This is a genomic window from Streptomyces sp. NPDC101225, from assembly GCF_044767585.1.
GTDB lineage: Bacteria > Actinomycetota > Actinomycetes > Streptomycetales > Streptomycetaceae > Streptomyces.
The window spans coordinates 1-110441 of record NZ_JBIWOE010000014.1; the positions used below are offsets into that span (position 1 = coordinate 1).

114 protein-coding genes and 1 pseudogene (1 of these 115 running past the window's edge) are annotated in these 110441 nt (G+C 72.3%); 60 read left to right on the forward strand and 55 right to left on the reverse strand.

Annotation, left to right across the window (positions count from 1 at the left end; translation table 11 throughout):
• Positions 1-210, reverse strand: a pseudogene (locus ACIRPX_RS20705) (1,3-beta-glucanase); the annotation flags it as partial.
• Positions 211-403: 193 nt separating this feature from the next.
• Entirely contained in the window at positions 404-1237 is an 834-nt protein-coding gene (locus tag ACIRPX_RS20710; RefSeq protein ID WP_404196410.1) for a hypothetical protein, read from the reverse strand.
• A gap of 945 nt (positions 1238-2182) precedes the next feature.
• Between ACIRPX_RS20710 and ACIRPX_RS20715 the strand changes: the two genes are divergently transcribed.
• Positions 2183-2914 carry a ferritin-like domain-containing protein gene (locus ACIRPX_RS20715; protein ID WP_404196413.1) on the forward strand — a complete coding sequence of 244 codons (732 nt, stop codon included), beginning with the start codon at positions 2183-2185 and terminating at the stop codon, positions 2912-2914.
• Positions 2915-3015: 101 nt separating this feature from the next.
• On the opposite strand, the gene ACIRPX_RS20720 is transcribed toward ACIRPX_RS20715, so the two are convergent.
• Complete coding sequence (locus tag ACIRPX_RS20720; protein WP_404196415.1) at positions 3016-3600, reverse strand: TetR/AcrR family transcriptional regulator; 585 nt, start codon at positions 3598-3600, stop codon at positions 3016-3018.
• A gap of 141 nt (positions 3601-3741) precedes the next feature.
• Between ACIRPX_RS20720 and ACIRPX_RS20725 the strand changes: the two genes are divergently transcribed.
• From ACIRPX_RS20725 to ACIRPX_RS20735, 3 genes are all read left to right on the forward strand, one after another.
• Complete coding sequence (locus ACIRPX_RS20725; RefSeq protein WP_404196857.1) at positions 3742-4305, forward strand: hypothetical protein; 564 nt, start codon at positions 3742-3744, stop codon at positions 4303-4305.
• Positions 4306-4428: 123 nt separating this feature from the next.
• On the forward strand, positions 4429-4566 hold the full coding sequence (locus tag ACIRPX_RS20730) for a hypothetical protein (RefSeq protein WP_404196877.1): 138 nt from the start codon (positions 4429-4431) through the stop codon (positions 4564-4566).
• Positions 4567-4671: 105 nt separating this feature from the next.
• Positions 4672-5088 carry an ATP-binding protein gene (locus ACIRPX_RS20735; RefSeq protein WP_404196417.1) on the forward strand — a complete coding sequence of 139 codons (417 nt, stop codon included), beginning with the start codon at positions 4672-4674 and terminating at the stop codon, positions 5086-5088.
• A 141-nt stretch (positions 5089-5229) separates the two neighbouring features.
• Here ACIRPX_RS20735 and ACIRPX_RS20740 read toward each other — a convergent pair whose 3' ends face one another.
• The 5 genes from ACIRPX_RS20740 to ACIRPX_RS20760 form a co-directional block, all read right to left on the reverse strand.
• Positions 5230-6747 (reverse strand): catalase, encoded by a 1518-nt coding sequence (locus ACIRPX_RS20740; RefSeq protein ID WP_404196419.1) that lies wholly within the window; start codon positions 6745-6747, stop codon positions 5230-5232.
• Between the two features lie 434 nt (positions 6748-7181).
• Positions 7182-8825, reverse strand: a complete 1644-nt coding sequence (locus tag ACIRPX_RS20745; RefSeq protein ID WP_404196421.1) for an FAD-dependent oxidoreductase — start codon at positions 8823-8825, stop codon at positions 7182-7184.
• Positions 8826-8861: 36 nt separating this feature from the next.
• On the reverse strand, positions 8862-9776 hold the full coding sequence (locus ACIRPX_RS20750; RefSeq protein ID WP_404196423.1) for a diiron oxygenase: 915 nt from the start codon (positions 9774-9776) through the stop codon (positions 8862-8864).
• Between the two features lie 345 nt (positions 9777-10121).
• On the reverse strand, positions 10122-11030 hold the full coding sequence (locus ACIRPX_RS20755) for a glycoside hydrolase family 16 protein (RefSeq protein WP_404196425.1): 909 nt from the start codon (positions 11028-11030) through the stop codon (positions 10122-10124).
• A gap of 230 nt (positions 11031-11260) precedes the next feature.
• Complete coding sequence (locus tag ACIRPX_RS20760; protein ID WP_404196427.1) at positions 11261-12526, reverse strand: glycoside hydrolase family 3 N-terminal domain-containing protein; 1266 nt, start codon at positions 12524-12526, stop codon at positions 11261-11263.
• A 622-nt stretch (positions 12527-13148) separates the two neighbouring features.
• On the opposite strand from ACIRPX_RS20760, the gene ACIRPX_RS20765 reads away from it, so the two are divergent.
• The 4 genes from ACIRPX_RS20765 (at position 13149) to ACIRPX_RS20780 (ending at position 17408) form a co-directional block, all read left to right on the forward strand.
• Positions 13149-14510: a phosphatase PAP2 family protein gene (locus ACIRPX_RS20765; RefSeq protein ID WP_404196429.1), complete on the forward strand. Its 1362-nt coding sequence runs from the start codon at positions 13149-13151 to the stop codon at positions 14508-14510.
• A 139-nt stretch (positions 14511-14649) separates the two neighbouring features.
• The gene (locus tag ACIRPX_RS20770; protein WP_404196432.1) at positions 14650-16305 is read left to right on the forward strand and encodes a beta-1,3-glucanase family protein; all 1656 of its coding nucleotides are present in this window, start codon (positions 14650-14652) and stop codon (positions 16303-16305) included.
• A 191-nt stretch (positions 16306-16496) separates the two neighbouring features.
• Positions 16497-17102, forward strand: a complete 606-nt coding sequence (locus tag ACIRPX_RS20775; RefSeq protein ID WP_404196434.1) for a hypothetical protein — start codon at positions 16497-16499, stop codon at positions 17100-17102.
• A 150-nt stretch (positions 17103-17252) separates the two neighbouring features.
• On the forward strand, positions 17253-17408 hold the full coding sequence (locus tag ACIRPX_RS20780; protein ID WP_404196437.1) for a DUF6131 family protein: 156 nt from the start codon (positions 17253-17255) through the stop codon (positions 17406-17408).
• Positions 17409-17473: 65 nt separating this feature from the next.
• Here the strand turns inward: ACIRPX_RS20780 and ACIRPX_RS20785 are convergent, their stop codons facing one another.
• The 9 genes from ACIRPX_RS20785 to ACIRPX_RS20825 form a co-directional block, all read right to left on the reverse strand.
• The gene (locus ACIRPX_RS20785) at positions 17474-18814 is read right to left on the reverse strand and encodes a GNAT family N-acetyltransferase (RefSeq protein WP_404196439.1); all 1341 of its coding nucleotides are present in this window, start codon (positions 18812-18814) and stop codon (positions 17474-17476) included.
• Entirely contained in the window at positions 18811-19563 is a 753-nt protein-coding gene (locus tag ACIRPX_RS20790; RefSeq protein ID WP_404196442.1) for an SDR family NAD(P)-dependent oxidoreductase, read from the reverse strand. The genes ACIRPX_RS20785 and ACIRPX_RS20790 overlap by 4 nt, the downstream gene beginning before the upstream one ends.
• Positions 19564-19837: 274 nt before the next feature.
• Positions 19838-20662 (reverse strand): ATP-binding protein, encoded by an 825-nt coding sequence (locus tag ACIRPX_RS20795; RefSeq protein WP_404196445.1) that lies wholly within the window; start codon positions 20660-20662, stop codon positions 19838-19840.
• A gap of 68 nt (positions 20663-20730) precedes the next feature.
• Positions 20731-21435, reverse strand: coding sequence for a 3-oxoacyl-ACP reductase FabG (gene fabG, locus ACIRPX_RS20800; RefSeq protein ID WP_404196448.1), 705 nt, complete (start codon positions 21433-21435; stop codon positions 20731-20733).
• Complete coding sequence (locus ACIRPX_RS20805; RefSeq protein WP_404196451.1) at positions 21435-21662, reverse strand: hypothetical protein; 228 nt, start codon at positions 21660-21662, stop codon at positions 21435-21437. The genes fabG and ACIRPX_RS20805 overlap by 1 nt, the downstream gene beginning before the upstream one ends.
• Complete coding sequence (locus ACIRPX_RS20810) at positions 21659-22111, reverse strand: hypothetical protein (RefSeq protein WP_404196454.1); 453 nt, start codon at positions 22109-22111, stop codon at positions 21659-21661. Before ACIRPX_RS20810 ends, ACIRPX_RS20805 begins: the two co-directional genes overlap by 4 nt.
• Positions 22112-22442: 331 nt before the next feature.
• Positions 22443-23450: an AvrD family protein gene (locus ACIRPX_RS20815; protein ID WP_404196457.1), complete on the reverse strand. Its 1008-nt coding sequence runs from the start codon at positions 23448-23450 to the stop codon at positions 22443-22445.
• 305 nt (positions 23451-23755) lie between these two features.
• Entirely contained in the window at positions 23756-24241 is a 486-nt protein-coding gene (locus ACIRPX_RS20820; RefSeq protein ID WP_404196459.1) for a MarR family winged helix-turn-helix transcriptional regulator, read from the reverse strand.
• Between the two features lie 178 nt (positions 24242-24419).
• Positions 24420-26156 carry an MFS transporter gene (locus ACIRPX_RS20825; RefSeq protein ID WP_404196462.1) on the reverse strand — a complete coding sequence of 579 codons (1737 nt, stop codon included), beginning with the start codon at positions 26154-26156 and terminating at the stop codon, positions 24420-24422.
• 202 nt (positions 26157-26358) lie between these two features.
• Here ACIRPX_RS20825 and ACIRPX_RS20830 point away from each other — a divergent pair, with 202 nt between their 5' ends.
• Both ACIRPX_RS20830 and ACIRPX_RS20835 read left to right on the forward strand, forming a co-directional pair.
• Positions 26359-27387, forward strand: coding sequence for an SDR family oxidoreductase (locus ACIRPX_RS20830; protein WP_404196464.1), 1029 nt, complete (start codon positions 26359-26361; stop codon positions 27385-27387).
• Positions 27388-27460: 73 nt separating this feature from the next.
• Positions 27461-28276 (forward strand): helix-turn-helix domain-containing protein, encoded by an 816-nt coding sequence (locus ACIRPX_RS20835; protein WP_404196466.1) that lies wholly within the window; start codon positions 27461-27463, stop codon positions 28274-28276.
• 350 nt (positions 28277-28626) lie between these two features.
• Here ACIRPX_RS20835 and ACIRPX_RS20840 read toward each other — a convergent pair whose 3' ends face one another.
• Positions 28627-29703: an Lrp/AsnC family transcriptional regulator gene (locus ACIRPX_RS20840; RefSeq protein ID WP_404196468.1), complete on the reverse strand. Its 1077-nt coding sequence runs from the start codon at positions 29701-29703 to the stop codon at positions 28627-28629.
• A gap of 151 nt (positions 29704-29854) precedes the next feature.
• Here ACIRPX_RS20840 and ACIRPX_RS20845 point away from each other — a divergent pair, with 151 nt between their 5' ends.
• The gene (locus ACIRPX_RS20845) at positions 29855-30796 is read left to right on the forward strand and encodes an alpha/beta hydrolase (protein WP_404196471.1); all 942 of its coding nucleotides are present in this window, start codon (positions 29855-29857) and stop codon (positions 30794-30796) included.
• 11 nt (positions 30797-30807) lie between these two features.
• Here ACIRPX_RS20845 and ACIRPX_RS20850 read toward each other — a convergent pair whose 3' ends face one another.
• A complete protein-coding gene (locus ACIRPX_RS20850; protein ID WP_404196474.1) occupies positions 30808-31650 on the reverse strand; it encodes a hypothetical protein in 843 nt (280 codons plus the stop codon).
• A 490-nt stretch (positions 31651-32140) separates the two neighbouring features.
• Here ACIRPX_RS20850 and ACIRPX_RS20855 point away from each other — a divergent pair, with 490 nt between their 5' ends.
• Positions 32141-32566, forward strand: a complete 426-nt coding sequence (locus ACIRPX_RS20855) for a copper-binding protein (protein ID WP_404196477.1) — start codon at positions 32141-32143, stop codon at positions 32564-32566.
• 153 nt (positions 32567-32719) lie between these two features.
• Here ACIRPX_RS20855 and ACIRPX_RS20860 read toward each other — a convergent pair whose 3' ends face one another.
• The 3 genes from ACIRPX_RS20860 to ACIRPX_RS20870 all read right to left on the reverse strand — a co-directional run bounded on the left by ACIRPX_RS20860 (position 32720) and on the right by ACIRPX_RS20870 (position 33865).
• Entirely contained in the window at positions 32720-33037 is a 318-nt protein-coding gene (locus tag ACIRPX_RS20860) for a UBP-type zinc finger domain-containing protein (RefSeq protein ID WP_404196480.1), read from the reverse strand.
• Between the two features lie 61 nt (positions 33038-33098).
• Positions 33099-33512 (reverse strand): VOC family protein, encoded by a 414-nt coding sequence (locus ACIRPX_RS20865; RefSeq protein ID WP_404196482.1) that lies wholly within the window; start codon positions 33510-33512, stop codon positions 33099-33101.
• Positions 33513-33595: 83 nt separating this feature from the next.
• Positions 33596-33865 (reverse strand): hypothetical protein, encoded by a 270-nt coding sequence (locus ACIRPX_RS20870; protein WP_404196485.1) that lies wholly within the window; start codon positions 33863-33865, stop codon positions 33596-33598.
• 224 nt (positions 33866-34089) lie between these two features.
• Here ACIRPX_RS20870 and ACIRPX_RS20875 point away from each other — a divergent pair, with 224 nt between their 5' ends.
• The 11 genes from ACIRPX_RS20875 (at position 34090) to ACIRPX_RS20925 (ending at position 43831) form a co-directional block, all read left to right on the forward strand.
• On the forward strand, positions 34090-34794 hold the full coding sequence (locus ACIRPX_RS20875; protein WP_404196488.1) for a response regulator transcription factor: 705 nt from the start codon (positions 34090-34092) through the stop codon (positions 34792-34794).
• Positions 34791-36191, forward strand: coding sequence for a sensor histidine kinase (locus ACIRPX_RS20880; protein WP_404196490.1), 1401 nt, complete (start codon positions 34791-34793; stop codon positions 36189-36191). Before ACIRPX_RS20875 ends, ACIRPX_RS20880 begins: the two co-directional genes overlap by 4 nt.
• Positions 36192-36364: 173 nt before the next feature.
• Positions 36365-36802 (forward strand): hypothetical protein, encoded by a 438-nt coding sequence (locus ACIRPX_RS20885; RefSeq protein ID WP_404196493.1) that lies wholly within the window; start codon positions 36365-36367, stop codon positions 36800-36802.
• Positions 36799-37743 carry an FAD:protein FMN transferase gene (locus ACIRPX_RS20890; RefSeq protein WP_404196496.1) on the forward strand — a complete coding sequence of 315 codons (945 nt, stop codon included), beginning with the start codon at positions 36799-36801 and terminating at the stop codon, positions 37741-37743. Before ACIRPX_RS20885 ends, ACIRPX_RS20890 begins: the two co-directional genes overlap by 4 nt.
• A complete protein-coding gene (locus ACIRPX_RS20895) occupies positions 37740-38480 on the forward strand; it encodes a ferric reductase-like transmembrane domain-containing protein (protein WP_404196498.1) in 741 nt (246 codons plus the stop codon). Before ACIRPX_RS20890 ends, ACIRPX_RS20895 begins: the two co-directional genes overlap by 4 nt.
• On the forward strand, positions 38477-39832 hold the full coding sequence (locus ACIRPX_RS20900; RefSeq protein ID WP_404196500.1) for an NADH-ubiquinone oxidoreductase-F iron-sulfur binding region domain-containing protein: 1356 nt from the start codon (positions 38477-38479) through the stop codon (positions 39830-39832). The genes ACIRPX_RS20895 and ACIRPX_RS20900 overlap by 4 nt, the downstream gene beginning before the upstream one ends.
• A 5-nt stretch (positions 39833-39837) precedes the next feature.
• Positions 39838-40068 carry a ferredoxin gene (locus ACIRPX_RS20905; RefSeq protein ID WP_404196503.1) on the forward strand — a complete coding sequence of 77 codons (231 nt, stop codon included), beginning with the start codon at positions 39838-39840 and terminating at the stop codon, positions 40066-40068.
• A gap of 344 nt (positions 40069-40412) precedes the next feature.
• A complete protein-coding gene (locus ACIRPX_RS20910; RefSeq protein WP_404196505.1) occupies positions 40413-41156 on the forward strand; it encodes a ferric reductase-like transmembrane domain-containing protein in 744 nt (247 codons plus the stop codon).
• On the forward strand, positions 41153-42883 hold the full coding sequence (locus ACIRPX_RS20915) for an FAD-dependent oxidoreductase (protein WP_404196508.1): 1731 nt from the start codon (positions 41153-41155) through the stop codon (positions 42881-42883). Before ACIRPX_RS20910 ends, ACIRPX_RS20915 begins: the two co-directional genes overlap by 4 nt.
• Entirely contained in the window at positions 42880-43161 is a 282-nt protein-coding gene (locus tag ACIRPX_RS20920) for a hypothetical protein (RefSeq protein WP_404196511.1), read from the forward strand. The genes ACIRPX_RS20915 and ACIRPX_RS20920 overlap by 4 nt, the downstream gene beginning before the upstream one ends.
• Positions 43162-43489: 328 nt before the next feature.
• Positions 43490-43831: a WhiB family transcriptional regulator gene (locus tag ACIRPX_RS20925; protein WP_404196514.1), complete on the forward strand. Its 342-nt coding sequence runs from the start codon at positions 43490-43492 to the stop codon at positions 43829-43831.
• A gap of 26 nt (positions 43832-43857) precedes the next feature.
• Here the strand turns inward: ACIRPX_RS20925 and ACIRPX_RS20930 are convergent, their stop codons facing one another.
• The 3 genes from ACIRPX_RS20930 to ACIRPX_RS20940 are packed head-to-tail and all read right to left on the reverse strand — an operon-like array spanning position 43858 to position 46963.
• Entirely contained in the window at positions 43858-44220 is a 363-nt protein-coding gene (locus ACIRPX_RS20930) for an STAS domain-containing protein (protein ID WP_404196517.1), read from the reverse strand.
• On the reverse strand, positions 44217-45311 hold the full coding sequence (locus tag ACIRPX_RS20935; protein WP_404196520.1) for a B12-binding domain-containing protein: 1095 nt from the start codon (positions 45309-45311) through the stop codon (positions 44217-44219). Before ACIRPX_RS20935 ends, ACIRPX_RS20930 begins: the two co-directional genes overlap by 4 nt.
• Positions 45308-46963 carry a PP2C family protein-serine/threonine phosphatase gene (locus ACIRPX_RS20940; protein WP_404196523.1) on the reverse strand — a complete coding sequence of 552 codons (1656 nt, stop codon included), beginning with the start codon at positions 46961-46963 and terminating at the stop codon, positions 45308-45310. Before ACIRPX_RS20940 ends, ACIRPX_RS20935 begins: the two co-directional genes overlap by 4 nt.
• Positions 46964-47200: 237 nt before the next feature.
• On the opposite strand from ACIRPX_RS20940, the gene ACIRPX_RS20945 reads away from it, so the two are divergent.
• The 4 genes from ACIRPX_RS20945 to ACIRPX_RS20960 are packed head-to-tail and all read left to right on the forward strand — an operon-like array spanning position 47201 to position 50187.
• Complete coding sequence (locus tag ACIRPX_RS20945; protein ID WP_404196526.1) at positions 47201-48265, forward strand: substrate-binding domain-containing protein; 1065 nt, start codon at positions 47201-47203, stop codon at positions 48263-48265.
• Positions 48266-48278: 13 nt separating this feature from the next.
• On the forward strand, positions 48279-49499 hold the full coding sequence (locus tag ACIRPX_RS20950) for a toxic anion resistance protein (RefSeq protein ID WP_404196529.1): 1221 nt from the start codon (positions 48279-48281) through the stop codon (positions 49497-49499).
• Positions 49496-49732 (forward strand): hypothetical protein, encoded by a 237-nt coding sequence (locus tag ACIRPX_RS20955; protein WP_404196532.1) that lies wholly within the window; start codon positions 49496-49498, stop codon positions 49730-49732. The genes ACIRPX_RS20950 and ACIRPX_RS20955 overlap by 4 nt, the downstream gene beginning before the upstream one ends.
• The gene (locus ACIRPX_RS20960; protein ID WP_404196535.1) at positions 49675-50187 is read left to right on the forward strand and encodes a hypothetical protein; all 513 of its coding nucleotides are present in this window, start codon (positions 49675-49677) and stop codon (positions 50185-50187) included. Before ACIRPX_RS20955 ends, ACIRPX_RS20960 begins: the two co-directional genes overlap by 58 nt.
• Positions 50188-50189: 2 nt before the next feature.
• Here the strand turns inward: ACIRPX_RS20960 and ACIRPX_RS20965 are convergent, their stop codons facing one another.
• The 3 genes from ACIRPX_RS20965 to ACIRPX_RS20975 all read right to left on the reverse strand — a co-directional run bounded on the left by ACIRPX_RS20965 (position 50190) and on the right by ACIRPX_RS20975 (position 52795).
• Positions 50190-50429, reverse strand: coding sequence for a hypothetical protein (locus ACIRPX_RS20965; RefSeq protein ID WP_404196537.1), 240 nt, complete (start codon positions 50427-50429; stop codon positions 50190-50192).
• Positions 50430-50640: 211 nt separating this feature from the next.
• The gene (locus ACIRPX_RS20970; protein WP_404196540.1) at positions 50641-52110 is read right to left on the reverse strand and encodes an ATP-binding protein; all 1470 of its coding nucleotides are present in this window, start codon (positions 52108-52110) and stop codon (positions 50641-50643) included.
• Positions 52100-52795: a response regulator transcription factor gene (locus tag ACIRPX_RS20975; protein ID WP_404196543.1), complete on the reverse strand. Its 696-nt coding sequence runs from the start codon at positions 52793-52795 to the stop codon at positions 52100-52102. The genes ACIRPX_RS20970 and ACIRPX_RS20975 overlap by 11 nt, the downstream gene beginning before the upstream one ends.
• A gap of 173 nt (positions 52796-52968) precedes the next feature.
• Here ACIRPX_RS20975 and ACIRPX_RS20980 point away from each other — a divergent pair, with 173 nt between their 5' ends.
• The 3 genes from ACIRPX_RS20980 (at position 52969) to ACIRPX_RS20990 (ending at position 55492) form a co-directional block, all read left to right on the forward strand.
• Positions 52969-53658, forward strand: a complete 690-nt coding sequence (locus ACIRPX_RS20980) for a DUF2202 domain-containing protein (protein ID WP_404196546.1) — start codon at positions 52969-52971, stop codon at positions 53656-53658.
• A gap of 401 nt (positions 53659-54059) precedes the next feature.
• On the forward strand, positions 54060-54752 hold the full coding sequence (locus ACIRPX_RS20985; protein ID WP_404196549.1) for a hypothetical protein: 693 nt from the start codon (positions 54060-54062) through the stop codon (positions 54750-54752).
• Positions 54753-54988: 236 nt separating this feature from the next.
• Positions 54989-55492, forward strand: a complete 504-nt coding sequence (locus tag ACIRPX_RS20990; RefSeq protein WP_404196552.1) for a hypothetical protein — start codon at positions 54989-54991, stop codon at positions 55490-55492.
• 100 nt (positions 55493-55592) lie between these two features.
• On the opposite strand, the gene ACIRPX_RS20995 is transcribed toward ACIRPX_RS20990, so the two are convergent.
• Positions 55593-57221 (reverse strand): MFS transporter, encoded by a 1629-nt coding sequence (locus ACIRPX_RS20995; protein ID WP_404196554.1) that lies wholly within the window; start codon positions 57219-57221, stop codon positions 55593-55595.
• Between the two features lie 345 nt (positions 57222-57566).
• On the opposite strand from ACIRPX_RS20995, the gene ACIRPX_RS21000 reads away from it, so the two are divergent.
• Together ACIRPX_RS21000 and ACIRPX_RS21005 are read left to right on the forward strand one after the other, a co-directional pair.
• On the forward strand, positions 57567-59192 hold the full coding sequence (locus tag ACIRPX_RS21000; RefSeq protein WP_404196557.1) for a serine/threonine-protein kinase: 1626 nt from the start codon (positions 57567-57569) through the stop codon (positions 59190-59192).
• Positions 59189-59941: a hypothetical protein gene (locus ACIRPX_RS21005; RefSeq protein ID WP_404196560.1), complete on the forward strand. Its 753-nt coding sequence runs from the start codon at positions 59189-59191 to the stop codon at positions 59939-59941. The genes ACIRPX_RS21000 and ACIRPX_RS21005 overlap by 4 nt, the downstream gene beginning before the upstream one ends.
• A gap of 79 nt (positions 59942-60020) precedes the next feature.
• Here the strand turns inward: ACIRPX_RS21005 and ACIRPX_RS21010 are convergent, their stop codons facing one another.
• Both ACIRPX_RS21010 and ACIRPX_RS21015 read right to left on the reverse strand, forming a co-directional pair.
• Complete coding sequence (locus tag ACIRPX_RS21010) at positions 60021-60452, reverse strand: universal stress protein (protein WP_404196562.1); 432 nt, start codon at positions 60450-60452, stop codon at positions 60021-60023.
• Positions 60453-60599: 147 nt separating this feature from the next.
• Complete coding sequence (locus tag ACIRPX_RS21015; RefSeq protein ID WP_404196565.1) at positions 60600-61844, reverse strand: phosphatidylserine/phosphatidylglycerophosphate/cardiolipin synthase family protein; 1245 nt, start codon at positions 61842-61844, stop codon at positions 60600-60602.
• Between the two features lie 358 nt (positions 61845-62202).
• Between ACIRPX_RS21015 and ACIRPX_RS21020 the strand changes: the two genes are divergently transcribed.
• Positions 62203-62970, forward strand: coding sequence for a class I SAM-dependent methyltransferase (locus ACIRPX_RS21020; RefSeq protein WP_404196860.1), 768 nt, complete (start codon positions 62203-62205; stop codon positions 62968-62970).
• Between the two features lie 111 nt (positions 62971-63081).
• On the forward strand, positions 63082-63843 hold the full coding sequence (locus tag ACIRPX_RS21025) for a PIG-L deacetylase family protein (RefSeq protein WP_404196567.1): 762 nt from the start codon (positions 63082-63084) through the stop codon (positions 63841-63843).
• 207 nt (positions 63844-64050) lie between these two features.
• On the opposite strand, the gene ACIRPX_RS21030 is transcribed toward ACIRPX_RS21025, so the two are convergent.
• From ACIRPX_RS21030 to ACIRPX_RS21055, 6 genes are all read right to left on the reverse strand, one after another.
• The gene (locus ACIRPX_RS21030; protein WP_404196569.1) at positions 64051-64455 is read right to left on the reverse strand and encodes a DUF302 domain-containing protein; all 405 of its coding nucleotides are present in this window, start codon (positions 64453-64455) and stop codon (positions 64051-64053) included.
• 246 nt (positions 64456-64701) lie between these two features.
• Positions 64702-64989: a metal-sensitive transcriptional regulator gene (locus tag ACIRPX_RS21035; protein ID WP_404196571.1), complete on the reverse strand. Its 288-nt coding sequence runs from the start codon at positions 64987-64989 to the stop codon at positions 64702-64704.
• A 115-nt stretch (positions 64990-65104) separates the two neighbouring features.
• Entirely contained in the window at positions 65105-65476 is a 372-nt protein-coding gene (gene trxA, locus ACIRPX_RS21040) for a thioredoxin (RefSeq protein WP_404196574.1), read from the reverse strand.
• A 50-nt stretch (positions 65477-65526) separates the two neighbouring features.
• Entirely contained in the window at positions 65527-67221 is a 1695-nt protein-coding gene (locus ACIRPX_RS21045; protein WP_404196577.1) for an aminotransferase class V-fold PLP-dependent enzyme, read from the reverse strand.
• Complete coding sequence (locus tag ACIRPX_RS21050) at positions 67218-67586, reverse strand: OsmC family peroxiredoxin (RefSeq protein WP_404196579.1); 369 nt, start codon at positions 67584-67586, stop codon at positions 67218-67220. The genes ACIRPX_RS21045 and ACIRPX_RS21050 overlap by 4 nt, the downstream gene beginning before the upstream one ends.
• Positions 67587-67801: 215 nt before the next feature.
• Positions 67802-68698, reverse strand: a complete 897-nt coding sequence (locus tag ACIRPX_RS21055; protein WP_404196582.1) for a LysR family transcriptional regulator — start codon at positions 68696-68698, stop codon at positions 67802-67804.
• Positions 68699-68835: 137 nt separating this feature from the next.
• Here ACIRPX_RS21055 and ACIRPX_RS21060 point away from each other — a divergent pair, with 137 nt between their 5' ends.
• From ACIRPX_RS21060 to ACIRPX_RS21085, 6 genes are all read left to right on the forward strand, one after another.
• Complete coding sequence (locus ACIRPX_RS21060) at positions 68836-69654, forward strand: 3'(2'),5'-bisphosphate nucleotidase CysQ (protein ID WP_404196584.1); 819 nt, start codon at positions 68836-68838, stop codon at positions 69652-69654.
• Positions 69655-69696: 42 nt separating this feature from the next.
• The gene (locus ACIRPX_RS21065; RefSeq protein WP_404196587.1) at positions 69697-70293 is read left to right on the forward strand and encodes an NADPH-dependent F420 reductase; all 597 of its coding nucleotides are present in this window, start codon (positions 69697-69699) and stop codon (positions 70291-70293) included.
• A 164-nt stretch (positions 70294-70457) separates the two neighbouring features.
• Entirely contained in the window at positions 70458-71699 is a 1242-nt protein-coding gene (locus ACIRPX_RS21070) for an NAD(P)/FAD-dependent oxidoreductase (RefSeq protein WP_404196590.1), read from the forward strand.
• A 44-nt stretch (positions 71700-71743) separates the two neighbouring features.
• Positions 71744-72067: a TusE/DsrC/DsvC family sulfur relay protein gene (locus tag ACIRPX_RS21075; RefSeq protein ID WP_404196593.1), complete on the forward strand. Its 324-nt coding sequence runs from the start codon at positions 71744-71746 to the stop codon at positions 72065-72067.
• 15 nt (positions 72068-72082) lie between these two features.
• Positions 72083-72556 (forward strand): DsrE/DsrF/DrsH-like family protein, encoded by a 474-nt coding sequence (locus ACIRPX_RS21080; protein ID WP_404196595.1) that lies wholly within the window; start codon positions 72083-72085, stop codon positions 72554-72556.
• Position 72557: 1 nt separating this feature from the next.
• Positions 72558-73229, forward strand: coding sequence for a PIG-L deacetylase family protein (locus ACIRPX_RS21085; protein WP_404196597.1), 672 nt, complete (start codon positions 72558-72560; stop codon positions 73227-73229).
• Positions 73230-73278: 49 nt separating this feature from the next.
• Here ACIRPX_RS21085 and ACIRPX_RS21090 read toward each other — a convergent pair whose 3' ends face one another.
• On the reverse strand, positions 73279-73884 hold the full coding sequence (locus ACIRPX_RS21090) for a class I SAM-dependent methyltransferase (protein WP_404196600.1): 606 nt from the start codon (positions 73882-73884) through the stop codon (positions 73279-73281).
• A gap of 648 nt (positions 73885-74532) precedes the next feature.
• Positions 74533-75363, reverse strand: coding sequence for a hypothetical protein (locus ACIRPX_RS21095; RefSeq protein WP_404196603.1), 831 nt, complete (start codon positions 75361-75363; stop codon positions 74533-74535).
• A 471-nt stretch (positions 75364-75834) separates the two neighbouring features.
• On the opposite strand from ACIRPX_RS21095, the gene ACIRPX_RS21100 reads away from it, so the two are divergent.
• Positions 75835-76752: an SCO1860 family LAETG-anchored protein gene (locus ACIRPX_RS21100; protein ID WP_404196605.1), complete on the forward strand. Its 918-nt coding sequence runs from the start codon at positions 75835-75837 to the stop codon at positions 76750-76752.
• A gap of 236 nt (positions 76753-76988) precedes the next feature.
• Here the strand turns inward: ACIRPX_RS21100 and ACIRPX_RS21105 are convergent, their stop codons facing one another.
• The 3 genes from ACIRPX_RS21105 to ACIRPX_RS21115 all read right to left on the reverse strand — a co-directional run bounded on the left by ACIRPX_RS21105 (position 76989) and on the right by ACIRPX_RS21115 (position 79688).
• A complete protein-coding gene (locus ACIRPX_RS21105; protein WP_404196608.1) occupies positions 76989-77453 on the reverse strand; it encodes a peptidoglycan-binding protein in 465 nt (154 codons plus the stop codon).
• Positions 77454-77778: 325 nt separating this feature from the next.
• Complete coding sequence (locus ACIRPX_RS21110; protein ID WP_404196611.1) at positions 77779-79191, reverse strand: Cys-Gln thioester bond-forming surface protein; 1413 nt, start codon at positions 79189-79191, stop codon at positions 77779-77781.
• A 230-nt stretch (positions 79192-79421) separates the two neighbouring features.
• On the reverse strand, positions 79422-79688 hold the full coding sequence (locus tag ACIRPX_RS21115) for a hypothetical protein (RefSeq protein ID WP_404196613.1): 267 nt from the start codon (positions 79686-79688) through the stop codon (positions 79422-79424).
• A gap of 405 nt (positions 79689-80093) precedes the next feature.
• Here ACIRPX_RS21115 and ACIRPX_RS21120 point away from each other — a divergent pair, with 405 nt between their 5' ends.
• Entirely contained in the window at positions 80094-80621 is a 528-nt protein-coding gene (locus ACIRPX_RS21120; protein ID WP_404196616.1) for a hypothetical protein, read from the forward strand.
• Positions 80622-81050: 429 nt separating this feature from the next.
• Here ACIRPX_RS21120 and ACIRPX_RS21125 read toward each other — a convergent pair whose 3' ends face one another.
• On the reverse strand, positions 81051-82451 hold the full coding sequence (locus ACIRPX_RS21125) for an ATP-binding protein (protein ID WP_404196619.1): 1401 nt from the start codon (positions 82449-82451) through the stop codon (positions 81051-81053).
• Positions 82448-83134 carry a response regulator transcription factor gene (locus ACIRPX_RS21130; RefSeq protein ID WP_404196621.1) on the reverse strand — a complete coding sequence of 229 codons (687 nt, stop codon included), beginning with the start codon at positions 83132-83134 and terminating at the stop codon, positions 82448-82450. The genes ACIRPX_RS21125 and ACIRPX_RS21130 overlap by 4 nt, the downstream gene beginning before the upstream one ends.
• A 156-nt stretch (positions 83135-83290) precedes the next feature.
• On the opposite strand from ACIRPX_RS21130, the gene ACIRPX_RS21135 reads away from it, so the two are divergent.
• From ACIRPX_RS21135 to ACIRPX_RS21150, 4 genes are all read left to right on the forward strand, one after another.
• A complete protein-coding gene (locus ACIRPX_RS21135; RefSeq protein WP_404196624.1) occupies positions 83291-83860 on the forward strand; it encodes a hypothetical protein in 570 nt (189 codons plus the stop codon).
• Positions 83861-83993: 133 nt separating this feature from the next.
• A complete protein-coding gene (locus ACIRPX_RS21140) occupies positions 83994-86282 on the forward strand; it encodes an MMPL family transporter (RefSeq protein WP_404196627.1) in 2289 nt (762 codons plus the stop codon).
• The gene (locus ACIRPX_RS21145) at positions 86279-86992 is read left to right on the forward strand and encodes a hypothetical protein (RefSeq protein WP_404196630.1); all 714 of its coding nucleotides are present in this window, start codon (positions 86279-86281) and stop codon (positions 86990-86992) included. Before ACIRPX_RS21140 ends, ACIRPX_RS21145 begins: the two co-directional genes overlap by 4 nt.
• Positions 86993-87166: 174 nt before the next feature.
• Positions 87167-88255, forward strand: a complete 1089-nt coding sequence (locus ACIRPX_RS21150) for a helix-turn-helix domain-containing protein (protein ID WP_404196632.1) — start codon at positions 87167-87169, stop codon at positions 88253-88255.
• Between the two features lie 62 nt (positions 88256-88317).
• Here ACIRPX_RS21150 and ACIRPX_RS21155 read toward each other — a convergent pair whose 3' ends face one another.
• The 6 genes from ACIRPX_RS21155 to ACIRPX_RS21180 all read right to left on the reverse strand — a co-directional run bounded on the left by ACIRPX_RS21155 (position 88318) and on the right by ACIRPX_RS21180 (position 92905).
• The gene (locus tag ACIRPX_RS21155) at positions 88318-89067 is read right to left on the reverse strand and encodes a D-Ala-D-Ala carboxypeptidase family metallohydrolase (protein WP_404196634.1); all 750 of its coding nucleotides are present in this window, start codon (positions 89065-89067) and stop codon (positions 88318-88320) included.
• Between the two features lie 34 nt (positions 89068-89101).
• Complete coding sequence (locus ACIRPX_RS21160; RefSeq protein ID WP_404196637.1) at positions 89102-89518, reverse strand: hypothetical protein; 417 nt, start codon at positions 89516-89518, stop codon at positions 89102-89104.
• A gap of 45 nt (positions 89519-89563) precedes the next feature.
• Positions 89564-89959, reverse strand: coding sequence for a hypothetical protein (locus tag ACIRPX_RS21165; protein WP_404196640.1), 396 nt, complete (start codon positions 89957-89959; stop codon positions 89564-89566).
• Positions 89960-89984: 25 nt separating this feature from the next.
• A complete protein-coding gene (locus ACIRPX_RS21170) occupies positions 89985-91331 on the reverse strand; it encodes a GH25 family lysozyme (RefSeq protein ID WP_404196642.1) in 1347 nt (448 codons plus the stop codon).
• A gap of 277 nt (positions 91332-91608) precedes the next feature.
• Entirely contained in the window at positions 91609-92292 is a 684-nt protein-coding gene (locus tag ACIRPX_RS21175; RefSeq protein ID WP_404196645.1) for a hypothetical protein, read from the reverse strand.
• Positions 92285-92905 (reverse strand): SigE family RNA polymerase sigma factor, encoded by a 621-nt coding sequence (locus tag ACIRPX_RS21180; RefSeq protein ID WP_404196648.1) that lies wholly within the window; start codon positions 92903-92905, stop codon positions 92285-92287. Before ACIRPX_RS21180 ends, ACIRPX_RS21175 begins: the two co-directional genes overlap by 8 nt.
• Positions 92906-93314: 409 nt before the next feature.
• On the opposite strand from ACIRPX_RS21180, the gene ACIRPX_RS21185 reads away from it, so the two are divergent.
• A complete protein-coding gene (locus ACIRPX_RS21185; RefSeq protein WP_404196651.1) occupies positions 93315-93998 on the forward strand; it encodes a sigma-70 family RNA polymerase sigma factor in 684 nt (227 codons plus the stop codon).
• 224 nt (positions 93999-94222) lie between these two features.
• Here ACIRPX_RS21185 and ACIRPX_RS21190 read toward each other — a convergent pair whose 3' ends face one another.
• Both ACIRPX_RS21190 and ACIRPX_RS21195 read right to left on the reverse strand, forming a co-directional pair.
• Complete coding sequence (locus ACIRPX_RS21190) at positions 94223-96142, reverse strand: Na+/H+ antiporter NhaA (RefSeq protein WP_404196654.1); 1920 nt, start codon at positions 96140-96142, stop codon at positions 94223-94225.
• Positions 96143-96266: 124 nt separating this feature from the next.
• Complete coding sequence (locus ACIRPX_RS21195; RefSeq protein WP_404196657.1) at positions 96267-96947, reverse strand: DNA-3-methyladenine glycosylase family protein; 681 nt, start codon at positions 96945-96947, stop codon at positions 96267-96269.
• A gap of 258 nt (positions 96948-97205) precedes the next feature.
• Between ACIRPX_RS21195 and ACIRPX_RS21200 the strand changes: the two genes are divergently transcribed.
• From ACIRPX_RS21200 to ACIRPX_RS21240, 9 genes are all read left to right on the forward strand, one after another.
• The gene (locus ACIRPX_RS21200; RefSeq protein WP_404196659.1) at positions 97206-97874 is read left to right on the forward strand and encodes a TetR/AcrR family transcriptional regulator; all 669 of its coding nucleotides are present in this window, start codon (positions 97206-97208) and stop codon (positions 97872-97874) included.
• 364 nt (positions 97875-98238) lie between these two features.
• Positions 98239-99936 (forward strand): cytochrome c oxidase subunit I, encoded by a 1698-nt coding sequence (ctaD, locus tag ACIRPX_RS21205; protein ID WP_404196662.1) that lies wholly within the window; start codon positions 98239-98241, stop codon positions 99934-99936.
• 186 nt (positions 99937-100122) lie between these two features.
• Positions 100123-100896, forward strand: a complete 774-nt coding sequence (locus ACIRPX_RS21210) for an SDR family NAD(P)-dependent oxidoreductase (protein WP_404196665.1) — start codon at positions 100123-100125, stop codon at positions 100894-100896.
• 252 nt (positions 100897-101148) lie between these two features.
• A complete protein-coding gene (trxA, locus tag ACIRPX_RS21215) occupies positions 101149-101478 on the forward strand; it encodes a thioredoxin (RefSeq protein WP_404196668.1) in 330 nt (109 codons plus the stop codon).
• Between the two features lie 335 nt (positions 101479-101813).
• Complete coding sequence (locus ACIRPX_RS21220; protein ID WP_404196671.1) at positions 101814-102266, forward strand: DUF5709 domain-containing protein; 453 nt, start codon at positions 101814-101816, stop codon at positions 102264-102266.
• A gap of 464 nt (positions 102267-102730) precedes the next feature.
• Positions 102731-103330 carry a sulfite oxidase-like oxidoreductase gene (locus tag ACIRPX_RS21225; RefSeq protein ID WP_404196674.1) on the forward strand — a complete coding sequence of 200 codons (600 nt, stop codon included), beginning with the start codon at positions 102731-102733 and terminating at the stop codon, positions 103328-103330.
• The gene (locus ACIRPX_RS21230; RefSeq protein WP_404196677.1) at positions 103300-104046 is read left to right on the forward strand and encodes a ferredoxin reductase; all 747 of its coding nucleotides are present in this window, start codon (positions 103300-103302) and stop codon (positions 104044-104046) included. The genes ACIRPX_RS21225 and ACIRPX_RS21230 overlap by 31 nt, the downstream gene beginning before the upstream one ends.
• Positions 104047-104056: 10 nt before the next feature.
• Positions 104057-104353: a DUF6510 family protein gene (locus tag ACIRPX_RS21235; protein ID WP_404196679.1), complete on the forward strand. Its 297-nt coding sequence runs from the start codon at positions 104057-104059 to the stop codon at positions 104351-104353.
• 162 nt (positions 104354-104515) lie between these two features.
• Positions 104516-105097 carry a molybdenum cofactor biosysynthesis protein gene (locus ACIRPX_RS21240; protein WP_404196682.1) on the forward strand — a complete coding sequence of 194 codons (582 nt, stop codon included), beginning with the start codon at positions 104516-104518 and terminating at the stop codon, positions 105095-105097.
• A gap of 124 nt (positions 105098-105221) precedes the next feature.
• Here ACIRPX_RS21240 and ACIRPX_RS21245 read toward each other — a convergent pair whose 3' ends face one another.
• Entirely contained in the window at positions 105222-105707 is a 486-nt protein-coding gene (locus ACIRPX_RS21245) for an SRPBCC family protein (RefSeq protein WP_404196685.1), read from the reverse strand.
• A 491-nt stretch (positions 105708-106198) separates the two neighbouring features.
• Between ACIRPX_RS21245 and ACIRPX_RS21250 the strand changes: the two genes are divergently transcribed.
• The 3 genes from ACIRPX_RS21250 (at position 106199) to ACIRPX_RS21260 (ending at position 107641) form a co-directional block, all read left to right on the forward strand.
• Positions 106199-106534: a YdhR family protein gene (locus tag ACIRPX_RS21250; protein WP_404196688.1), complete on the forward strand. Its 336-nt coding sequence runs from the start codon at positions 106199-106201 to the stop codon at positions 106532-106534.
• 202 nt (positions 106535-106736) lie between these two features.
• Positions 106737-107114, forward strand: a complete 378-nt coding sequence (locus ACIRPX_RS21255; protein WP_404196690.1) for a hypothetical protein — start codon at positions 106737-106739, stop codon at positions 107112-107114.
• Between the two features lie 224 nt (positions 107115-107338).
• Positions 107339-107641 (forward strand): hypothetical protein, encoded by a 303-nt coding sequence (locus ACIRPX_RS21260; RefSeq protein WP_404196693.1) that lies wholly within the window; start codon positions 107339-107341, stop codon positions 107639-107641.
• 236 nt (positions 107642-107877) lie between these two features.
• On the opposite strand, the gene ACIRPX_RS21265 is transcribed toward ACIRPX_RS21260, so the two are convergent.
• A complete protein-coding gene (locus ACIRPX_RS21265; protein WP_404196695.1) occupies positions 107878-108261 on the reverse strand; it encodes a DUF1330 domain-containing protein in 384 nt (127 codons plus the stop codon).
• A 303-nt stretch (positions 108262-108564) separates the two neighbouring features.
• On the opposite strand from ACIRPX_RS21265, the gene ACIRPX_RS21270 reads away from it, so the two are divergent.
• Entirely contained in the window at positions 108565-109398 is an 834-nt protein-coding gene (locus tag ACIRPX_RS21270; RefSeq protein WP_404196697.1) for a PIG-L family deacetylase, read from the forward strand.
• A 116-nt stretch (positions 109399-109514) separates the two neighbouring features.
• Here ACIRPX_RS21270 and ACIRPX_RS21275 read toward each other — a convergent pair whose 3' ends face one another.
• On the reverse strand, positions 109515-110441 hold the 3' portion of the coding sequence (locus ACIRPX_RS21275) for an alcohol dehydrogenase catalytic domain-containing protein (RefSeq protein ID WP_404196699.1). 159 nt of this gene lie beyond the right edge of the window; the window shows 927 of its 1086 coding nt (coding positions 160-1086); its start codon lies beyond the right edge, outside the window — the gene reads right to left on this strand; it ends in the stop codon at positions 109515-109517.

A 110441-nucleotide genomic window follows, 5' to 3' on the forward strand; every position in this document is an offset into this window, starting at 1 on the left:
GTCGCCGGTCTCGGTCTGCCATTTCGATGCGTCGACGGCGGCGCCGGCGGGTCCGTCGAAGGTGTCGGAGAACGCGACAGCGGCGGCGGACGCGGCGGCGGGGGAGGCGTTCGGTGGATCCGCGTGCGCCGCGCCGGTGGCGGCGGACGCGGCCAGCACGACCGACAGGGCGGCGAACAGACATCTTCGGAGCAGGCGTGGAGAGGCCACGGCTCTTCCTTCCGTGCAGCGGCCGGGTTCATGGATGAGATGAGCCGGCCGAGGTGGGGGATGAAGGCATCGCCTCTTGATTTAAGGAATGAAGTAAGGGGGAGTCAATACCTTGGTACGGACCACTGGTCGGGTGGGGGTGCGCGGCGAGCACACCGCCGCACCGCTCGGCCGCGGGTGAACCGAAGAACCGTCAGCCGTCGTCGGGTTCGGGGTGCGCGGAGGTGTCTGTCGAGGCGTCAGGTGCGTCGCCCAGGTCGAACACGCTCTCGCGCAGGGCGCGGATCGCTTCGTCCAGTTCGGCCACACCGTGCATCAGCCGGCCGCGCGCGGGCCCCTCGCCGATCAGCGAGGCCGCACCGTGCAGATCCAGCCCGGCGTTGAAGATCTTCCGCACCACGCTCTCGCGGAGATCGGCGGCGATACGGTCCCTCTCCCGGGTCAACGACACCTCCGCCTGCAGCGCCGCGTTGGCCGTCAGCGAACTCCGGATCCGGTCCCGCAGACCATGAGCGGCCACCGCGATCAGCACGCCGAGGGCACTCCACAGCACCACGCGCCTGACGATCACCGCATCGGGTGTCTCCTGGATGATCGACGACAGCGTCTGGACGGCGACCACCGCCACCACCACGCACGCCGACTCCCATCGGCGATGGAAGAGCACCGACCAGATCAGCGGGACCAGCAGGACAAGGCCCACGCCGGAGACCACGCCCGAGGCCAGGATCAGTTCCAGGACGGAAAGGGTGTAGAGCAGGGGTACCAGGACCGGGGTCCACGCCGGCAGCCGCTGCCACGGCAGCAGGAAGGCTCCGGCGCAGGCGAGCAGGAGCGCCACGCTCAGGGCGTACTCCGGCCATGACTGCACATGACCCAAGGGCACCAGCACACTGACCGTGGCGACCAGGGCGACCAGCGCGAACGGCAGGGCCCTCGCCGTCAGGCCGGGCCGGCGGAACTGCCAGCCGACGTGGTCGCCGTCGGTGTCGGCGAGTGCCGGCCAGGGATCGGTCGGAGCTTCCACGGCAATACCCCCCACGAGACCCAAAATGCGCAAAAGCCTCATTGAAAGACAGATACGACGGTGCGCATCGTATCCATACACACCGCGTGCGGCCCACCGCCCGGGTCCGCACGCGTCAGGCGCACGTTCCGCCGGTGGGGGACCGGGGCACCCGGGCGTCGGAGCCGCCGGCGCCTGCTCGACGGAGCGACAGGCGCACGCTCACCGTGCGGGTGTCGCAGCGGTGGGGTGTGCTCCATATTCCGGACGCCGGTGGCCGCCGGATGCAGCTCCGCTCGCCCGCGGCCGCACCCCGGATCGTCCCGGCCGGGGGCCCGGCCACGCCCGCACCGATGCCGCGGAATGCCCGGTCGCGGCTTCCCGCCCGTCACGCTGTCCGTCAGCCGCCACGCGAGGCCGACGCGGGCCTGCCAGGGGGCGTCATGCGTGTGGGACCCGCCGGTGCCGCCGGCGGTCTCGTGTGCCGTGTCCATCGAGGTCACCCGTACCGCTCGCCGCGCGAACCCGATGCCGAGCGGCAGGCCGGTTGCCGGGCTGAGGGCCGGCACCTCCGCCGGGCGGCCCCGACTGCACCGGGCCGCCTCCGGCGCCGGGGCGAGGACGGTGCCGCCGTCCATGAGCGCGCCCACGGCGTCGTAGAGCGTGGTGCGGGACAGGCCGCACAAGGTGCCCGGCTCCGATCGCATCGGGGGACCGTGCTCCCGCAACAGATGGACGAACAGGGCCGCATGGTCCTGGCGCGACGTGGACAGGAAGCCGCGCTGTGGCGGCAGGCCGGTCGGGGTGTCCGCCGCCGGCGCGAGCAGCCAGGGGACGTCCTGGTGGGCATGCTGTGGGATTCCGATGTGACGGTACGTCGGGCGGCCGGCAGTGGAACGTTTCGGCGTCCGGCTGCGTCGTCCCTCTCCAGGGCACGGTTGTCGTGTCCTGGAAAGGGGAGAGCGAGTGCGGACGAGCGGCTTCGCCAAGTGGACCAGACGTTTCGAGGACGAGCGCGAGCGCAGGCGTGCCGACGGCGATCCGGACTGGGGGCGGGGTGCGACGCTGCATCCGGCGGTATGGGCCAGTATCCAGCGCTTCCAGGTGGGCGAGGACGGTGACGGAGCCAACCTCGTCGGCAAGGCGGACCAGGCCGGCGACCCCGACTACGGGCAGGCGGTCCGCCTCTTCATCGCCGAGGAGCAGAATCACGCCCGCCTCCTCGCCCGGCTGCTGGCCGCGGGCGGCATGCCGACGTTGAGCGGCCACTGGAGCGACACGGTCTTCGTGCGGCTGCGGCGCCTGATGGGCCTGCGCATGGAACTGCTGGTGCTGATGATCGCGGAGGTCGTGGCGCTGCGCTACTACCGGGCGCTGCGCGACGGCACCGGCGACCCGCTCACCACGGACGTGGCCGGCCGGATCCTCGCCGACGAGCAGCGTCATGTGCCCTTCCACTGCGAGCGACTGCACGCCTCCCTGGCGGAGCTGCCCCGTGCCGTGCGCCGCCCGGTGATGACCCTGTGGCGCCTCCTGCTGCTCGCGGTCTCGCTCGTCGTCGCCGCCGACCACGGTGCGGCGCTGTGCCGGCTCGGCATGGGACGCCTGCGTTTCGTGCGCGACGTCATGGCCTCCTCCCGCGCGGTGGTCTCCGCGGTGCTGGTGCACCGGCCGGACGCATGGACGAGCGCGGGCTGACGGAGACGGCCGAGCGGGGGCCGCTCCTGGTCTCGGCGGCCCGGTGTGCGCATCGGATCATCGCCACGGCGCGGCCGGGCGGCCACGCGGCCAGGGCGTCGTCAGGCGGTACGGGTCTGCAGAATGCCGTCGACGGCCCGTAGGAACGTTTCGGAGATCAGTGCGGGGTCGAAGAGGCAGCCGGCCGCCATGGCGCCGTCCCGCAGCATGACGAGGTGCCGGGCGGCCGGCTCCGCGGGCGCGTCGCCGATCTGTGCCAGCAGCCGGGTGATGGTGTCCAGGAACCATTGCCGGTGGGCCAGGACGGCTTGGTGCACCGGGTGGGTGGGGTCGGGGTACTCGGCCACCGCGTTGAGGAAGGCGCAGCCGCGGAAGCCGGGGGACCGGATGCCCTCGGTGATGGACGCGGCGACGGCTCTGACCTTGTCGACCGGTGAACGGCCGCTCTTCCGGGCGGCGGCGACCTGTGCCCGGATGCCCTGGTCGGCCTGGCCGAGGTACGCGAGGACGAGTTCCTCCTTGCCGGTGAAGTGCCGGTACAGGGTCGCCCGGGTCACCTTGGCCTCCGCGGTGATCCGGTCGATGCCGACGGAATGGATTCCCTCGGCGTAGAAGATCCTCGTCGCTGTGCCGAGCAGCCGGGTGCGTGCTTCCGACGTGCTGCGGCCTTCCGGGCTCCGGTTCATGGCGACCAGGATACCCAGTCGGCGAGGGAGAACGTTCGGTCTTGACAGCGGCATCGCGGTCACGCTTGGATCCGAAGTAGACAGAACGTTCTCCCTCTCGCTGGGCGATGACTCCGCCCTCCACCGTCGAAAGGCATGGCCATGGACACCCTCGTCGCCACCACCACCGCCGGCGTCCCGACGACCCTGCGGAAGCTGTACTTCCTGCGCTTCGCGTTCGCCGCCGTATGGGCTCTCCTGCTCTTCACGGCCGCCGGCACCCTGGGCCCGCTGAGTGTGTCGCTCCTGCTGGTGTATCCCCTGTTCGACGTCGCGGCCGCGGTCGTCGACGCCCGGGCCGCCACGGCGAACGGCGCCACCGCCACGCCCCTGTTCGCGAACATCGTCATCAGTTCGCTGGCCGTCATCGGCCTGGCCGTGGCCGCCGCATCCGGTGTCCCGGCCGTCCTGCGGGTGTGGGGGACCTGGGCCGTCGCCGCGGGGCTGGTACAGCTGATCGCGGCCGTCGCCCGCCGGACACTGGGCGGTCAGTGGGCGATGATCACCAGCGGTGCCCTCTCCACGGTCGCCGGCCTCTCGTTCGTCGTCCAGGCGGGCGGCGAGGCCCCCTCGCTCAAGAACGTCGCCGGATACGCCCTTCTCGGCGGCGTCTTCTTCCTCGTGTCGGCGGTGCGCCTGAACTCCGCCGCCCGCCACCAGGCATGACCCCTTCTCCTCCTCGGCCGACCGGTGCCGGACGACAGGGCTGAGCCGCCGTGTCGGGGGTAACCGAAGCAGCAACGGGCACCGGGCCTCGGGTGCTTCGAGGAAAGGAGCGTCATGCCGGGCATGATGGAGCGCATCAAGCAGTTCGCCAGAAGTCCGCAGGGACGGCGCGCGGCCGACCAGGCGCGCCGAGCCGCCGCCGACCCGCGTCGCCGGGCCCAGGCGCAGCGCCTGCTGGGAAAGCTCCGTGGCCAACGCTGAGTTCGCGGGGGTGCCGGCAAGGGGGCGGAGTCGCCTCCCTCCGCCACCGCGGGCCGAATCCATGTGGGCGTGAGTCGACCGGCACACTCTCTCGAACTGAACGGAATGATCGTCGTGGAAGGTTCGTCCCTTCGGGCAGTGGGCTGGGCCCGTACGCTGCCGTTGGACTGCGCGGTGAAGACGGCCCGGGACTGGGCGCGTGGGCATCTGGAGACGCTGGGTTGGACCACCACCGCTCCGGAGACGGTGGACGCCGTACTGCTCACCGTCTCCGAGCTGGTGACCAACGCGCACCGGCACGCCCACAGCAGCGCCCAGCTCGTGATGGCCTGTGACGACAGCTGCCTGCACGTCTCCGTGCACGACAACTCCAGCGATCTGCCGACTCCCCGCGCGGCCAGCACGGAGCGGCTCGGCGGGCGGGGCATGTTCCTCGTGGAGGCCGTGGCCGACACATGGGAGTCGCACCCCTGCCCGCACGGAAAGTCGGTCAGCGCGTGCTTCCGCGCGCCGGACACGTGAGCGCCCGACGCGTGAACGGCGGCCGGGGGAGCCGTTCCGTCAGCCGCTGAGCTCTCGGCGACGCCGGTCGGCCGTGTGCGGGTCGGTGGGCTTGCGCGCCGGCCGGACAGCGGTGCGCAAGCCCACCGTGGGCCAGGGGTGTCAGGCCTTGTCCTGCATGTCGCGCCGTGCGGGATTCCCCTGTCGGGCGGCCTTGGGGTCCTTCTCGCCGGCCTTGGCGCGCACGCCCTGGGCGATGCGGTCGCCGATGGTCTTGTCGATGTTCGACCAGTACTCGAGGGCCCGCTCGAGGACGGGTTCCGAGACGCCGTTGAGGAGATGGCCCACGACGTTGTCGACCAGGCGGTCGCGCGCGGCGTCGTCCAGGACCTCGCGTACCAGCGTGCCGGGCTGTCCCCAGTCGTCGTCCTCGGAATGACTGACGTAGGCCGCGCGTGTGAGGGCGCCGTCGGCCTCCCAGCTGGGCGGGGAGTGGCGCGCGGTGTCGGCCGCGGGACCGCCCTTGGAGTTGGGGGCGTACACCGGGTCGGCGGTCCTCCGGTAGGCCATCGCCCCGTCCTTGGAGTACGTGTGGACGTCGACGACGGGTGCGTTCACCGGGAGTTGCTGGTAGTTGCCGCCGATCCGGTGGCGGTGTGCGTCCGCGTAGGAGAACAGCCGCGCCAGCAGCATGCGGTCGGGGCTGGGGCCGATGCCGGGAACGAGGTTGTTCGGCTGGAAGGCCGCCTGCTCGATCTCGGCGTGGTTGTCGGTCGGGTTGCGGTCCAGCGTCATCCTGCCGACCGGGATGAGCGGGTAGTCGCCGTGCGGCCACACCTTGGTGAGGTCGAAGGGGTTGAACCGGTAGTGCGCGGCGTCCTCGTACGGCATGACCTGTACGTGCAGCGTCCAGCTGGGGTGGTCGCCGTCGCGGATGTGCTCGAACAGATCACGTGTGTGGTAGTCCGTGTCGGCGGCCGCCATCTGGTCGGCCTCGTGCTGGGTGAAGCACTCGATGCCCTGGTCGGTCTTGAAGTGGTACTTCACCCAGAACCGCTCCCCGGCGGCGTTGATCCACATGTAGGTGTGGGACGTGTAGCCGTTCATGTGGCGCCAGGTCCGCGGGATGCCGCGGTCGCCCATCAGCCAGGTGACCTGGTGGGCGGACTCGGGGGAGAGGGTCCAGAAGTCCCACTGCATGTCGTGGTCGCGCAGGTTGTTGTCGGCGCGGCGCTTCTGGGAGCGGATGAAGTGCTGGAACTTCATCGGGTCCTTGACGAAGAACACCGGCGTGTTGTTGCCGACCATGTCGTAGTTGCCTTCGCTGGTGTAGAACTTCACCGCGAAGCCGCGCGGGTCGCGCCAGGTGTCCGGGCTGCCGCGCTCACCCGCGACGGTCGAGAAGCGGGTGACGAGGTCGGTGCGCGTTCCCGGCTGGAAGACGGCCGCCTTGGTGTAGGCGCTGACGTCGTGGGTGACCTCGAAGTGGCCGAACGCGCCGCTGCCCTTGGCGTGCGGCTGGCGCTCGGGGATCCGCTCCCGGTTGAACTGGGCCATCTGCTCGATCAGATAGGCGTCCTGCAGGAGGATCGGACCGGCGGGTCCCACGGTGAGCGAATGCTCGTCGCTCTCGACCGGGGCGCCGGAATCGGTCGTCGTGACAGGTGGGGTCTCCGTCATCAATCTGCCTTTCGTCGTACGGAGCGGCGGCGTTCCGGGCACCTCGCTCCCGCCCGGAGCCGCTCGGTCCCGACTGACCAGGTGACCTTGACGGGCCGCGGCAAACATCCCCTTCGGGACGGATGTGCCGGCGGCCCGCGCATCACGTACGCGGCCGGGCCGGCCGCCCGGCGCGAGGAGGTGCGCGTGCTCACCGGCACGTCCGGCGTGCCCGCGCACCCTGGCAGGATGTGCCGGTTCGGCCGAGGCCGCCACCGGGAGCGCCGGAGGGCCGGGAGGGCCGAGTCCCGGATGCAGGGAAGCCCGATGATGCCGGGCCAGGCAGGCCCGGGCACCCGTGAGGCAGCGGAGGCCGGAAGGCCCCGGGCTCCCGAAAGGCAGCGGAGGGCGGTGGCCCCGGTGCTGGGTCCCGGAGCCACCGTCCTCCAGGGCGGTCATCCGCGCCGGGCCGCCTTCACGAGTTCCGGGAGCGTGGCCAGCTTGCTGCGGGGCCTGCCCAGGCGTCGTCCCCGGGACAGTTCCGCCTGTTCGATGGAGGCCATGCCGCGCGCGTCCACCACATGCCGGCCGCGACGGCGCGCCAGGCGCGCGAAGGCCTTCGACGAGAGGGTGGGCCGGGGCAGGTCGCCCGCGACGGCGTCGGAGAGCAGCGTGCCGACGGTTTCCGCGGCGCATGCCCGGTTGGCGCCGATCCCGCCCCGGGAGCCGCGCTTGATCCACCCGACCACGTACGCCCCCGGCAGCCCGGTCACCCGCCCGTTCTCGTGCGGGACGGTGCCGGAGGACTCGTCGAAGGGGAGTCCCGCGACCGGTGTGCCCCGGTAGCCGATCGCCCGCAGGACCATCCCGGCCGGAATCTCGGTCTGCCCCGCCGCACCGGTGACGCGGACGGAACGGATCGCCGCGGTGCCGTCGTCACCGGCCAGTTCCCCGGGCGCCGAGTGGAAGCGCAGCACGATGCGCCGGCCCGGTCCCGCCGGGCGCGACCAGTCCACCGCCGTACGGGGCACGTCGCGCAGCACGGCGGCGATGCCGTCCGGGCCCGCCGCGTCGATGGCGGCGGCGGTGCGCGGGTCGTGGTCGTCGACGACCAGGTCCACGCCGGCCAACCGGGTCAGCGCGAGCAGTTCGGGCCGGGTGCAGGCGGCGTCCTCGGGTCCACGGCGGCCGAGGAGGACGACCTCGCGCACGGAGCTGCCGCGCAGCGCCCGCAGAGCGTGGTCGGCGATGTCGGTGGCGGCCAGGGTATCGGGGTCGGCGACGAGGATGCGGGCGACGTCGAGGGCGACGTTGCCGTTGCCGACCACCACGACGCGCTCGGCGGAGAGGTCGACGGCGTCGGGGGCGACGTCGGGGTGGGCGTTGTACCAGGCGACGAACGTGGTCGCCGAGAGGCTGCCGGTGCGGTCCTCGCCGGGGATGCCGAGCCGCCGGTCGCCCGAGGCGCCCACGGCGTACACGACGGCGTCGTGGTGGGCGGCGAGCTCCTCGACGGTCACGTCCTCTCCGGCCCGGACCCCCAGCAGCATGCGCACCCGCGGATGGGCGTGGAAGCGTGCGAAGGTCTCGCCGACCTTCTTGGTGGTGGGGTGGTCGGGGGCCACGCCGTAGCGCACCAGGCCGCCCGCGACCGGGAGCCGGTCGATCAGGGTGACCTCGGCGCTGGTGTGCAGGAGCAGGTCCTGGGCGGTGTACATGCCGGCCGGCCCGGTGCCGACCACCGCGATGCGCAGCGCGGGGAAGTCGGCCGGCAGGGTGCGCCCGAACGCGGGCTCGTCCCAGGCGTGGAAGTTCGGGCTGCCGGCGGCCGGTTCAGGCGTCGGACGGCCGGCGTAGTAGGCGGCGTTGATCTCGACGAACACGTGCTGCGCGTCGGTGAGTTCGTCCGCCGGGTGGATCGCGTCCACGGGACAGGCGTCGGCGCACGCCCCGCAGTCGATGCAGGCCGCGGGGTCGACGTGGAGCATCTCGGTGCTGCCGAACGCCCGTTCCTGCGGCGTCGGATGGATGCAGTTGACCGGGCACACGGCGACACAGGTGGCGTCGCTGCAGCAGGTCTGCGTGATGACGTAGGGCATGGTGTCCGCTCTGATCGGCTGTGCCGGCCTGGTCGGTCAGATGAGGTGGGCGCGCTTGTAGAAGGCCAGGGCCGGCCTGGTGAGCAGCCGGGCCGAGGCCAGGAAGTCCATCAGCCCGGAGCAGCTGGAGCGCATCATCGCCTTGTGGTGCTCGTTGGACCGTGCCGCCGCCAGGGCTCGTTTGGGGTCCAGTCCGGCGTGGGCGTACACGCCCTTGTTCACCATGCTGGTGACGATGACGTAGGCGGCCACCGCGATCACGAAGGCGTGGATGTGCCGGCGTATCGGTCCCGCCTTGGCGAGGTTCCTGCGCGTCTCGTCGCGGGCGAACTTCATGTGGCGGGATTCCTCGACCACATGGATGTTGTTGATGGTCCGTACGAACGGCACGACCCGTTCGTCGCGCATCCAGTCGCGCTGCATGACGTCCAGGACCTCCTCGGCGACGAGGATCGCCGCGTAGGCGGCCTCGCCGAACGCGAGGGTCTTGAACGCCCGGCCGAGTTCGACGGCCACGCGGTGCGGCCGGTAGGCCGGTGCCCGCAGCTTCCTCGCCCCGCGGGCGAACATGATCGAGTGCCGGCACTCGTCGGCGATCTCGGTGAGCGCCCACTGGACCGTGTCGTCCCCGGGATCCTTGGCGTAGATGTCGCGCAGGATCAGCTGCTGGAGGATCATCTCGAACCAGATGCCGGTGCTGGCCACGGAGGCGGCCTCCTGCCGGGTCAGCTCCTTGCGCTGCGCCTCGCTGAGTTCGTCCCAGTACGGCGTTCCGTACAGCGTGCTCCACTCCGGGCTGGCGCCGTGGAAGTCCTCGTCGAGCGGCGTCTCCCAGTCCACCTCCGTCAGCGGGTCGTAGGAGAGCTTCGCGGACGAGTCGAGCAGCCGGCCCGCGACACCGGCGCTCGGCGCGGGGGTCTCGACGTCCGGACGGGTCGTGCTGGTTGCCATGCTCCAACTCCTCAGCTCGGATGACGGACCCACGTCCGTTCTCTGCGTGGTGCGGGTGACCGCGTGCTGCGTGCCGCATGTGGTCGCGGGCGAAGCCGATCGAGCCGCCCGGGACGGCCGAGTCCGCGCCGGGACAGCCGCATCCGTGCCGCGGACGGCCGAGTCCGCGCCTGTCCGGCGGACGTCCCGGGCCCCGCCGGCGCTCGTGGGGTGAGCTGGTTCGACGGCGGCGAAGACGGCGGGCGCTGGTGGCGCCGCAGCCCTTGTTAGACGCAATGTATAACAAGGGTCCGCGGTGTGCCTACCCATGAGTAAGGAGGTTCTGCGCGGGAAGCCTTGCGGCGGTCAGCCCCAGCCGTACGCGTAGGCCGCGACCCAGGTGATGTCGAGCTGTGCGCTGCTTCCGGGCGCCGCCCCCGGCCCCTCCAGGGCGCTCTCGTTCTGCAACACCCACGGCAACGGGCTGTCCGGCACGCCCCGGGTGTCGCTGCCGGTCAACCGCCCGTCGACGAAGAACCGCACCGTGCCCGGCGTCCACTCCGTGGAGACGGTGTGCCACCGCGTCCAGTCGTCACTGCCCGGGAAGGAGCCCTGTTCGCCGCCGCCGCAGGGATGGTGGAAGGCGGTGAGCGAGCCCGTCCACTCGCCCTCGGGATGGTCCATCTCGCAGCCGCCGCCGTAGTGCAGCCAGGCCGACTTGTAGCCCGGGGACAGTTTCGTCACCTTGATGCGCGCGCTGTACTTGCCGTAGGTCATCTGCATCACCGCACGCGGTACGACGGCGGCGGCGTGCACCGGGCCTCCGTCGGAGGGCCGCCACATCCGGATGAACATCCTCCCGTCGCCGTCCGCCGCCGGACCGACGCTCACCGTGTCCTCCGGGTGGTACACGCCCACCACGTCACGGCCCCGGCTGTTGGCCGTGTCACGCCAACCGGTCGGGTACGCCCACCAGTTGTCGCGGTACTTTCCCGTCAGGCCGTCGCAGTGGGCGCCCGAGGTGTCGGCGTCGTGATCACAGTCGCCGAAGGCGCCGAGCGGCACCCGGTCCCCGTTGAAGTCCTCCGCGAGGACCTGCCAGAACGGCCCGCAGTCGCCCCGGGGCAGACGCACACTCGTGGTGCGGCAGGCGTCGGCGGACGCGGGCGCGGCATCGGCCCCCGGGAGCCACAGCAGTCCGGCGGCGACGAGCAGAAGGGCGGCGGACAGGAGGAGGCCTCGCCTCCTGTGGTGCGGCGCCGCGTGCGAACCCATCCCAGGCTCCTCGATGCTCAGCTGCCGGCCGTGACCGTCCTCCCGCCGGGCGGCGCGCGGGAGGCCGCGTCCCCGGGAACAACCCGGAGGAGGCGGGGCGTCGCGAAGGGACATCGTCGCGCGCGAGACCGGGCAAGGCCATCCCCGGGGAGGGCAGCGAAGCGGACGCGGATGCTCCGACCGCCGTGTCCGCGGGCCGTGTCGACCTCGTCGGCGGCCGTGGGACGGGCTCACCCGCAGGACAGCAGGCCCTCCTGCTGCTTCGCCGCCAGGACGCGGTGGACGCTCTGGTTCACCTGGGTGCGGAAGGCCGGGTTCTCCGTCATCCGCAGCTGCACCGCCTTGGCCATGGTGGGGATCAGGTTCGGCTCGACGGTCAGCACCAGATCCCCGCCCGCCGACAGGAAGTTGACGGCCCGGTCGGCCGGGGGCACGGCCTTGACGGCGACCGCCTGGCCGATGTCGTCGGAGACGACCACGCCCTTGAAGCCGAGGTTCGTGCGGAGCAGTCCCTGGATCACTTTGGCGGAGAACACGGCCTGATGCCTCGGGTCGATCCTGCTGTACGTGGCCGAGGAGACCATGACGAAGGGCGCACCGGCCCTGATCCCCGAGCGGAAGGGACCGAGGCCGGCACTCGTGCTCGTGGTCACCGAGTCGACGACGTTCGCCGTGGTGTCGGTGTTGCCGCGGACGTTGCCGAGCCCCGGGAAGTGCTTCAGCGTGGCCAGCACCTTCGACCGGGCCATGCCGGCGGCGAACGCGTTGCTGTGGGGGGTCACCGTCGCGGCCGTATGACCGAACTCGCGGTCGTAGGCGCCGATCGGGGCGTTGCTCCTGCCGAGTGAAGCCGGGACCACGTCGGCCACGGGCGCGAGGTTCAGATTCACTCCGGCTGCCCTGAGCTGCCCGGCCCACATGGTGGCCTGGCTGCGCAGGTACGACGCCGACCAGCCTCCCTGCACCAGCGCGCTCGGCATGGTCGAGAACCCCAGGCCGGACAGCACCTGCACACGGCCGCCCTCCTGGTCGGTGGAGACCAGCAGGGGGACACGGTGTCCGCCCACCGTGTCGGCCTTCGCCTGGAGGCCGTCGACGAGGGCCTTGGTGGCCTTCGTGCCGGCGCTGCTGCGTCCGGCCAGGAACACCGACCCCACGTGGTACCGGCGCATCAGCCGGATCTTCTGCTCGTCGGGGCCGGACGGGGTGACGGCGCCCATGAAGAGCTGACCGACGCGCTGCGCGCTCGTCATCGCGCCGAAGGTCCGGTCGACGCAGGCCGCGGCGGCGCTGGCGGCCTTGTCCGTGGCCGCGGCGGCCCGCGGGGCCGATTCGGCGGCGGCGTGCGACGTGCAGGCGCCCGCCAGGCTCGCGGCCGCGAGCGAGAGCGTCAGCAGGGGAACGGGCCGGAGTGCCCCCGTCCTCGTCGAGTGCCCGACCCGCTTCGAGCGCCGGATCCGCTTCGAGCGCCGGCTGGGCACCTGCTGAGCTTTCATGAAATCCCTCGCGGCACGCCCTGTGCGGACCGGGTACCCCTGGGGCGGCCGCCGACGACGGTCACTCGACCCGTCCGGAAAACGTACATCCATCCACCGGTGGGCGCCTGCGCGGGCGAGAGCCGGTGCCCTGCTTCCGGGACGGTCGAAGGCCGCGCGCCCAACGTGCCCGAGAGCGCTCTCCGGTATGCCCGGCGACGCTGGGTGATCGCTGGGTGATCGCTGAGGGTTTGCTGAGTGATCGCTGTCGCATAGCTATTGACCTGCACAGATTGACTGTGTTTCGCTCAGTCGATCTAGGGGGCGAAGTGAGTCAGGGTATGGGGAGATTCATCCCGATCGCAGGCGCGGTTGCCGGGGTAGACCGGCACGCGCCTCCTCTTGCTGGCCCGTAGCGGCCTCCCTGCACCGAGCTCGTTCAGCACATCGCGTACGCCCGACAGGCCCGGCTCGTCCCCTGTGCCTGCCCTCACCGCATTCGCCTGGTGAACGGGGCGAGAACGAGGTCGGAACCGCTCCACAACCCCGTCCTACGTGAGTCCGTCCTGCTCGGACGGGCGGGCGGGAAGGGGCGGCCGGGACGGGTGACATGGCCGGCATCTAGTGAAGCGGTTCGGAATTGATGGACACACGGAGTCAACCCGGGGCAAGACTCTGGGCCGCGGTGGCGGTGGCGGTTCTCGGATTCCTCATAGCGCTGGAATGCGCCGTACGCCACTACGGCCTGCCAGGGCCGATCACCACCCAGGCCCGCGAGGTGATATGTCCGCCGAAGTCGGGTGGGCTGCTCTACGCCGGCATGGCGTTGATGATGGTGGTGCTCACCTGGCGGCAGCGGTTCCTCGCCCTGGGCGCGGCGGTCGGTGTCGACATCGTTTTCTGGTGGGTCCGCCGGCTGGCCGACGTCAGAGTGACCGACGGCCACCACTCCTTCGGCAACGGCGCCTTGTGGGTGATCCTCGGCTGCGCGGTCCTCGCCGTCACCCGCCGCACCGGCCGGGAGCGCGTCCTGCTGCTGAAGGGGGTCGGACTGGCCCTGCTGCTCGTGGCGGGCCGCAAGACCGGCGACGCCTGGCTGTTCATCACCTCCAGAACCCGTCCCGTGGTGCTCGACCAGTACGTGGCGACCGCCGACCACGCCCTGGGCAATCCGTCCTGGCTGCTGGGGAGGATCGTCACCGCCGGCGGCCCCGTCGGCTTCAACTTCCTCGACTTCGTCTACGGCCAGCTCCCGGTCGCCGCGGTCGCCGTCGCGCTCTACCAGCTGCGCCATGTGGCCACCGAACGCCGCTTCCCGCGCCACCACCTGGTGCGTACGTTCCTGGTGATCGGTCTCGTCGGCCCGGTCTTCTACATGATCTTCCCGGTGGTCGGCCCGGTCTTCGCCTACGGCACCGGCACCGAGCACTGGGCCGCGGTCAGCCTGTGGGCACCGCACATACCCTCCAGCGCGTCCTGGGCCGTGGGCGATCTGTGGCCGAGGACGCCGTCGGCGATCGCTGCTCCGCACGCGATGCCCTTCGACCACATCACCCCACGGAACTGCATGCCCAGCCTGCACACCGCATGGGCCACCGCGATCTTCATCCACTCCCGCAAGGGCCCGCGCGCACTGCGCTACGCCGGCACGTTCTGGCTGATCGCCACCCTCGCCGCGACGCTCGGCTTCGGTTACCACTACGGCGCCGACCTCATCGCCGGCGTGGTGTTCACCCTCACCGTCGAGGCGGCGCTGCGCGCCTTCGACCACGGCTGGGACCGGTCGGCCGTCCGGCTGGTCGGCCACGGAGCGGCCGTCTTCACCGCGCTGCTGGTGTCCTACCGCTATCTGCCGCTGACGATGGCGGTACACCCGTGGCTGGCCGGCCCCCTGCTCCTCCTCGCCATGGGCTCGGTGATCCACGGCTACGTCCGGACCACCACGTCCTGGGAACCGGCCGCCCTGCGTGCCCCGCGACCGGCTCCGCAACCCGAGCCGATCTGACGGTGCGTCGAAGGAGGGGTGGCGGAGTCTTGACTGTATTGGTCCAGTCCAATAGCTTCACTCGCACAGAACCGCACAAGGCACAACACCCCCCATCCGTCACCTGGCTGACGGACCACCCCCACCCGGGAGGGCCCCTGTGGTTTCGCGACGTTCCTTCCTGGCCGCGGCCGGTTCCGTCACCGCCGCGACCGCGCTCAGTCCGTTCTCACCCTCGGCCTCCACCGCTGCCGCGGCGGGCGCCTCGCTCCCCGTGAAGCTGGCGAACAACTCCGGCCACGACACCGTCTACACCTACATCTCAGGCTCCGACAGCAGCGGCTGGCCGGTCTTCGTCTCGGCGAACGGCGCCCTGAACCGGCTGCCCGATCCGTCCTCCCCGGTGACCCCCATCGCCGACTACTCCATCGCGCTGGGCGCGTCCGGTTCGGCCGGCACCACCGTCAACCTGGCCGACTACGTCATCGGCGGCCGCGTCTGGTTCTCGGTCGGGAAGAAGCTCCAGTTCTTCGTCAACCCGGGCAGCCCGCCCGGAGTCGTGCAGCCCGCCCTGGTCAGCTCCGACCCCAACTGGTCCACCAACTGGACGTTCTGCGAGTTCACCTTCAACAGCGCCAACCTCTACGCGAACATCTCCTACGTCGACATGGTCGCGCTGCCGATCTCGATGGCCAGCACCGGCAGCGGAGGCAACCAGTCGGTCAGTCCGCTGCCCGCGGGCGCACTCGGCTCCATCGCCTCCGGCCTGCAGACACAGCACGCCTCCGACGGCGCCCCCTGGGACAGACTGGTGGTCACCGACTCCTCCGGCGGGGTGCTGCGCGTCATGGCTCCCGCGCACTCACCGGTGGACTTCGGCGGCTACTGGGACGACTACCTCAACCGGGTCTGGAGCCACTACGCCTCCACCCCGCTGACCATCAACGGCCAGGGCAGCATCGGGTCGTACACCGGCACCGTCTCCGGCAACGCCATCGTCTTCTCCGGTCTCAACACGAACGGCGTGCCGTTCACCAAGCCCAGCGCCGTCGACATCTTCGGCTGCGCGTCCGGTCCCCTCTACAACTCCGGGGCGGACGCCCGCGGGGCGATAGCCGCGCGGCTCGCCGCCGCGATCAACCGCAGCACGCTCCTGGTCCCCGGCGGCAACAACAACCCCGACGGCGTGACACCCTCGCAGTACTACCAGGACCCGATCACCAACCACTACGCGCGGCTCGTCCACAGGTACGCGAGCATCGGCTACGCCTTCCCCTACGACGACGTCGGCCCCACCGGCTCGGCCCCCGTCGACGGGCACATCCAGGACGGGGCGCCCACCTCGTGGAGCATCACCCTGGGCGCCGGTGCCTCCGGCGGAGGATCGGGCGGCGGCTCGGGATCCGTCAGCGCCTACAGCACCATCCAGGCGGAGTCGTACGCGGCGCAGAGCGGGACCACCACCGAGAGCTGCTCCGACACCGGTGGCGGCAGCGACGTGGGCTACCTATCGAACGGCGACTGGCTGAAGTTCTCCTCCGTCGACTTCGGTTCGGCCTCCCCGAACCAGTTCCAGGCCCGCCTGGCGTCGGGGGCCGCCGCCGGCGTGAGCGGCGCCGTCCAGGTGCGGCTCGACAGCACCGGCGGCACGAAGATCGCCGAGATCGACTTCGCCAACAACGGCGGCTGGCAGAACTGGCAGACCGTTCCCGCCAACATCGTCGCCTCCGCCACCGGCGTCCACGACGTCTATCTCGTCTTCTCGGGCAGCACCTCGGACTTCACCAACGTCAACTGGTTCACCTTCACCCGCTGAACGGACGACCGCTCGGCCGTCGACCTTCCCGGCGTGCGGGCGCTCGTGGGCGAGAGGGGCCTCGTCCAGTGATCGCCCGGGCCGGGGCGGGCGCGCGCAGCAGCCGCACGGCGGGATGGCCTGTCGCCTCCGTCGCCGGTACCTTCGCGGCTGTTCCCCGGTTCCCTCCAGCAGACGGGTCGATGCGGTTCATGATGAGTGAGGCCGACGGCGCCGTGGCCGGCGCGGCGCTGGTGAGGATCGTTCCCGCCGAAATCGGTGAGGGCGTGGCAGGGGTTCTGGCGGGGGCGGTGGCCGACGTGCTGGTCTGGTCGACCGTGGACGATCTGCGGCTCTCCGGCACCGCCGGACGCGTTCAGGTCATCGGCTTCGTCGCCCTGACGCTGCTCTGGGCGATCAACCTCCTGGTGTACCGGCCGCGCCAGTTGCGTGCCTTCGGCTCCGCCGTGGCGGTGGAGGAACCGCTCTTGCCGGAGCGGAGGCAGGAGCAGATCCGCCATCTCAGGCGCGGTCGCGTCCGCGTGGCCGCGTTCGTTCTGTCGGCGACGCTGGGAAGCGCGTACCTGATCCGCATGCCGCTTGTCGGCGTGGCCTTCCAGCTGGTCCTGGTCCTCGGTCTCCTGCACACCTGGCGGACGGCGGTCTGGTGGGAGCGTCGACACGGCCTCCGCCTCTGGAAGCCGGCGCTGTCCGCCGTGGGGCGTGAGGCATACCGTCGCGCGCCGTACTACGTGACGCCCGCCGAGGGCGGCCCGGCCGTGAGTGAAGGCGGTTCCTCCGGGCCGGAGGGCCGCTGATCCCCGGACCGTTCGGCACGGCCGACCGGGGCCCCGCCCGGCCTCGCCCCAATACCGCGTCGGCTCCTGCTTCTTGCCGTAAGGAGGTGGGGGTGATGTTGCCGCTTGCGGGCACCCGGGAGGAAACACGGTCACCCCAGGAGGTACTCCATGATCGCCCTCGGCATCATCCTGCTCGTCCTCGGTTTCCTGACGGGCATATCGATCTTGTGGACACTCGGCATCATCCTGGCCGTGGTCGGCGCCGTCTTCTGGGTCATGGGATCCACGGGCCACGCGGTCGCCGGCCGACGCCACTATTGGTGACGGCGACGGTCTCCGACCGGCATCCGACGCACGGCCCGGTGCTCCCGAGTACCGGGCCGCCGGCGTCAACCGGCGCGGATCCGGTGGTCGAGACGGACCCGGTCGCGCAGTTCCACGCCGTCGACGACGGTGCCGGGCGCGTAGCCGGTGCGAGGGGTGAAGGCATCTCGTTCGACCGACTCCATCCGGAATCCCATGCGCTGGTAGAAGCGGAGGTTGCCGATGTCGGCCGCGGCGGTGGCGACCAGCAGCCGCCGCCCCGACTCCCGTGCGACCAGGTCGACGGCCCGGTGCACGAGACGTGCGCCCACCCCCGTGCGCTGCACGTCGTCCCGTACCGCCATGTTCTTGATTTCGAGGGTGCCGGCCTCGTCGGTCTCCGTCAGCTGCAGATGACCGACCACCTCCGTTCCCCGCAGCGCGACGAGCACCCGCCCGTCCTCGATGTAGGAGGCGAGTTGCGTCGGTGAGTCCTCGGCGAGTTCGAACAGCGGCCTGAGCCTCTCCCGTGGACCGTCGTACCACTCCACCGTCACCTCGTCCTGGCCCGGGGCGCATGACCCCGGCGGAACCCGCCGTACCAGAACGGCACGGGTGTAGAGCAGGTCGAATCCCCGGCGCTGCACGTTCTGCTGGGACCTGGACCCCGGCTGGGTGGTCACGACGGCGATGTCGCAGGCGGCGGCGGCATCGGCGAGCCGGGCCGAGAGCAGCGCCGTCTGGACGCCGCGGCGGCGGTGCGCGGGGGCGGTCGCCGCCCCCGTGAGCTGGGCCACGCCGTCCGCCATGCGCAGGCTGCCGCCTCCGGCCACGGCGCCGTCGCGCAGAGCGATGTAGTGCACGACGTCGGCGGCGGCGAAGTCCCGTTCCGCGTTGGCCAGCACCTCACGCGGGAAGTCCTCGTGCGAGGGAACGCCTTGCCCGTCGGGATGGGCGAAGCCGTCGGCGACCACGTCGAGCCACGCGTCGAACTCGCCGTCGCGGCACACCCGGACCTCGATGCCCGGGGGAGTGACGCGCTCGCAGGTGCCGTCCAGGGCGAGCCCGAGCACGTTCTCGGACGAGGTGAGCCGGTAGCCGCGGTCCGTGAGCAGCGCGCCGATCGTGGGGTCGGCCAGCTCCGAGACCTCCGCCTGTACGGGAGCGCCACGGAGGGAGAAGGCCCGTTCCACCTCGTCGAGCAGGGCCGCGTCGGGAACGCCGGCGAATCCGAGTCCGGCGATCTTGTTGAAGGGGGACCCGTCCTCGGCGAACGTGGCGACTCCGCCCGCCACCCGCGTCACGAAACCGCCGTCGTCTCCCCGGCCAAGGCGTGCGGCCGCCGTCGCCGCGGCCATCAGCTGAGCCTCGGCGCCCTCGATGCGCCGCGCCAGGGCGACGTCACAGAAGAGCGGTGATCGGTTCATGTCTCGTTGCATCCTGTCCGCCTGCATCCCGTCCGCGTACTCAGTTCCGAGGCTAGGGCGGTCCTGGCCGCGGTGTGCTCCGCCCGAGCGGTCGAAATCCTTACGGTTCCGGAAGCGCGGCGGTGGGCGGGCGAGGGCTGTGCGGCGGTACGGCCGGCGTCGCCGGCGATGGTGGCGCCGGTGAGGCAGGCGGACCGGTCCGTGGCCAGGAGGAGGATCACCTCCGCGGTCTCGCGCGGTGTGGCGAGCCGGCCGAGGATCGTGGTCCCGGCGAAGTGCTCCGCGCCCTCCTCGCCCACCGTGCCGAGCACCATGTCGGTGCGGGTGGGACCCGGGGCGACGGCGTTCACGCGGACTCCGGACGGGCTGAACTCGGTCGCCCGGGTACGGGTCAGCGACTCCACGGCCGCCTTGGTCGCGCCGTACACGGACAGCCCGGGCACGCCGATCCGGGCGGCCATGGTGCTGACGTTGACGATGCTGCCGGCGCCCTTGGCCACCCTGGCGGGAGCCAGCGCCGCGGTGAGGAAGTACGGCGCGCGGATGTTGGCCGCGACGGCGGTGTCGAACGTGTCGACGTCCTGGTCCACGGTCGGTGCCCCGGGGAAGACCGCCGCGTCGTTGACCAGGACGTCGACGTCGCCCGCCGTCTCGGCGAGACGGCGCAGCGACGCGAGGTCCGTGCGGTCGGCGGCGATGAAGCGGGCCCGGCCCCCGGCGTCCGTGATCGAGTCCGGCCTGCAGGCCATGCACGATCGCGGCGACCTGGACGGAGACCCGGAGGAGCTCGTGCTCGCGACCGTCGCCGCGCTCCAGGGCGGCCTCCTTCTCACCAACTGCAGCGCCAGGTGCGGCCGTTGGAGGTGGCCCTGGACGCGACGCTCGCCCACCTCGCATCGCACACCCCACGCACCTGACGCGCGGTGACGCGGCTGCCCGCGACACCGCCGGCGACCGCGACTCAACGACCCTCGCATGGGGGTGAGGTGGCCGACGCCGGCGGGGGAGGGGTGCCGCGGCGGGTCAGAAGCGCATCGCGTAACCGATGCGCCGGCGCAGGGACTTGGTGCGCTGCGCTTCATGGAACCGGTCGTCCTCCTCCAGGACCTCGATGGCTTTGCGGACCCGGACACCGGCCTGGTCGATGGCCTCGTCGAGCGGCATCACCAGGGGCAGGTCGAAGATGTCGACGATCTTCGCCACGCGTTCACGGACACTGCCGCCCACCACGTGGTACGGGATCTGCAGCTCCTCGAGCGTCTCGATCAGAAGGTCGTCGGACAGCTTCCGGAACGTCTCGGACACCGGCCGGTGCCCGTCGGCCTTCATGGCGAACTCGACGGGCAGATGGACGTAGGCGTCGTAGATCCGCTTGGCCCGGGCCTTGGTGACGGCTCCGTAGGCGTCCATGTACTGGCGGTAGAACCGCTTCACGGGCAGCCCGGCGATGTTCTTCACCGCCTTGGTGAGCAGGCCGGCGCCGGGGTTGATGCCGACCCGCATCCGGGCCTCGCCGTAGATCCACTCGTGGATCACGGAGCCGTCGGAGATGAACGGCCCGTCCCCCGCCTCGTGGTGGATGCGTTCCTCCAGCCGCCGCAGCCCCAGCATCGTCAGTTCCGAGGCGCTCAGCTCCTGGACCTGCTTGCCCGGGACGAGGTCCATCAGGATCTCGCGGGAGGTCATGGCGTGGGTGCGCGGAATGCCGGTGGCGATCGACAGGGCCTCGGTCGTGGTGCTCTTGCCGCTGGAGTACGTGCCCGAGATGGCCAGGTGAAGGCCGCGCTCCGGGATCGGGGTCGCGGCTGCGGGGGCCGTCCGGCCTGCGGGTGTGCGTGTGTCACTCATGGGGTGTTCTTCTCTCGTCGTGAGGGTCGGTGGTTGCGGTGGGAGCGGCGATGCCGGGCGGTGCTGTGTCATCCGCCCAGGCCCAGACCGCCGCTGACGGGCAGGACGGCTCCGGTGACGTAGCGGCCCGATTCACCCGTCAGGTACCGGACCGCGGCGGCGATGTCCTCCACCTGGCCGGAGTGGCCCAACGGCGTGATGGACAGCAGGTGTTCGCGCCGGCGGTCGGTGATCTCGCGGCTCATGTCCGTGTCGATGAGGCCCGGCGCGACGACGTTCACCGTGATGTTCCGGGGACCCAGCTCCCAGGTGAGGGAGCGGGCCATGCCGAGCATCCCCGCCTTGGCCGCACCGTAGTTGACCTGTCCCGGCGCGCCGTACGCGTACGTCATCGACGACATCAGGACGATCCGGCCCCATCGGGCCCGCACCATGCCGCGCACGGCGCGCCGCACGGTGCGGAAGGCGCCGTGGAGGTTCACGTCGACGACGTCGGTGAAGTCCTGTTCGGCCATGCGCAGGAACAGGGTGTCGCGGGTGATGCCCGCGTTGACGACCAGCACCTCGACCGGCCCCTGCTCGGCCTCCACCTTCTCGAAGGCGGTGTCGATGCTCTTCGCGTCCGTCATTTCGGCGCGGACACCGAACAGCCCGGCGGGCGGTTCGGCGGCGCGGTGCGTGATGGCGACGCGGTCGCCGTCGTCGGCGAGGGCGCGGGCGACCGCGAGTCCGATGCCGCGGTTGCCTCCGGTGACCAGGACTGAGCGTCCCATCAGTGACTCCTCCGCTCGGTGGTGCCGTCCCCGTGACGCGTGAGGGCGTGGCGGACGCCCGGCCGACGGGCGAGCGCGAGATTCACGGCCGCCGTCACGGCGATCAAGGCCCCGATCTCCCCCTGACTGGGCACCTGGCAGAAGGCGCCCACGAGGCCGGGGCCGGGGTACGGGGCGCCGTCGCCCGCGTTCAGGTCCCGGTGGAGCTCGTTCTCGGCGTCCCTCATCGGCCCGCCCCGCTCTCGCACCCCGCGGCCGCGCACGGCCGCGGACCGGCGACGAAGAGGTGCTCCACCGCCGCGGCGAGCCGCCCCGCGGTCAGCGCGTTCGGCAGCAGGCGCCGGGCGAAACGGGGACTGGGCGGCAGTCCCTCGTACGTCTCCTCCGTCATGAGGGGAGGCAGGAGGGCCACCGGTGTACGGGACAGGGCCGCGTCGCTGTCCTCGAGGAAGCGGGCCGCCCGGCTGCGGTGGGCGTCGGGCAGCCAGTCCAGGAAGGGCAGTTGCACCTCGACGACCTCGTCGTCCGCCGGTTCGCCGGTGCCGGCGGCCGCGAGGGAGTCGAGCATGTCGCAGGGCGCGGCCCGCAGTTCCTGCCGCAGCATCGGTACACGGCTGTGCGCCTCGTCGAGCAGGACGAGCAGCGGCCTTTCCCTTTCGATGTGCTCACGCACCATCGCCAGTTGATTTTCGTCCGGCCAGATTCCGGTGGGTGTCCAGTGCCTCGTACCGGGTTGTGGAGCCGGCTCCTGCCAGAGCACCCGGGCCGGTCCTTCGAGTACGACGAGCACGTCCCCGAAACGTAATGTCGGTGAAAAACGCATGCTTGATTTCATCCCCCGTGATTGCTGCAATTTCTGTGATGCCGAGCGGCCGAAGACCGTCCGGCCGCGCCGTGTTTCGCCCCCGGGCATTCCCCGAATGCCGTGTTCATGGCGAAGCGGCGATCGAATGTCGCGGCCGGCCGCGGTGCCGGAAAGGGCTGCCCGGCGGGCGCGGTGCCCGCGGTCAGGCGGCGGTGGGCAATCGGTGTGCGAGTGAACAGCGGCCGCTGATGCCCGAGAAGTCGTCGACGGCGAGGTCGGCGGTGCGCCAGGTCTGCCCGCCCATGGTCAGAAGCCGGCTTCCGGCGGTGCGGACGGTGGTGGCGAAGTCACGGCCCAGGGGCCGTACCGGTGTCCGTGTCTCCAGGGCGAAACGGCGCATCCAGAGCGTGTCGGTGCTGCCCCTGGCCAGTCCGTCCTGCGCGTAGAGCAGGGTCTGGGCCAGCTGGGCCACGCCCACCAGCGCGTCGACGGGCGAGACGGAGGGCCCGTAGGCCGCCTCCGCCCCGTGCGCCTCGGCGTCCGGCCGTACGGTGACGATGCGCTGACGGCCGTGGATGCGTTGCCGTTCGAGGTCGACGTGGACGTGCTCCGCGTACTGGTCCCGGTTCTTGTAGCCCTCGCCGTAGTGCCGGGCGCCGGCCGGCCCCAGTGCGTTCGCGACATCGGCGAACGTCGCGGGGCCCTCGACGCGGCCGCCGCGTTCGTGCACCAGCGAGCAGCGCACCCGCAGTCCGCCGACTCGGCAGCCGAACGTCGTGGTGGTGGCCGTGTCGGCGGACGCCGCACCGCCGGACTCCGGTCCGTCGACGGCCAGGATCCGGCCGTCCACCGGGAAGTCCGCGAGGTCCTCGTGCGGAGAGCTGCCCGCGCGCACGTCGGCCTGTCGCAGCCAGGTGCGGCGCTGCTGTGCGGCGGTCAGCGCGAAGGCCCGGCCGAGGTGTATCTCGGCCAGCGTCACCGCCATGACCAGTGCGTCGATACTGCTGAGATGAGGCCGCAGTTCGCGCGCCCCGGACTTGCGGGACCAGTCGCGCGGATACGTCAGGGTGCCTCGTGCGGTGACGAGCGCACCCGGTCGGTCCGCGCCGTCGGTGGTGATGTCCGTGAGGTCCTGGACGACTCGCTTGTAGCCGCTTCCGAAGAAGCGCGTGGCGCCTGGACCGAGGCAGCTGTCAAAAGATCCGTACACTAAATCCGTGCTGCTCATTCCCCCGTGTACCTTTCCCCGTGTTGCGGGCGTGACGCCCGGGTACCGGAGCCGTCCTTGAGCGGTCGGCTCCGGACAGGAAAGACACTAACACGGTCGAGTTGGGGCAAAGTAAGGACTTGAGGGCGCTTGTGATGCTCTCCACAATTCCCCGAAAAGGTGTATCAGGGAGCGGATCGATTAATTCCGCAAAAATTTCCCCGCGGGCGGATTTCTAAATTCCAGTAAAGTGGGAGGTCGAAATCCGCCACACGGGGAAGCGGGAGAGTGGATCATGTGCGGGTGGATCACTCGCAGGCGATCACACGCGGCCAGCGATCGGCGAGCAGGTCGCCGAGCACGGCCCGCAGCCGGTCGCGGTCGGCCTCGGGCACGGCGGACAGGAAGTCCCGCTCCACCCGGTCGACGGCGTGCCCGGCGCGCTCGAGTGCTTCGCGACCGCCGTCGGTAAGGCTCAGGATGTACCGCCTGCGGTCGGAGGGGTTGCGGCGGCGCTCGACGTGGTCGGCGCCCTCCATCTCGTCGACCAGCGCCACCATCGTCGTCGGGTCCAGGTTGAGCAGTCGGCTCAAGTCCTGCTGGGACAGGCTGAGTCCGCTCTCCAGGGCGGCGAGGACGTAGAAGTAGCGCAGGCGCATGCCCTGTGCGGCGAGGGCCCGCTCCGCGTCCTCCATCAGCAGTACGCCGGCCTTGTGCAGCAGGTATCCGGTCCTGCGCACGAGGGGCAGATCGAGTCCGGCGGGTTCTGCCGGGCTGGGCGTCGCCTGTGTCATTCGGGCCGCTCCCCTTGTCGCTGAGGTGACCGTGCGCGGCAGGCGGGCGACCGTTGGCCGTGCTGAGCGTCTCCGGTGCCGATCGTCGGTTCTTCGAAGGGTACTGGCCGAGTCCGCCGGCCTCCAAGACCGGGCAGCCGCGCCCCCCGACGCGGCTGACCGGTGGCCGCGACCCGTGTCAGTACGTCTCGGCGGCCGGTTCCTGGCCTCCGAGGCCCGTGGCGGGTGCGGTGGAGGCGGCGGGTGCGGTGGATGTGGGGCGGCCGGCGCTCACCGGCGCTGCCCACTGCCCACCGTCACCCTTTTCCATGGGCCCCATCGGTTGCGCCGTCTCCATGCGCGCGCTCTCGTGAAGGTCCCTGGTGCGGACGAAGGCGAATCCGATGAACGCGCCCACGGCCGCGACGGCGGCGCAGACCAGCATGACGTCGGTCAGACCGTTCACGAAGGCGGTGCGTGCCGCCTGGTCGAGGGCGGGGACCAGCTGCCGGGGCGCGCGGCTGAGCGCCTCGCTGCCGCCGCCCGCCGCGACCGCCTCTCCGAACCCGTGGGCGGCCGGGCCCAGTTGACGCCCCGCGTCGGACCCGACGAAGAGGTCCGTGACGCGGCTGTGGAACACGGCGCCGAAACCGGCGATGCCGATGGCGACGCCCACCTGCTGGAAGGTCTCGCTGATGCCCGAGGCCATGCCCGCCTTGGACGGCTCCACGACGGCGATGGACAGCGAGGCGCGTGAGGGGTTGAACAGGCCCATGCCCACACCGATCCCGAACATGCTCGGCAGCAGCGCGGTCCAGGGGGTGTCGGGGCCGGTCAGCGCGACGAGGGCCAGTCCGGCCGCGATGAGCGCGAGCGAGACCCCCATGAGCAGCCGCTGCGGCACCCGGGTCGTCAGCGAGCCGGCGGCAGCGGCGGCCACGAACAGGGTCAGCGTCAGCGGAAGGAAGCGCAGACCCGTCTCCCAGGGAGAGAACGCCAGCACGTTCTGCACGTACGAGACGAGGAGGAAGATCGCGGACATGGTGGCGGCGGCGCACAGCAGTGTGACGGCCGAGACGCCGTTGAAGGTGACGTTCCTGAACAACGACAGCTGCAGCATGGCCCGTTCACCCCGCTGCCGCTCGACCACGGTGAACACCACGAGCAGGACGCCCGCGCCGGCGAACATGGCGATGATCGGCGCGCTGCCCCACCCCTCGGTCTCGCCGCGCAGGAGCCCCAGTACGAGCAGGCCGAGCGCGCCGGAGAAGAGGACGAGCCCCCACCAGTCGAGAGCGGCCGCCGGCTCCTGCCGCCGTTCGCGCATCCGCAGCAGGCTGATGACCAGGGCCACCAGGCCGACCGGGACGTTGACCAGGAAGATCCAGCGCCAGCCGAGCCCGTCGGTGAGCGCACCGCCGATCAGTGGTCCGAAGGCGATGGACAGGCCGACGACACCCCCGAAGACGCCGAACGCCTTGCCGCGGTCCCGGCCCTGGTACTCCTGGCCGATCAGCGCCGGGCCGACGGCGAACAGGACGGCGCCGCCCAGCCCTTGGATGCCGCGGGAGACGGAGAGGGTCAGCGCGTCGCCGGCGAGACCGCAGGCGAGCGAGGCCAGCAGGAAGACGACGAAGCCGACGTTGAACACACGCTTGCGGCCCAGCCGGTCGGCCAGCGACCCGGCCGTCAGGAGCACCGCGGCGAGCCCCAGCGCGTAGGCGTCCAGCACCCATTGCAGCGAGGTGAAGCTCGCGTCGAAGGCCTGCCGGATGTCCGGGAGCGCGACGTTCACCACGGTGAGGTCGAGCAGCAGCATGAACGTGGCCACGCAGACGACGGCCAGCGTCCATCCCCGTCCGCCGTCTGCCTCCGCGGTGGTGCCCGCCCCGGCGTCAGGAGCCTGCCGCGGCACCTGGGTCGTTCGTTCCTTCATCTTTCCCCCGAGCTTCGATGATCAAGTTTCTCAATCATCGGAATCACCGATGATTTGAAAAGCTATGAATCCGTCGGGTGGCCTGTCAACGCCTTCACCGCCTTTTGGCCGGTACCCGACGGCGTCGCTCCGAGCCTGTCCCTGGGAGTACTGGTACAGGCGGGATCTGGAACGCGCCGGCCCGGCTGCCGACCATGAGGGCATGGCACACGTACTCGTCACGGGCGGAACCGGGTTTCTCGGTTCCCACACCATCGCCCAGCTCCTGACCGCCGGACACACCGTCACCACCACCGTGCGCTCCCTCGCGCGGCGCCCCGACGTCGAGCGGATGCTCACCGTGGCCGGAGCCCCGCACACGGACGGTGTCTCCTACCTGGAGGCGGACCTGACCTCCGACCGCGGCTGGGACCGAGCCATGGCGGAAGCCGACTACGTCCTGCACATGGCCTCACCGTTCCCGGGCACACGGCCGGCACACGAGGACGAGGTGATCGTCCCCGCTCGTGAGGGCACCTTGCGAGTCCTGCGCGCGGCCCGGGACGCGGGCGTGAAGCGCACCGTGCTGACCTCCTCCTTCGCGGCGGTGGGGTACGGACACGAGCGGACCGGGCGGACGTTCGACGAGAGTGACTGGACGAGGACGGACGGGCCGGGCGTGTCCGCGTACATCAAGTCCAAGGCCGTGGCCGAGCGGGCCGCGTGGGACTTCGTCGCGAACGAGCGCGACGGGCTGGAGCTGACGGTCGTCAACCCCGTGGGAATCTTCGGCCCGGTCCTCGGGCCGGACTACTCCGCGTCCATCCGGATCATCCACGCGATGATGACCGGCGGCATGCGGGCCGCGCCACCCATCTGGACCAACACGGTCGACGTCCGCGACGCCGCGGACCTGCATCTGCGCGCCATGACGGCGCCCCAGGCGGCCGGCCAGCGGTACCTGGCGCTCGCGGGCGAGCCGATCTCCTTCCACCAGATCGCCACGGCCGTGCGCGCACGGGTGGGCGAGGCCGCCGCCAAGGCCCCCACCGGCTCGGCCCCGGCCTGGCTGCTGCGCCTGCTCGCCACGGTCAGCCCGGCGCTGCGCGAGACGGTCCCGCAGCTGGGCGTGGTGCGCCGCGCCTCCAACGCGAAGGCCCGCAAGGAACTGGACTGGTCCCCGCGCTCCAACGAGGACGCAGTCGTGGCGACCGCGGAGAGCCTGGTCCGCCTCGGGCTCCTCAATGGGTAGGGCCATGGCCGGAAGGTCTGCCGGGCGTCGCCCGCCGGTGAGCCTTTCCGGCCGGGGCGCTAGCGTCGCACCCATGGCGTACGAGAGTGCCGACACCCTGGGCGCGTTCCTGCGGACCCGGCGCGGGCAGATCAGTCCGCAGCAGGCCGGGCTGCCTCCCGGCGAGCGGCGCCGGGTCCCCGGACTGCGGCGCGAGGAGGTCGCCCAGCTGGCGGGCATCAGCCCCGAGTACTACCTGCGGCTGGAACAGGGCCGCAACCTCAACCCCTCCGACCAGATCCTGACCGCCCTGGCGGGCGCGCTCCAGCTCGACGAGGACGCCATCGCCTACCTGCACCGTCTCGCCCACCCCGCGCCGCCCGCCCGCAGGCCACGCGGCCGCGCCCGTACGAACCAGGGCGATCTCCAGCCACTCCTGGACAGCTGGCCGCACACCCCCGCCTACGCCCAGGTGCCCAGCGGACGCGTCGTCGCCGCGAACCGGTCGGCCGTGCTCCTGTGCCCCTTCTTCGCCGTGGGCCACAACCCGCTCAGGGCCGCCTTCCTCGAACCCGAGATGCGCGGCCTCTACCCGGAGTGGGACGACATGACCGCCAAGACCGTCTCCGGCCTGCGTGCCATGATCGACATCGACGACGCCGACCCGGAGTTGCTGGAGACCATCGGCGAACTCACCGTCGCCAGCGAGCGCTTCAGCACCCTGTGGACCCGCCGTGAGGTCCGCCGCCGCGACACCGGCCGGACCCGGCTCAACCATCCGCTCGTCGGCGAACTCGACCTGCACTACGAGAAATTGGTGCGCCCGCAGGCCCGCCAGCTGATCGTCGTCTACTACGCCGAGCAGGACTCCACCAGCGCGGAGCGCCTCGCCCTGCTCAGCAGCCTCTGACACCGTGCGGGGACGGCCACGGCTCGTCTACGCCGGTGCGGTGCGGGCCGGTGGCGCGGCGCCGGTGCATCGGAACGCGACCGGTGCACGGGCCCCCGCCCTCGTCACCGTACGTGCGCGCCACGTTGGTCAGGCGGACCTTGTTGCACTGCACCCGTTCCGCCGGGGTGCACGCGACGCGGTGCAGTTCGGCGGTGAGCTCCTCCTCGTACGCCAGGGGATACGGCGAGACGAAGTCGAGGATGTACCCGGGCTCGCCCAGGTACAGCGAGGCCGGCGGCGGCAGATCGCCGTCCCGCAGCGCGTCCCGGCAGTTGGGCTCTCGATCGGTGACGCCCGGGCGGTCGGCGTCAGGGTCGGCGACTTCGCCGGTCTGCTCCTGACGTGCCGCGCGCCGGGCGCGGCGGCCTCCTCGCGCGGTTCGCCTCCATCACCGGTGGGGGAGTGCGTTTGACGGCGCGGCTGACGACGGCCGTCTCGACGTGGGTGATGCCCAGGCCGGCCAGATCGCGGGAGAGGAAGTCGTACAGGGCCGAGAGATGGGGGAAGTACGCGGCGGCATGCAGGTTGGAGGGTCCGGATGTCGCGAACGCGCCGTGCACCGCGGGGTGCTGGGCCAGAGCCCGGCCGGCGGCGGCCAGATGGTCGGGGGGCACGTGCAGCAGCAGCTTGGCCTCGATGGACAGCCCCAGACGGCGTGGATCCACCAGGACCTGGGTGATCAGGCGGCCCTGGGAGGTCAGGCGGGCGAGGCGGCGGCGCACCGTGCTCTCCGGGTGCCCGGTGCGGGCGGCCAGGTCCGCCGCGGTCAGGCGCGCGTCGGGGGTGAGGGCGTCGATGAGCGACTGCTCCAGGGCGTCGGTGTCGACGCCGTACAGGCCCGCGGAGCCGGAAGCCGTCGCCGCGGCGACCGGTTCGGCAGGGCCCAGCGCCGTGCGTTCGGCCGCGGTCAGCACCTGGTGACGCCACTCGGAGGTGAGCCGGAAGACGTGCAGGATGGTGGCGCTCTCCAGGGACGTCACCGCCTGGGTGGAGGGCAGTTGGCGGAAGACCAGGGGGTCGCGCGAGCCCGGCTCGGTGCGTGCCACCGCGAAGATCTCGTCGCCCGAGGTGGTGACGTCGATGAACGGGATGTCCTCGCGCGCCGCGAGCGCGGCCACGATCGTGTCGAGCTTTCCCCGCAGGACCCGGATGCGCAGGAACAGGGCCCCGGCCGAACCCCCGCCGCGCGGGCGCGCCACCGGTGAGATCACCACGCGCACGGTGCCGTCGGCGCCGAGCGCGTGCAGGCGACGGCGCACCGTGGCGGGGTTGAGCCCCAGCACGTGGGCCGCCCGCTCCGCGGTGAGGCGGCCGTCGCACTGCAGCGCGGCCACCAGCCGCTGATCCAGGAGGCTCAGTACGGAATCCGCCGATGTGTGCGCCATGAAGGCGAGTTTCGCTCATTCGGCGCCGCTCGGCGCCCATCTCGGGGACCGCGCGCCAAGCATGGACGGCATCCGCTGCGGCCCGTCCCCGACGGAGTGCCGGAATCGGTGGACCGAGCCGCGCCCACGACCGTTCATCATGGAGGTCCCTGTGCCGACGTTCACGCAACGGGAGAAAGTCCGTTTCACCAGCGGTGACACCACATGTGCCGCATGGCACTACCCGGGGGTCAACGGCGGCTGCGTGATCATGGCCGGCGGCACCTCGGTGACCAAGGAGCCGGCCTCGGACCAGTTCGCCGCGCGATTCAACGACGCCGGCTTCACGGTCCTGGCCTTCGACCACCGACGGTTCGGGGAGAGCGGAGGCGTGCCGCGCCAGATCGTCCGCTTCGACGAGCAGATCGCCGACTGGCACGCCGCGATCGGTCACGCGGCCGGCCTGCCGGACGTCGACCCGGAAAGGATCTCGATCTGGGGCTTCTCGCTGGCGGGCGGCCACGTCTTCCGTGTCGCGGCCGACCATCCGCACCTGGCCTGCGCGATCGCGCAGACCCCACTGGTCGACGGCCGCGCCGTCGCACCCCACGCGCTGCGCTCCATGACACCCCTCGCCGTGCTGCGCCTGTTCGGCCGCGGCATCGCGGACGCACTCGGGGGCCTCGCCGGGCGGCAGCCGCTGCTGGTCCCGACCGCCGGGCCGCGCGGTGCCGTCGCCTCGCTCACCACGCCCGACGCCATGGACGGCGACCGGGCCCTGGACCCCGACCGCCGCCACACCAACTGGGAGCAGACCGTCGCCGCACGGCTCGTGCTGAAACTCGGCGGATACCGGCCCGGCCGCCACGCCTCCCGGATCCGGTGCCCCCTGCTGGTCGTCGTCTGCGACCAGGACCAGAGCGTGCTCCCCGCTCCTGCCGTGCGGGCCGCCCGGACCGCACCTCGATCCGAAGTGGTCCACCTGTCGGGCCGCCACTACGCCCCGTTCCTCGAGTCGCACGAACAGGCCGTCGCGGCGCAGATCGCCTTCCTGGAGAAGCATCTGAGCACCGCGATCACGGGTGAGGCCGGATCGTCCGCGCGGTCGACCTGACCGCAGGGGGTTCAGGGGCGTTCGTAGAACTGCAGGAAGCCGCCGACGCAGAAGCAGAGTGCGCCGGTGAGGGTGCCCCAGTTGGCGATGTGGGTGTTGACGAGGCTGCCGGTGGAGTGGCGGGTGTAGGCGGCGAGTGCCGAGACCATGAAGAGGACGGAACCGAGTTGGTTCACGGCGACGATCCACCAGCCGAGGCTGCGCCGGTGGACGCAGGGCCGGCCGTGGCAGACCTCGGCGAGCGCGAGGTGGCCGGAGACCAGGAAGAGGACGCAGCCCACGACGTCCGGAGTCCAGATCAGCCGGTTGACCTGCCGGACGCTCAGCCCCTGGAGGAAGGAGTCGAGCAGGTTGATGCCGAAGACGAGGGTGCCGGTGAACAGGACGAACGTGCTGAGCCAGTCGAGTCGCGTCGGTTCGTAGCTCCACCAGCGCCAGCCGCGGGTGACCAGTCGGGCTTCGCCGCCGGGGACGTGGCGGGGTGCGTTGATCACCTGGAGCAGTGAGGCGTAGCCGCCGGTGGTGAAGAAGATCCCGCCCGCGAAGTAGACCGAGGCACAGGTGACGGCGTCGCCGGAGCCGAACTCGGCGATGGCGGCTCCGGCCATGAAGAGGGCGCCGCCGATGACGAAGGCGGTGGAGGCGATGGAGTTGAGCCTGCGCAGTCGGGCCGTGCCGAGGTCGTCGGCGCTGGTGTGCCGGCTCTCGGTGGTTCCCGGTGGGTGGACGAGGAGCACACCAAGCCGTCGGGCCGGGCGGGACTCCCAGACGGCGCTGCCACCGTCGGGAAGGTGCCAGGCCAGCCGGGTGGTGAACGGTCCGGCGCCCTCGGCGCGCTGCTCGGGCTGCGTCACAGACCGAGGGTAGAGCCATGCCGGGGCCCGCGCAGAGTGCGACGCCGGCCGGGCGTGGGCCGTGCCGCGCACGGTGCCGGAGCCATGACGGGGCTGCCTCTCGTCGCCCTCACGCACGCCCCCGCACGTATCGGGTCGGGGCGCTCGCCGGGGCGAAGCGCACCGGCGGCGACCGCGACCCGCGCGTGAGCGCCCAGTGTTCCACCCGGGCGAAGCCGTCGGCGAGCCGCAGGCCGGGCACGGTGTCGAGCGGTGGGCCATGCCCGGGCGGCCCGGAACGCCGAGGCCGTGCTGAGGCCGTCATGGAGGACGGCGCACCGGTCGGCGGGTCCTCCCGGTCGATCGCCCCCTGCTGGGGCGATCTCCGGGGACGACGTCCCAGTATCACTGAACAGCTGGGCAAGGCCGCTCGTATCTCCCATTGAGGGCTCTCCCGGCAGACGCGGACAAGCCCGACGTCTCGTGGCGGGCCCCGAAGGGGATGAGCCGCATGGCAATCTCGGCACACACGAGCCGTACCGCACTTCGTACGACCGGGGTGGCCTTCTGCGCCGCACTCGTCCTGGCCGCCTGCTCCGGCGGGGGCGGTGGTCAGGCGAAGGGGCCGGCGAGTTCCGGCGCGGGCACGGCCGGCTCGGGAACCCGGGTGACGGTCACCGAGACCGAGTACGCGCTGAAGCTGTCCCAGTCGTCCTTCACGCCCGGCACGTACACCTTCGTCACCGACAACGCCGGCAAGATCACGCATGCGCTGTCGATCGTGGGCCCCGGTGTGCAGGACGCCAGGACCAAGAACATCCAGGGCGGCCGGCAGGCGACGCTGACGGTCACCCTGAAGAAGGGCGCGTACGACCTGTACTGCCCGATCCCCGGTCACAAGCAGCTCGGGATGGACCAGCCCATCCAGGTCCGCTGAGCGCGTGGCGGGAGGCCTTCCGGCGGCAGGTGGAACCGCTCGCGCACGTCCTTCTCACGGCGCCCACTTCGGAGCGGTCATCGACGAGTGGCCGTGGGCGGACGGACACCGGACGCGGCAGCCACGTCCCCGGCCTTCCGTGCGCGGCGATCCTCAGGCGGGGTCCGGCCTGTGCAGGAACACCTCGTCGACGTAGCACCAGGCCCAGTTCTCTCCCGGTTCCGCCGAACCCGCGAGGGGGTGCCCGCTGGCCTCGAAGTGAGCGGTCGCATGGGCGAGCGGCGCGCTGTCACTGCATCCGGCGTGCCCGCAGGTCAGACAGATCCGCAGACGCCTTTCCCGGTGTCCTCGGGCGGCGCACTGCGGGCACACGTCGCTCCGGGGCGCCGGCGTGGGACCCGCGTCTTCGAGGTGGACGCAGGTGCGGCCCTCCGGGCGGCCGCCGTCGGGCCGCAGCACCCACTCGGTCACGATGCCACCTCCGGCTGCCGCTGACGGGTGCCGCCGCGACGGCCCCCCTGCCGCGCTCGTCCTACCACGCCTGACCGGGCCGGTAGGTGCCGGCGCTCCATTCGTGGCCCTCCGGGTCCAGGACGCGGGCGCGGCGGCTGCCCCATGGCGTGTCCTCGGGCGGGATGACCTCACGCCCACCGGCGTCGACAGCGCGGCGATACCAGTCGTCGACGTCGGCCGCTCCGGCGAGCCAGAGATACAGCCCGCTGCCGCTGCTGACGCCGCGGAGGGGTGCGACGGTGTACTCGTTGTCGGCGCTGGCGAGCATCAGCGCGATCTCTCCCATGCGCACTTCCGCGTGCGCGACACGGCCGTCGGGGCCCTCCTGGCGTACGAGGACATCGAATCCGACGGCTTTCAGCCACTCCAGGGCCGACGGGGCGGAGGCGTAGCTGAGGTAGGCGTGAAGTCGGGCGGGCACGGCGTCGGACATGGTCTCTCCCGGTGGGTCGGCTCCTTCGGTTGATTCGCCTCGTGCCCGCTCGGAGGATGCGTCTCTCCCGGAGAATCCGGGAGTCAGGACGCTCCGCTCGTCGTCTGCGGCTGCTGCGTGGTGGAGCCCGGCGCGTTGGCCGGGGCCTGGGACCGCTGGTGGTCGCCGGACGAGTGCTCGACGGCGTCCGACGCCAGCGAGGAGACGCTGGGCAGGACGTGGGCGTAGCCGGCGCCGAGCAGCAGGGCCGCGGCTGTCGCGGCGCTGGCGGTCCTGCGGGTCGTGCTGCCCACCCGCAGGAGCCCGCGGTCGCGTCGCCGTACCGGGTCGGGCTCGTGCGTGGGTTCGTACATGGGCCGGGGCCTCCTTCAGATGAAGCCGGTGCCGCGAGGCGGACGCCCGGGCTCGCGGACGCCCTGTCCCCAGCTTGCGCCCGGCCGCGTCGGAAGGACGTCGGGGAAACGTTCAGAAGTGGCAAAGCCGGGCGACCGCGGCGCTGTCGCGGCAGCGTCCCCCGCATGCGTCCGGTTCTCGGGCCGATCCGGGGAGTCGCCCGCGTCGTCCTACGCTTGGTGCCGTGGAACAGGAAAGCGGCCCTCGGGCCGACCCCGACGGGTACTCCGTGCTCGTCGTCGAGGACGACCCCGGTCTCGCGGGGTCGCTGCTGCGCGGTCTGGTCCGGGCGGGGTACCGGGCGAGCAGTGCCGACACCGCACGGGGTGCGCTCACCCACGTACCGTCGCCCGACGTGGTCCTGCTCGACCTCGGGCTGCCGGACATGGACGGCATCGAGCTCTGCCGGCTGCTGCGGCGGCGGTCGGACGCGGCGATCATCGTGGTGACCGCGCGCGGCGAGGAGGGCGACCGGGTCGCGGCCCTCGACGAAGGCGCTGACGACTACCTCGTCAAGCCCTTCGGGCTGGCGGAGCTGCTGGCCCGGATCAGGGCCGTGCTGCGGCGCACCCGCCCGTCCGCGCCGGAACTGCTGACTCACGGCCCGCTCGTGGTCGACCCGCGCACCCGCAAGGTGACGGTCGGCGGGGTGGACGTCGCGCTGACGCCCAAGGAGTTCGACATCCTCCACTGCCTCGCCGCCGATCCCGGACGGGTCGTGACACGCCAGGAGATCCTGGAGCGTGCCTGGGACGCGCACTGGTACGGGCCCACCAAGGTGCTGGACGTCCACATGGCCGCGTTGCGCCGCAAGCTGGGCGTGCCCGGCCTGCTGGAGACGGTCTACGGTCGGGGCTTCCGTCTCGGCGAGGTGGGACCGGTGCGGTGACCCGCCGTATCGCACTCAGCGTTCTCGCCCTCATCACCGCGATTCTGGTGCTCGCGGTGGTGCCGCTCGGGCTGCTCATGACGGAGCGCGAGCAGACCTCGTTCCGGGACGAGGCGGCCGCGAGGGCGCGGGCGGTCGCCGCCGCCGCCGAGGAGCACCTGTCGGACCGGAAGTCCGACGCGTCGGCGCGGGCCCTCGTCGAGGAGGCCCACGAGAGGGGCGACTGCGCGACCGTCTACGACAGCGCCGGCCACGAGCTGCTGTCGACATCGTGCTCCGACGTGGCCGACGACGATTCCGCGGGGCTCGTCTCCTCGGTGCTCGCCCGTCCCGGCACCCGGGTGCTCCAGGACGACCAGTGGCTGACGACCGCCGTGCCGATCGGGGACGCCTCGGATCCCGTCGGGGTCGCCGTCCTGAGCCGGGCCGCCGATCCGCTGCACGACCGGATCCTGGCGATGTGGGGCTGGCTCACGTTGATCGCCGTCGGCGCGCTCGGCGCGGCCGTACTGATGTCCGTGCTGCTGGCCCGCTGGGTCGGCCGGCCGCTGCGGGTGCTGGACGACTCGGCGCAGCAGCTGGGGGAGGGGGCGCTGGACGTGCGGGCACCGGACGAGGAGGGACCTCAGGAGGTGCGCCGCCTCGCCGCGACGTTCAACACGATGGCCGCGCGCACCGAGGCCCTGGTGCACGGTCACCGTGCGGTGGTCGCCGACGTCTCGCACCAGCTGCGGACGCCGCTCGCGGCGCTCCGGCTGCGGCTCGACCTGCTCGCCGCCGACGCGGAGGGGGACACGGCCACGGAACTGGCCGACGCGCAGGGGGAGATCGCCCGGCTGTCCCGGCTGGTGGACGGCATGCTGGCGGTGGCGCGCGCCGAGCACGCGGTGCCCCGGCCGGTGCCGGTCCGGGTGGATCGGCTGGTGACCGAGAGGGTCGCCGCCTGGGAACCCGTCGCCGACGCGGGCCGGGTCCGGCTCGCTGCCGAGTGCCGGCCCGGACTCCTGGCGTTCCTCGGAGAGGGCGATCTGGAGCAGGTGCTGGACAACCTGGTCGCCAACGCCCTCGACGCGGTTCCGGAGGGCGGCCAGGTGCTGATCACCGGCAGACGGCAGGGCGGGGCGGTTCAGCTGCGGGTCGTCGACAACGGTCCCGGGATGACCCGCGCCGCGCGGGACAGCGCGTTCCGCAGATTCGGCAACCACGAGGCGACCGGTACCGGGCTGGGCCTGGCCATCGTCCACCGGCTGGTCACGGCCAACGGCGGCACCGCCGAACTGCTGGACACGCCCGGTGGCGGGCTGACCGTGGCCCTGTCCCTGCCCGAGCCCCGGCGCGGGCGTGAGCGCGGTGGCGGCCGGTCCCAGCGCGGCGGTCCGGCGGCGAACGGCACCTGACTCGTGCCCGTGGGCATGCCCTGACCTGCGTGTATGCGCATCTTTGCGGGTTCTGAAGGATTCCTGAACCGGTTCCCGACGTCCGACTGCGCAGGCTGGAGGACGGATACCCACAGGTGCCCCGCCGGGAGCGGAACGCTCGCCGACGGCGCACCGACGGCCGAGGAGGAACCATGCCCCACCCCGACCACCCCACGCCGTCCGGTGCCGTGCGGCGCCGGGAGCGCGGTCTGAGCCGGGTCGGAAGCACCACCCGCTGGGTGGCCGTCGCGGCAGCGGCCGGCTCCGTGGCGCTCGCCACCGGGTACGCCCAGGCACTGCCCGGACAGTCCTCGCCGCCGTCCGGGAACGCCTCCGGGACCGGGGCGCCCGCGCCCGCCTCCACCACACCCGGCCCCGCCTCCGGCGCGTCCGCCGCGTCGCGGCCCCCGGCGCACACCCCGGCCCCGTCCGGGACCCCCCGGCCCACCCTCACGACGCCGCACGCGACCGTGCCGCAGCGGACGACCCCCGTCGCCCCGCCGACGACGCGTTCGGCGGCGCCCGCACCCGCCACCAAGAGCCCCACACCGACCCCCCAGCCCTCCCACACCACGTCGGGTTCGTCATGACCGCCGCCACACAACCGGCGTCGGTCTCCTTCCGGGCGCTCGGCACCACCGCCTCGCTGCTGGTCACCGACCCGGGCGCGCTGGAGGCGGCACGGCACGTCCTCGACGCGGAACTGGCCGCCATCGACGTGGCGTGCAGTCGTTTCCGCCCCGACTCGGAGCTGTCGCGCGCCAACGCCGCGCCGGGCGCCGTCCACGAGGTCGGCGCGCTGTTTGCCGAGGCACTGGACGTCGCCCTGCGGGCGGCCGAGACGACCGAGGGCGTCGTGGACCCCACCGTCGGCAGCGCCGTACGGGCGCTGGGTTACGACGTCACGTTCGCCGCGCTGCGGCCGCAGGACGCGACCCCCGTCCGCGTGGCCGGACCGGCCGCGGGCTGGCGGGCGGTCGAATGGGACCGCGCCGCCCGGCGGCTGCGGCTGCCCCCGGGCATCGCGCTCGACCTCGGGGCGACCGCCAAGGCCCTCGCCGCGGACCGGGCTTCTCGCCGCGCGGCCGAGGCGACCGGCTGCGGTGTCCTGGTCAACCTGGGCGGAGACCTCTCCGTAGCGGGCGAGGCGCCGCCGGGCGGATGGCGGATCGCCCTCGCCGACGACCACGCGGCCCCCGACACCGAGGGACGGCCCACGGTGAGCGTCACCGGAGGCGGACTCGCCACCTCCGGCACCGCCGTGCGCACCTGGCGCCGCGGCGGACGGCGACTGCACCACATCGTCGACCCGTTCACCGGCGACATCCCCGCCCCGGTCTGGCGTACGGTCAGCGTCGCCGCCGCCGACTGCGTGGCGGCCAACACCGCCAGCACCGAGGCCGTGGTCCTCGGCGAACGGGCCCCGGCCCGTCTGCGCGCGGCGGGACTGCCCGCGCGTCTGGTCCGCGTGGACGGACGCGTCGAGCGGGTGTGCGGCTGGCCCGAGGACACCGCGGGAGGCACCCGGTGACCGCCCTCGTGACGCTGGCCGCCGCCGGCCCCAGCCCGCTGTGGTACGCGACCCGGGCGGGCGGCACCGTCGCCCTGGTCCTGCTCACCGCGACCGTCGCGCTCGGCATCGCCGTGGGCGGCCGGTACGAGCCGCAGCGGATCGCCCGCTTCGAGGTGAGCGCCCTGCATCGCAATCTGTCGGTGCTGACCCTGGTCTTCCTGGCCCTGCACATCGTCACCGCCCTTCTCGACACCTTCGTCCACCTGGGCTGGCTCGCGACGGTCGTGCCGTTCGTCTCCTCGTACCGGCCGCTGTGGCTGGGGCTCGGCACGGTCGCGTTCGACCTGCTGCTCGCGGTCGCGCTCACCAGCGCGGTACGGCTGCGCCTGGGGCAGCGGCGGTGGAAGGCCGTGCACTGGCTGGCCTACGCCGCCTGGCCGGTGGCGCTCTTCCACGCCGCCGGAACCGGCACCGACACCCGGCTCCCGCAGCAGCTCGCCCTGTACTTCGCCTGTCTCGCCGTCGTCGTGGGCGCCGTCTGGTGGCGCCTGTACCGGGCGGGTCCGGGCCGGGTCGCGGCACGGCTGTGGGCCGGTGTCACGGCGGCGGCCGTGCCCGTGGTGCTGGTCGCGTTCATGAACTCCGGTCCGTTGCAGCCCGGTTGGGCACACCGCGCGGGAGGAACCGCGCCGGTGGCGACGGTCGCCGGACAGCCGGCGCCCGTGCCGGCCGAGGATGGGGGAGGCTCCGAATGACCGACGCGATGACCGACGGACGTACCGCCCCGCGGGTCGGCGACGGCAGTGAGGGCATGCAGGGCCCGTACGGCTCCAGGCTGCTGCACGGCTGGTACGCCACCGGCGGCGCGGCCGATGTCGAGGAGCACCTGGGACGCTACGGTCCGCCGCCCTTTCCGCGTACCGCCGGCGCGGCCGACCGGCTGGTGCGCGCGGTGGAGGACGCCGGGCTGACCGGAAGGGGCGGCGCCGCCTTCCCCACCGGCCGCAAGATGCGGACCGTCGCCGCCGGCAAGGGCACCGCCGTACTCGTCGCCAACGGCATGGAGAGCGAGCCCGCCAGCAGCAAGGACGAGACCCTGCTGGACCTCGCCCCCCACCTGGTGCTGGACGGCATCGCCCTGGCCGCCGCCGGGGTGGGTGCGGACGAGGCGCACCTGGTCCTGCCGCGCACGCGGCAGGACCAGGCCCGCGCGCTGCGCGAAGCGGTCGAGGAGCGCCGGCGGCTGGGCCTCGACTGGGTGCCGGTCCTGGTGCACGAACTGCCCCACCACTACGTCTCCAGCGAGGAGACGTCCCTGGTGCGCTGGCTCAACGGCGGCGACGCCCGCCCGCTGGCCACTCCGCCGCGCCCCTTCGAGAAGGGAGTCGCCCGCCGCCCCACCCTGATCGACAACGTGGAGACCCTTGCCCACCTCGCCCTGATCGCCCGCTACGGCCCCGGCTGGTTCCGTGGTGCCGGACGCCCCGACGCCCCGGGCACCACCCTCGTCACGCTCTCCGGCGCGTTGCACACCCCGGGCGTCTACGAGGTGCCGATGGGCCTGCCGCTCGGCGAGATGCTGGACATCGCCGGCGGGGCCTCGCAACCGCTCGGGTCCGTACTGCTGGGCGGCTTCTTCGGCAGCTGGCTGCCGGCCGGGCAGGCGCTGCGCGTGCCCTTCACCAAGTCGGACCTGGCGGCGCTCGGCGCGGGACCCGGTGCCGGGGTGGTCGTGGCGCTGCCCGCCCACGTGTGCGGACTCGCCGAGGCGGCCCGGGTGCTCGGGCATCTCGCGGCGCAGAGCGCACGGCAGTGCGGGCCGTGCCGGCTCGGACTGCCGGCCGTCGCGACGGACTTCGCCGAACTCGCGCACGGCCGGTGCGGACCGGGCCAGTTGCAGCGGCTGGAGGGCCGGGTGGGACTGCTCGCCGGGCGGGGCGCCTGCCGGCACCCCGACGGCGCCTCACGCTTCGCCGCGACGGCCTTGCGGGTCTTCGCCGACGACGTGCACCACCACCTGAGGTACGGGCCCTGCGCGGCGGCCGGACACGAACCCGTCCTGCCGCTTCCGCACACACCCGCGCCCGGCGACCGGGACTGGAGGTGACCGCCATGACCGCCACGCCCTCTCCCGGATCGCACACCGTCGGGATCGACCGCATCGCCTGCGACGGCTACGGCCTGTGCTCCGAGCTCCTCCCGGAGCTGATCGAGTTGGACGAGTGGGGCTATCCGATCGTGGGATCGGCCCCGCTGACGGGCGAAGCCCTGGCGCACGCGCGGCGCGCGGTGGCCGCCTGCCCGGCACTGGCCCTGCGCCTGGACCGGGCGCCGAGGGGCTGATCGCGTCCCGCCGTGCCGCTGTCGGGCACGTCGTCGCCGGAACCTTCGCGCAAAGCCCCCACCCCGGCACGGGATTCAGAGGACATTCAGAGGTTGTCCACGGAACCGGCTCAAACCATACGCCAAAACGGACAACTCCATTCATTTTCAAGGGATTTGCCTTCCGGAAGGCCCCGATCCGCTGTCTGGATTCGTGTAGCGTCTGCGGCCGGCGGCGCGCCGCCTGTGCGGGAAACGGGGGCATTGGTGTCACCCCCGCGCGAATGCACTCCACGTGCGGCGGCTCCGACCGGCCGGCCCGCACCCTGCGTTCCGCGGGCACGTCGATGCGAGGAGCTCACAACATGCCGAGGGACAGGGTGCCCACCGGTTGCCGTCCTGCCGTCGTCCGAAGAGCCAGGTGGCTGGTCGTGGCCGTGACGGTGCTCGGCCTCAGTGCCTTCCTGGCGCCCGAGGCCGTCGCCGCGCCGCCGATACCGGGGTCACCGCTGGACGCGTATCGCGCACACGTTCCCTACGACGTGGGTGCGCACAAGATCGCCCGGCTGGCCGCGCTCATCGCCTACGTCCTGATGGTCTCGACCGTCGTCCTCGGTGTGATGCTCCGGCTTCGGTTCATGCAGCGCGCCGTCAACAGGGCCACGTTCTACGGGGCCCACATGACGCTGGCCCTCTCGGCGATGATCTTCGGTGGAATCCACGGTCTGACCTTCCTCTACCAGCCGATATGGCGGATCGGCTGGACACAGCTGGCCCTTCCCTTCTCGGGCGGCCTCCAGCGGATACCGGTGGGCCTGGGCATTCTCGGGACGGAACTGGCGATCGCCGTGGCCTGTTCGGTGTGGCTGCAGAACCGCCTGGGCTACCACCGTTGGCTGCGGGTGCACCAGTTCGCCTACGTCTCCTTCGCCATGATCTGGCTGCACGTCTTCCTGGTCCACCCCGAACCGCGGCATCTGAACCTGGTCGCGGTCAGCGTGGCGACCGGTGCCGGCACGGTCCTCGTGGCCTTCCTCATCCGTGTCTTTCCCTCGCGCTCCAGACTTCGCCGCCGGGCCTTCCCGACCGAGGCCGGAGCCGCCAGGTGACCCCTTCGCACGCCGGGCAGCCGCCGGAGCACCTCCCGCCCACGGCCCAGGAACACGGTCATGGGGTCGTACCCTTCATCCCCCAGCAGAGCCAGCAGGGGCTCGTGCGCCCCGCCGCGGTGCCGGGCCCACGGCAGGCCCCGGCCGAGGTCGCGGCCGTACCCGCGATCCCGGCCGAGTCGTTCGACCTGCCCCGGCCCGTACTGGTCCCGGAGGACGAGCCCGTCCGGATCAGCGTGGACAACAACCGCTGCCACATCTACGGGATCTGCCAGCAGGAGGCGCCCGAGGTCTTCCGGATCTCCGAAGGCGGCTCCCTGCACTACACCCGCGCCGTGCCGGCGCAGTTCGCGGCCAAGACGCGCCAGGCCGCGCGGTGCTGCCCCATGCAGGCGGTCAAGATCGAGGGAGGGCGCACCCGCACCTCCCGCAGCCCCGGCGAGCGGCCTCCCGGAAATCCGCTGCGCAGCGGGTCGTCGGCACGGGCGAGCCGCCGGCGCATCGTCGTCGCGGGCGCGGGGCTGGCCGGCCTCAGCGCCGCGAGCCGCCTCAGGGAACGGGGCTTCGACGGGGAGATCGTCATGGTGGGCGAGGAGTCGCACCGCCCCTACAGCCGCCCGCCCCTGTCCAAGCAGTTCCTTGCCGGGGAACTGGCGGCGGAGCAACTGGCGTTCAGGGCGGAGGAGGAGCTGGACGCCCACTGGCTGCTGGACACCGGCCTGGTCGGCCTGGACCTGTACGGATCGGCCGTGCATCTCCGGGGCGGCGAGCGGATTCCCTTCGAAGGGCTGGTGCTGGCCACCGGGGTGGACGCCAAGCGCCTTCCCGAGGCGCCGCTGTTCAGCGACCGTATCCGCACGATCCGCAGTCTGGGGGACGCGGTCGCCGTCCGGCGGGCGATGGAGGCCCAGCAGGCCCGCCACGTGGTGATCCTGGGTGGCGGATTCGTCGGCTGCGAACTGGCCTGCACGCTCCGCGACCACGGTCTGGAGGTCACCCTCGTCGTGCACAGCGCGCCGCTCCTGCGCAGGGTCCTCGGCGAGCGGGTCGGTGCCGTGGTCGCCGACATCCAGGGCCGGGCGGGCGTCGACGTACGGCTGGGCACCACGATCACCGACTGGCAGGACCACGGCGACGTCCTCAGGCTGCGCCTGGACGACGGCGAGCTGATCGACGCGGACTTCGTCGTCCTCGGTCTGGGCAGCGAACCGCGCACGGAATGGCTGCGCGACAGCGGACTGGACGTCTCCGACGGCGTGCTGTGCGCTGCCACCTGCCATGCGGTCGACCACTGGGGCCGGCCGACTCCGCACGTGGTCGCGGCGGGCGACGTGGCCCGCTGGCCCAACCTGCGCTTCGACGCCGAGCCGCGCCGTACCGAACATCTCATCCACGCCGTGGAGATGGGACAGCACGCCGCGGACGCGCTGCTGCGCGGTCCGGAGCGTGCCGCCCGCTTCGCACCGGTCCCGCGCTTCTGGTCCGAGCAGCACGGCACCCGCATCCAGGCCGTGGGCAACCCGTCCCTCGGAACGGATGTGGAGATCACCGAGGGATCGCTGCGTGCCGAGCGCTTCGTGGCCCGCTACACCCGCGAGACGCCGCACGGCCCGCAGATCGTGGCGGCCGTCGCCTTCGACATGCCCTTGGAACTGCTCGAATACCGCGATCAGATCGGCCGTTCCCGTCGGCGTTCGCGGGCCCTGAACAGAAGGAGCCGACGATGAGCCGAGCCGGACGTTCTCGTGGCCGCCGCGCGGGCAGCCCCCCATCCGGTGGCCCGCTGCGCTGGGTCCTGAGCCTGCCCGCCCGTCTGCACCTGCGCTGGCTGGTGATCCTCGTGGTGACCGCGGCGGTCATGGGCGCGTACGCCAGAGTCCTGGTCACCGCCGCGCCGATGCCGCCGAGCAAGCCGCCGGCCCCGCCCGCGTCCGGCGGCGAACACTCCGGCGCGGACGCCGCTGCGGACGCGACGGGGACGGGGCACGACCGCACGAGGCGCTGAGCCCGCTGCCCGGCCGTACGAAGCCGGCGGCCGGGCTTCCCCGGCCAAGCGGATCACTGCGCAGAAGTGCCCAGGCCGGGCCCGTCGGACTCCGCCGGCGGGCCCGGATGCCGCCCGCGCGGGCGTGTCCGTCACCGTGGTCCACGCGAGCCGGGCCGCGGGCCGGAGTTCGGCGAGGCCCAGGCGGTCGCGGAGAGCACCCTCTGGCTCTGGCATAAATCGGGCATCCTCCCTTACCGTGAGACGAGCCTCTGCCGGGCGTGCGGTACGGCCGCGTGCCGCAGCCATCGCCCGCACTGCATGCAGTCGGGCCGACCAGAGGTGCACCATGACCGGCTCGTTTCACGCATCCCCGGACCACCGCGACTGGCGTGACCGGGCAGCTTGCGTCGGGGAGGACCCGGAGGTCTTCTTCCCGCTCTCCGACTCCACCGTCTCCGAGGCCGACGCCCGCTATGCCCGGGCGGTGTGCCGGCGGTGCCCCGTGCTCGTCTCCTGCCGCACCTGGGCGATCGACCACGGCGAGGACGACGGCATCTGGGGGGCGACGACAGCCGGCCAGCGGCGCGCCATCCGAAGGGCCGTGACCGAGCCGGTCCGCGCCGTCCACGGATCAGCGGGGGAGGGCCGCTACGACGGCCCGGACAACGCCCCGGACCTCGAAGAATGACCGGTCCGGCCCGTTGCCGCCGCCCCTCAGGTCTCCGGAGCCTTCGGGGCGCCGGGGGCGCTCCCCGTGAGGTAGGCGAAGGTGCCGGTGATCTCCAGGAGACGGTCCAGGTGCGCGGGGCGGTCCTCGAGATGGAGCCGGACGTCCGCGGCCATGGTGCGGCGGCGGATCATCAGCAGGATGGACAGGCCCATGGAGTCGGTCACGCCGAGCCCGGCGCAGCGCAGGTGCAGGTGGCCGAGGTCCGGCCGTGCGGCGAGGTGCGCGGTGACCGTGTCCAGGAGCCGGTCGGCGGTGTCGTAGTCGAGGTCGCCGTCGATCTCGATCCGGAGCCTGTCTCCGGTGCCGGCCAGGGTCAGCTGCAGGTGAGTGGGCGGCAGCGTCGTCATGCCGGGCTTCCCGTCGCGCCGTGTGACGTGGCGAGGACCCGGGTGCCGTGTTCGAGGATGCGGCAGGCCCGCGGGAAGTCCTTGAGCTCCGTGGCCAGGAGACGCAGCGCCGGCGGCAGACTGTGCGCGGGCACGCCCCGCGCCACCAGCACGTCGGCGGTCCAGGCCAGGAAGTGGGCGAAGAGCTCCTGGTCGTCGAGGTAGAGGGCGACGGCGAGGAACTCCACGATGTGCGCGAGGTCCTCCGCCGTGCGCTCACGCTGCATTTCGCTGTAGGCGCGCATGGCGGGGACGGCATCTTCCAGGCCGGTGAAGACACTTCGCACCAGGGACGTGCTGTTGCGGGCGACCAGGGTGTACTCCTGATCGGCCAGATGCGGCAGATCGTCGACCTCCTGGTGGCCCGTGCGCGGGCGGGGCAGCGGTCCGCGGGCGAGGACGTCGGCGGCGGCACGGGCGTCGGGGGCCCATGCCTGCGCGCCGAGCCGTGCCGCGTGCCGGCCGTCGGACCCGAAGGCGGCGCCGCCGACCAGCACGGGTACGCCGACGGCCTGGCAGGCGGTGATCGTGGCGTGCGCGGTGGGCAGCCTGCTGGCGATCGAACCGGAGAGCGCGACCGCGTCCGCGCCGGTGTGGTGCAGATGGGAGATGAGGTGCGGGGCCGGTACCTGGGCGCCGAGGTAGTCGACCCGCCAGCCGCGCAGCTTCAGCACCTCGGCCAGCAGGCGGGCGGGCAGCGCGTGCCACTCACCGTCCACGCAGGCCACGGTGATCCGCCCCCGGGCGGGGGCGGTGCGCGCGGAGGGATGCAGGGCGAGGGCGGCCACGACCCGTTCGCTGATGGCGGTCGCGGCGTGTTCCCGGGCGACGCTGATGCGGTTGGCGGCCCACTCCTCGCCGATCCTGCCCTGCACGGCCGCGATCACGTCCAGCAGCATGCTCTCCGCGTCCAGCCCCTCGTCCAGGGCGCGCAGCACCAGTTGCGTCGCCGCGTACTCGTCGCCGGCCAGAACCGTTCTCCACAGGTGGCCGGTCAGTTCCTCGAGGGTGGTGCCGTCGGCGGGGCAGGGTGGTGAGGTGCTGGTGCTCATGTGGTGCGCCTGCCCCGGATACGGCCGTTCACCGTGCTGAGGTGGCCGGTGCGGGGTGCGGAGATGACGACGACGGCCATGTCGTCGTGGCGCCGGTCGCCGAGCCACTGCGCGGCGAGCATCTGGACGTGTGCCACGATTCCCTCCGCCGGCATGCCCGCGCACCCGGCGAGCGCGCGCCGCAGACGCTCCTCGCCGAACAGGGCGTCGCCCATCGGCCCGCCCCTGGCCTCGGTGATTCCGTCCGTGTAGAGGACGCAGGACTCTCCCGGCGCCAAGGTGACGGAAACGCTGTGGGCGGCGACATCCGGCATGGCCCCGACCAGAGTGCCCCGGGTGTCGGCCTCGGTGACGGTGCCGTTCGCGCGGATGATCAGCGGACGCGGATGGCCGGCGCTGGTCAGCCTGAGGTCCACCGTGCTGCCCGTGCGGACGGCGGAGGCCAGGATCAGGGTCGCGAACCGGGTGCTGTCGGAGTTCAGCAGCGCGGTGTTGAGCAGGCCGAGCATTCGCTGGTGGTCGTCGGCCAGGGGCAGCAACGCGTGCAGGGTGTTGCGGATCTTGCCGGTCAGTACGGCCGCCTCCACGCCCTTGCCGCACACGTCCCCCAGCGCGACGAGGGAGGCTTCGCCCTCCACGGTCGCGGGATGCACGTCGTAGAAGTCGCCGCCGATCCGCTCGTGGTCGGCCGACGGCCGGTAGCCGCCCGCGAAGTCCACCCCCGAGATCCGGTGCAGTTCCGGGGGGAGCAGTTCCCGCATGAGGACCTCGGTGATCGCATGCTGCTCCGCGTACAGGCGCGCGGCCGACATCGCCGCCCCGGACCGCGCGGCGAAGAGACGGGCGAAGGCCTCCTCCTCCTCGGTGAAGGTGGCCGTGTCCGAGCGGCGCAGCAGGACGAGCGCCCCGGCCGGGACGCCATGCCCGGGCAGTGCGGTGATCACTATCGAGCCGGCGGAGCCGAAGCCCTCGGGGATCAGCCACCCGGGGGCCGAGGACGGATCGATCCACCGCGAGGGCACCGGAGGGAAGCCGCGCAGCGCCTCGCCCAGGCCAGGAACGTCGTTCGGGTCCACCGGCTCCTGGGAGCGCGTGGGGATGCCGCCCTTCAGGCAGGTCACCACCGGCAGCCCGCGGCCACGGGCCGGCGCGATGACCAGGGCTGCGTCCGCGAGCCTCTCCGAGGCCAGCTGCGCGGTCACTTCCATGCAGCGCCGCAGATTGAGCGAGGACTGCAGGGCGCTCGACGCTTCGGAGAGGAACGCGGTCCGCTCCCGCTCCAGGCGCAGGGCTTCCCGCGCCTGCCGGCCGTCGGTGTCGTCGACCAGCCACCACACCACGGTGCCGTCCTCGTGCACGCCGGGGTGCGCCCGGAAGCGTCGCCCACCGATCACCCCCACGGGCGCGGGGTCCACGGCCGAGCCCGCGAACCGCCCGGGAAGAGGCAGCGCTTGGTGTGCCGCGGCCAGCCACGCCGGAGCCGTGTCGGCCAGGGACCTACCCGGACTGGCCATGGGCAGGCAATCACCGGCGACGCCGTTGCGGGCCAGCACCGTGCCCCCTGCGTCGGCGATCAGGACGGGATGGGGAGCACTGGCCCACAGGGCGTCCGACCTTGCGTCGGTACGGCTCTGTTCAGGGGGGTAACCCATACTCGAGGATCCGCTGGGCGAATCCCTCACCTCATCCGGTCGCAGAAAAAAGTTGCCTGAAGGCAACGATCGCTCACGTGCCCCTCCTGTGGCAACCATGCCTGTGCATCTGCGTCAACGTTCTGGATGCGGACCGGGTGACGGCCGCAGATCGCGTGTTGTTCCGGGACCGGGGTGACACCCGCCGTTCATGCCCGGCGGCAGGGAATGTTGGATTCCGCGAGGACGCTCCCCGGTGTGAGACGTATCGCAGGGATCGTCCTCGCGGTCCTGCTGATCGGTGGCGTGGTGGCCGCCGTCGTCGCAGGCCGGTACGACGAGGACAGGAGCACGGCAACGAAGACCGTGCGGATGGTGATCGGATCGGAGAAGGCCGAGTACTTCGCCGATCCGGACGTGGTGCGGGCCCTCGCCGCCAAGGGCTACACCGTACGGGCCGAGACCTCCGGGTCCTGGGCCATGGAGGGGCTCGACCTCAAGGGGTACGACCTCGCTTTCCCGTCCAGTCAGGCGCCCGCCGTCGAGCTGGCGAACCGGTACAAGGTGCGCGGGACGCTTCCCAGGCCGTTCTACTCGCCCCTCGTCGTGGTGGCTCACCGCGGCACTGCCCGGGTGCTCGCGGCGAACGGCCTCGCGACCCTGGACAGCGGGCACCGCGGCACCCTGAAGATGGCTGCCTATCTGGCCGCGGCCCGTGACGACCGCACCTGGCAGCAGCTCAGGGGGACGGGTGGACACGGAGAGTTGAGCGGGACGCTCCTCATCTCCAGCACCGATCCCGAGTCCTCCAACTCCGGTGCCCTCTACCTCGCCGCCGCGTCCTACGTGGCGAACGGCGGACGGGCGGTCGCCGGGAAGGCGGGCCTCGACCGCACCGAGCCGCTGCTCAGGAAGCTCGTCACCGTGCAGGGGGCCCAGCAGTCCAGTTCGGACGCCGTGTTCCGGGACTTCGTCAGCGGCGCCGGCAACCCGCTGGTCTGGGTCTACGAGTCACAGGTCGCCTCGCTTCTCACGCGCGGGCAGCAGCCCGGCGACCTGGTCGTGCTCTACCCGGACACCACGGTCAACAGCGACCACACCGTCGTGCCGATGACGGACAGGGGCCAGGCGCTCGCCGAACTCCTCTCCACCGATGAGGAGTTGCGGCGGCTCGCGGTCCGGCACGGTTTCCGGCCGCAGGGCGCCGCCACCGAGTTCGCCTCGGCCGGCACTTTTCTCAAGCACGAACTGACCGGCGTCCGGCAGGCGCCCGTGCCCACCTCCGCGGTGCTGCACGAGATGGCGCGCCGGGCGCGCGGATGAACGGGGGACCGGCATGACCAGCTTCAACACCAGCCAGAACAGCCATCAGAACGCCCATCAGAACACTCTGAGCGGGGACGACGTCTTCACGCTCACCCCGCCCGAGGCCGTCGCGGCCGTCCCGCGGGAGAAGGCGGGCGGGCTCGTGCCCGTCGACGACGGCGTCCGTACCGCCATGGCGGAGAAGGCCTCCGCGTACGTCGCCTCGCTCGCCGCCCTCGACGCCCGCTCGCCCGAGTTCGCCGGCAAGGTCGGGGAGGTCACCGCGCTGGGCGCCGGTGAGATGCGCAGCGCGAGCGCACAGTCCAACCGGATGCTGGAGCGGACGGTGCGGAGTCTGCCCGGCAAGGGCGGGGACGCCCAGTCGCTGGTGGCCGGCTCGCTGGTCGAACTGCGGCGCGTCGTCGAGGACTTGGACCCCCGGGACCTGCCGGCCGGCAAGGGGCGGAAGTTCCTCTCCCGGCTGCCCGGCGGGAACAGGCTGCGCGACCACGTCGCCAAGTACGCCTCCGCGCAGGGGACGTTGAACAAGATCGTCGGTTCGCTGCGCGGTGGCCAGGACGAACTGCGCCGCGACAACTCCGTGATGCAGACCGAGCGGGTGCGGCTGTGGGAGACCATGGGCACGCTGCAGGAGTACGTCGTGCTGACCGAGGCCCTGGACACGGCCGTCGAGCAGCACATCGCCGGCACCGCGGATCCCGAGGCGGCCGACTCGCTCCGCGCCGACGTGCTCTTCCCCGTCCGGCAGAAGCACCAGGACCTGCTCACCCAGCTGGCCGTGTGCGCCCAGGGCTACCTCGCCATGGACGTCGTACGCCGCAACAACGACGAGCTGATCAAGGGCGTCGACCGGGCGGCGACCACGACCGTCTCCGCCCTGCGCATCTCCGTGATGCTCGCCTCCGCGCTCGACAACCAGCAGCAGGTCGTCGAGCAGGTCAACGCCCTGCGCGGCACGACCGAGGACCTCGTCCGGGGCAACGCCGAGATGCTCGCGACGCAGAGCGGCGAGGTCCAGCGGATCGCCGCGGACCCGGCCGTGGGCGCCGAGACCCTGCGGTCCGCGTTCCAGCAGATCTACCGCACCCTCGACGCGATCGACACGTACAAGGTCCGGGCGGCCGAGGCGATGGCGACGACCGTGGACAACCTCACGGCCGAACTGCGCGGCGCGAGCGCCTACTTGGAACGCAGCCGGTCGCGGGACGCGCTGGAAGGGGGGTCAGCGTGAGACGAGCTCCGGCCGTGGCCGCCTTCGCGGCCGTCCTGCTGACCGCCTGCTCCACGAACCCGAAGCCCGCCCCCGACGCCCCCGATCCCGGCACCCTGCGCATCCTCGCCTCCAGCGAGCTGGCCGACATGGCACCGGTGCTCGACCAGGTCCGCAGGGACACCGGCCTCACGGCGTGGCCGGACCGTACTGGCCCGTCGTCGTGGCCGGGCTCTACGGCGCGGGCGCGCTGATCGCCCCACCGGAGCGGCCCTCGCCGCCGGAATTCCCGCAGCCGTCGGCCCGGCTGGACGCGCTGCGCGAGGACTTCGGGAAGCTGGGTGACTACCTGGCGGACGTCGACCTGCCGTCGGCCGCGGCGGACCGTCTCACCGAACTGACGGACCTGCTGGGCGCGTTGCTGGACCCGGGCTGGGTCGCCGAGGTGCTCGCCCAGGACCCGGAGGGTGTGCACACCCTCGCGCGGACCGTGCGCCAGGACCTCCCCGAAGCCGTCGACGGCTTCGTGCGCACCCGGTGGTGGACACGGATGACGCCGGGCACCGAGCCGCCGGAAGGGCACCTGGAGCGGCAGCTCGCCCTGCTGGGGAAGGAGGCGGAAGGGCTGGCCGCGGCGCTGCGGGAGACCGAGGCGCGGCGCCAGGAGTCACATACCCGGTATCTGGAGGACAGAGGGCGGGTGAACTGACATCACGTCGCCGACGTGTCCCCGCGGCCCGGTCCGACGGGCTCGGCGCCCCGTTCGGCGAGGTCGGCGTGGAGCAGGAGCAGACGGGCCAGGTCACGGGCCTCGCCGGCGGTGAGGGCCGCCCACACTCCCGGTTCGTCGCCCTGGTCGCGGCCCACGTCGAGGGCGATGCGGGTGAGGGCTCGCCCCGTCGGCGCGAGCCTCAGGCGCCGTACGGCGATGCTGCGTCCACAGGTGGTCACGAGCCGTTCCTCCCCGCCGCCAGGGGGGTGGTCACATCCTGTCGTCGCCATCGTCCTCACGCTCCTTCGCCAAGCGGTGACGTTCCGAGGGGCGTCGGCCGCTCCCCGCATACCCAATGGGGTATCAGGGACAGCGCTGCGCGAGGCCGGTTTGTTCCCTCGCCCGCGCTGCCCGCACTCCCGCACGAGGAACACCCCTGGAGGCGTTCTCTCAGGAGGTGACCCGCGGTTCGGCCGCAGGGCGGGCAGCGAGCCGTGCCCCTGGTGACGGGGCCCTGGGCAGCCGGAGCGTCATCCGCGTCCCGCCGCTCGGTCCGGAGGCCGCGGTGACCGTGCCGCCGTGGGCCGTGATGAGTTCCCTGACCACGGCGAGGCCGATGCCGCTGCCGCCTCCGGCCCGGGCGCGGGCGCCCCGCCACAGGCGGTCGAAGACGTGCGGCAGCTCGTCGGACGGGATGCCGGGGCCCGTGTCGGTCACCTCGACGAGTGCCTCGGACTCCGTGGCGAGGGTGGTGACGGTGACGGTGTCACCGGGGCGGCAGTGGCGGGCGGTGTTGCTGAGCAGGTTGCCGAGGGCCTGATGCAGCCGGTCGGCGTCCGCGCGGACCGGCAGCGGGGCAGGGCCCGGAACGGTGTGCACGGTCAGCCCCGCGGTGCGCAGTTCCGCCCCGCGCTCGGCCACGGCGGCGGCGGTCAGCACGGACAGATCCACCTCGGTCAGGTGCAGCGACAGGCGGGCCGACTCGGCGTCCGCCAGCTCTCCCAGATCGCCGACGACGCGCCCGAGCCGCAGCGCCTGGTCGTGCAGGCCGGCCAGGCGCTCGGCGGACGGCTCGGCGTAGCCGTCGCGCAGTTCCTCGAGCCCCGCCTGCAACGAGGCCAGAGGTGTGCGCAGTTCGTGGGCGACATCGGCCGCGAGCCGGTGACGGGCCCGCTCCGCCCGGCCGACGTCGTCGGCCATGGCGTCGAAAGCACGGGTGAGGTCGCCCAGTTCCCCGGGTGCGTCGATCCGGGCGCGCGCGGTGCGGTCGCCGGCCGCCAGGGCACGGGCGGTGGCCGCGACCCGGACCACGGGAGCGGTCAGCCGCCGGGTCACGAACCAGCTCACGGCCAGCGCCAGCATCAGCGCCCCCGCGGCGGCCGCGGCGACCCAGCCCCACGCCACGGACAGACCCGCCGCACCGGAGCCGGCCGGGAAGACCAGGTGCACCGAGCCGACCGTGTCGGCGCCGACCACCACGGGCGCGTTCGCGCCGGGTCCCGTACCGGTCATCCGCCCGTGCTGCCCGTGACCCGCGCCGGGCATCCCGTGGTCGCCCTCCGGCCCGGAGCCGGACGCCGAACCGCCGGCGATGGCCTCACCGTCGGCGTTCCGTACGGTGAGCTCCGCGCCCGCGCCGGCGGCGAGCGACCGTGCCGCCGTCAGGTCCGCCGACGACCAGCCGTCCGCGGCCCGGTAGGCTCCGGCGGCGGCCGCGGCCACCCGGGACGCGGCGCGCTGCCGGTCGGCCTGGTGGGCGCTGCTCAGCCCGGCGCCGGCTCCGGCGAGCGCGGCGGCCGTCAACAGGGCCACCGACGCCAGCGCGACCACGGCGAACGCCGCGAAGAGCCGTCGCCCGAGGGGACCGAGCCCGCCGGACCGCCACCCGCCGGGGCGCACCGGACCACGGTCAGGAGTCACGGGCCCACCCCAGCCGGTAGCCCACTCCCAGCACCGTCTCGACCAGCTCGGAGCCGGAGTCTCCGAGCTTGTGCCGCAGGTTCTTCACATGCGAGTCGATCGTCCGGTCGTAGCCCGCGAACTCGTAGCCGCGCACCCGGTTGACCAGCTCGTAGCGCGAGTACACCCGGCCGGGCACCGACGCGAGCGTGGTCAACAGGCCCCACTCGGTGGGTGTCAGCTCCAGCGGTGTCCCGTCCAGCATCGCCTCGTGCCGGGTCTCGTCGATCCGCAGCCGGTCGCGGCCGTACGACTGGACCGACGCCGCGCGTGTCGCCGTTCTCCCGGCCCGCTGCAGGACCGCGCCCACCCTGAGGACCACCTCGGTGGGACTGAAGGGCTTGTTCACATAGTCGTCGGCGCCCAGCCGCAGCCCGTGAATACGATCCTCCACGGTCGTACGCGCCGTCAGCACCACCACCGGGACCCGCCCGCGCTCGCGGGCCTCCCGCAGCACCTCTTCGCCCTCCACGTCCGGCAGTCCGAGGTCGAGCAGCGTCAGATCGACGTCGCCCTCGCCCAGCAGCCGCAGCGCCTCGGCGCCCGAGCCGGTCGTGAGCACGCCGTATCCGGCGCGCTCCAGGTAGCGGCGCAGCAGCTCGCGGATCTCCTTCTCGTCCTCGACGACGAGCACGGTGGAGGCCATGTCCCACATCTACGCGCCCCGCCCGCTTCCCCGGGAGGGCCGAACAGCCCCGAAACGCCCGTCGGTTGTCTCCATCCCGTCTCCACACGCAGCGCACCGCGACTGCAGGGCCCGGCGCGACGGTGACGGTGCGGGAACGCAGGGGCGCTCTCGTGGACCCGAGGAGGTTCGCCATGAAGCGCAACACCAAGATCGCGACGGCGGTCGGCGCCGCCGCCCTCGCCGTCGGCGGTCTGCTGGCCTTCGGCCCGGTGGCGGCGAGCGGCGACACCGGCCCGCCGACGGGCCCGGCCGTGCGGCAGCACATGATGACGGATCGTCAGGGATACGGCGAGCGGTATGGCGAGTGGCACGGCAACGGCGTGGGCGACACCCGCCGCGACGGCGGCTGCACCGGCTCCGGCGCACCGGCCCCGCAGGGCACCCTGACCGCGGCCCAGAAGACCACGCTCGCCCGCATGGCCGAGGAGGAGAAACTGGCCCACGACCTCTACACGGCGTTCGCCGACCGTTACGACGTGCGGATCTTCGAGCGGATCGCGTCGGCCGAGACCAGCCGTCTGACAGCCGTACGCAGCCTGCTGGACCGCTACGACGTCACCGACCCGACCGCGGGCAAGGCGACCGGAGCCTTCACCGACCCGGCCGTCCGGGCCACCTACGACCGGTACCTGAAGCAGGGCGACGGCAGCCTGAACGCGGCCCTGAACACCGGCCGCGCGGTGGAGGCCGACGACATCGCCGCCCTGCACCACGCCCTCACCGGGCTCACCGCCCCCGACGCGCGGCAGATCTACGGCAACCTGCTCGCGGCCTCGGAGCGGCATCAGGAGGCGTTCGAGCATGCGGTCCCGAACGCGTAGGCCGAGACGAACCCGGCCTGCGGCCCGGGACCGTGCCCGGCGGGCCCGCCGGGCACGGAACCACGCCGGCTCCACGGTCGGGGGCCGTCGGCCGGCCTCGCGTGGGGCGCGCGGGGCCGGCCGACGGGACGATGGGACCCGCCGCAGGGCCGACCGGCCCTCGCGCGGGCCGTGCCACCCCGGATATGCAGAGAGGAGAAAGACAGGCTCCACGGGGCGAGGCCCGTCGCGCGGAGCGCCGGACGCCGGTGCGGACAGGCCCGATCGAGCGGATCGTCGGCCACCGCGCCCGTGCGTACGACCACCGGTGCGCGGCCCGTCCATCCCCGCGCACCGGTCTCCTGCCGCCGGCACGGAGACCTGCCGCACCAGGTCCGCTCCCGGTGACCAGGGAGGACACGATGTCCAAGCAGCGATCAAGCCGACGGCGAGCGGGCGTGCGCCTGCTCCCCTTCCTGGTGGCCCCCGCCGTGCTCGCCCTCTACGCACGGCGATTCCGGCCGCGTCTGCTGACCTGGGGCGCGACGCAGGACGAGGCCGCCCGTGCCTACCCCGGCGACGAACTCGTCCCCGACGCCGACGGCACCTCGACGATGGCCACCACCCTGCCCGCGCCACCCGAGCGCGTCTGGCCCTGGCTGGTGCAGATGGGAGGCGACCGCGGCGGCTGGTACAGCTGGGACCTGCTGGACCACTTCGGCATACCGAGCGCGGACCGGATCACGCCCGAGTGGCAGAGGCTGGAGGAAGGGCAACGGCTGCCGGCGACGCGTGACGGCCAGTCCTGGTTCACCGTGGCGCGCGTCGAGCCGAACCGGACCCTGGTGCTGCGGTCGGACCTCAGGCTGCCCTCCGGCCACTCCTTCGACCCGGAGTGGGACGCCTTCCCGGTGGCACGCATGGACGGAGTGTGGGGCTTCCACCTGAGCCCGACCGCCGACGGGAGAACCCGCCTGGTGGTCCGCACCCGCGGACAGGGCCGCCCGCGTCGCCTCACCCGGCCCTTCGACCTGCTGCTGGGCGAACCCGCCCACTTCGTCATGCAGACCCGCCAGTTCCACAACCTGCGCACCCGGGTCGCCGCGGCGGCCTGACCCGTCCTTGACCACACCGGCCGGGCCGGCGACCGAGGCCAGGGGGTGTCCCCACCGCCATCCGCCATCCGTCCCGGAGACTCTCGTCCTGGCATCGGCCACCACTGCGGCCTACTGTGGTGATGATGCCCCGGACCTCGGCACCCACGATCGTCGACGGCAGCCCGGGGTGCGCGCCTTGCACCGCGCCCCTGATCTGCACCTCTCCGGTGTGCGGAGGGCGAGGGGATGGTCTCATGGGGCGCGATGTCCGGCTCTTCAGCCTTCCGCGTGTCTACGGCGCGGAGGTCTCCTCACAGCGCGCGCACGTGTCCTCGGCCATGGAGGTCCGGCGGGAGGCCGACGCCGCCAGCACCGCCGAGGCGGCACAGGGCATGCTGATCGGGATCGGCGTGCCGAAACCGACGGCCTCGCGCGTGGCGGACACCGTCAGGGTGGGCTGTCACTACATGCGCGGACACAGCACGCAGGCCCGCTTCTGGGTTCTGCTGGGGACCGACGACGTCGGCGTCACCGTCATCGTCACCGACCGGGACGAGCTGCCCCTCGGAGAGAATCCCGAATGGCCCCCCGAAACGGAGGATCCGGCGGCGATCGACTTCGGGCGCCTCGGCGTGCGCACGAGCGCCCAAGGCCGTCTTCGGGTCGGCTGCCGGATTCAGTGGTCCTGGCTGCAGCACGGCCGGGCGAACACCGTCACTCGCTCGTCCTCCCCGAGCGGAGAAGGGCTGCGCCACTGAGAGCGGCGCTCCGCCCGCGCCGACGGGCGAGAGGCGCTGCGGGCAGCGGTGCACGCACGCGCCGGCGCACGTGCCCCGGCTTCCTGGTGGCCGGCGGTGGTCAACGCGTGGATCCGACGTCTCCGGCCGGTGCGCGGGTCTCCTTCTTCTTCGTACGGCTGCCGCTGCCCGCGGGGAGACGGGGGGTGACGAGGAAGGTGGCCAGCGTCACGCCGCCGGTGGCGAAGATCGCGGCCTTGAGACCGTCGAGCTGTGCCGAGGCGTAGGAGTCCGTGACGGCCTGCACCTCCGACGGCGGAAGCCCGGCCTTCTCGGCCGCCGACCGCACCTGGTCGGTGGTCACGAAGGAGATCCCGGACTCCAGCGCGATGCCGGTCTGCGTACGGGCCTCCTCGGACAGCTGCGGGTTGTCCGCGACCTGCGCCGTGAAGGTGTGGGCCAGCGCCCCCAGCAGGATCGACCCGATGAGGGCCGTGCCGAGCGCGGAGCCCAGATTCTGGGCCGTGAACTGCAGCCCCCCGACTTCGCTGCGCTCCTCCTCGCCCACGCTGGACTGGACGACGTTGCCCAACTGCGAGGCGAGCAGACCGGTGCCCACGCCGACCAGGGCCATGGCTCCGGCGAACTGCGCGTCGTCGATGACCGGGTCGATGGTGGCCAGCAGCCACACGACGGCCGCCGCCATGACGAGCAGGGCGAGCCGGACCACTCGCCGCGGTCCCGCCTTGCGGCCGACGGCCGAGGCGAGGACGGACGCCACGAGCATGGTGACGGAGACGGGAAGCAGCCGAAGCCCCGTCTGGAACGCGTCGAAGCCCTGCACCACCTGCAGATACAGCGGGATGACGAAGAACAGTCCCAGCAGGATGAGGTTCTGGCCCAGCAGCGCCATCAGGCCGGAGCGCAGGGCCGGCCTGCGGAGCAGCTGCAGATGGACCAGCGGGTCGCTGCCCTGCTCCTCGCGGCGGCGCTCCCAGTGGACGAAGAGGGCGAGCACGCCGATCCCGGCCCCGACGACGAACAGGGTGGGGGAGAAGCCGAGGACCGTGAAGGGCGGGTTGCGGGGCGACACCCAGCCCCACGTGCTGCTCTGCAGCACGCCGAGCACGCCCAGCGCCAGCCCGGCCGCCGAGAGCGCCGCGCCGACCCCGTCGAGGCGGGGATGCGATCCGGTCCGCCCCGCCTCGGTGATCATCCGGCGGCACGACAGGACGGCCAGCACGACCACGACCTCGCCCGCGAACACCAGCCGCCAGGTGAGGTACGTCGTCACCCAGCCGCCCAGCAGCGGGCCGACCGCGATACCGGCGCCGGCGAGTCCGCCGATCACGCCGTAGGCCACGGCACGGTCCCGCCCCCGGTACGACTCCGCGACCAGGGCGGCCATGGCGGGCAGCACCATGGCGGCGCCGAGCCCTTCGACCACCGACCAGCCCAGGGCCAGGACCCACACGGTGGGGGCCAGCGCCGTCACGGCGGAGCCGGTGCCGTACACGATCAGACCGGCGAAGAAGAGGCGGCGGCGCCCCAGGATGTCGCCCAGCCTGCCGCCGATGATCATGAAGGCGGCCATGACGAGCGCGTAGAGCGTGATGACGGCCTGGATGGTGGTGACCTCGGTGTCGAAGTCGTCGACGAGCTGACTGATCGACACGTTCATGACGGACGTGTCCAGCACCATGAGGAACTGGGCCGTACCGAGAACGATCAGAGCACGCCAGCGTCTCACGGTGCCCACCTCGCGCAGTCGGGCCGGAGGGCGCTCGATGCGCCCTCCTCCATGGCAACGGAACGCCGCGCCGGGCGCTTCACCCGTCCCGGGCGAGGCACACGCCGCAGGGACGATCCGGGCACGCGTCGAGCCCGCCCACCCCCGCGAGGACGCGGCCACCGGCGGCGCCCGCGGCGCCGTCGCCCCGTCCGTCCGGCGTGCGACGGCCGGGACGGACCGCCCTGAAGTGACATCGCCAGGGGGCTGTGCCGCAACCGCTGTGGCTGAAAAGGTGTCTCTCTACGCATGGTCCGGCCGCTTGGGAGCCGGCCGCGTACGGCGGCACGCCGACCGGGGGATGATGTGAGCACATGGGTGGTACCCGGATACACCGAGTCGCTTGAGCTCGGGTCGGGAGCGAGCGGGCGCGTCGTGTCGGCCGTGCACGGCGAGACCGGCGTTCCGGTCGCGGTGAAGTACCTCAGCGATTCCCTGCGCACGCGGCCGGGCTTCGTGCACGACTTCCGGGCCGAGGCCCGCCTGCTGGGCGGACTGCGGAGCCTGTACGTGGCCGACCTGTACGAGTACGTGGAGAGTCCGCACGGCGCCGCCATCGTGATGGAACTGGTGGACGGCGTCTCGCTGCGGACGCTGCTGACCCGGCAGGGCCCACTCGAACCCGAGGCCGCGCTCGCCGTGCTCAAGGGATCGCTGCTGGGTCTGGCCGACGCGCACGGCGTCGGCGTCGTCCACCGCGACTACAAGCCCGAGAACGTCCTGGTGGGCACGGACGGATCGTCCAAGCTCGTCGACTTCGGCATCGCGGTGGACGCCGGGACCAGCGCCGGCGTCGCCGGGACCCCGTCCTACATGGCCCCCGAGCAGTGGACCGGGGCACCGGCCTCCTCCGCCGCGGACGTGTACGCGGCCACGGCCACCTTCTTCGAGTGCCTGACGGGACACAAGCCGTACTCGGGCGACAACCTCGCCGAACTCGCGCTGCGGCACGTCGACGCCCCCGTTCCCGCAGACGAGGTCCCGGCGGCGGTGCGGGAACTGGTCCGCCGCGGACTGGCCAAGGAACCGCGGGAGCGGCCGGCGCAGGCCGAGGCCTTCGTGCGGGAACTGGAGGCGGTCGCGGGCGCCGCCTACGGGCCCGAATGGGAGGTTCGCGGCCGCGCCCGGCTCGCCGCCCTGGTGGCCCTGCTGGCGCTGCTCCTGCCCTCGGCCCGCAGCCCCCGCACCACCACGGACACCGCGCGTACGGTCCTGAGCCGGCAGCCGCGGCACGACGGGATGCGGTCATGGCTGCCCGGCCGGCCCGGGATGCTCGTGTCGGCCGCCGCCGCGCTCCTCGGCATCCTTCTCACCTACGGCATCCAGCACGCCTCCGGAGCCGCCGCGCAGCAGGCGGCGGAGGCCCTGGCCACCACCAGCGCCGGGTCCGACGCCGGGCCGCCCTCGCCCACCACCTCGCCGACGGCATCTCCGGCCGACGGCGCACCCTCACCGTCCCCCTCGCTCTCCCCCTCCGCCCCGGCGAGCACCGGCAGCGCTGACCCCGGACCCGCTGCCACCGTGTCTCCCGCCCAGGAGACGACGCCCGGCGCGGCGACCACCGCCGCGACACCGACGACCACCCCCACCACCCCGTCACCCGCTCCCGCCGTCAAGGACGTCACCGTGTCGGCCTTCCGCCAGTCAGGTCCCACGACCGGCACGGCCACCATCGACGTCACCACGGACGGCACCGGGCCGGTCTCCCTCACCGTCTCCTGGTTCACGAGCAACCTCGGCGTGCAGCTCGGCTCCCAGGACGGCCCGTCCCAGACCTTCGCGCGCAGCGGAGCCACCCGGTACACCATCACCGTCGACCACACCTTCCAGAACGACGGCTGCTACTGGGCGGTCCAGGCCACCACCTCCCCGGCGTCCGCCAACGGCGGTGCCACGCAGCAGATCCTGACCAGACAGTGTGAGCTCCGATGACCGCTGAGAAAGACGCCACGCCCCCGCCCGCGGAGGAGGGAGGGCCGACCCTGGCGTTCGCTCCCACCGGCGCACACGACCCCACCCGGCGTCTGGGCCCGGCCGGCGGCGGCGCCGCGGACGACGAACCCGCCCCTCCGGACGCCGAGTACAGCGCCACCGTGCTGGGCAGTCACTGGATCCAGCGGCCCGAACCGGACGACACCCTCGTCGAACCGCCCGCGGCGGAGGTTCCGGAGACGGTGCCCGACCACGTCGAAGGCACCCTGTTGCGGTTCGGGCCGGGCGTGACCGCCGCCGTCGCGCACCGCACCCTGCGGACACTGCCCGCCCTGCCCGCGCCTGCCGTGCCCCTCAGGCGGAGGATGCGCAGGCATGCGCTGCCGGCACTGGTGGTGCTCGCCGTCCTCGTCCTGCTGGCCTGGCAGCACTCCGGGCGGGCCCTGGCGGTCGACGAGGTCGCGGTCACGGCCCGGCCGACGGCTCTGGGCTGCGACGACACCGCGGACGTCGTCGGCCTCGTGACCACGAACGGCCGCGCGGGCACGCTCACCTACCGATGGATCCGAAGCGACGGCACGACGTCCGGTGTCCTGCGTGAAGTGCTGGTCAAAGGGCAGAAGCAGGCGCGTCTTCACCTGCGGTGGACCTACCGGGGCAAGGGACACAGCACGGCACGGGCCCAGCTGAGCATCCTCACCCCGGGCCACCGCACGGCCGCCACCCACTTCACGTACGACTGCCCCTGACCGCGGCGCGGCCCGGGAGGGACGCGGCACGGCGGCATCCGCGACCGGTGCGGTCACCGCCTGCCGACGGGGGATCAGGTCAGGCCGTGGGCTCCTCCTCGGGGGCCAGCAGGAGCGCCGTCCGGCTCGCGTGCGCCACGGCGTCACTGACGCGCGGGTTGAAGAGCGCCTCGACGAATCCCCGGTGGTGAGGGCTCAGGACGATGAGGTCCGCCGCGAAGTCCTCGGCCGACTCCGAGATCGCCGTCGCTATCTGCGCGGTCAGACCTCGGGCCAGGACCCCTTCGGTCTTGAGGCCCTTGTCGCGCAGGATCGTCACGGCCTCGTCGAGCAGGGCCTTGGCCTCGGTGTCGTCCTCGAGCGGCAGGACCGTGGCCACCGAGGCGGCGGACGCGACGACATGGAGGACGCGGACCTCCGCGCCCGACAACGCGGCCATCTCCCCGGCGAGACGTACGGCGGAGTACCGGGCGGGGCTGGGATCGACGGCAACCAAAATACGCTGGAACATGAGCTTTTGATGCCTTTCTGGAGACGCGGAGGATCTCCGGGTGGTCAACGGCGCCGGACAGCGCGTCATGGAGATCAACATCCGGCGCGCTCCCCAGCTTCCCGGGCGGCGCGTCTTTCTTTGTCCAGCTCTTCGGCCCCTGGTGGCTCAGCCGCCGCAGGCGGCGCGGATCTTGTAGAACGTACTGAGGTATTTCGAGTGGTAGGACGCGCTGGTGATCCGTACGACCGCCTCGTCGGCCGAGCGCAGTGACGAGCCGGTCATGTTCGCGCTGCCGGTGTAGACCCGGGGTGTGATGTCGCCGTCGAAGGCGCCGTCGATCAGCATCTCCTTGTTGTGCGGACGCACGTCGATGCCCGGTCCGTTGGGGATGCTGCATCTGCGGTGCTGGATGCCGGCGGCATCCAGCCTGCTGGCGATCGCCGCGTCGGTCTCGGCGTAGATGATGTCGATCCAGCAGCCGCGGCCGCGCAGTTGGGCCAGCTTGTCGGCGACCTGGCGGCGGGAGCCGAAGAAGTTGTGGGTCACGATGCGGACGTCGGTCTGGTGCTTCTTGCCGTCGGAGCCGGTGTAGGAGCAACTGAGCTGGTTCAGTGCGCCGACCATCGTGTCGGTGGCCGGGTTGTAGTACGACGCGTCGCCGCGCGGGAAGAAGAAGGCGCGATAGGTCGAGCCGGTGGGGGTGGAGAAGTAGGCGTGATTGTCGCCGCCCGCGAGGTGGCGTCCGGTGCGGAGCATCTCGTGGTACCTGGCGTAGCCGTTGTAGACCGCGCTGTCGGCGAACGTGACCGAGTCGTTGAAGGACTCGACCTTGTACCAGTCGCCGAGGTTCGAGGAGGTCTGGAAGACGACCTTCGCGTAGCTGGTGCCGTCGTCGAAGGGGCCGATCTTCGAGAAGATGAAGAACTTGTTGTGGGCGTAGGCCGGTTCGGGCGGAGCGACGCTCAGGCAACCGCGGCGGACGTCGTCCACGCCGTCCGGGTCCTCGAACCTGTCGTCGCAGACGACGACCCAGGAACGCGCGGAGTCATCGGACCCGAGCCCGGACTTCAGGGCCTGATAGGCGGGGTTGGCGTATTCGGCTCCGTGGGCATCCACATACGTGGAGTCGTCGACGACGAGCTTGACGGCGACGCCCCGAGCGTGGGCGGCCAGCAGGGCGTTCGCCACCGCCAGGTCGTTGAACTCGTACATCGAGCCACGGATCTGCTCGCCCGCGGGCGTGGCGTCGATCAGCCGGATGAGCTGGGTGAAGATCGCCTCCTGTTGCTCCGCCGTGCCGAGCGGGTCGTTGAACACCGGCCCGTTGACGACCGGTTTCACGGGCGCGGCGGCCGCCGGTGTCGCCTGGCCGACGAGAAGGGTGCACACGAGCGACAGCACGGCTGCCACGGCCAAGGGCACGGTACGAAGACGCCAGGACAGGCGAGGCCCCACGGGCGTACGGATCATCATCGACGCTTTCCTGAGTGCGGTGGGGGCGAGCGGGTCCACGGGTCGCCGTCGTGAGATCACTGTGCCCGGTAGGTCTGAAATATCATCATGGGTTAGCCGCATCGGGGTATTCCGTGCGCTGTGCGAGTGACGGTCCGGCTCCCGGACTGGTGCGTGCCGAGCGAGGTCGCCGCCGGTCCGCGGCGGCGGGCGGCGAAGGCGCCGACCCGAAGGCGCGAAGCCGCGAAGGCCCGCCGTCGGGTCTAGTGTCTGTGAGGTGAGCGCAGACGACGCGAACCGGCGGTGGACACGGTCCATGCCCGAGGCCTACGAGCAGCACCTGGTGCCGGCCCTCTTCCGCCCCTTCGCCGCCGACCTGGCCGCGAGGGCGGCGGCGCTGCGGCCGCTCACCGTCCTGGAGCTCGCCGCCGGGACCGGGGCGCTGACCTCGGCGCTGCTCACCGAGGTGCCGACGGCATCGGTGGTGGCGACCGACCTCAACGAATCGATGGTCACCGCCGGATCGGTACGCGAACCGCGCGCCGACTGGCGGCAGGCGGACGCCCAGGACCTCCCCTTCGAGGATGCCGGCTTCGACCTCGTCGTGTGCCAGTTCGGGGTGATGTTCTTCCCCGACAGGCCCGCCGCCTACGCCGAGGTGCGCAGGGTTCTGGCCCCTGGAGGACGGTTCCTGTTCAGCAGTTGGGGCCCGCTGGCCTCGCACGGGTTCGGGGCCGCCTTCCAGGCCGCCCTGGAGAAGGCCCTGCCCGACGGGGCGCCGACGTTCCTGAGGGACGTGCCCCACGGCTACGCCGACCCGGCCGTGGTCGCCGCCGACCTCACGGCCGCCGGACTGACCCTGGGCACCGTCGAGGAGGTCACGCTGGAAGGCGTCGCCCCGTCGGCCGCCTCCGTCGCCATGGGATTCCTCACCGGCACACCGGTGAACGCCGCCCTGGAGGCACGGGCGGATGCCCAGGCCCTCCGGGCCGCCGTCACGCGGACGATGACGGAAGGCCTCGGTGCCGGGCCGGTGGCGGCACCCATGACCGCGACCGTCTACACGGCGCACGACCAGGCGTGACAGCCCGCGGACGCCGGGCGGCCGGCGGCCGCCGTGAACGCCCACCCGCCGAGGCGCAAGGGAATCCGCGAACGGCGGACGGCGGCACCTCCGGGCGAAAGGATGGACGGCATGACATTGCCCGCCCTGCCCGAGGAGTCCTTCCGGCGCGTGCTCTGCGTCGTCGCGCACCCGGACGACATGGAGTACGGCACGTCCGCGGCCGTCGCGCGCTGGACCGCGCGCGGTATCGACGTCGGCTATCTGCTGCTCACCCGCGGCGAGGCCGGCATGCCGAACCCTCCCGAGGAGACGGCACGCCTGCGGCTCGCCGAGCAGCGGGCCGCCTGCGCCGTCGTCGGCGTCAAGCACCTGACCGTCCTCGATCACCCGGACGGCGTACTCGTCCACGGCCTCGACCTGCGCCGGGACATCTGCCGGGAGATCCGCCGGTTCAAGCCCGACGTCGTCCTCGGGTCCGGTTACGAGATCGAGACGCCCTACGGCTTCGAGCACGCCGACCACCGTGCGGCCGGACTCGCGACGCTCGACGCGGTACGCGACGCCGGCAACCGATGGGTCTTCCCGGAGCAGATCGACGACGAGGACCTGGAACCGCACTCCGCGCGCTGGTACGTCGTCCCCCAGACCGCCGGCCCCCGTGCGACCCACGGCGTGGAGATCACGGGTGAGCCGCTGCGCCGCGGCGTCGCCTCGCTCGAAGCGCACGCCGCGTACCTGGCCGCGCTTGCGGACCACCCCGCTCCCGCGGACCTCATCCCGAAGTTCACCGCGATGAGCGGCAAGGCCATGGGCGTCGAGCACGCGGTCCTGTTCCGCGCCCACGACCTTCAGGCACCACCGGAGTTCGTGACCGAGGAGCCGCAGGACTGACGGGACCGCCTCGACCTGGCCCTGCACGCGGCCGACGTCACCCTCGGGCCGGACGTCCTCGACCGCATCGACGAGATCGTGGCTCCCGGAGCGACCGTCAACCCCGCCGACAACAGCTACGGCGACTTCGACCTGCGGGCCGGTCAACGCCGCCGCTGACCGGCGGGGCCGACGTGCGAGGCCGCTTCGTCACCTCGCGATGCCGCGTCAGCTCGCCGTGGCCGCCCCGGCGAGGGAGGCGAGGGCGGCGTCGAGGCGGTGGGTGGCTTCGTCGGCGACGGGGCGCAGGGTGTCGAGTCCGGTGAGGGCCACCATCGTGCCCGGGTCGAGGGCCTGTACGGCGGTGCGGTCGCCGTCGCGGCGGACGACGACGTTGCAGGGCAGCAGCAGGCCGATGGAGCGATCGGTGTCCAGGGCGCGCCGGGCGAGGGGCGGGTTGCAGGCGCCGAGGATGACGTAGTCCTCCATGGCGTGGTCGAGCCTGGCCTTGAGGGTGGCGGTGACGTCGATCTCGGTGAGGATGCCGAAGCCCTGCTCGGCGAGGGCGTCGCGGGTGCGGGCGACGGCGGTGGCGAAGTCCGTGTCGAGGTGGACGGTGCGGTCGTAGGGCATGACGGCGGCCTTTCTCGTCGGTGTTGCCGGGGCCGGGATAGGTGTCCGGCCGGGGCGAGGTGCCCGGGAGACGTCTGCGGGTCTTTTCCCGCTTCTCGGTGCTGGCGGCGGCTCGCAGGCCCGCCGGGGCCGGTGGCTGTGTCCGGCCCGCGGGCGCGCGACGCGCCGGGCACCGGCCTGCCGGTCATCGCCGTCGGCGCCGCGGTCCCCGGGCCCGGGACGGCGAGCGGCCGTCCACCGACGTGATCACGCCAGGGACAGGAACAGCTTCTCCAGCCGGGCGCGCATCGCCTCCGGGTCCTCGCCGTCCTTGCGGCCGGACTCCATGTCGATCACGCACTGCTGCAGACCGGTGGCGATGATCGCGAAACCGGCCCGGTCCAGCGCGCGTGACGCGGCGGCGAGCTGTGTGACCACGTCCTCGCAGTCGCGCCCCTCCTCGATCATCCGGATCACCCCGGAGATCTGACCCTGCGCCCGGCGCAGCCGGTTCAGTACGGCTTTCAGGTCCGCACCCTCGAGCTCCAGTTCCACGACCACTCCTCGCAAAAATACCCCTAGGGGTACTGTACGTCCCGGTTCGGGCGGCGTCGACCATCAACGTTCACGGTCGTCATGGCCGACATGGCCGTTCCCGCCGCGGTGTGGGTCAGTCGGACCCCGTCGTGCCCGCCGTGGCCTGCCGGCCCACCTGGTCCATGTCGACCTCGCCGATCTTGGTGATGAGCTCCTCCAGCGCCTGCGGCGGCAGGGCACCCGCCTGGGCGTAGAGCACGGTGCGGTCGCGGACGGCCACCAGGGTGGGGATGGACGAGATCTGGAAGGCCGCGGCAAGTTCGGGCTGCGCCTCGGTGTCGACCTTGCCGAAGACGATGTCCGGGTGGCGCTCGGCCGCCTTCTCGTAGACGGGGGCGAACATCCGGCACGGCCCGCACCAGGCCGCCCAGAAGTCGATCAGCACGATGCCGGAGCCGGTGACGGTCTCCTTGAAGTTGTCCTTGGTCAGTTCCACGGTCGGCATGGGGTTCCCTCCGCTCTCCGATACCCGGTGGGGTATTTTCTCCGCTCGGTTCAACCGGCGGTCGCCGCGGTTTGTTCCACACAGACCGGAGGCAGCGGGAACCAGCGCATCTGCTCGAAATCGACGGGCAGTCCGGTGGGACCGTCGTCGAGCCGGTCGGGGCCGGCCGTCAGTACCGCGCGGGCGCGGTCGAGCTGACCGGGCAGCGTCTCCTCGCCCATCGCGCGGTGGCGGTGTGCCGGGGCGGTGATCCGGCCGTCGCTGCCGAAGCGCACGTCCGTCAGCCGCAGCGGGGGGTCTGCGGGGCCGCCGCGATGGCGCCACTGCCCGGTGTGCGGGTCGAAGCGGTACTCGGGCAGGAGCCGGTGTCCGTGCGCGGCGATCAGATCGACCGCGCCGATGAGGTAGTCGCGGACGGCGTCGCTGATGAAGTAGTTGAAGTTGACGCGGGTCCAGCCGGGTTTGATGCCGTCGCAGCCGAGCACGACCTCGTCGAGCAGGGCGTGGGAGGTGGCGGCGTCGATGGCGAGCAGGCGGTGGCCGTAGGGGCCCGCGCAGGAGCAGCCGCCGCGGGCCTGGATGCCGAAGAGGTCGTTGAGCAGTGCCACGACGTAGTTGTGATGCAGGTAGGCGTGGTCGCCGTGGCGGACGCGGAAGGAGACGATGGACAGGCGGCGGGCGTGATGATCGCCGAGGATCTCGATGCCGGGGTTGCGGTCCCAGGCGGCGAGCGCACGACGCCAGTGGCGTTCCTCGGCGGCCTGGATGGTGGCGGTGCCGACGGTCTGCTTGAGGGCGAAGACGAGGCCGGCGCGGATGGACTCGACGATGGCCGGGGTGCCGCCCTCCTCGCGGGCCACCGGGTCGTCGAGATAGCGGTGGCCGCGCGGGTCGACGAAGGCGACCGTGCCGCCGCCGGGTGCGGTGGGCACCGGGTCGCGGACCAGTTCGCGGCGCACGACGAGCACACCGGGCGTCTGCGGCCCGCCGACGAACTTGTGCGGGGAGAGGAACAGGGCGTCCTTGTGGTCTCCGGCGCCCGGAGCGCTCTCGGCCACCCGGATCGGGATGTACGGGGCGGCGGCCGCGTAGTCCCAGAACGACAGGGCGCCGTACGCGTGCAGCAGACGGGCGACGCGGTCGGTGTCGGTGAGGATGCCGGTGACGTTGGACGCGGCCGAGAAGCTGCCGATCAGCAGCGGCCGGCCGGTGTGGCGCCGCAGCCCCGCTTCGAGCCGGGCGAGATCGATGTGGCCGTCCGGGTCCTCGTCGATCACCACGACGTCGGCGATCGACTCGCGCCAGGGCAGCTCGTTGGAGTGGTGCTCGTAGGGGCCCACGAACACCACCGGCCGCTCGTCCGGCGGCGGCGGGTCCGGGCGGCGCAGCCGGAGAATGCCGACCAGCTTGTTGACCGCGGCGGTGGCTCCGGAACCGCAGAAGATGACCAGATCGTCCTCGGTGCCGCCGACCGCGTCGCGGACGATGCGGCGCGCGTCCTCACGCAGCCGGGTGGTCTGCAGGCCGGTGCTGGAGCTCTCCGTGTGGGTGTTGCCGTAGCGCGGCAGCACCTGCTCGCGGACGAAATCCTCGATGAAGCCGAGGGAGCGTCCGGAGGCGGTGTAGTCCGCGTAGACGATCCGCTTCGGGCCGTAGGGGCCCTCCAGCACTTCGTCGTCGCCGATGAGTGCGGCCCGGATGCGGGCGGGCCAGTCCGGCCCGGCCGATGCCGCCGGCGTGCTCACGGCTCCGCCTCGAAGCCGGTCTCGGGACGGCCCGGTGGCGGTACGACCGGGGCCCGTACGGCGAGCCGGGCCGGTCGGCCGGTGGCCGGGGCGAACCCCGGACGGACGGGCAGAGCGGCACGGGGCGGACCGTGCCGGTGGGGAGGGCGGCCCGCGGGGAAGGCGAACCGGTCGCACGGCGCGGACCGTTCGGTGGGGGTGCGGCCGTGGGACTCGCGTTGTGGCCGACCCGCCCGCCGGGACCGGCGGCGCGGACACCCGTCCACCGTGCTGACGTCCTGGTCGGCGCGGGCGCCCCCGCGACCGTGCCCGTCCGCGCCGTGCGACCGGTTCGCCTTCGGGGCCTGCGGTGTGCTGCCGGACATGACCTCGCCCTTTCGGTGGTGTCGCTGCTCCGCGTTCCAGTCGACAGCGTGACGTTCCTCGGATCGAGGGGCCGACGGGGTGCGGACGGGGCCGTTCGGCTCTCGTGCGCGGGCGCCACGGCGAGATACCCTGATGGGTATTTTTCCCGGGATCTCGGCCGTCGTGGGCGTATGACCCGGACAGTGGTGCGGCCGGACGGCGCGGACCACGACGCTCAGCACCGGGCCAGCGCGGTTCGTGCCAGCCCGCGCAGCCAGGCGTGGGCCTGATCGGTGTCGTAGCGCTGATGCCACGACAGGTATATCCGTGCCGACGGGAGTTCGAGCGGGAAGGGGAGCACGACCATGCCGAGGTCGGCGACGGCTGAGCGCGTGGTGGCTTCGGGGACGCTGATCAGGAGATCGGAGTCGCGCGCGAACTCCAGTGCGGCCGCCTCCGTGGGCGCGGAGGCCACCACACGGCGGGTGAGGCCGAGCCGCGCGAGGGCGTCGTCCACGGCATTGCCGAGGTTCCCGCGCCGGGAGACGGTGACGTGTTCGGCGGCGGCGTACCGCTCCGCGGTCACGGTCCTGACGCGGGTGAGGGGGTGCCCCTGCCGCACGACGACGACGAGGTGGGTCTCGCCCGCGCTCTCGGCGCGCACGTCCGGTGCGCTCGGGCGGTTGGCGTTCGCCTCCAGGTCGACCTCGCCCCGCCGCAGCTCGGGGGTGTCGATGCTGGATTCCGCGACGAAACGCAGTCGCACGCCCGGCGCCTGTTCGCGCACGGCCGCGAGCAGCGCGGGGCCGCTCAGGGCGACCAGGGAATCGTGCCAGCGGAGTGTGAAAGTGCGCTCCAACGTCGCCAGATCGAGTGCACGGCTCGGTGCCAGCACCCCCTGGACCTGGTGCAGCAGCTCGTGCACCTGTTCCCGGACGGCGATCGCGTACGGCGTCGGGGTCATCGTGCGGCCGGTGCGCACCAGGATCTGATCCCCTGTCGTGCGCCGGATTCGGCCCAGGCTCCGGCTCATCGCGGGAGCGGTGACGTGCAGGCGTGCGGCCGCCCCGGCCACGCTTCCCTCCTCCAGCAGTGCGTCGAGCGCGGCGAGCAGGTTCAAATCCAATTGCATGGCAGTCATCCTAGCCGTGCTTGACATGCATTTGATGTTAATCAACGGGCTCTATACCGTCGAGACGAGAGCGCAAGACGGAACACACCGCTCGGCCGGACCCGCCTCATCACCCTTCCTCACCCGGGAGTACCACCATGTCCGAAACGCTTCGGTCCACCGACCTCGCCACCTCCGATGCCGACCTGCTCGGCCAGACCGCCGTCGCCGTCCGGGCAGCCGGTTCGGTGCTGCGCGAGCGCTTCGGTGAGGTGGTCCACCACCAGTCCCGCGAGGAGCTGATGCGCGCGCTGGCCGCCAACGACGACACGGCCCTCGCCATCCTGCGCCCTCGCCTGACGCGCCTGCGCCCGGAGGCCGGCTGGGTGGAGGACGAACTGGACGCCGGGGCGCTGCCGCCCGGCGAATGGTGGGTCGTGGATCCGGCCGAAGGCAACGTCAACCACCTGCACGCCCTGCCGGAGTGGGCGGTGACCGCCACCCTCGTGCGCGACAACCAGCCCGTGCTCACCGTGGTCCACCTGCCGTTGACCGGCGAGACCTACACCGCGCTCACCGGCGCGGGCGCCCACCTCGACGGCCGGCCGCTGCACGTCTCCCCTACGGCGGACCTCGGCCTGAGCATCGTGGCCACCAGCCAGGCCCGGCCGGACGAGGACGAGAAGGTCGTGCGGCGGGTCGGCTCCTCGATCACCGCGATGCTCTTCGACGCGCTCGTCGTCCGTACCGCCGTGCCCGCGACCCTGCACCTGGTGAACGTGGCCGCCGGCCGGATCGACGCCTTCTGGCAGTTCGCCGGCGCCCGCGCGGACCTGCTGCCCGGCGCGCTGCTCGTCACCGAGGCCGGCGGACGGATCTCCGACGCCGAGGGCCGCCCCTGGACCCCCCGGAGCGAGAGCTTCCTGGCCGCCGCGCCCGCTGTCCACGCCGAAGCCGTCGCCACCCTCTCCCGCTGACCGCGCACCACGCCCCCCCACGTACGGAAGGACCACATCGCCATGACCACGATCGCCGTTCTCGGAAACGGCCGCGTCGGCGGCAGCCTGGCCACAGCCCTCACCCGGGCCGGACACGAAGTGACCGTCGCGGACCGCACGCCGGGCGCCGCCGCCGACGCCGCCCGCACCGCCCGGATCGTCATCAACGCCACCCCGGGCGACGGCTCCCTGGAACGGCTCGCCGCCCTGCGCGACGAACTCCGCGGCAAGATCCTCGTCGACGTCTCCAACGCCACCACCGACGGACCGGACGGACTGCCCGCCGACCTGATCCACCCGGGCTCGAGCCTCGCCGAGCAACTCCAGGAAGCGCTCCCCGAAACGCGCGTCGTCAAGACGCTCAACACCATGCTCTTCCCCGTGATGACCGCACCGGCCACGCTCACCCAGGCGCCCGACGCCTTCCTCTCCGGCGAGGACCCGCAGGCCAAGCAGACCGTCCGCGAACTGCTCGTCGACCTCGGCTGGCGCAAGGAGTGGATCACCGATCTCGGCGGGATCCGGACCGCCCGCGCCACGGAGGCCGCGGTACTGTTCGTGCCGCACGTGATCCGGTCCGGCGGATTCGCCCCCTTCGCGATCTCGATCGCCCGCTGATCCACGGGCACGGCATCGCGGTGGACCGCGAGGCGCGGAGCCGCGCACCGCCTCACCTGAGCGAGCCGGGACCCGTGAAGGGGCCGAAGGTATACCCGGGTGGGTACCCGGCCAGGGACCAGCGGCCCATGTCTCGCTCCCACCCCGCGCACGACAGTGGGGGCATGGGCAAACACATCGTGATCCTCGGCGGCGGAACCGCCGGCACCATGACGGCGAACCGCCTGTGCCGCACGTACGACGAACGCGAGTACCGCGTCACGGTGGTCGATCAGGACGACGACCACCTGTACCAGCCGGGGCTGCTGTTCGTGCCGTTCGGGCTCGCTGAGCCGCGGCACCTCGTGCGTCCGCGCCCCCGGCAGCTGGACCCGGCCGTCGACTACAAGAGCGTACGGATCGAGCGGGTCGACCTGGACGGGAGGACGGTGCATCTCGCCGGCGGCATCCGGCTGGGCTACGACGTGCTCGTGGTCGCCACCGGGGCGACGCTGCTGCCGGAGGAGACCGAGGGGCTCACCGGCCCCGGCTGGGGCGAGAACGTCCTCACCTTCTACGACCTGCGCGGTGCGACCGCCCTGCACGACGCGATGGAGCGGTTCGACGGCGGCCGTATCGTCATCGACGTGGCGGACCTGCCGGTCAAGTGCCCCGTGGCGCCGCTGGAGTTCGCCTTCCTCGCCGACTGGTACTTCCAGCGGCGCGGCATCCGCGACCGGGTCGAGCTGACCTACGCCACCCCGCTGGACGCGGCCTTCACCAAGCCGGTCGCGGCCCAGGCGCTCGGCGGACTGCTCAAGCAGAAGGGCGTCGACCTGGTCACCGAGTTCGCGCTCGGCGAGGTCGACGGCGCCGGCGGCCGGCTGGTGTCGTACGACGGGCGCGAGGTGCCCTTCGATCTGGCGGTGGTCGTGCCGTTGCACGGCGGCGCCGCGTACGTGGGCCGCTCCGCGGGCCTGGGTGACGAGCTGGGCTTCGTCCCGGTCGACCCGCACAGCCTCCAACACCCCGACCACCCCGAGGTGTTCGCCATCGGCGACGCGGCCGGTCTGTCGGCGTCGAAGGCGGGTTCGGTGGCCCACTTCGAGGGCGAGGTGCTGGTGCACAACATCGGCCGCTTCCTCGCCGGGCAGCCGTTGGACGCCTCCTTCGACGGGCACACCAGCTGCTTCGTGGAGACCGGCTTCCACAAGGCCCTGCTCATCGACTTCAACTACGACACCGAGCCGCTGCCCGGTCACTACCCGGGCCCCGTCGGCCTGCCGCTGCTCAAGGAGTCGCACGCCGGCCACCTCGGCAAGCTCGCCTTCGAGTGGCTGTACTGGCACAGCCTGCTGCCCGGCCGGGACATGCCCGGCATCGGCTCGGCGATGCCCGAGCGCGGCAAGAACCACCGCCCCGTCTGATGCGTCCGTCCGACGCGTCCCCGCGAGAGAACAGGATTCCCGTCATGGCCACCGCCACCGCCACCTACGCCGGCACCCCAGTCCCCGTCGACGACGAAGGCTTCTTCACCGACCCGGCCCGGTGGACCGAGCCGATGGCCGAGCAGATCGCCCGCGAGAGCGGCATCGAGGCGCTGACCGACCGGCACTGGACGGTCATCCGCTTCATGCGCGCCCAGTACGCGGCCAAGGGCACCGGCCCCACCGTCCGCGTGCTCGGCAAGACGTCCGGGGTGAGCGTCAAGGAGCTCTACCAGCTCTTCCCCAAGGGACCGGCGAAGACCGCCGCGAAGATCGCCGGTATCCCCAAGCCCCGCGGCTGCATCTGAGGAGAAAGAGCCGTCATGGCCGACACCGCCACGATCGAGAAGGTCTCGATCATCGTCTCCAAGGGCTCCCTGGAAGGGATCTACCCCGCTCTGATCATGGCCAACGGCGCCCGCGCCGAAGGCATCGAGGCCGACCTGTTCTTCACCTTCTTCGGCCTCGACGCCATCTCGAAGAAGCGCTGGGAACACATCAAGCTGGCCACCGTCGGCAACCCCGGCCTGCACCTGCCCACCCTGCTGGGCGGCCTGCCCGGCGTCCCGGACATGGTCACCCACGCCATGGAACGCAAGATGGACAAGCTCGACATCCCGCCCATCCCCGAGTTCATCGAGATGATCGCCGACACCGGCGCCGGCATCTACGCCTGCAAGGCGTCCGTCGACCTCTTCGAACTCGACAAGGACGACCTCGTCGACCAGGTCCAGGACATCATCACGGTCGGCGAGTTCTACGACCGTGCGGCCGGCAGCCAGATCATCTACACCTGAGATGGCCGCCACCGGATCCGGCCTGCCGGACGGAGTAACGCGCGTGCTGGCGGTGGTCGCCCATCCCGACGACGAGTCGTTCGGGCTGGGCGGCCTCCTGGCCCTGCTGTCCGACTCCGGTGTGCCCGCGGCGGTGCTCTGCCTCACCCACGGCGAGGCGTCCACCCTGCACGGCAGGCCCGGCGACCTCCACGCGGTACGCGCGGACGAACTCGCCCGCGCCGCACGGGAACTGGGCGTCACACGGGTGGAACTGGCCGGTCACCCGGACGGCGGCCTCACCGGCATCCCGCCGCACCGGCTCGCCGCGGAGGTGACCCGTCTGCTCGACGAGCAGCGCCCCAGCCACCTGCTCGTGTTCGACGAAGGAGGAGTCACCGGGCACCGGGACCACCAACAGGCCACGAGGGCCGCGCTGTCCGCCGCCCGCCGGGCCGACGTCGCGGTCCTGGGCTGGACCCTGCCGCAGGACGTGGCGGACCGGTTGAACGAGGAGTTCGGCACGTCCTTCAGCGGCCGGGACCCGGCCGCGTGCCGAGTCGTGGAGCCGGTGCCACGAGGGCGGCAGCACCGGGCCATCGCCTGCCACGCCAGTCAGGCGTCCGGCAACCCGGTGCTCTGGCGCCGTCTGGAACTCCTCGGCGACCGCGAATACCTGCGGATTCTCCCCTGACCCGGAGATCAGGTGGCAGACGAAGCGCGCCGTGACGCCCTCGTACCGGTCAGGTCCGTACGGCGTGGACGAGCGCGTCGAGGGCGGTGCGGCCGGCGCCCTCGGCGTCGGTCACCGGCCGGTCGACCGTCTCCGCGCGCAGGATGTCGGCGTGCGGCCGCCACAGGTCCGCGACCTGCTGGGCGGTGTACAGCACACGCGGATCCTGCGGGCCGCCGTGACCGTGCCGCGGATTGGCCGCGTCATGCCCGACGAGCAGGAGGGAGCCGCCCGCGCGCACGGCGGAGACGGCCCGGGTCAGTACCCGTGCCATGTCCGGCCACGGCAGGTGCAGATAGGCGACCAGTGCCAGACCGTACGTCGCCTCCGGTGGCTCCCAGGCCATGAGATCGGCGTGGACGGTCCGCAGCCGCACACCCCGTTCCGCGGCCATCTGCCCGGCCTTCTCCAGCGCTACGGCGGAGAAGTCGACGGCGTCCACCTCCCAGCCCCGTTCCGCGAGCCAGACCGCGTTGCGTCCCTCACCGGCGGCGAGGTCCACTGCCCGCCCGGCCGGTTCCAGACCGCCCAGCACCTCCTCGACGAAGCGGTTGGGCGCCGACTTCCACACCAGTTCGCTGCTCCGGTAGCGCTCGTCCCAGCCGGCTGCGTCCATCGTGTGCACCTCATCCCTCCGCGTGAGCGGACTCGTTCCTCGCGGCGGTGTCCGCCTCTTGCCGTGCCGTTTCCCCACTCTGTATGCCGAAGCGCCCGGCCGGCCGGGGCGACGCGCGTGTGACGGCCACACGGAGAACGTAGTGCGCGGGCGCCGCGGCCGGAGGGCGGGTTCCCGCGGCCGTGTTCCCCGCGGGCGGGGACGTCCGGCCATCTGTCGAGCGGCAGCCGGGCGGCAACGCGCGACGCGGAGGAGCGGGAGGGCGCGCGTCATGATCATGACGGCCGTGTGCAGGGGCGTGGTCGGCACGGCCTCCGCGGCATGGGGCGCGGCGCGAACGGCTCTCCGGCTGCTCAGCCGGGCGTGCTCAGCCGGGCGTGCTCAGGCGGGCGTGCTCAGGCGGGCGTGCTCAGGCGGAGGCGGCCAGACCCGGCCTGAACGCGACAGCAAGATCGCGGTGGAGGTCGCCGCGGGTGCCCTCGCCCGCTACGGCCTGCCGGCCGCAGGTCGGGAGGCGGGCACCGGAGGCAGCATCAGGCCGAGCGCCACGGCGGCGGCACCCACCTGGCCCACGGCGACGGGAGCCGTACGGGCTGCATCGCCGTCGCGCCGCAGGGCTCGAGACCGGGACGCGCTCGTGGAGCGGCGTCAGTGAGATTCCGCGGGCTGGTCCTTGGCCCACCACAAGAAGGCGGCGGAGTGCTGCTGGTTGGCGAAGCCTTCGCCGACGAGGGCGTGCAGGAGGTCGTTGCTCCACAGGATGAGCCGCCCCAGGGTCCAGTTCACCGACTCGGGTGCCGGCAGCTCCAGCCCGTAGACCGCCCGTGCGATCTCGCGCTTGCCACCCGCCTCCGTCGTGTACTTGAGGATGGACAGGAACCGCTCGGGGTGCACCACGCAGAGAACCCTGGTCAGGAGGGCTTCCTTGAACCCGGTCATCGCGAAGGGCCTGGTGCCCGACAGCAGTTCCTGCAGCCTGTCTTCGAGCGGCACGTCGGCAGGCCCGTACAGGAGGTGCTCGATCGTCCTGCGGGTCGCCTCCCCGGCCGCGGCGTCACCCAACTCGTTCCACGCGGAGTTGAAAGTGGCCTGGTTGCCCGGGTGGGCTCCGACGTCGGAGTTGGCGAAGTCCTTCAGGACCCTCGGATCGCATGTGCGCAACCCGTCGGCGGAGAAGATGTTCTGGTACTTCTTCCAGTACGCCGCCACCTCGGGGTCGAAGGCCGGCTTGGTGGCGAGATACTGCGCCTTGAGCCGGGCCGCTCGCTCCAGCCGTCCGGGTTCGACGTCTTCGGGCTTCGGGAAACGGGCCTGGAGGTCGAGGAAGGAGTAGGACGGCTTCTTCTTCGGGTCGACCGGCTCCTTGTGTTCCCACGTGTAGCCGCAGCGGTGCTTGACCATCCGGCGGCCGCCCTCAAGAGCGCGCACCACTTCGATGTCCTCGTCGTCGCTGCACAGCGGGCACATGGCCAACCTCATGGCTACCCCCACTCCCACGGCGCGGGTGGCCACCGTGCCCCCGCCCTGTCCGCCCAAGGGCCGCATTCTCGCACGCGTGCCGGTGGGACAGAGTGCGGGGGGCGGTGCCCGGGTGCTCCCGGGGCCGCCCTCGTCGGCGCGTACCTCCGATGAACTTCAGCAGCGGGGCGGCGACTTGCTGCCGAGGGGCGGCCTTCGCCGGGCCGGGACCCGGTGCCGGACGGCGGTCTGCGCCGGGCCGCACCCGCGGGTCGTTCGGACGGCGCAACCGGCGAGGCGAACTGGAGATCCGAAACTAACTCTTTGTGGCGAATGGGCATTTCGTGCTTGTCTGGCCGCTATCGGTGTCGACAGGATGAGTCTGGGCTGGTGCCGCCTCGTCGGATGCCGACGCGCGGCGTGCTCTCTCATCGTTCTGTAGTTTCAAGCAGGGGACTCGTCACCTTGAACAGCTTTGTCTCGCTCCCGTCCGTGACCGCGCGCGGTTGGGCCGTCTTGCTCGCCCTGGGAGCCTTCGCCGCCGGGCCGGCCGCACTGGGGACCGCGGCGTCCGCCCATCCCGGAGACGTGAAAAGGGGCAGCGCCGACGCGGCTGTCCTGCGTGTCGGCCTGGATGTCTCACGCCTCGGCGGACTCGGCCCCGTGCCCTTGCACACCTCGCTCAACGAGGTCCACGCTCCCGCGACGGCCGAGAAGAAGACGCTCGACATCAAGCTCGACGCGGTCGAGGGCGGTCGGCCCGTGAGCGTGCTACAGGCGGATGTCGCCACGGCCAAGGCGCAGGTCACGCACGACGCGGCCAAGGCGAGCACCCACCTCGTCCACGCGCGGGTACATGTCCCGGGGGTGCCGCTGCTCGCCCTGGTGGAGGTCGAGCAGGTGACCTCCACCGCGGTCTGCAAGGCCGGAGAAAAGCCCTTCGCCACCTCGGCGATCCCGGGCCCGGTCACCGTCCTCGGCCGACGGATCCCGCTCACCGTCAGCGGCACGCAGACGGTGGAGGCGCCCGGCGTCGGCACGGTGCGGCTCGACTTGTCGCGCACGGCGACGACCAGCCGTACCGCTGCGGCGACCGCGCTTCGACTGCACGTCTCCGTCGATCCGCTGAAGCTGAACGTCGCCAGCGTGGAAGGAACCGTCACCCTGGCGGAGGCGAGCTGTACCTCCGTGGCGGCGGGAGCCGCACCTGCGGAGGAACCGTCCACTGCGGCGACCCCGGCTCGTGACGACGCCCGTCCCCAGTCCGCCGGTGAGCACAGCGAGGAGAATCTCGCCGAGACCGGCACCACTCCGCTGACGCCCTACGTCGCCGGAGCGGGCGCCGTCCTCATCGTGGCCGGAGGCGGCGGCTTCGCCCTGGCCCGCGCCCGCAGCCACCGGCGCCGCTGAGCGGCGGTGCTGGGGAACCTCCAGCGTGGTGAGGCCGCCGGCCCGGGACCTCTGAACCGGCCGGAACGCGCGCTTGGACCACCGCCAGAGTGATACCTCCGGCACGGGACGAAGGTGGCCTGGACCTCACACGGTCCAGGCCACCGGGCACCTGATCAACGGCGCATGCCCGACTCACCTGGCACGCCCGGCCCCGACCGAACGGGCCGGGCGCACCGGACGGCGGTCGGGTCCGGTCAGCACCAGCCTCCGCCGAGGTTGGCGAACGCCTTCCACGCGGCCCTGGTCTTCGTTCCGGCGACGCCGTCGATGCCGCCGGTGTCGTAGCCGATGGCGACGAGGAAGCGCTGGAGCCCGCGGATGGTGTTGGGACCGACGACGCCGTCCACGGTGCCGGCGTTGTAGCCGCGGTCGTTGAGGAAACGCTGCCACGCCTTCCAGCTGTTGGTGCCGAGCTGGCCGTCGATGGTGCCGGGGTTGTACTTGCCGACAGGTACGGCGTCACGGACGTAGCACTGCACGCTCTTCCCCTCGGCGGTGTTCAGGCCGAGGTTGTTGACCGCCTGGATGCTGACGGTACGGGCGGGAGCCTGCTGGGCGGGCGCCGCGGTGGCCGCGGTCGCACCGGCGAGCGTGCCGACGCCCAGTGTGGCCGCGGTGACGGTTCCGATGACTGCTTTCGTGAGCCTGGTCAGGGCCATGGGTGAGTGTTCCCCCTGATACATGAGTGTTGTGAGTGGGCCGCGACGGCGGTGACCACGCGTCGAGGGTGCGGCCGGCCACCCCATCCACCGCCTCCTTACACGTTTGAATCTGGTGGTGGAGGGAGTGACTCAGTAGTCGCTTTCAGGTCAAACAGAACACTCGACTGACACGGGTGATGGCCTTTGGGCGCGTCGGTCCCGCGTGCGGTGAGGTCTTGGGGGAAAAGGCCGCCGCCGTCGGCACTCGATGAGTGTCCGACGGCGGCAGCTTCCCGGTTCAGGCCGGTTCAGGCCGGGTCACCGGGTGGGGTGGGGTGTCCGTTCAGGCGGACGGGGTGGAGCGGCGCTTGCGGAGGAAGAAGACCAGGCCGCCGCCGAGGATCAGCAGGGCCGCCGCGACGCCGGCGATGACCGGGGTGGCGCTGCTGCCACCGGTCTGGGCCAGGTCGCCGCCCGAGGTGTTGTCGTTCGTGGTGGTCGGGGCGTTCGGCGACGGGCTGGCGGAGGAACCGTTGCCGCCACCGCCGTTGTCGGAGGTCTTGCAGTCCAGGACGCCCTCGGTCTTCCAGGGGCCGAAGCCTGCCGGGCCCTCGACCTTGATGGAGTAGGCCTGGTCCTCGCCGACCTTCACCAGGACCTTCTCGGACTTGCCGGGCTGGACGGTGTGGCTCTCGCCGTTCAGCGTGAAGGTGAAGTCCTGGTCACCGCTGTTGGTGGCGGTCACCTGGACGCCGCCCGCGGTGCAGTCCTTGTCGAAGGTGACGGCCGGGATCGGGCCCTTGTGCTCCTTCGGCGCCCAGGCGCCGGTCGCGGTCGCGGAGACCGGCACGTCGGTGCTGCCCGCCAGGATCAGGGTCTGGCTCTTCTTGTCCACGGGGGAGAAGACCCGGCCGACCTCGATGCGGGTGGTGGTCGAGGCGTTGAGGGTGCCCTCGCCCTTGGCGGCGTCGTCCGGCACCTTGAAGAAGAGCTTGTCGCCGTTGGAGGCGGTGGTGGCGGGGTTGCCGTCGCCGTCGACGACGGTCACGCCGTCGGCCTTCGACTTGTCGTCGAGGCCGATGGAGACCTTGTCGGCGCTGGTGTTGACGGTGACCGGGCCGACCTTGTCACCGCTGGTGCCGGACACGCTGTTCGGGGTGAGCTGCAGCGACGGCAGCGGCTCCTCGGCGGAGCCCTGCTGCTCGGCCTGGCCCTCCAGCCACTTGGTGACCTTGTCGGCGGCGCCGTTCTTCGGGTGCGCGTTCACGCCGTCGGAGAAGTGCCAGATGGCGGCCTGGGTCGCGGCGGCCGCGGTGTCCTCGTCGAGCCGCTTGACACCAGCCTTCGAGGCCAGCTCGGCCGGCTGCACCACGGGGTAGGCGTGCTGCAGGATCCAGCGGATCTTGCCGAGGCGCTCCTTCTTGTCGGACAGGACCGAGTGGTCCCAGTCGCTCTCGGTGTACTTGGTGCCCTTCGACGTCGGGTTGTGGATGTCGATGCAGTAGGTCTCGAGGGCGCCGTCCTGCAGCGTCAGCCGGATCGTGCCGCCGGTCAGCCGTTCCTCGACCTTGCCCGACTCGTCGAGGATGTTGACGCGGCCACCATGGACGATGTTGCCCAGAACGGCGACGTTGGCGTCTCCGCCGTCGTCGGCCGAGGCCGTTCCGGCAAAGGCCAGACTTCCGGCGCACAGCAGGCCCGAGGCGAGCACGGCGACGGGGACGGACGGTACGGACCGCCCTCGAACACGGAACATGGATAGATCTCCTCCCGGCGGCCTCACACATGGGCACACCGCCGACATGCCACGCCCCCAGATATGCGCGGCTCGTGTTGGTCGGCGCCCATCCTAGGGAAGCCTGTGACGTGACGAACTACCGGGGCAGAAAAGACTAGTTGGGAATGCTTGGCCCTGAGAGCCGCAAGGGTCCGCTATTGCCGCGAGTTGTCTTCCTGTGGCGGACGAAGGGCGGCCGGGCGTGATCGTCAGGTGAGCCAGGTGCGGGCCGCGAGGGTCAGGGTCTGGATGCCGGTGGTCCGTGTGGGCTCGACGACCGGAGCGAAGTGGGGCGAGTGGTTGCTCGGCAGTGAGTCGACGTTCCCGGACGCGAAGTCGGCCAGCGCGGTTTCCCTGTCGCGTCCGCCCCAGAACCAGAAGACGGCGGGCACGTCGGCGGCTTCGCCGAAGATACCCACGTCCTCGCTCGCGGCGACCAGCGGCATCGGCAGGGTCCGCTGCGGCCCGAGGGCCACCTCTCGCGGGTCCGGGCCGGCAGCGTGGCCGCGCCCACCAGACAGACGGCGTGCATGACCGGGACTTCGCGTCCCTCGGCGTCGGTGGCTCGCACCGTGCTCGCGTAGGGCAGGCCGGTCTCCTCCTCGACGGGCAGGGCGTCGAAGTCGGCGCGCAGCATGACCACCGGTCCGCTGCCGTTCCGCAGGCCCGCCGGTCGCGCGCATCGAACTCTTCCTCAGTACAGGTGTGTTGCACCACAACCATCCGGCGGTCCCGGTGGTCCGACCTGATGACCGAAACACGTGGACAGCGTTCTTCGTGATGTTCTCCATCTCTTGACGGCGCTCTGCCCTGAGATGTCGCTGCCCGCGCCGGCTTCACCGTCCTGCGAGTCACACACCAAGAAGTGGGGGAACTTCCACATGCGTGCTCGATCCGTCCTGGTCGTGGCGGCGGCTTCCGCCTGCGTCCTGCTGCCGGCGGCCTCCGCGGTCGCCGGCACCGGTCCGGCTCCGTCGCCCAACAAGCACAGTCTGACCGCCCGTTCGACCACCCCGTCCGAGACCGGCAACCCGCTCAGCGCCAAGGCGCAGGCGGCAGGCGTCTGTTCGGACGCCTATCAGATCGGAGCCACCGCCTACATCAACCGCGGTGGCGCGCACGTCGCCTCCGTGAAGCAGTTCTACTCGCCCAGGTGCAAGGCGAACTACGGCTACGTCTGGGTGTGGCAGAGCTTCCGCAGCAAGATCAAGGACTACGACGTCAGCACCGGGGTGTACAGCTACGCCCGTGACGAGGTCGTGGGCCAGGACTGGTGGAACGCCACCAACAGCCAGGAGTTCTGGTCCCTGCCCGCCGACACGGTGGCGGAGTGCACCGCGGCGATCGGCACGCTGCGTGCCCCGGGCGACCCCGTGCCGGGCCAGGCCACCACGGCCAAGCGCTGCTGACGCAGGGCGTGTTCCGGTGGTCCCGCCTGTGCTGCCGGCGGACGGCGCCGCTGTCGGAACGCGCCTGGCTCCCGCCCTCCGAGCCCCGGCCGACGCGCGACGGCCGAGGCCCGGAGGGCTCCTGCCGTGACGCGGCTCCTGCCGTGACCCGGTTCCTGCCGTGACCCGGCTCCCGAGGTGACCCCGGGCGCCGGCTGCTCGGGTGGGCCGCGGACGCCCGGGTGCCCGGGCTCCGCGCACGACGGCACCGCCGGGCCGGCGTTTCACCCGGCGGCACGGTGGGGGCCCGCCGGACCACCGGGCCCCGCTGACCTGAGGTCCGTCGTCCCCGCGTCGCCGCCGGCACCGTATGGACGCAGCGACCACGGTCGCAGCGGCGGCGACGCGGGCCGCCCGCCGAAGGGCCCGCGCGCGGGAGCCCTCCTGTCGTCAACTCCTCCGGCCCCCGCCGGGCGTGTGGTGCCCAGGGGCCAAGGGCGGCAGCCGGACGGTGAAGCAGGCCCCGCCCTCGGGTCCGTGGCCCCGTACGGCGATGGCGCCGCCGAGGCGGGTGGTCAGGCGGTGGGCGATGGCCAGGCCCAGGCCGCTGCCGACGGGGCGGACACCGCGGTAGCGCTCGCTGAGAGCTCCGCGTTCGAAGGCGACCGCCACGTCGTCCTCGGTGAGACCGGGGCCGCCGTCTCGCACCTCCAGCAGAGCGTCGGGACCCTCCGCGCGCAGGGCGATGACGAGAGGCTTTCCGGCCGGGGTGACGCGCAGGGCGTTCTCGGCCAGTCCGTCGAGAAGCTGGCGTACGCGGATGCCGTCGGTGGTGAGAGCGGGCGGAGGGTCCGGTCGCTCGACGCGGAGGTCGACGTCGTGCTGGGCGCAGCGGGCTGACCAGGCGGTTACGGTCTCCCCGACCAGGTCGCCGAGGTCGACCTCGGCGATGTCGAGGCGGAAGTCGTCGGCTTCGAGGCGGGCCAGGGCCAGCAGGTCGCCGACGAAGTGTTCGAGTCGGTCGATCTCGGTGCGCAGGATGCGTCCGGCCGCGGGCACCTCGTCACCCGTGATGACCGCGTCGGCGAGGGCCTCGGCGTATCCGCGCGCGGTGGTCAGCGGGGTGCGGATTTCGTGGGAGACGGAGAGCAGGAAGTCGCGTTGCCTGCTCTCACTGTGGGCCAGCGCCGCGTCCAGGGTGTTCAACGCACCGGCCAGTTCCGCCACTTCGGCCGGTCCCGCGGCCGGGACCGTCAGCCCGCGCTCACCCGCCGACAGCCGGTGCGCGGTCCGCGCTGCCAGGACCACCGGGCGGGCCAGGCGCCGACCCAGGAGCGCGCCTCCGAGGACCGCGCCGGTCAGACCCAGCAACAGGGGCAGTGCGAGCGCGCCGCGCATCCGGCCGGTGGCCTGGTCGACGGCGCTCATGGGCTGGGCGAGGACCAGCCCGCCGCCGGTGGCCGTGGGCACCCCCTCCACCACGACCTGGTGGCCGTCGAGCCGGGCCGTCGCGGACACGGCGTGGCCCGAGAGCAGCGCCGTGCGGCGTCCGGCGTCGAGGACGGACGCGGCGGGCCCGTCCACCCCGCCGGAGGGCCGGACGAGGGCGAGGCTGATGTCGTCGGGTCCGGCAATGCGCTGCTGCCGGTCCAGCATCCACGAGGCCAGGGGAGGGGTACGGGCCAGCACCCGCGCCTGGCGGGACAACTGGTCGCGTTCCTGGGCCTCGGTGTTCGTGCCGATGATCCGCCAGGCGAACAGGCCGGTCACCAGCACGGCCACGGCGGCCACCGCGGTGGTGAGCAGGACGATGCTGCGGGCCAGGGAGCCGTGCGGGCGTGCGATGCTCACCGGCCGCCGTCACTGACGCTGTAGCCCACTCCGCGCACCGTGCGCAGGGGACTGGCGTTGCCGAGTTTGGCGCGCAGCTGGGAGACGTAGACGTCCATCACACGGGTGTCCCGGTAGCCGGCGTAGCCCCACACCTGCGCGAGCAGCTGTTCGCGTGTGAACACCTGACCGGGGTGCTGCATCAGGAAGGCGAGCAGGTTGAACTCGGTCGTCGTCAGCTCCACCGGCCGGTCGTCGACGTGCAGGGTGCGACGGCCGGTGTCGAGCACCAGGTGCCCGACCCGGCGCACCGGGTCCCGGTCCGGGCCGGCGGCGCGCCGCAGCAGACTCCTGACGCGGGCGACGAGCTCCTGCGGCGAGAAGGGCTTGGTGAGGTAGTCGTCGCCCCCCAGTTCCAGGCCCAGGATGCGGTCGGTGACCTCGTCCCGGGCGGTCACGAACAGCACGGGCGTCCAGTCGCCCTCCTCGCGCAGCCGGCGGCAGATCTCCATGCCGTCCATGCCGGGCAGCGCGATGTCCAGCACGATCGCCGCCGGGCGCAGCCGGCGGGCCGCGGCCAGCCCGGCATGGCCCTCGGTCTCGACATGGACGCCGAAGCCTTCCCGGCTCAGATAGCGCCGCTGCAGGTCGGCGATGTTCCGCTCGTCCTCGACCACCAGGACGAGCCCTTTGCTCTCCGGCATGTGCCTCTCTCTTCCGGCCCGGCCTCCGATGCTAACCAGCCGGGCGGGGCGCGGGCCCGCTCACGACCAGCCCTTACACGCCCCGAACATGCGCCGAACGTTCCGCTCGCATGCCCCGGCCAGGCTGAGGCCGCCGTCGAGCAAGGGGAGAACACCGTGATCCGCGTCCGTACCGTCCTGGCAGGACGGAGGCATGTCGTCGCACCCGCCGTCGCCACCGCCGCCGTGACCGCGCTCGTCTGGACGGCGTCGTCGTTCAGACCTGCCGGCACGGCCGAGGTGAGCGGCTCGGCGGGCCCGGCCGGTGTCCGCAGCGTCTGTCTCGCCACCACCGGCGCCCGGGACCTGCCCGGTCCTTGGTCTCTGCCCGGTCCTTGGTGCCCGCCCGGCGCCCGGTACCTGCCCGGCCGCCTGCCGACGGCCCTCCGCGCCGACCTGGGCGAGCTGGTCGCCCTGCGGCCGACGCAGCGGCAGAGGGCGGCGGCGCGGATCCGGCAGGACGCGCTGAAGGGTGCCTACGGCGCACGGATACGCCTCGCGGCCGGGAACTCACCATGCCGCTTCACGGCTCCACCCGCTCAACACACCTACGACATCAGGACGTTGGGTGTCCTGAACGGGTACGACCGGGTCGTCCGGCGGGCGGCTATCCGGGCCGAGGCGCTCTCCGGCGGACACGGACGGCAGGTCCGGCGCCGGGCCCGGGCGCACGGCGCCGCGCCCTGACGCCGCGATCCACCCTCACCCGCGCTCCGCACCACGACGCCGTGGGGCACCACCCCAGGTCGGCCCCCGGCACACCGCCCCGCCCAGCAAGGATCCGCACAGGGTCCGGCAAGGGCCTGACCAGGAACGATGCATGCCCCACGCCTCCGCAACGCCCCGAAACCCCGACCACCCCGACCACCCCGACCACGCCACAGTCTCCGCAGGCGTCGGCCGCCTGCACCGGCTCGGCCGCTGGTGCGCACGACGGCCGTGGTGGGTGATCGCCGGCTGGCTGATGCTGCTGCTCGCCGTGCTGGCCGCCGACCGCACCTGGGGCGGCACCTACGACGACGACTTCTCGCTGCCGGGCACCTCCGTGCAGGCCGGTGCCGACCTGCTGGACTCGCACGGATCCACCGACGTACGCGGCACCGCCTCCCAGATCGTGCTGCACACCGGCAGCGGCGCGCTCACCGCCCATCGGGACGCCGTCGCCACCGCGGTGCGCGAGCTGAGGAAGCTGCCCGGGGTGATCGCCGTGGCCGACCCGCTGCAGACGCCCGGCGCGGTCTCCGCCGATGGCGCCACCGGCATCATGACGGCCCGCTTCACCGAGAACCCCGCGCGCTTGGGGGCCGCCTACCTCGACGGAGTCGACGAGGCGGTGCACGGCCTGCGCGCCGACCACGTGGAGGTCGAATACGGCGGTCCCCTGGGGCAGTCGGCGCGCCCGAAGGCCGCGGACCGGCTGTCCGAGGTGATCGGCCTCGCCACCGCCGTGGTCGTGTTGCTGGCCGGCTTCGGCAGTCTGGCCGCCGCCGCCTTTCCGCTGCTCACCGCCGTGGTCGGACTGCTCGCCGGTATCTCCCTGCTCGGCCTGCTGGCCGCGGTGTTCACGTTCGGCAACGCCGCACCCACGCTGGCCACCATGATGGGCCTGGGGGTGGGCATCGACTACGCACTGTTCCTGAGCACGCGGCACCGCCGTCTCCTGCACACCCTCGACGACCCCGCCGAGGCGGCGGGCCGGGCCGTGGCCACCAGCGGCCGCGCCGTCATCGTCGCCGCGGCCACCGTCGCCCTCGCCCTGGGGGGCCTGTACGCCTCGGGGGTGACCTTCATCGGCACCCTGGGTCTCGCGGCCGGCCTGACCGTCCTGGCCGCCGCCGTCGCCGCCCTCACGCTCACCCCCGCCTTCCTCGGTGTCGCCGGCCGTGGCATCGACCGCTGGCGGGTGCGCACCCCGGTCGACGAACCGAGCGGTACCGCCGACACCTGGCACCGCTGGGCCGCGGTCGTGGGCCGCCGTCCCTGGGTGTTCCTCGCGGTCGGCACCCTCGTCTTGGCCGTACTGGCCGTCCCCGCCGCCTCCATGCGCCTCGGACACGTCGACAACGGCGCCGACCCCACCGACTACACCGACCGACGCGCCTACGACCTCGTCGCGGACGGATTCGGAGCGGGCGCCAACGGTCAGTTCACGATCGTCGCCGACCTGCGCGACACGCACGGCGACACCACCGCGCTGTCCGGGACGTTGCACGACGCGCTGGCCGCGACACCCGGCGTCGCCCAGGTGACCACACCCGTGACCAGCGGCGACCACGCCCTGCTGATCACCACCGTCACCCCGGACACCGGTCCTCAGGAGCAGGCCACCTCCGACCTGATGCACCGCCTGCAGGACGACACTCTTCCCGGCGCCCTCGCGGACGGGGGCGCACACGGCTACGTCACCGGCGTCACCGCCGCCCAGCTCACCTTCCGTGACGTCGTCGTCGACCGTCTGCCGCTGATCGTCGCGGTGGTGGTCGCGGCGGCCTTCCTCCTCCTGCTCACCGTCTTCCGCAGCCTGCTGGTCGCCTTCAAGGCGGCCCTGCTGAACCTGCTGTCGATCGGCGCCGCCTACGGCGTCGTCGTCGCGGTCTTCCAATGGGGCTGGGGCAGCGCCCTGTTGGGCGTCGGCGAACCCGTACCGGTGGAGTCGTACGTGCCGATGATGATGTTCGCCATCGTCTTCGGGCTGTCCATGGACTACGAGGTCTTCCTCCTCTCGCGCATCCGCGAGGCATGGCTGCACACCCGGGACAACCATCTCAGCGTCGCGACCGGACTGGCCGGCACCGCCCGCGTCATCACCTGCGCCGCGCTCATCATGACCAGCGTCTTCCTGGCCTTCCTGCTCTCCACCAACGTCGTGATCAAGATGTTGGCGCTGGGCCTCGGCGTCAGCGTCATCATCGACGCCACCCTCGTCCGGCTGATCCTCGTGCCCTCCACCATGTACCTGCTCGGGAAGGCCAACTGGTGGCTGCCGCGCACGCTGGACCGTCTCCTGCCGCACCTGGATCCCGAAGGCCCGCCGCCGGAAGGGGGAGTTGAGGCCCCGGAAGGGAAGACAGCCGCCGCGGTCCCGGCCACCCGGGGAGAGTCGCGATGATTCCCTCCGCGCTCCGGCGGCACCGGGCCGCGTCCGTGACCGCCGTCGCCCTCGCCGTCGTGCTGCTCGCCGCCGGCGTCACGGAGCTCGCCGCCCGCACGCTGCTGCACAGCCGCCTGGCCGCGGCGGCCGACCGGGCCCTGGGCAAGGGCAGCGAGGTGGACGTCGACGGCGGGTCGGCCGTGGTCGAGCTGCTCCACCGGCATCTCGACTCGGTGGCCATCGGCAACGACCACGCCACCCTGGGGCGTATCCCTGACGTCTCCGTCCATGCCCGCCTGACCGACGTTCGCCTGGCGGGCGAACGCTCGGCAACGGTCGCCCGCACCCACGCCGACGTCGAGATCCCCGCCACCTCGCTGCAGTCCATGACCAGCGACCGGGACAGCCGGCTCCCGGTCACGGCCGTCCGCTTCGACGACGAGGCCGACACCATCACCCTCGAACTCGGCGAGGGCGGGCTCGGGCGGGTGACCGTGCAACCCCGGCTCCAGGACGGGCGCGTGGCCCTGCACCTGGACAGTGCGGAGATCCTCGGCAGGGCCGCGCCCGCCCGGCTCGTCGACCGCATCCAGGCCGGGCTGACACAACGGACCGACGCCGCCTACCCCTTGGGCCTGAAGGCCACGACGGTCGACGTCACCGCCACCAACCTGTCCGTCGGCCTGGACGGAGGCCCCACCTCCCTGCCGGGCAAGGAGAAGCGCTGACGGCCCGCGCCCGGCGCCGCCGCGCCGACACCGGGCCACTTGCTCCGGCCTCGTCCTCAAATGGCCCTGCGCGTAGGCCCGTTGGTGGTCGTGTCCCCCGGTGAAAGAGCACTCCGGCGCTGGTTCGCGGTGTAGCTTCTACCCGTCAGTAGGGGTTTGATCAAGGGGGGACCTGTGGCTGCCTCTGCGCGTACCGAGAAATTCGCCGCCCACCTTCGCATGCTGAAGGACCGCAGCGGCCGGGGTTACGACCGCCTCGGCAAGGAGACCGGTGTCAGTGGTTCCAGCCTGCATCGGTACTGCTCCGGTCGCAGCGTTCCGGGGGACTACCGGGTGGTGCACGCCTTCGCCAAGGTGTGCGGCGCCAGTTCGGACGAGCTGCGCGAACTGCACCGGCTGTGGGCGCTGGCCGACAGCGACCGGGACGCAACGGCCGTGCCGGACGAGGAGACCCCGCGGCCACGGCCGGTGCGCGAGGTACCCGTTGCGCAGGGCGCACCTGCCGCGCCCGTGCAGCCGGCCCCGGGACCGCGGGACGACACCCTGCCGGAGCCGGCGTCCGGCCGCGGCCCGGTGCCGTTACGGTCCCGGCTCCCGGGACGGCTCTCCTCGCGGTTGGCGGTCCTGGCAGCCGTGGTCGCGGTGCTGCTGGTGGCCGGCTTCGTGTGGCTGCCCCCCGGGCACCCGGCAGATGCCTCTGCGGCGGCCGGCGAGAAGGTGCTGGACTCCCCGGCGTGCGCGACGGTGAGCATGGGACAGCACGACGCGTGCGTGCGCGAGGTCCAGAGCCTGCTGGTGCGCGCGAAGGGCAGGTTGGCCGTGGACGGGGACTTCGGGCCGGAGACGCTGCGCAGAGTGACCGCGTTCCAGGTGCTGGCGGGTGTGACGGCCCGGGGCGTGGTCGACGAGGCCACCCGGAAGGCGCTCTACGCGAGGAAGGTGAGCATGGCGACCTGGTCGCCGGCGAAGGTGGCGCGGCGGATCCGCGAGGTGTTCGTCGAGGACCCCGGTACCGCCGTGGCGATCGCCCGCTGTGCGTCGTTCCTCGACCCGCTGTGGGTGCTGCCCAACACCAACGGCAGCCGCAACTGGGGTGTGTTCCAGATCTCCGACGCCCGCCTGCTGGATCTCCACGGAACACCGCTGCGGGCGTTCGACCCGGAGTGGAACATCCAGGCGGCGCACCGGCTGTGGAGCGTCCGGCACGACTTCCACGACTGGCCCTCGTGCGAGGCGGCGCTGAAGAACACGCCGAAAGGCTGAGAAGCCGGGAGCCTCGGGTACCGTCACGACGGCACCCGAGGCTGCGGACGTCCCGGCCGGTGTCAGACCGTGCCGTTCTCCCACCACCAGGCACGCCCGAGGTCGGCCCTGCTGTCGACGTGCTGGTGGTCGGTGTTGTACGTCTCCAGTCCGGAGAACCCGGAGGTTTCTGCCTTCTGGTAGACGGTCTTGTTGGACACGCCGGGTACGTCGAGGTCGGCCGCGGTGCCGTACAGGTGCATGCTGTCGCTGGCGCCGCCGATGTCGGCGTTGTGCGCGATGCTGCGGAAGCCGGAGTTGACCGTGATCGGCTTGTCGCCCAGTTTCTTGCGCACGGCCTCCAGCTTGTACATGCAGCGGCGTACGTTCTCCTTCACCTGCGACGCGCTCAGCTTGCCGCCGCTGAAGGTGCCGCTCACCCGGTCCTCGAACTCGCTCCAGTTGAAGTGGAGCGTGGAACCGTCCGACTGCTCCAGGGAGTTGAGCTTGGCCTGGGTGTTGGGTCCGACGACGGCGTCGACACTGAGGCCGTACGCCGCCTGGAACCGGCGGACGGCCGCCGCCGTGCCGGGGCCGAAGTCGCCGTCGATGCTGACGCGGCTGTGGGAGGGGCTGTCCGCGGCCCAGCCGGCGACTCTGATCTGCAGCTCGGTCACGTCGGCTCCGTTTGCGCCCTGCTGCAGGGTGCGCGACCACGCGTAGGCCTGTGCGGTGCCGGAGAACAGCAGCTGGCCGAAGGCGACGCCGGCGCCGGCGGCCAGCGTGCCGCGGAGCATGGCGCGGCGGTTGAGGGGACGGAAGGAGGAAGCCATGGTCGTCCTTTCGGGAACGGTGCTGGGGGGCGCGTCAGTAGGCGATCTGGAAGGTGACGTTCTGTGCGTCGGTGTCGTAGGCGTGCACGCGCACGACGAAGTGGGTGCCGTCCTTGACGTTGGTGGCGATGGTTCCCCACTCCGTGCCGTGCGTGGTGTACGCGTCGCCGTTGTTGCACTTGGTGGTGTGGTCGACGAACACCACGCAGGCGTCCAGGTACACACCCGGCTCGTCCGTGATCAGCCGCAGGTTGATGTCGTTGCACCGTGAGGACGTGGTGTACGTGCCGTACTCCACGGCGGCCGGGGAGTAGTGGTACGTCAGCTGCCTGGCGCCGCCGTAGCAGCTGACGGCCGCGGCCGAGGACTGGGCCGAAGCGGGTGCGACGCCCGCTCCGAGCAGTGCGGCCGCGGTGAACAGGGCCGCTGCGAACGTTCTGTGCCGGATCATGGGGGTCTCCGTTGATTCTGCGTCGGATCGTGCGTGGGTGAGGGATCAGAAGGCGATCTGCAGGACGGCGTCGTCGCCCTCCAGGGGTACGCCGGCGGGCACCGTGAACTTGCTGCCGTCCAGGACGTCGGTGGCGATGGTCGTCCAGCTGCGGCCGACCTTGGTCCAGCGGTTGCAGGTGCCGTACTTCGCGAACTTCACACAGGCGTTGACGTAGGCGGCGGTTCCGCCGATGACGCGCATGTTGATGTCGGCACAGCGGGCCGTGGTCCAGTAGGGGCCGAACTCGAGCGCGTCTCCGTAGTGCACGGTGACCGCACCGCCGTAGCAGGTGGTCGCCGCGGAGGCGGTGGCGGCCGAGGCGGAGGCGGCCGTCGGAACGGTGAGGCCCAGGGCGATGAGCAGTGCGACGGGCAACGCCCGAGCGAACCGGGTGGTCATGCGGGTTCTCCTCTTCCGGCCGGGATCAGCGGTTGGCGAGCCGGTCCAGATCGGCCTGGGTGCCGTTGAACACGTCCGCGGTCGCCGGCGCCTGGATGCCCGGGAACAGCGCGGCGTCGGTGTACTGCCACATGGCCCAGGTCGTCGAGCCGGCGGGCACGGGCGGCTGGGTGATCGACCGGCGGTAGTCGGCGAGTTGCAACGGATACCGGGCGAAGGCCGTGGTCGACCCCATGCAGTCGTCGAGGAAGGACTTCTGGGTGTAGATGACGGGCGTGCGGCCGAAGGCCGCCTCCACCCGGTCGAGCCACGCCTTGGCGTCGCCCACCGTGCCGTAGGTGGGGCAGCGTCCGCTGCCGTCGTCCATGCGTTCCAGGTCGAAGACCGGCGGCAGGTCGCCCGCACGCCGGCCGGTGTAGCCGGTGGCGCGCACGGCGGCGATGAACCGGTCGGCCTGTGCGGCCCCCGTGTCGGGCGAACTGCCGGTGTAGAAGTGGTAGGGCGCGACGGCCAGTCCCGCGGCCCTGGCCCCCTGGAGGTCGGAGGTGAGGTACGGGTCGGTGACGTTCGTGCCCCGGGTCGCCTTGACCGTCGCGAACTCGACCCCCGACGCCCGTACGGCCTTCCAGTCGATCGGCGCCCCGCCGGGGTGCTGGTACTTGGCCGTGTCCAGGCCGTCGATCGGGTAGCCGGCGGGTCGCCGCGGCGTGCAGTAGGTGTCACGGCCGGACCAGTCCGTCAATGCGGCCCAGGTGTTGGGGCCCACCACGCCGTCGGCACTGAGGCCGGCGCAGTGCTGGAGCTCGATGACCCGCGACTGAGTCCCGCCGCCGAAGTTGCCGTCGATGGCCAGCGGCGGGTAGTGGAACGGCTCCATGGCCAGGTTGAGACGGCACTGAGCCTCCATGACCTCGGCCCCTGTCGCTCCCTGACGCAGCGTCGGGCGCGTGTCCGCGTGACCGCACACGGACGACTGCGCCGTACTCGACGTGCCCTGGGTGGCGCAGGTGTGAGGTTGTCCGGCCCAGGAGTTCAGCGCCGCCCAGGTCTTCGGTCCGAGCACACCGTCCACGGCCAGCCCGGCGCACCGCTGGAACTCCTCGACCCGGGTCTCCGTCCCGGGCCCGAAGGAGCCGTCGGCCGCGATGGGCGTGTAACGGCTCGGCTTGGTCGCCAGGTTGAGCTCGCACTGCGCCTCGATCGCCGCGTCCCCCGTGGATCCCCGTTGCAGGGTCGGCTGTGCGCTCGTGTGCCCGCAGACCGCGACCGCGGTGGCCGCGGACTCCGCCGCCTGCCCCACCGCGGGCCCGCACAGGGGCAGGACCGCCGCCACGGCGAGGGTCAGACCCCGCAGAAGCGTCCTCTGTCCCATCTGGTGTTCCCCTCTTGTGAGTTGGCCGGGAGATCCCGGCGCGGGCCATGCTGGCAGGGGGCGTGCCGCCCTGGACACCCTCGCTCCCCGATTGGGACGACGGGATGGAGGACCACCCGTGACCTGCGACGACTGACCGCTGCTGGGACGGACTTGGGACACCCGAGGGGCGCCGGGCGCGGTGTGTCCGCGAGGGGGCCGATGTGCGCGCGTGGGGTTCGACGCACGCGCCGGTGGGGGGTGCCGAGGCACGGCACCCCCCACCGGTCGCGCGGTTCTACTTGCAGTCGGCCCAGGCGCGGGCCAGGTCGGAGGGGATCTGCGGGATGGCGGCGCAGCCGCGCGGGTCACGCGGGAATCCGTCCGTGGCCACGTAGGTCCACTGGCCGTCCGGGGCCTTGGTGAAGTACTTCTCCTGGCCGCCCTCGTCCTGGAGCTGGACCTGTTCGCCCAGCACGGCGCCCGCGGTGGGGTCGAACCGGCTGGCCGCGTACGCGGTGTCGCCGCAGGTGCCGTAGTAGAAGCTGCCCTTGGCCGGGGTGATGTGCTGCAGACCCTGCTGCGAACGGCGGTAGGCCTGCGTCACGGCGTCCTTCACCGACTGCGGCACCACGAGGGACCGGCAAGAGGCGGCAGCCGTACTCGGGGGAGTGGTGGCCGGCGCGCTCGGCGGGACCTGGGTGGCGCCTCGCGTCGGGCCGGGAGTCCGCGACGGGGCCGCCGTCGTGGCGTCCGTGGTGGCCGAGGCAGGCGGGGCGGTGCCGCGGGAGGGCCCCACGACGGTGAGCACACCGCCTCCGACCGCGGCCACCACGGCCACGGCCGCCGCGACGGTGGCGATCCGGCGGCGGCGCAGCAGCCGGTCGCCGCGGGCACGGACCGCCTCGGCGCTGCGGGGTGTGATCCGCGCGGCGAACTCGGCGTCACCGGCCTTGAGGACGGTGTCGAATTCCTCAGTCACGGTGGGGCACCTCCTTGTCGGTCGAGCCGAAAGCGCCGTTGCGGACGGCGGCCGTGTGCCGGCCCGCGACCGGCAGTGCGGGATTCGCGCCGCCGGACGTCCCGGGTTCGGCCGCACCGGCGCGACCGGTGTCCCCGCCCGTCTCGGTCAGGTACGGGGCCATGGCGCGCCGGCCGCGTGAGAGCCAGGCCTTGACGGTGCCGGGCCGGGCCCCCGTCTCGTGCGCGATCTCGTCGACGGTCAGGCCGACGAGATGGTGCAGGACGATCGCCCGGCGTTGCGCGGCGGGGATGCGGCGTAGCGCGGACATGATGGCCACGTAGTCGACGCCGACGGCCGGGACGTCCTCGTCCGGGCCGCGGCGCCGGTGGGCGGCGAGCCGGTTGACCGCCTTGCGCCACACGCTCACGCGCAGGCGGTGGGCCACGGTGCGCACCCACGCCTCGGGGTCGTCGTATCCGGACACCTTTCCCCAGTTCTGCCAGGCACGGGCGAAGGCCTCCTGGACGAGGTCCTCCGCTTCGCTGCGGCTCCCGGTCATGGCGTACATCTGGCCGGTCAGCCGCCGCACGCTGCCGGTGTAGAAGGCGTCGAAGTCGTCTGGGTCGCGCACGAGCCCCCCTTCGGTGCTCTCGGGCGAGGGCTTTGCCTGTGCCCTCTCACCCGTTGCTCACGCCCGGGCCCGCGGACGGGTTGCACCCGATTCCGCATCGGTTGCGCCGGGCCGAGCTCTCGGTTGCCGCCGCCCGCCAGTGTGAGGGTTCGGCGAGGTCCGGTGGTTGCGGGGTGCCGGTCGAGGAGGCGCGCTCGTGCGAGCCGCGGGGCCCGGCATGCGGCGGGGCAAGCGCCGTGCCGTCGGCCCGCGGGCTGAGGGCCTGCGGCCGACGGGACGCCGCGCACTCGGCCGCCGGCGTAAGACGAAGGGCCCAGACGCCGCCAACACACCAATGGCGGCCGTCACCCGCGATCCGCACCGGCAAGCTCGCGTGCACGGCCGTCCGGACACAGGGAGGCAGCGACCAGTGATTCCGACTCCGACACCGGCGGGACGCGCGGCCGACGGCGGCCACGAGAGCCCGGCCCAGCGACGAACCCGGTTCGAGCGCGAGGCCATGGCGCACCGATCCTCCCTTCTCGCCACCGCCCGCGGCCTGACCCGCAACCCGGCCGACGCGGAAGACCTCGTCCAGGAGACACTCGCGCGGGCGTACGTGTCGTTCGACCATTTCCGACCCGGCACGAGTTTCGGCGCATGGACCCGGCGGATACTCCGCAACCACTACATCGACGCCTACCGCAGGGGGAAGGGCCGGCCACAGCAGTGCCCGATGGAGGACGTCGGTGAGCAACTGGCACTGCAGGGCGAGCACGGCCACCCGTCGCTGCGCTCCCCGGAGGCCGCCGTCATCGACCGCCTGACCGTCCAGGAGCTGATGACAGCGCTGCGGGAGGTGCCCCCGCCCCAGCGTGCGGCCGTCTATCTCGCGGACGTCGAAGGTCTCAGCTACCGGGAGGTCGCGGACCGCATGGCCACGCCGATCGGCACGGTCATGTCCCGGATCCACCGGGGCCGCAAGCGGCTCCGCTCCCTGCTCGCCGCGTACGCGCCCGAAGGCAGCGCCCTCCTCGCCGCCGAGCGCCGGCCCCGGGGTGAACCGCCCGTCGCCGACGCCCCGCGCCGGGCACTCGCGTCCCGCGCCGCCTGACGCGCCCCGTCCGGTCCACCCGTCGCACGGGGGCGGCCTGTCGCGCCGGTCCGGCTGCCATCCCGTCCGGCTCCCATCCCGTCCGGCTGTCCCCCGTTTGACTGCCCCCCGGTCCGGCTGCCTCCCCGGTCCGGCTGCCGCAGCGGACCGCCGGTCGCGACGACCGTGCACCTGCCGCCACCCGTCCCGTCCGGGAGCCGTGGGGCTGCTTCGGACCGCGGCGCTCAGCGCGAGCTCCGCAGACGCCCGCGGCGGCGGTCCCGCGCCACGTCGGCCCGCTCGCGTGCCGCGCGCACGGCCGCCGTCAGGCTCGCGATGTCGTAGGAGCCGTGATGGCGGCGGCCGTTGATGAAGAACGTGGGCGTTCCCGCGACGCCGCTGAGGTCGGCGCTCTCCACGTCCTCGGCGACGTGCCCGGCACCGGTCATGGCCCGCACGTCCGCCCGGAAGCGGTCCACGTCCAGCCCGATCGCCGCGGCGTGGGCGGACACGTCGGCGAGTGTGAGGCTGCCTTGGTGGGTGAGGAGCAGGTCGTGCATCTCCCAGTAGCGTCCCTGGCGCGCGGCGGCCTCCGCCGCCTCGGCGGCGAGCCGCGCGTGCGGGTGGATGTCGGCGAGGGGGAGGTGGCGCCACACGTAGCGGATGTCGTCGGGGCCGCTGAGCAGCTTCCGGATCACCGGCTCGGCCAGGCCGCAGTAGTGGCACTCGTAGTCGCCGTACTCGACGACGGTCACGGCCGCCGACGCGGAGCCCCGTACGTGGTCGCGTGCCGGGTCGACCGGCACGGCCAGGTCCACGATGGCCTCGGCCCTGCCGATGCGCGCGCGAAGCCGCGCCTGGTGCGGCAGCAGGTCGACGCCCGCGTTGATGATCCAGCTCAGGGCGAACGAGACGACGACCGCGGCCAGCACCCCGGCCTTGGCCTCGTCGAGTTCCGCGCCGCCGAAGGCGCGTGAGGCGATGAGCAGCGAGACGGTGAAGCCGACACCGGCCAGAGCGGCGCCGGAGGCGACCGCCCCCCAGCCGGCCGGCGGCCGGACGCTCCCGCGGCTCAGGCCCGTCGTCGCGGCCGACGCACCCAGGATGCCGAGGGGCTTGCCGATCACGTAGGCGAAGAAGATGCCGAGGGTGACCGGGGACGTGACCGCCCGGGACAGCAGGCCGGAGTCGACGACGATTCCCGCGTTCGCCAGGGAGAACAAGGGCACCACCACGTAACTGGCCCAGGGGTGGAAGAGCCGCTGCATGCGCTCGTTGGGCGAGAGGGCCGAGGCGAGCCCTTCGCGCACCACGCGCGCGGCCTCGGGCGTGGGCTGCTCGCGGAAGAGGCGGAAGAGCCCGCTGGTGCGCTCCAGGTCCCCGCGCGAGGCGGGGCCCGCGTAGGTGAGCAGGCCCATCGCGAGCCCGATGATGACCGGGTCCACCCCCGAGCGGGCCAGTGCGACCCATGCGGCGAGGGCGAGCAGTGCGTACACCGCCCCCCGCCGTACCCCGAGGGCGCGTGCGAGCAGGACCGCGCCGAACAGGCCTACCGCCGACAGCAGCGGCGCGGCCCTGACGTCGCTGCTGTAGGCGCTCGCGATGACGGCCAGGGCCAGCAGGTCGTCGACGACCGCGATGGTCAGGATGAAGACCCGCAGGCCGGCCGGCATGCGGGCGCCGAACGTCGCGAGCATGCCGAGGGCGAAGGCGGTGTCCGTGGACATCGCCGCCCCCCAGCCGTGCGCCGACGGGTGCCCGGCGTTGAGGGCGAGGTAGATCGTGATCGGTACGAGCATTCCGCTCACCCCGGCGGCGAGCGGGAGGGCGAGGCGTTTGCGCTCCCGCAGCTCGCCCATGTCGAACTCGCGGCGGGCCTCCAGGCCGACGACGAAGAAGAACACCGTCATGAGGCCGTTGTTGACGAGCTCGTGCAGCGACAGCGAGGCGCGGTGCGAGCCGGCCTCGACGGCGATGGGTGCGCTCCAGAACGAGGCGTAGGACGCGGGGGCGGCGTTCGCCCAGGCCAGGGCGGCGACAGCGGCCGCCAGGAGGACGACGGCACTGGCTGCCTCGGTGTGCAGGAAGGCGCGCAGCGGGGAGCGAGCGGCGTCGTCGCATTTCGACTGGCCGGACAGCGCGGGGACATTGGGCGGAAGGTTCATGACACCGTCTGGGGGAGCTGGGGAGCTGGGGCGCCGGGGCGCTGGGGAAGTTGGTGGAGCTGGGCGAGCTGGGGAAGCAGGAGTAGGAGGCAGGAGGCAGGAGGGCGGGGGAGGCGTGCCCGGCTCACCGGGCCGACTGCGGGGTGTCGGCGCGCGCGTCGCCGCCGGGCCGCTCCCCTGAGCGCGCGGGTGAGGAGAGCGCGGTCCACAACAGGGCCGCTGCGTACGTGCGGTAGGGGGCCCAGGGAAGCGCACGGAGCCGAGTCTCCTCGATCCCGGGGACGGAGTCGAGCTGCCAGGCGTGCTGGATCGCCCGGCGGATGCCGATGTCGCCCGCGGGCAGGATGTCCGGACGCTTGAGCTGATGGACGAGGAACATCTGCGCGGACCACAGGCCGATGCCCCGCACGGCGGTGAGGGCGGCGAGCGCGGTGGCGTCGTCGGTGCCGTCCATGTGCTCCAGGTCGATGACACCCTCCGCCTGCCGCCGGGCGAGGTCCTGGAGGGAGGACGCCTTGGCCCGGGACAGCCCGCAGGCGCGCAGCCGGTCCTCGGGGAGGGCGAGCAGTCCGGCCGGGGTGAGGTCGCCGCCCATCGCCGCCGAGATCCGCCCGAAGATCGTGAGCGCGGCTGCGGTGGAGATCTGCTGGCCGACGATGTGGAGGGCCATCGCGGCGAAGTTCGACGACGTGGGGTACCCGTGCTCCCGCCAGGTGAACGGGTCGGGCCGGCCGACGCTTCCCACCAGCTGCTTCAGGACGGGGTCCGCTGCGGCCAGGTGTCTGTAGGCGGTGACGAGGATCATGGCTGCTCCATGCGGTGTCGTGGTGCGAGGAGGCGGGCTCCCCTTCGGCCGGGCCGCGCCGTTCCTCCTGCGTACCGGACGGACGCCTCGCGCCCATCTACGCCGCGTCTACGAGGCCGTCGCCCGCGCAGGGCGGGGACAGGCCGTCTGCGAGGGCCGTCCGACCGCCCGGCCCGCCACACAGGATCGAGACCCGAAAATAGGACCTTGAGGTCCACTCTAGGTCCTGCTAGTCTGCGCGACGGTAATCTGGCCGACGTGGCGGAAGAAGCGCGCGAGGAGAACGGGGCCCGGCTGACGGAGCGCGGACGGGCGACCCGTGAGCGCATCCTGCGGGCGGCCGCCGACATGATGCACGTCAGGGGTGTCGCCGTGACCACCCTGGACGATGTCAGGGCGGCCAGCGGGACGAGCAAGTCGCAGCTGTATCGCCACTACCCGGACAAGGAAGCGCTGGTGCGTGACGTCGTCGCGATGCAGGCGGCCGAGCTGCTCGAACGGCAGCAACGGCACCTGCAGCGTCTCAGCTCCCTGCGTGGCCTGGAGCGCTGGCGGGACGCCCTCGTCGAGCGCAATGCCCTGCACAACGGTGCCTACGGGTGCCCGCTGGGCTCCCTCGCGAGCGAGCTGGCCGACCGTGACGAGGATGCCCGCGAGGCCCTCGCCCTGCATTTCAGCGCCTGGGAGAGTCTGCTCGCGGACGGTCTGCTCAGGATGCGGGACACGGGCGTGCTGCGGCAGGACGCGGACCCTGAGGCGCTCGCCACGGGCCTCATGGCCGCGCTCCAGGGCGGGTACCTGCTGGCCCAGACGGCCAAGGACGTACAGCCGATGAGGATCGCGCTCGACATGGCGATCACGCACGTCAGGGCGTACGCGACCGGCTCCGAGGGTCCCGCCGCGGACGCGGAGGACGACGTCCGCTGAGTCGGATTCGGACCCCCGCGTCCCGATCGGCGCGCTAGCGGCCGTCCGGCGGCCATCGTCGAGGTGCTGAAGGCCCGGGACGGTGCGACACGGTGTGCTCCGGATGGGTGACTCCGCGCGTGGTTCGATACCGACTAAAGGACCATGTAGTCCATAAAAATCTTCGCCTGCAGGGGAGGGCGAGCGCAATGAGCCGTTCCCTTGGAGCTCTTCACGGTCGATAGACGGCCCATAGATGCCGCGGTGCTTGATTGGCCCGCGCGGCGCAGCGTGGCACAGGGCGGCGCGGCACAGCTCAGCACAGCACAGGGTGGCGCGGCCGGTACACGGCCGAGGCCGCTCGATCGGACCCACGGAGGCGACGGTGGCGGAAGTGCAGGTGGCCGACCCGGCCACAGGGCGCCCGGGGGCGGCGGGCGCCGGCAGCGCGGTGGTGGAGTGGTTGACCACTACCGACCACAAGAAGATCGGAACCCTCTACCTGGCGACGTCGTTCGTGTTCTTCCTCGTCGGCGGCGCCTTCGCCCTCGTCATGCGCGCCGAACTCGCCCGTCCGGGACTGCAGTTCCTCTCCAACGAACAGTTCAACCAGGCTTTCACCGCGCACGGCACCATCATGCTCCTGGTCTTCGCCACCCCTTTGTTCGCGGGATTCGCCAACTGGATCATGCCGTTGCAGATCGGCGCACCGGACGTGGCCTTCCCCCGGCTGAACATGTTCGCGTACTGGCTCTATCTCCTGGGGTCCCTCATCGTCCTGTCGGGATTCCTCACGCCGTCCGGCTCCGCCCACTGGGGATGGACCGGTTACGCACCCCTGTCCAGCGCGCTGCGGTCGCCCGGCGTGGGCGGCGACCTGTGGATCATGGGCCTGGCCCTGTCGGGCTTCGGGACCATCCTCGGCTCGGTCAACTTCATCACGACCATCATCTGCATGCGCGCCCCGGGCATGACGATGTTCCGCATGCCGATCTTCACGTGGAACGTCCTGCTCACCGCGGTCCTGGTCCTCATCGCCTTCCCGACGCTGGCGGCGGCGCTCCTGGCCCTGGAGGCGGACCGGAAGTTCGGCGCGCACATCTACGACCCCGCCAACGGGGGACCGCTTCTGTGGCAGCACCTCTTCTGGTTCTTCGGTCACCCCGAGGTGTACATCATCGCTCTGCCGTTCTTCGGCATCATCACCGAGATCCTGCCCGTCTTCAGCAGGAAACCGGTCTTCGGCTTCATGGGCCTCGTCGGGGCCACGATCGCGATCGCCGGGCTCTCGGTGACCGTCTGGGCGCACCACATGTACGTCACCGGCGGAGTCCTCCTGCCCTTCTTCTCGTTCATGTCGTTCCTGATCGCCGTCCCCACGGGCGTGAAGTTCTTCAACTGGATCGGAACGATGTGGAAGGGGTCCCTGTCCTTCGAGACGCCCATGCTGTGGGCCATGGGCTTCCTCGTCACCTTCCTCTTCGGCGGGCTGACGGGCGTCCTGCTCGCGGCCCCGCCCCTGGACTTCCACGTCTCCGACTCGTACTTCGTCGTGGCGCACTTCCACTACACCGTCTTCGGCACCGTGGTGTTCGCCATGTTCGCCGGCTTCTACTTCTGGTGGCCGAAGTTCACGGGCAGGATGCTCGACGAGCGCATCGGGAAGGTCCATTTCTGGACCCTCTTCGCCGGGTTCCACATCACGTTCCTCGTCCAGCACTGGCTGGGCGTCGAGGGAATGCCGCGACGCTATGCCGACTATCTGGCTGCCGACGGATTCACCGCCCTGAACACCGTCTCGACGATCGGCTCCTTCCTGCTCGGCGCCTCCATGCTTCCCTTCCTCTACAACGTGTGGAAGACCGCGCACTACGCCCCGCGCGTGACGGACGACGACCCGTGGGGATTCGGCCGCTCCCTTGAGTGGGCCACCTCCTGCCCGCCTCCGCGGCACAACTTCCGGTCCCTGCCCCGGATCCGCTCGGAGTCACCGGCGTTCGACCTGCGCCATCCCGAGGTCCAGGCCCAGGCCAAGGTCCATGTCCAGGCCCAGGCCCAGGCGCTGGAGCGTGGCGGTCGCTGAGGGCCGACGGTGCTCGCCCGACGCCACCGTCGCTGGCCGGCCGCCGCCCTCCCGGCACACGCACACGCACACGCACACGCACGCGCACACCGGAGCGGCGCGTAGACGCGCGATAGAGCCTTCGTAGAGACCGCGATGGAAGTCTGAGACGCACGAGCACACCCCTGTCAGTGGAGCGTGATGTGCATGGCCATGGAGTTCGAAGGCAGAAAGCTGGTCGTGATCGGCGGGGCCAGCGGGATGGGGCTGAGTACCGCCGAGTCGGTCATCGAGCAGGGCGGCAGCGTCGTGATCGTCGGCCGCCCGGGGAGGAAGCTCGACGACGCGGTGGCCTCCCTGTCGCGGACGGGCCAGGCGTGGTCGGTCGGCGCCGACCTGTCCGACAGAGACCAAGTCGTCGAGGCACAGAAGCAGTTGGCGGAGGACCACGTCGACGCCACCCTTCTCGTCAACGCGGCGGGGTTCTACCTGCCGAAGCCGTTCCTCGACCACAGTGAAGAGGACTACGACTCCTATCACGACATCAACAGGGCGACCTTCTTCCTGACCCAGACCGTGGTGCGTGCCATGGTGGCCGGCGGTCAGGGCGGGGCCATCGTCAACGTGGGCAGCATGTGGGCCCACCAGGCCATCGCGGCGACACCGTCGTCGGCCTACTCGATGGCCAAGGCGGGGCTGCACGCCCTGACGCACAACCTCGCCATCGAGCTGGCCGGCGAGGACATCCGTGTCAACGCCGTCGCCCCCGCGGTGACCCGGACGCCGCTGTTCGACAAGGTCTTCCCCTCCGACCAGCTGGACGGCGCGATGGAGCAGCTCAGCGGCCTGCACCCGCTGGGCAGGGTGGGCACGCCGGACGAAGTGGCGGCCGCCATCGTGTTCCTGCTGTCGCCCGCCTCGAGCTGGACCACCGGCGCCGTACTCAACGTCGACGGCGGAGTCATGGCCGGCCGGAACTGACGTCTGCCGCGCGGGTCCCGGCTGCCCGGCGACACGCGCCACGCACGCTCGCCGCACCCGCGCGGACCCGGGCGGTCCTTCGGGCACGGCGGACCAGCCGGTCCTTCCGGTACGGCGGACCCAAGGCCGGAACGTCCGCAACAGACCCCAGGTGCACGGCACCTCCCCACTCCGCCCGGGCCCGTCGCCCGCTGCCCTGGGCGGAGCCTGACGACGCATCCGCACGAGCGGGGCGGGACAAAGGAGAACAGCATGGCCGGCGCCCTCACAAGGGTCACCGACGACACGTTCGCCGAACGGGTCCTCAAGAGCGAGAAGACCGTGCTCGTGGATTTCTGGGCCGCCTGGTGCGCCCCGTGCCGCGCCGTCGCGCCCGTCCTGGAGGCCCTGGCCGCCGATTACGGTGACACGCTCGAGATCGTCCAGCTGAACGTCGACGACAACCCGCGCACCGCCGAGACGTACGCGGTCACCGCGATCCCGACACTCGACGTGTTCCAGCGGGGACGGCTCGTCAAGACGGTCATCGGGGCCAGGCCGAGGGCGGCTCTGGAGAGCGAACTGGCGGAGTTCCTGAGGTGACCGCCGGCGGGCACGCGGGCAGGACGCGGGTCAGGCCCGCGCCCTGGGCGGTGGCCACTCGGGCCTGACGCAGCGGGACGTGTCGCCGGTGGGACGACCACCCTCCGGGGCCGCCGCCCCGAGGCGCCGGCGTCGGCGGTCGCATCCACCCGGTCGACCCCGTTCACCCCGTCACCGGCGTGAAGGGCGGACCGTCGCCCGGACGGGACGCCCGCGCCGGGGTCCGACGACGTCACGTGGACGCGGTGTTCATCCGCGGGCGCTTGGATGAGCGGAGCCGGGCCCGCCCACGGCGGGACGGTCCGGAAGAGAACGAGAAGGTAGGGGAGACCCTGATGACGGCAGCAGAAGGCGCCTCGGCAGCGAGCGACCCGGCGGACTTCAACCCCTTGCTCCCCGAAGAGGAGTACGACGAGGACGAGCTCGGCGAGGACATCCTCGACGAGGGGTACTCGCCTCCCGAAAGGCCCCTCGGCGTGTCCGAGTGGGGACTGACCGCCAGAGAGGCCGCCTCCCACGAGGACCTGGCCCACCGTCTGAGGCGGGAGGTGCCCGAGGTGAGCGCGCGGGACGAAGGAGACGGACTGGGCGACACCGCCGACACCGACGGGGAGCTCCTCGACGACCAGGTCGGCGACGAGCGGGCAGGCCGCTTGGTCGGCTGGGACACGGACGACGACGCGGGCCTCGACGACGACTACGCGGCGCAGGACGTGGGAATCGACGGCGGCGCCGCCTCGGCGGAAGAGGCGGCCGTCCACATCGTCCCCGACCGATACGGCGAGTGACAGCGGACCCGGGACGATCCGCGCGAGAGGCGGCCGGGGGCGGTGGCGGAGTTCCCACGACACCGCTGCCCCCGGGCGCTCTCGGGCCGTGGACGACAGCGCACCGGCGAGGACGTCGAGCCCGTACAGGCGTCGAGCCCGTACAGGCTTCGAGCCCGTCCGGGCGCCGGGTCGGTCGGGACGGCGCGTGGACGAGGCCGTGTTCGGCCGATCGACAGGGCGCGAACCGAACCTGGGGACGGGCGGCCCTGCACACGACCGGGACCCGAAGGCCGCGCGACGCGGCTCCGAACGGCGTACCGGAGAGCCGGGGCGACCCCCCGGACGGCACGTCGCCCGCCGACACGGGCCCCGGTCCGCCGCGGCCCCACCCGCACGAGACGGCGGGTAAGACCGCCGCATCCCGTGACGCCAATCCCTGACAACTCGCACGCCCCCTGCCGAACCGCGAAGGACGACAAGAAATGACCATCATCTCGCGCGGCTTCCACGGGCGCAGACCCGCCCCTGGCACAAAGCTGCCGCCGGGCCAGTACGAGACCACCGGCTTCCCCGTGCTGTCGGCCGGCCCCACGCCCCGCGTGGCCCGGGACACCTGGGAGCTGTCCGTGACCACGGAAGCCGGCACGCGCCACGCCTGGGACTGGTCCGCTCTGACGGCACTGCCGTCGGACACCCCGACCGTGGACCTCCACTGCGTCACCAAGTGGTCCAAGTTCGCGACCCACTGGCAAGGCGTGTCCCTGGACGTCCTGCTCGCCGACGTCGAGACCGCGGCCGAACACGCCCTCGTCTCCTCCTACGGCGGATACACGACGAACCTGCCCCTCGAGGACCTCCTCGACGGCAAGGCGTGGATCGTGTACGGGTACGACGGCCAGGACCTCGCCCCCGAGCACGGGGGCCCGGCCCGGCTGCTGGTCCCGCACCTGTACCTGTGGAAGTCCGCCAAGTGGGTCCGCGGCATCGAACTGCGCGACGACGACACCCCGGGGTTCTGGGAGAGCGCCGGCTATCACAACTACGGAGACCCATGGCGCGAGCAGAGGTATGGGGGAGACTAGGCGACCGGCTGCGCTGGAGGGCGGCCGAGGTGACAGGCCGGCGCGTGGAATCGGCGACGGCGGTCACCATCGTCCTGGACGTGCCGGGGTGGCCCGGCCACCTCGCGGGGCAGCACGTGGACGTCCGCCTGACCGCCGAGGACGGCTACAGCACGCAGCGCAGCTACTCCATCGCGTCGGCCCAGGACGGCACGCGCGTGGAGCTGACGGTGCAGCGGATCGCCGACGGCGAGGTCTCGCCCTACCTGGTCGACGAGCTGGTCCCCGGCGACCGGCTCGAACTCAGGGGCCCGGTCGGCGGATGGTTCGTCTGGCGGCCGGAGCAGCAGGAGCCGGTCCTCCTGGTGGCGGGCGGTTCCGGGCTGGTCCCGCTGATGTGCATGGTCCGGTCCCGGCGCGCCGCCGGCAGCCGGGTCCCCTTCCGGCTGCTCCACTCGCTGCGCTCACCGCAGGAGCAGCTCTACGGCCCCGAGCTGCAGCGGGGCGCGCCCGGGCTGGACGTGACACGCCTCTTCACCAGGCAGGCCCCGCACGGTGCGCCGCGGCCCCCGGGTCGCATCACCCCGGAGGACCTGGCGCGCCACGGATGGCCGCCGGACTTCGCACCACACTGCTACGTCTGCGGCCCCACGGCCTTCGTGGAGAAGGTGGCCGCCTATCTGGTCCTGCTCGGGCACGACCCCGAGCGTGTGCGTACCGAGCGCTTCGGCGGCTGAGGAGGCCGAGATGACATCGCAGGACGAGACACCACCGAGCGCCGGCCACGCCTACGTGGACGGCAACGCCCTGGCCGGGCCTCTCGCAGAGGTCTTCGCCGTGGACCTGACCGCGGCGACGAGCCGGTGCGACCACTGCGGCCGCAGCGGGCCCGTCGCCGGCCTGCACGTGTACGCGCAGGCCCCGGGGCTGGTCGCCCGCTGCCAGGACTGCGGCGAGGTGATGATCCGCCTGGTGAGCACGGCGGGCACGAGCCGGCTCGACCTGCGCGGCATCACCGTACTGTCGATCCCCACGGGCGGCTGACCCCCACCCCCGCTCCTCGGCGGCGGCCGGGCGGCGGGCCTACTGTTGACGCCGTGCCGGGATGTTTCCCGTCCCACGGCACGACACGCTTCACCACCGCCGCACCCTGCGGCACCGAGGAGCCCCGCCGCCTGCGGCGGGGCGGAGGAGGACGCGTCCCGATTGAGTTCGCCCGAGACGTACCCGGACGAGGTGTACGTGGCGCAGCTGCTGGTGTCGCCGGTGCACCGCTTCTCCGGGAGGCCCGCGCAAGGACCGTCGCCGGACCCGGGCGGCGGTCTGGTGCGGGAGATCCACGTCCGCCGGCGGCTCGGGATCGTGGGCGACCGGTACTTCGCCCAGCCGGCCCACCGGGACGCGTCCGTGACGATCATGGCCGAGGAGAACCTGCCCACCGGCATCGACCCGGCCGTGGACCTCCGGCAGACCCGGCGGAACATCCTGCTTCGCGGGGTCGACATCGATGCCTGCATCGGCTGGACCGTCCACTTCGCCACCTGGTGCAGGGGGGAAGCGGTGCGCTGGGGCGGCGACACGGTGATGCCCTATGCCTTCGGGGAAGCCGTCGAGATCTCCGGCGTCTGCGTGAGCCCGGGCGACTACGTCTACATGGACAGCGCCGGCGGCGTGGTCATCCCCCCGTCGAGTCTGCACCAGGTCTTCGCCGTCGCTGAGGACATCTACGCCGAGGAAGCCGATGCCGCCACCGGCATCAGGAGCGAGCGGACCGACACCGCCAGGTGACGGCGTCTCCCACACGGCGCTCCGCACCCCCTGGCCGTGCCGTGCCCGGCAGCCCGCGTTCGCCGGGGACCGTCCGGTCTTCGCGGGGCACCGGGCCGTAGGCAGCGTCGGCCTGCGGGAGAGCTCATCCCCCCGTCGTCCCGGCCGGCGGGCGCGAGCCGTCACGGGGTGCGCCGGCCTCGATCCAGTTCTTGACGCAGCGCAGGCGGGCGTCCCAGACCCGTGTGCCCTGACGCGCCAGCAACGGGCCGAGCATCCGCAGCGGGCGCGGCAGCGCCATCCGGGTGCGCGCGGTGACGCGGGTGCCGGGTCCGTCGGCGGCCAGCTCGAACCGTGAGTCGGCTCGCAGCCTGCCGATGCGGATGTCCATGACGATCAGCTCGCCGGACACGACTTCGGTGTAGGTCGCGGTGGAGCGGCCGACGCGGCCGAACGGCGGGAGCGGCTCCTGGAACTCGAATCCGGTGCCCACTCCGACGGGGCCGGACGTGGTGCGCCGTACCGACCTGACCTGCGGGTCGAAGTACCGCGCGTTCTCCAGGTCCACCAGCAGGTCGAACACCTCCCGGACCGGCCGCGCGATGGTGATGGCGGACTGGATCTCGTTCATCGGGCACCTCCAGGCTCCAGAAGGGCTGTGTCACCGCGCGCCGGGGAACCGTCCTGCACGGTGTCCCGCACGTCACACCCTGCGGCCGTGCGGGACCGGCGGCCAGTGCACCGTCTGTACCGGCGTGACCGCCGGCTGACCGACGCCGACAGGGCCAGCACCGTCGTACGTTCGGGGAGCGGACGCAGTTCCTCGCCGGCGTCGGTCAGCCGGTACACCGGCCTGCTGGCCGAGCGGCTCGGCGGCTTCACAACCGGACAGAGCTGTCCATAGCCGCTCATCGTGCCCGCACCGTCCCTCACCGTGCTCGCGTCCGTGCCGCGGTTCAGACTCCTTACTAGCACTCGGTACGGGCGCGAGCGCGCCGCTCGGCGGGGCTTGCCCGACCAGACGCGTCTGCCCCGGGCCGTAGGCGGGTCGGGGCTCGGGCCGATGGACAGGGATTCCGCATAGACTGCGGACAAAGGCGTCCCAGGGACGGAGGTGGCGTCGTGCCCGCCATCCTCTTCGTCCGGATCACATCCGGACTCGATGCGCAGGAGCTCGAACGGCGTCTGCTGGAGCGTCGTCCGCGTTTCCACGACGTACCCGGTCTGCTGCAGAAGGTCTACGGCCGGGACGGCGAAACCGGCGACGTGTGCGGCATCTACTTCTTCGAGAGCCAGGAGGCGCTCGACGCGTTCCGCGTCACCGAGCTGGCTCGCACCATCCCTGCCGCGTACGAGGCGGTCGAGGTGCGCCGCGAGGTGTACGACGTGCTCTATTCGCTGCGAACCGACCGGGGCCCCTTCGCCGAGTCGGGCCACCCGGCGGACACGGCGGTGTGACCCGCCGCGACCGCCTGCGCGGCGCACCACCGCACCGGACAGAGCCAGGTCGGGAACCCGCCGGGGACGGCGGACGGACCGCCGTGATGCCCCACCGGGGGAGGCGGACCGGCTCGGCGGTCGAGGCGGACTATCCCTCGTTCGAGGGCGATGGCGACAGCGGCGGTACGGCCGTCGTGTCGTCGGCGCGTATCGTCCAGGCATGGACACCGATGTCCCGCCCCGCGTCCTCGTCATCGGGCTCGATCCGTACCGCGTCCCCGGGCCGTGGGATCCCGAGCCGGTGGCCAAGGCGATCGAGGCCGGACTGCAGAAGTTCGCCGAACATGGCGTGGGCGTGCAGACCTGCCTGATCGGCCTCGACGGACGTGACGACGTTGACGTGGTCATCGCCGCCGCGCTGCGAGCCCGTCGGTGGGAGTGCGTCACCGTCGGCGGTGGCCTGCGGCACTCGGACGATCAGGTTGAACTCCTGGAGCAGGTGGTCAACCTGGTTCGGCGCCACGCACCCGATGCCGCCATCGCGTTCAACAGCACCCCGGCCACCACCTACGAGGCCGCTGCCCGGTGGATCGAATGACGACGACGAGCCACGCGGCCTGAGCGAGAGGTGCCGACGCGTCGCGAGGTCGGCGCGGCCGGACCGTCGAACGCATCCGTGCGCGACGCGTGCCCCGCTTGATGTGCCTCGGGCACGGTCTCACGGCCGCTGAGGAGAAAATCGTGGCTCAAATCGCCCACAGCACTTTTGAACGGGGCGGGGATGGGCATCCGAGGGGTTCCGTCCAGTGAGGAGTGAGGGCCATGATGCCGCAGCAGCAGGAGACGAGCGGGGCCTTCACGGCGGACGTCACCCTCCTGTCCCTGGGCTTCATGGCCGTGCTGGCCCTGATGGTCGTGTGGGTGATACACCGACGGAACGTGTCGGGCAGGCCGGCCTCGTCGGTCCGCTCGCATCCGGTCCTGGAAGTGTGCTGCCTCGCGCTCGCGATGTGTCTGGCGATCGGTCTCGCGGTCGGTATCGTCCGGGCGGACCGCGCCACGGGACACGACCAGGGGCCGGTCTCGGTGACGGCGCCGGGTACGCGCACGCAGCCTGAGCCGTGAGGTGGGGGCGCAGGACCACCGGACTGTTGCGTCTCGACGTCCGGACCCGCTCACGGCGGACGCGCGGGGCAGGTCGGGCACCTGCCCGCGTGATCCGCGCCCCTGTCGGGAACGGATGAGCACACCCTCCGGCAACACGGCCAGGGGTCCGGTGCCACCCGGCGTACCCGCCGGCACCCGGCGTGCCGGCTCGACGGTCGGCTTCCGCCGGGCCGCGTGCCGCGCGGGCGGCGGGGTCAGTCCGTCTCGGTGCCGGGCCGCCACTCCGTCGTCGGCTGGAGGACCGCCTCCGCCAGTGCGCGCGTGCGCAGGGCGGTGACCTTCTGGTACTCGGGGTCGGCCACCATCCGGCTGAACGCCTCGCGACTGGGGTAGCGCACGAGGATCACCGCGTCCCAGTCCTGGCCCGGCTCGGCCACCAGCGCCCCCGCGCCTGTTCCGGCGTAGAGGACCTCGCCTCCGTAGCGGGGCAGGAACGTCTCGTCCAGCTGCCGTGCGTACTGCTGGTAGAGACTTCTGCCGCCGGCGGCGAACCGCAGCAGGTTGAGCATGACCACCGGACCGCCCGGGTCCTCGGCGAGCAGGCGTTTCAGGTCGGTGCCCTTGGGATCGACAGCCACGAAGTGCCCCTCCACAGAAGTCGTCGCCCTCCGCGGAGGGCCGGCCGCCCTGAGCATACCGGTCGGTATGCGGCCGTGATCGGCTTTTCGGGTGGTGCCGCCGGCACCCGGAAGGTTTCGAGGCCGCTTCGGGAACAGCCGGTCCGGTCGGCGCTGTTGCATCGGCTGAGGGGCGGGTGTGCCGCACGGGCGGGGAAGACGGAGATCGCGACGTCGTCCGCGTGGCGGATCCGGACCCCGGGACCGCGGGGCGCCCGCCGCGCGCTCGGATCGAGACGTATGTCTGCAGGAGGACTGTTTTCCATGATCGACCGGCCCCTGACGCTCATGGCTGTGCATGCCCACCCCGACGACGAGGCCACCGGGACGGGAGGGATCCTGGCGCGGTACGCGGCGGAGGGCATCCGCACCGTTCTCGTGACCTGTACCGACGGCAGTTGCGGTGACGGACCGGGGGGCGTCAAGCCGGGCGACCCCGGGCACGATCCGGCGGCCGTCGCCCTGATGCGCCGTCAGGAACTTGAGGCGAGCTGTGAAGTCCTGAAGATCAGCGATCTGGAGATGCTGGACTACGCGGACTCCGGGATGGCGGGCTGGCCGAGCAACGACGCCCCCGGATCCTTCTGGCAGACCCCCGTGGAGGAGGGCGCCGCACGACTCGCGGAACTCATCCGGCACTACCGGCCCGATGTGGTCGTCACCTATGACGAGAACGGCTTCTACGGACATCCCGACCACATCCAGGCCCATCGCATCACCATGGCGGCACTGGAGATGACCACGCTGGCACCGAAGGTGTACTGGACCACGGCGCCCCGCTCCATGATGCAGAGGTTCGGGGAGGTCATGCGCGAGTTTCACGAGGACATGCCGGAGCCCGATCCCGCCGAGGCCGCGGCGCTGGCGGAGATCGGCCTTCCCGACGACGAGATCACCACGTGGGTGGACACCACCGCGTTCAGCGGTCAGAAGTTCGACGCGCTGGCCGCGCACGCCAGCCAGGGCGAGAACATCTTCTTCCTCAAGATGGGCAAGGAGCGGTTCGGCGAGTTGATGGGCATGGAGACCTTCGTACGTGTCCAGGACGGCACCGGCGCGGCCGTACCCGAGAACGATCTCTTCGCCGGACTGCGCTGATACGCGCCCCGCCCCCCCCCGTGCCGGAACGCACATCGGCCGGCGCGGCGGGCCGCGGTGGGGCGGTCGCCGCGCCGGCCGTCCGGCGGGCGAGGCCGGGTCACAGGGCAGGGCCCTCAGCCGGCGGACGGGGTGAGGACGGTTCGGTCGAACGGGCCGCCATGCGCGGCGGCGTATCCGATGGCGTCGTTGACGGCGTCGAGGGGGAAGGTCCGGACCCGTTCGGGACCGAGGTCGAGCGCGTGTGATGCGAGGAGTCGGATCATGCCGACGTTCGCCGGGCGCGGGTACATCCACTGCCCGCGCACGGTGACCGAGTTGCGCATGATCCACGGGTAGGGGAGGGCGAGGTCGGGGCCGCCGAGCATGCCGACGCCGCCCATGAGGACGACGCGGCCGTTCTCCCGGACGGTCATGGCCGCAGCGCGCGTCGCCGTGCTGGGCGCGGAGGGCGGGAGCAGGTCGAGCACCATGTCGATCGGTCCGCCGGCCGCGGACATGGCCGCGAGGTCGGTGGCCTCGTCACCGGTCAGTTCGACCGGGCGCACCCGACGAGGGAAACGGTCGGCGAGGAGATCGAGCACGGCACGGTTGCGGCCCGGCGTGATCACCTGGCCGGCGCCCATGGCGAGCGCCAGGGCGACCGCGGCGCTGCCCAGGTTGCCGGTGGCCCCGCTGACGAGCAGCGTCTCGCCGGCTTGGAGCGTGCCTGCCAGGAGTCCTCCGTAGGGGATGGCGTACACGCCGAGCGAGGACCAGCGCGCCACGTCGTCCTCGGCTTCGTGGGGCAGCCGGTAGACGTTCTCCGTGGGCAGGCGCATGAGTTCGGCGAACGCCCCGTCGTGCAGGTACCGGGCCAGCCTGGCGCCGCCGTCGCCGCGGGAGCTCCAGCCCTGCAGCGTGATGTCGGGGGTCAGCGCATCGTCGCGCGCGCGGACCGTGCAGTCGCACCACACCAGGTCACCGACGCCCAGCCGGGTGGCGTCCGGGCCGGCGTGGACGACCCGGCCTATGCCGCCGATACCGGGGATCACCGGGGGTTG

Bases quoted from the DNA above. Each gene is read 5' to 3' on its own strand.
- ACIRPX_RS20720 (WP_404196415.1), bottom strand. From the start codon at position 3,600: ATGAACCGGAGCCCGGAAGGCCGCAGCACGTCGGAAGCACGCACCCGG.
- ACIRPX_RS20725 (WP_404196857.1), top strand. From the start codon at position 3,742: ATGGACACCCTCGTCGCCACCACCACCGCCGGCGTCCCGACGACCCTG.
- ACIRPX_RS20730 (WP_404196877.1), top strand. From the start codon at position 4,429: ATGATGGAGCGCATCAAGCAGTTCGCCAGAAGTCCGCAGGGACGGCGC.
- ACIRPX_RS20735 (WP_404196417.1), top strand. From the start codon at position 4,672: ATGATCGTCGTGGAAGGTTCGTCCCTTCGGGCAGTGGGCTGGGCCCGT.
- ACIRPX_RS20740 (WP_404196419.1), bottom strand. From the start codon at position 6,747: ATGACGGAGACCCCACCTGTCACGACGACCGATTCCGGCGCCCCGGTC.
- ACIRPX_RS20745 (WP_404196421.1), bottom strand. From the start codon at position 8,825: ATGCCCTACGTCATCACGCAGACCTGCTGCAGCGACGCCACCTGTGTC.
- ACIRPX_RS20750 (WP_404196423.1), bottom strand. From the start codon at position 9,776: ATGGCAACCAGCACGACCCGTCCGGACGTCGAGACCCCCGCGCCGAGC.
- ACIRPX_RS20755 (WP_404196425.1), bottom strand. From the start codon at position 11,030: ATGGGTTCGCACGCGGCGCCGCACCACAGGAGGCGAGGCCTCCTCCTG.
- ACIRPX_RS20760 (WP_404196427.1), bottom strand. From the start codon at position 12,526: ATGAAAGCTCAGCAGGTGCCCAGCCGGCGCTCGAAGCGGATCCGGCGC.
- ACIRPX_RS20765 (WP_404196429.1), top strand. From the start codon at position 13,149: ATGGACACACGGAGTCAACCCGGGGCAAGACTCTGGGCCGCGGTGGCG.
- ACIRPX_RS20775 (WP_404196434.1), top strand. From the start codon at position 16,497: ATGATGAGTGAGGCCGACGGCGCCGTGGCCGGCGCGGCGCTGGTGAGG.
- ACIRPX_RS20780 (WP_404196437.1), top strand. From the start codon at position 17,253: ATGATCGCCCTCGGCATCATCCTGCTCGTCCTCGGTTTCCTGACGGGC.
- ACIRPX_RS20785 (WP_404196439.1), bottom strand. From the start codon at position 18,814: ATGAACCGATCACCGCTCTTCTGTGACGTCGCCCTGGCGCGGCGCATC.
- ACIRPX_RS20790 (WP_404196442.1), bottom strand. From the start codon at position 19,563: ATGGCCTGCAGGCCGGACTCGATCACGGACGCCGGGGGCCGGGCCCGC.
- ACIRPX_RS20795 (WP_404196445.1), bottom strand. From the start codon at position 20,662: ATGAGTGACACACGCACACCCGCAGGCCGGACGGCCCCCGCAGCCGCG.
- fabG (WP_404196448.1), bottom strand. From the start codon at position 21,435: ATGGGACGCTCAGTCCTGGTCACCGGAGGCAACCGCGGCATCGGACTC.
- ACIRPX_RS20805 (WP_404196451.1), bottom strand. From the start codon at position 21,662: ATGAGGGACGCCGAGAACGAGCTCCACCGGGACCTGAACGCGGGCGAC.
- ACIRPX_RS20810 (WP_404196454.1), bottom strand. From the start codon at position 22,111: ATGGTGCGTGAGCACATCGAAAGGGAAAGGCCGCTGCTCGTCCTGCTC.
- ACIRPX_RS20820 (WP_404196459.1), bottom strand. From the start codon at position 24,241: ATGACACAGGCGACGCCCAGCCCGGCAGAACCCGCCGGACTCGATCTG.
- ACIRPX_RS20825 (WP_404196462.1), bottom strand. From the start codon at position 26,156: ATGAAGGAACGAACGACCCAGGTGCCGCGGCAGGCTCCTGACGCCGGG.
- ACIRPX_RS20830 (WP_404196464.1), top strand. From the start codon at position 26,359: ATGGCACACGTACTCGTCACGGGCGGAACCGGGTTTCTCGGTTCCCAC.
- ACIRPX_RS20835 (WP_404196466.1), top strand. From the start codon at position 27,461: ATGGCGTACGAGAGTGCCGACACCCTGGGCGCGTTCCTGCGGACCCGG.
- ACIRPX_RS20840 (WP_404196468.1), bottom strand. From the start codon at position 29,703: ATGGCGCACACATCGGCGGATTCCGTACTGAGCCTCCTGGATCAGCGG.
- ACIRPX_RS20855 (WP_404196477.1), top strand. From the start codon at position 32,141: ATGGCAATCTCGGCACACACGAGCCGTACCGCACTTCGTACGACCGGG.
- ACIRPX_RS20865 (WP_404196482.1), bottom strand. From the start codon at position 33,512: ATGTCCGACGCCGTGCCCGCCCGACTTCACGCCTACCTCAGCTACGCC.
- ACIRPX_RS20870 (WP_404196485.1), bottom strand. From the start codon at position 33,865: ATGTACGAACCCACGCACGAGCCCGACCCGGTACGGCGACGCGACCGC.
- ACIRPX_RS20885 (WP_404196493.1), top strand. From the start codon at position 36,365: ATGCCCCACCCCGACCACCCCACGCCGTCCGGTGCCGTGCGGCGCCGG.
- ACIRPX_RS20890 (WP_404196496.1), top strand. From the start codon at position 36,799: ATGACCGCCGCCACACAACCGGCGTCGGTCTCCTTCCGGGCGCTCGGC.
- ACIRPX_RS20900 (WP_404196500.1), top strand. From the start codon at position 38,477: ATGACCGACGCGATGACCGACGGACGTACCGCCCCGCGGGTCGGCGAC.
- ACIRPX_RS20905 (WP_404196503.1), top strand. From the start codon at position 39,838: ATGACCGCCACGCCCTCTCCCGGATCGCACACCGTCGGGATCGACCGC.
- ACIRPX_RS20910 (WP_404196505.1), top strand. From the start codon at position 40,413: ATGCCGAGGGACAGGGTGCCCACCGGTTGCCGTCCTGCCGTCGTCCGA.
- ACIRPX_RS20920 (WP_404196511.1), top strand. From the start codon at position 42,880: ATGAGCCGAGCCGGACGTTCTCGTGGCCGCCGCGCGGGCAGCCCCCCA.
- ACIRPX_RS20925 (WP_404196514.1), top strand. From the start codon at position 43,490: ATGACCGGCTCGTTTCACGCATCCCCGGACCACCGCGACTGGCGTGAC.
- ACIRPX_RS20930 (WP_404196517.1), bottom strand. From the start codon at position 44,220: ATGACGACGCTGCCGCCCACTCACCTGCAGCTGACCCTGGCCGGCACC.
- ACIRPX_RS20935 (WP_404196520.1), bottom strand. From the start codon at position 45,311: ATGAGCACCAGCACCTCACCACCCTGCCCCGCCGACGGCACCACCCTC.
- ACIRPX_RS20940 (WP_404196523.1), bottom strand. From the start codon at position 46,963: ATGGGTTACCCCCCTGAACAGAGCCGTACCGACGCAAGGTCGGACGCC.
- ACIRPX_RS20950 (WP_404196529.1), top strand. From the start codon at position 48,279: ATGACCAGCTTCAACACCAGCCAGAACAGCCATCAGAACGCCCATCAG.
- ACIRPX_RS20975 (WP_404196543.1), bottom strand. From the start codon at position 52,795: ATGGCCTCCACCGTGCTCGTCGTCGAGGACGAGAAGGAGATCCGCGAG.
- ACIRPX_RS20980 (WP_404196546.1), top strand. From the start codon at position 52,969: ATGAAGCGCAACACCAAGATCGCGACGGCGGTCGGCGCCGCCGCCCTC.
- ACIRPX_RS20985 (WP_404196549.1), top strand. From the start codon at position 54,060: ATGTCCAAGCAGCGATCAAGCCGACGGCGAGCGGGCGTGCGCCTGCTC.
- ACIRPX_RS20990 (WP_404196552.1), top strand. From the start codon at position 54,989: ATGGGGCGCGATGTCCGGCTCTTCAGCCTTCCGCGTGTCTACGGCGCG.
- ACIRPX_RS21005 (WP_404196560.1), top strand. From the start codon at position 59,189: ATGACCGCTGAGAAAGACGCCACGCCCCCGCCCGCGGAGGAGGGAGGG.
- ACIRPX_RS21010 (WP_404196562.1), bottom strand. From the start codon at position 60,452: ATGTTCCAGCGTATTTTGGTTGCCGTCGATCCCAGCCCCGCCCGGTAC.
- ACIRPX_RS21020 (WP_404196860.1), top strand. From the start codon at position 62,203: ATGCCCGAGGCCTACGAGCAGCACCTGGTGCCGGCCCTCTTCCGCCCC.
- ACIRPX_RS21025 (WP_404196567.1), top strand. From the start codon at position 63,082: ATGACATTGCCCGCCCTGCCCGAGGAGTCCTTCCGGCGCGTGCTCTGC.
- ACIRPX_RS21030 (WP_404196569.1), bottom strand. From the start codon at position 64,455: ATGCCCTACGACCGCACCGTCCACCTCGACACGGACTTCGCCACCGCC.
- trxA (WP_404196574.1), bottom strand. From the start codon at position 65,476: ATGCCGACCGTGGAACTGACCAAGGACAACTTCAAGGAGACCGTCACC.
- ACIRPX_RS21050 (WP_404196579.1), bottom strand. From the start codon at position 67,586: ATGTCCGGCAGCACACCGCAGGCCCCGAAGGCGAACCGGTCGCACGGC.
- ACIRPX_RS21055 (WP_404196582.1), bottom strand. From the start codon at position 68,698: ATGCAATTGGATTTGAACCTGCTCGCCGCGCTCGACGCACTGCTGGAG.
- ACIRPX_RS21060 (WP_404196584.1), top strand. From the start codon at position 68,836: ATGTCCGAAACGCTTCGGTCCACCGACCTCGCCACCTCCGATGCCGAC.
- ACIRPX_RS21065 (WP_404196587.1), top strand. From the start codon at position 69,697: ATGACCACGATCGCCGTTCTCGGAAACGGCCGCGTCGGCGGCAGCCTG.
- ACIRPX_RS21070 (WP_404196590.1), top strand. From the start codon at position 70,458: ATGGGCAAACACATCGTGATCCTCGGCGGCGGAACCGCCGGCACCATG.
- ACIRPX_RS21075 (WP_404196593.1), top strand. From the start codon at position 71,744: ATGGCCACCGCCACCGCCACCTACGCCGGCACCCCAGTCCCCGTCGAC.
- ACIRPX_RS21080 (WP_404196595.1), top strand. From the start codon at position 72,083: ATGGCCGACACCGCCACGATCGAGAAGGTCTCGATCATCGTCTCCAAG.
- ACIRPX_RS21085 (WP_404196597.1), top strand. From the start codon at position 72,558: ATGGCCGCCACCGGATCCGGCCTGCCGGACGGAGTAACGCGCGTGCTG.
- ACIRPX_RS21090 (WP_404196600.1), bottom strand. From the start codon at position 73,884: ATGGACGCAGCCGGCTGGGACGAGCGCTACCGGAGCAGCGAACTGGTG.
- ACIRPX_RS21095 (WP_404196603.1), bottom strand. From the start codon at position 75,363: ATGAGGTTGGCCATGTGCCCGCTGTGCAGCGACGACGAGGACATCGAA.
- ACIRPX_RS21105 (WP_404196608.1), bottom strand. From the start codon at position 77,453: ATGGCCCTGACCAGGCTCACGAAAGCAGTCATCGGAACCGTCACCGCG.
- ACIRPX_RS21110 (WP_404196611.1), bottom strand. From the start codon at position 79,191: ATGTTCCGTGTTCGAGGGCGGTCCGTACCGTCCGTCCCCGTCGCCGTG.
- ACIRPX_RS21120 (WP_404196616.1), top strand. From the start codon at position 80,094: ATGCGTGCTCGATCCGTCCTGGTCGTGGCGGCGGCTTCCGCCTGCGTC.
- ACIRPX_RS21130 (WP_404196621.1), bottom strand. From the start codon at position 83,134: ATGCCGGAGAGCAAAGGGCTCGTCCTGGTGGTCGAGGACGAGCGGAAC.
- ACIRPX_RS21140 (WP_404196627.1), top strand. From the start codon at position 83,994: ATGCCCCACGCCTCCGCAACGCCCCGAAACCCCGACCACCCCGACCAC.
- ACIRPX_RS21145 (WP_404196630.1), top strand. From the start codon at position 86,279: ATGATTCCCTCCGCGCTCCGGCGGCACCGGGCCGCGTCCGTGACCGCC.
- ACIRPX_RS21155 (WP_404196634.1), bottom strand. From the start codon at position 89,067: ATGGCTTCCTCCTTCCGTCCCCTCAACCGCCGCGCCATGCTCCGCGGC.
- ACIRPX_RS21160 (WP_404196637.1), bottom strand. From the start codon at position 89,518: ATGATCCGGCACAGAACGTTCGCAGCGGCCCTGTTCACCGCGGCCGCA.
- ACIRPX_RS21165 (WP_404196640.1), bottom strand. From the start codon at position 89,959: ATGACCACCCGGTTCGCTCGGGCGTTGCCCGTCGCACTGCTCATCGCC.
- ACIRPX_RS21170 (WP_404196642.1), bottom strand. From the start codon at position 91,331: ATGGGACAGAGGACGCTTCTGCGGGGTCTGACCCTCGCCGTGGCGGCG.
- ACIRPX_RS21190 (WP_404196654.1), bottom strand. From the start codon at position 96,142: ATGAACCTTCCGCCCAATGTCCCCGCGCTGTCCGGCCAGTCGAAATGC.
- ACIRPX_RS21195 (WP_404196657.1), bottom strand. From the start codon at position 96,947: ATGATCCTCGTCACCGCCTACAGACACCTGGCCGCAGCGGACCCCGTC.
- ACIRPX_RS21210 (WP_404196665.1), top strand. From the start codon at position 100,123: ATGGCCATGGAGTTCGAAGGCAGAAAGCTGGTCGTGATCGGCGGGGCC.
- trxA (WP_404196668.1), top strand. From the start codon at position 101,149: ATGGCCGGCGCCCTCACAAGGGTCACCGACGACACGTTCGCCGAACGG.
- ACIRPX_RS21220 (WP_404196671.1), top strand. From the start codon at position 101,814: ATGACGGCAGCAGAAGGCGCCTCGGCAGCGAGCGACCCGGCGGACTTC.
- ACIRPX_RS21225 (WP_404196674.1), top strand. From the start codon at position 102,731: ATGACCATCATCTCGCGCGGCTTCCACGGGCGCAGACCCGCCCCTGGC.
- ACIRPX_RS21230 (WP_404196677.1), top strand. From the start codon at position 103,300: ATGGCGCGAGCAGAGGTATGGGGGAGACTAGGCGACCGGCTGCGCTGG.
- ACIRPX_RS21235 (WP_404196679.1), top strand. From the start codon at position 104,057: ATGACATCGCAGGACGAGACACCACCGAGCGCCGGCCACGCCTACGTG.
- ACIRPX_RS21245 (WP_404196685.1), bottom strand. From the start codon at position 105,707: ATGAACGAGATCCAGTCCGCCATCACCATCGCGCGGCCGGTCCGGGAG.
- ACIRPX_RS21255 (WP_404196690.1), top strand. From the start codon at position 106,737: ATGGACACCGATGTCCCGCCCCGCGTCCTCGTCATCGGGCTCGATCCG.
- ACIRPX_RS21260 (WP_404196693.1), top strand. From the start codon at position 107,339: ATGATGCCGCAGCAGCAGGAGACGAGCGGGGCCTTCACGGCGGACGTC.
- ACIRPX_RS21270 (WP_404196697.1), top strand. From the start codon at position 108,565: ATGATCGACCGGCCCCTGACGCTCATGGCTGTGCATGCCCACCCCGAC.